General features: G+C 57.8%; 115 protein-coding genes and 2 riboswitches. Of the genes, 81 read left to right on the top strand and 34 right to left on the bottom strand.

All coding sequences use genetic code 11. From position 1 onward, the window contains the following. Positions 1-418 precede the first annotated feature (418 nt). The gene (locus HPY58_04985) at positions 419-724 is read right to left on the bottom strand and encodes a hypothetical protein (protein ID NPV29009.1); all 306 of its coding nucleotides are present in this window, start codon (positions 722-724) and stop codon (positions 419-421) included. Between the two features lie 251 nt (positions 725-975). Here HPY58_04985 and HPY58_04980 point away from each other — a divergent pair, with 251 nt between their 5' ends. The 7 genes from HPY58_04980 (at position 976) to HPY58_04950 (ending at position 9,148) form a co-directional block, all read left to right on the top strand. After that, positions 976-2,331 (top strand): MFS transporter, encoded by a 1,356-nt coding sequence (locus HPY58_04980; protein NPV29008.1) that lies wholly within the window; start codon positions 976-978, stop codon positions 2,329-2,331. 158 nt (positions 2,332-2,489) lie between these two features. Next, positions 2,490-3,782, top strand: a complete 1,293-nt coding sequence (locus HPY58_04975; GenBank protein NPV29007.1) for an MFS transporter — start codon at positions 2,490-2,492, stop codon at positions 3,780-3,782. Positions 3,783-4,047: 265 nt separating this feature from the next. Beyond that, positions 4,048-4,284: a hypothetical protein gene (locus tag HPY58_04970; GenBank protein ID NPV29006.1), complete on the top strand. Its 237-nt coding sequence runs from the start codon at positions 4,048-4,050 to the stop codon at positions 4,282-4,284. 207 nt (positions 4,285-4,491) lie between these two features. Then, entirely contained in the window at positions 4,492-4,983 is a 492-nt protein-coding gene (locus HPY58_04965; protein ID NPV29005.1) for an NAD(P)H-dependent oxidoreductase subunit E, read from the top strand. A gap of 6 nt (positions 4,984-4,989) precedes the next feature. Continuing rightward, positions 4,990-6,882, top strand: coding sequence for an NADH-quinone oxidoreductase subunit F (locus HPY58_04960; protein ID NPV29004.1), 1,893 nt, complete (start codon positions 4,990-4,992; stop codon positions 6,880-6,882). Further along, positions 6,879-7,514, top strand: a complete 636-nt coding sequence (locus HPY58_04955) for a 2Fe-2S iron-sulfur cluster binding domain-containing protein (GenBank protein ID NPV29003.1) — start codon at positions 6,879-6,881, stop codon at positions 7,512-7,514. The genes HPY58_04960 and HPY58_04955 overlap by 4 nt, the downstream gene beginning before the upstream one ends. A 446-nt stretch (positions 7,515-7,960) precedes the next feature. Continuing rightward, complete coding sequence (locus HPY58_04950) at positions 7,961-9,148, top strand: MFS transporter (GenBank protein NPV29002.1); 1,188 nt, start codon at positions 7,961-7,963, stop codon at positions 9,146-9,148. A 58-nt stretch (positions 9,149-9,206) separates the two neighbouring features. Here HPY58_04950 and HPY58_04945 read toward each other — a convergent pair whose 3' ends face one another. Then, positions 9,207-9,470 carry a hypothetical protein gene (locus HPY58_04945; GenBank protein NPV29001.1) on the bottom strand — a complete coding sequence of 88 codons (264 nt, stop codon included), beginning with the start codon at positions 9,468-9,470 and terminating at the stop codon, positions 9,207-9,209. 200 nt (positions 9,471-9,670) lie between these two features. On the opposite strand from HPY58_04945, the gene HPY58_04940 reads away from it, so the two are divergent. Further along, positions 9,671-10,135: an Rrf2 family transcriptional regulator gene (locus tag HPY58_04940; GenBank protein ID NPV29000.1), complete on the top strand. Its 465-nt coding sequence runs from the start codon at positions 9,671-9,673 to the stop codon at positions 10,133-10,135. A gap of 112 nt (positions 10,136-10,247) precedes the next feature. Then, positions 10,248-11,531: a hydroxylamine reductase gene (gene hcp / locus HPY58_04935; protein NPV28999.1), complete on the top strand. Its 1,284-nt coding sequence runs from the start codon at positions 10,248-10,250 to the stop codon at positions 11,529-11,531. A 112-nt stretch (positions 11,532-11,643) separates the two neighbouring features. On the opposite strand, the gene HPY58_04930 is transcribed toward hcp, so the two are convergent. The 4 genes from HPY58_04930 to HPY58_04915 all read right to left on the bottom strand — a co-directional run bounded on the left by HPY58_04930 (position 11,644) and on the right by HPY58_04915 (position 13,640). After that, positions 11,644-11,883, bottom strand: coding sequence for a hypothetical protein (locus HPY58_04930; GenBank protein NPV28998.1), 240 nt, complete (start codon positions 11,881-11,883; stop codon positions 11,644-11,646). A gap of 336 nt (positions 11,884-12,219) precedes the next feature. After that, positions 12,220-12,396 carry a hypothetical protein gene (locus tag HPY58_04925; GenBank protein ID NPV28997.1) on the bottom strand — a complete coding sequence of 59 codons (177 nt, stop codon included), beginning with the start codon at positions 12,394-12,396 and terminating at the stop codon, positions 12,220-12,222. Between the two features lie 3 nt (positions 12,397-12,399). Then, complete coding sequence (locus HPY58_04920; protein ID NPV28996.1) at positions 12,400-13,083, bottom strand: Crp/Fnr family transcriptional regulator; 684 nt, start codon at positions 13,081-13,083, stop codon at positions 12,400-12,402. Between the two features lie 8 nt (positions 13,084-13,091). Then, positions 13,092-13,640: a DUF1638 domain-containing protein gene (locus HPY58_04915; protein NPV28995.1), complete on the bottom strand. Its 549-nt coding sequence runs from the start codon at positions 13,638-13,640 to the stop codon at positions 13,092-13,094. 361 nt (positions 13,641-14,001) lie between these two features. Between HPY58_04915 and HPY58_04910 the strand changes: the two genes are divergently transcribed. The 5 genes from HPY58_04910 (at position 14,002) to disA (ending at position 20,315) form a co-directional block, all read left to right on the top strand. Continuing rightward, complete coding sequence (locus tag HPY58_04910; GenBank protein NPV28994.1) at positions 14,002-14,247, top strand: hypothetical protein; 246 nt, start codon at positions 14,002-14,004, stop codon at positions 14,245-14,247. Beyond that, on the top strand, positions 14,226-14,648 hold the full coding sequence (locus HPY58_04905) for a type II toxin-antitoxin system VapC family toxin (GenBank protein ID NPV28993.1): 423 nt from the start codon (positions 14,226-14,228) through the stop codon (positions 14,646-14,648). Before HPY58_04910 ends, HPY58_04905 begins: the two co-directional genes overlap by 22 nt. Before the next feature lie 181 nt (positions 14,649-14,829). Then, positions 14,830-17,565 (top strand): UPF0182 family protein, encoded by a 2,736-nt coding sequence (locus HPY58_04900; GenBank protein ID NPV28992.1) that lies wholly within the window; start codon positions 14,830-14,832, stop codon positions 17,563-17,565. Positions 17,566-17,694: 129 nt separating this feature from the next. Then, positions 17,695-19,041, top strand: coding sequence for a DNA repair protein RadA (gene radA / locus HPY58_04895; GenBank protein NPV28991.1), 1,347 nt, complete (start codon positions 17,695-17,697; stop codon positions 19,039-19,041). Positions 19,042-19,046: 5 nt separating this feature from the next. After that, positions 19,047-20,315, top strand: a complete 1,269-nt coding sequence (gene disA / locus HPY58_04890) for a DNA integrity scanning protein DisA (GenBank protein ID NPV28990.1) — start codon at positions 19,047-19,049, stop codon at positions 20,313-20,315. 143 nt (positions 20,316-20,458) lie between these two features. Here the strand turns inward: disA and HPY58_04885 are convergent, their stop codons facing one another. Continuing rightward, on the bottom strand, positions 20,459-20,854 hold the full coding sequence (locus tag HPY58_04885; GenBank protein NPV28989.1) for a DUF1573 domain-containing protein: 396 nt from the start codon (positions 20,852-20,854) through the stop codon (positions 20,459-20,461). A 197-nt stretch (positions 20,855-21,051) separates the two neighbouring features. Between HPY58_04885 and HPY58_04880 the strand changes: the two genes are divergently transcribed. The 4 genes from HPY58_04880 (at position 21,052) to HPY58_04865 (ending at position 24,778) form a co-directional block, all read left to right on the top strand. Beyond that, on the top strand, positions 21,052-21,531 hold the full coding sequence (locus HPY58_04880; protein ID NPV28988.1) for a CarD family transcriptional regulator: 480 nt from the start codon (positions 21,052-21,054) through the stop codon (positions 21,529-21,531). Positions 21,532-21,638: 107 nt separating this feature from the next. Next, on the top strand, positions 21,639-22,772 hold the full coding sequence (locus HPY58_04875) for a PIN domain nuclease (GenBank protein ID NPV28987.1): 1,134 nt from the start codon (positions 21,639-21,641) through the stop codon (positions 22,770-22,772). Between the two features lie 40 nt (positions 22,773-22,812). Then, complete coding sequence (ispD, locus tag HPY58_04870) at positions 22,813-24,063, top strand: 2-C-methyl-D-erythritol 4-phosphate cytidylyltransferase (protein ID NPV28986.1); 1,251 nt, start codon at positions 22,813-22,815, stop codon at positions 24,061-24,063. After that, complete coding sequence (locus HPY58_04865) at positions 24,026-24,778, top strand: Mut7-C ubiquitin/RNAse domain-containing protein (GenBank protein ID NPV28985.1); 753 nt, start codon at positions 24,026-24,028, stop codon at positions 24,776-24,778. The genes ispD and HPY58_04865 overlap by 38 nt, the downstream gene beginning before the upstream one ends. A 441-nt stretch (positions 24,779-25,219) precedes the next feature. Here HPY58_04865 and HPY58_04860 read toward each other — a convergent pair whose 3' ends face one another. From HPY58_04860 to htpX, 6 genes are all read right to left on the bottom strand, one after another. Next, on the bottom strand, positions 25,220-27,130 hold the full coding sequence (locus HPY58_04860; protein NPV28984.1) for a sigma 54-interacting transcriptional regulator: 1,911 nt from the start codon (positions 27,128-27,130) through the stop codon (positions 25,220-25,222). Positions 27,131-27,221: 91 nt separating this feature from the next. Then, entirely contained in the window at positions 27,222-28,190 is a 969-nt protein-coding gene (corA, locus tag HPY58_04855) for a magnesium/cobalt transporter CorA (protein NPV28983.1), read from the bottom strand. A gap of 91 nt (positions 28,191-28,281) precedes the next feature. Next, positions 28,282-28,560: a hypothetical protein gene (locus HPY58_04850; GenBank protein ID NPV28982.1), complete on the bottom strand. Its 279-nt coding sequence runs from the start codon at positions 28,558-28,560 to the stop codon at positions 28,282-28,284. Then, complete coding sequence (locus HPY58_04845; protein ID NPV28981.1) at positions 28,557-29,258, bottom strand: PspA/IM30 family protein; 702 nt, start codon at positions 29,256-29,258, stop codon at positions 28,557-28,559. The genes HPY58_04850 and HPY58_04845 overlap by 4 nt, the downstream gene beginning before the upstream one ends. A gap of 119 nt (positions 29,259-29,377) precedes the next feature. Next, positions 29,378-29,977, bottom strand: coding sequence for a hypothetical protein (locus HPY58_04840; GenBank protein ID NPV28980.1), 600 nt, complete (start codon positions 29,975-29,977; stop codon positions 29,378-29,380). Position 29,978: 1 nt separating this feature from the next. Beyond that, positions 29,979-30,863: a zinc metalloprotease HtpX gene (gene htpX / locus HPY58_04835; GenBank protein NPV28979.1), complete on the bottom strand. Its 885-nt coding sequence runs from the start codon at positions 30,861-30,863 to the stop codon at positions 29,979-29,981. Positions 30,864-31,235: 372 nt separating this feature from the next. Between htpX and HPY58_04830 the strand changes: the two genes are divergently transcribed. The 3 genes from HPY58_04830 to HPY58_04820 all read left to right on the top strand — a co-directional run bounded on the left by HPY58_04830 (position 31,236) and on the right by HPY58_04820 (position 35,046). Then, positions 31,236-32,159, top strand: a complete 924-nt coding sequence (locus HPY58_04830; protein ID NPV28978.1) for an HD-GYP domain-containing protein — start codon at positions 31,236-31,238, stop codon at positions 32,157-32,159. 236 nt (positions 32,160-32,395) lie between these two features. Then, positions 32,396-34,174 (top strand): DUF342 domain-containing protein, encoded by a 1,779-nt coding sequence (locus tag HPY58_04825; protein NPV28977.1) that lies wholly within the window; start codon positions 32,396-32,398, stop codon positions 34,172-34,174. An 89-nt stretch (positions 34,175-34,263) separates the two neighbouring features. After that, on the top strand, positions 34,264-35,046 hold the full coding sequence (locus HPY58_04820; protein NPV28976.1) for a transposase: 783 nt from the start codon (positions 34,264-34,266) through the stop codon (positions 35,044-35,046). A gap of 37 nt (positions 35,047-35,083) precedes the next feature. Here the strand turns inward: HPY58_04820 and HPY58_04815 are convergent, their stop codons facing one another. The 10 genes from HPY58_04815 to HPY58_04770 all read right to left on the bottom strand — a co-directional run bounded on the left by HPY58_04815 (position 35,084) and on the right by HPY58_04770 (position 44,514). Then, positions 35,084-36,112, bottom strand: coding sequence for a zinc-dependent alcohol dehydrogenase family protein (locus tag HPY58_04815; protein ID NPV28975.1), 1,029 nt, complete (start codon positions 36,110-36,112; stop codon positions 35,084-35,086). Between the two features lie 45 nt (positions 36,113-36,157). Beyond that, positions 36,158-36,793 (bottom strand): YIP1 family protein, encoded by a 636-nt coding sequence (locus HPY58_04810; GenBank protein NPV28974.1) that lies wholly within the window; start codon positions 36,791-36,793, stop codon positions 36,158-36,160. Between the two features lie 15 nt (positions 36,794-36,808). Beyond that, positions 36,809-37,756 (bottom strand): signal peptide peptidase SppA, encoded by a 948-nt coding sequence (gene sppA, locus HPY58_04805; protein ID NPV28973.1) that lies wholly within the window; start codon positions 37,754-37,756, stop codon positions 36,809-36,811. 103 nt (positions 37,757-37,859) lie between these two features. Next, complete coding sequence (locus HPY58_04800; GenBank protein NPV28972.1) at positions 37,860-38,438, bottom strand: hypothetical protein; 579 nt, start codon at positions 38,436-38,438, stop codon at positions 37,860-37,862. A 40-nt stretch (positions 38,439-38,478) separates the two neighbouring features. Next, positions 38,479-39,258: a slipin family protein gene (locus tag HPY58_04795; GenBank protein NPV28971.1), complete on the bottom strand. Its 780-nt coding sequence runs from the start codon at positions 39,256-39,258 to the stop codon at positions 38,479-38,481. 83 nt (positions 39,259-39,341) lie between these two features. Next, the gene (locus tag HPY58_04790) at positions 39,342-40,640 is read right to left on the bottom strand and encodes a nodulation protein NfeD (GenBank protein NPV28970.1); all 1,299 of its coding nucleotides are present in this window, start codon (positions 40,638-40,640) and stop codon (positions 39,342-39,344) included. Between the two features lie 159 nt (positions 40,641-40,799). Continuing rightward, on the bottom strand, positions 40,800-41,546 hold the full coding sequence (locus HPY58_04785; GenBank protein ID NPV28969.1) for an ATP-binding cassette domain-containing protein: 747 nt from the start codon (positions 41,544-41,546) through the stop codon (positions 40,800-40,802). A gap of 5 nt (positions 41,547-41,551) precedes the next feature. Further along, positions 41,552-42,244, bottom strand: coding sequence for an ABC transporter permease (locus HPY58_04780; GenBank protein NPV28968.1), 693 nt, complete (start codon positions 42,242-42,244; stop codon positions 41,552-41,554). A gap of 512 nt (positions 42,245-42,756) precedes the next feature. Further along, positions 42,757-43,620 carry an extracellular solute-binding protein gene (locus tag HPY58_04775; protein ID NPV28967.1) on the bottom strand — a complete coding sequence of 288 codons (864 nt, stop codon included), beginning with the start codon at positions 43,618-43,620 and terminating at the stop codon, positions 42,757-42,759. Positions 43,621-43,822: 202 nt separating this feature from the next. Then, a riboswitch (molybdenum cofactor riboswitch) is annotated at positions 43,823-43,941 on the bottom strand. A gap of 198 nt (positions 43,942-44,139) precedes the next feature. Then, on the bottom strand, positions 44,140-44,514 hold the full coding sequence (locus tag HPY58_04770; protein NPV28966.1) for a nucleotidyltransferase family protein: 375 nt from the start codon (positions 44,512-44,514) through the stop codon (positions 44,140-44,142). Between the two features lie 196 nt (positions 44,515-44,710). On the opposite strand from HPY58_04770, the gene HPY58_04765 reads away from it, so the two are divergent. Both HPY58_04765 and HPY58_04760 read left to right on the top strand, forming a co-directional pair. Next, positions 44,711-44,962 carry a type II toxin-antitoxin system HicA family toxin gene (locus HPY58_04765; protein ID NPV28965.1) on the top strand — a complete coding sequence of 84 codons (252 nt, stop codon included), beginning with the start codon at positions 44,711-44,713 and terminating at the stop codon, positions 44,960-44,962. A 3-nt stretch (positions 44,963-44,965) separates the two neighbouring features. Further along, a complete protein-coding gene (locus tag HPY58_04760) occupies positions 44,966-45,328 on the top strand; it encodes a type II toxin-antitoxin system HicB family antitoxin (GenBank protein ID NPV28964.1) in 363 nt (120 codons plus the stop codon). A 119-nt stretch (positions 45,329-45,447) separates the two neighbouring features. Here HPY58_04760 and HPY58_04755 read toward each other — a convergent pair whose 3' ends face one another. Further along, positions 45,448-45,663, bottom strand: coding sequence for an alpha/beta-type small acid-soluble spore protein (locus tag HPY58_04755; GenBank protein NPV28963.1), 216 nt, complete (start codon positions 45,661-45,663; stop codon positions 45,448-45,450). Between the two features lie 193 nt (positions 45,664-45,856). Between HPY58_04755 and HPY58_04750 the strand changes: the two genes are divergently transcribed. Continuing rightward, positions 45,857-46,858 (top strand): DUF3048 domain-containing protein, encoded by a 1,002-nt coding sequence (locus tag HPY58_04750; protein ID NPV28962.1) that lies wholly within the window; start codon positions 45,857-45,859, stop codon positions 46,856-46,858. A 6-nt stretch (positions 46,859-46,864) separates the two neighbouring features. Here the strand turns inward: HPY58_04750 and HPY58_04745 are convergent, their stop codons facing one another. Further along, on the bottom strand, positions 46,865-49,651 hold the full coding sequence (locus HPY58_04745; GenBank protein ID NPV28961.1) for a cation-translocating P-type ATPase: 2,787 nt from the start codon (positions 49,649-49,651) through the stop codon (positions 46,865-46,867). Positions 49,652-49,812: 161 nt separating this feature from the next. Between HPY58_04745 and HPY58_04740 the strand changes: the two genes are divergently transcribed. After that, entirely contained in the window at positions 49,813-49,998 is a 186-nt protein-coding gene (locus HPY58_04740) for a hypothetical protein (GenBank protein NPV28960.1), read from the top strand. Between the two features lie 53 nt (positions 49,999-50,051). On the opposite strand, the gene HPY58_04735 is transcribed toward HPY58_04740, so the two are convergent. From HPY58_04735 to HPY58_04720, 4 genes are all read right to left on the bottom strand, one after another. Beyond that, positions 50,052-50,657 (bottom strand): biotin transporter BioY, encoded by a 606-nt coding sequence (locus HPY58_04735; protein NPV28959.1) that lies wholly within the window; start codon positions 50,655-50,657, stop codon positions 50,052-50,054. 295 nt (positions 50,658-50,952) lie between these two features. Next, complete coding sequence (gene groL / locus HPY58_04730) at positions 50,953-52,572, bottom strand: chaperonin GroEL (protein ID NPV28958.1); 1,620 nt, start codon at positions 52,570-52,572, stop codon at positions 50,953-50,955. Between the two features lie 46 nt (positions 52,573-52,618). Continuing rightward, positions 52,619-52,903: a co-chaperone GroES gene (groES, locus tag HPY58_04725; protein ID NPV28957.1), complete on the bottom strand. Its 285-nt coding sequence runs from the start codon at positions 52,901-52,903 to the stop codon at positions 52,619-52,621. A 198-nt stretch (positions 52,904-53,101) separates the two neighbouring features. After that, complete coding sequence (locus tag HPY58_04720; protein NPV28956.1) at positions 53,102-53,638, bottom strand: hypothetical protein; 537 nt, start codon at positions 53,636-53,638, stop codon at positions 53,102-53,104. Between the two features lie 219 nt (positions 53,639-53,857). Between HPY58_04720 and HPY58_04715 the strand changes: the two genes are divergently transcribed. The 3 genes from HPY58_04715 (at position 53,858) to HPY58_04705 (ending at position 56,516) form a co-directional block, all read left to right on the top strand. Beyond that, complete coding sequence (locus HPY58_04715) at positions 53,858-54,565, top strand: phosphoribosylanthranilate isomerase (GenBank protein ID NPV28955.1); 708 nt, start codon at positions 53,858-53,860, stop codon at positions 54,563-54,565. A 51-nt stretch (positions 54,566-54,616) separates the two neighbouring features. Next, positions 54,617-55,648, top strand: a complete 1,032-nt coding sequence (locus HPY58_04710; GenBank protein NPV28954.1) for an alcohol dehydrogenase catalytic domain-containing protein — start codon at positions 54,617-54,619, stop codon at positions 55,646-55,648. 88 nt (positions 55,649-55,736) lie between these two features. Next, positions 55,737-56,516 (top strand): polysaccharide deacetylase family protein, encoded by a 780-nt coding sequence (locus tag HPY58_04705; protein NPV28953.1) that lies wholly within the window; start codon positions 55,737-55,739, stop codon positions 56,514-56,516. On the opposite strand, the gene HPY58_04700 is transcribed toward HPY58_04705, so the two are convergent. Further along, complete coding sequence (locus tag HPY58_04700) at positions 56,513-57,058, bottom strand: hypothetical protein (GenBank protein NPV28952.1); 546 nt, start codon at positions 57,056-57,058, stop codon at positions 56,513-56,515. The two genes, HPY58_04705 and HPY58_04700, sit on opposite strands and share 4 nt — an antisense overlap. A 292-nt stretch (positions 57,059-57,350) precedes the next feature. Between HPY58_04700 and HPY58_04695 the strand changes: the two genes are divergently transcribed. After that, positions 57,351-58,673, top strand: a complete 1,323-nt coding sequence (locus HPY58_04695) for an MATE family efflux transporter (GenBank protein NPV28951.1) — start codon at positions 57,351-57,353, stop codon at positions 58,671-58,673. 18 nt (positions 58,674-58,691) lie between these two features. Here the strand turns inward: HPY58_04695 and HPY58_04690 are convergent, their stop codons facing one another. Further along, positions 58,692-60,194, bottom strand: coding sequence for a DUF4070 domain-containing protein (locus HPY58_04690; GenBank protein NPV28950.1), 1,503 nt, complete (start codon positions 60,192-60,194; stop codon positions 58,692-58,694). Between the two features lie 224 nt (positions 60,195-60,418). Between HPY58_04690 and HPY58_04685 the strand changes: the two genes are divergently transcribed. Next, entirely contained in the window at positions 60,419-61,552 is a 1,134-nt protein-coding gene (locus HPY58_04685; GenBank protein ID NPV28949.1) for a hypothetical protein, read from the top strand. 141 nt (positions 61,553-61,693) lie between these two features. On the opposite strand, the gene HPY58_04680 is transcribed toward HPY58_04685, so the two are convergent. Then, on the bottom strand, positions 61,694-62,527 hold the full coding sequence (locus tag HPY58_04680) for an amidohydrolase (GenBank protein ID NPV28948.1): 834 nt from the start codon (positions 62,525-62,527) through the stop codon (positions 61,694-61,696). Positions 62,528-62,721: 194 nt separating this feature from the next. Between HPY58_04680 and HPY58_04675 the strand changes: the two genes are divergently transcribed. The 15 genes from HPY58_04675 (at position 62,722) to HPY58_04605 (ending at position 77,610) form a co-directional block, all read left to right on the top strand. After that, complete coding sequence (locus HPY58_04675) at positions 62,722-63,840, top strand: glycosyltransferase (GenBank protein NPV28947.1); 1,119 nt, start codon at positions 62,722-62,724, stop codon at positions 63,838-63,840. A 134-nt stretch (positions 63,841-63,974) separates the two neighbouring features. Then, the gene (locus HPY58_04670) at positions 63,975-64,667 is read left to right on the top strand and encodes a response regulator transcription factor (protein NPV28946.1); all 693 of its coding nucleotides are present in this window, start codon (positions 63,975-63,977) and stop codon (positions 64,665-64,667) included. Further along, positions 64,655-66,097: a HAMP domain-containing histidine kinase gene (locus tag HPY58_04665; protein NPV28945.1), complete on the top strand. Its 1,443-nt coding sequence runs from the start codon at positions 64,655-64,657 to the stop codon at positions 66,095-66,097. Before HPY58_04670 ends, HPY58_04665 begins: the two co-directional genes overlap by 13 nt. A gap of 327 nt (positions 66,098-66,424) precedes the next feature. Further along, positions 66,425-67,267: a polysaccharide deacetylase family protein gene (locus tag HPY58_04660; protein NPV28944.1), complete on the top strand. Its 843-nt coding sequence runs from the start codon at positions 66,425-66,427 to the stop codon at positions 67,265-67,267. Between the two features lie 227 nt (positions 67,268-67,494). Then, positions 67,495-68,778, top strand: coding sequence for an ArsB/NhaD family transporter (locus tag HPY58_04655; protein NPV28943.1), 1,284 nt, complete (start codon positions 67,495-67,497; stop codon positions 68,776-68,778). A gap of 70 nt (positions 68,779-68,848) precedes the next feature. Further along, positions 68,849-69,307 (top strand): universal stress protein, encoded by a 459-nt coding sequence (locus tag HPY58_04650; GenBank protein NPV28942.1) that lies wholly within the window; start codon positions 68,849-68,851, stop codon positions 69,305-69,307. A gap of 338 nt (positions 69,308-69,645) precedes the next feature. Beyond that, a riboswitch (cyclic di-GMP riboswitch) is annotated at positions 69,646-69,734 on the top strand. A gap of 296 nt (positions 69,735-70,030) precedes the next feature. After that, positions 70,031-70,954 carry a tetratricopeptide repeat protein gene (locus HPY58_04645; GenBank protein ID NPV28941.1) on the top strand — a complete coding sequence of 308 codons (924 nt, stop codon included), beginning with the start codon at positions 70,031-70,033 and terminating at the stop codon, positions 70,952-70,954. A gap of 286 nt (positions 70,955-71,240) precedes the next feature. Continuing rightward, entirely contained in the window at positions 71,241-71,561 is a 321-nt protein-coding gene (locus tag HPY58_04640; protein ID NPV28940.1) for a DUF503 domain-containing protein, read from the top strand. A gap of 179 nt (positions 71,562-71,740) precedes the next feature. Continuing rightward, a complete protein-coding gene (locus HPY58_04635) occupies positions 71,741-72,385 on the top strand; it encodes a hypothetical protein (protein NPV28939.1) in 645 nt (214 codons plus the stop codon). Then, positions 72,378-72,515: a cyclic lactone autoinducer peptide gene (locus tag HPY58_04630; GenBank protein NPV28938.1), complete on the top strand. Its 138-nt coding sequence runs from the start codon at positions 72,378-72,380 to the stop codon at positions 72,513-72,515. Before HPY58_04635 ends, HPY58_04630 begins: the two co-directional genes overlap by 8 nt. 16 nt (positions 72,516-72,531) lie before the next feature. Beyond that, positions 72,532-73,041 (top strand): hypothetical protein, encoded by a 510-nt coding sequence (locus tag HPY58_04625; GenBank protein ID NPV28937.1) that lies wholly within the window; start codon positions 72,532-72,534, stop codon positions 73,039-73,041. Positions 73,042-73,153: 112 nt separating this feature from the next. Next, positions 73,154-73,633, top strand: a complete 480-nt coding sequence (locus HPY58_04620) for a hypothetical protein (protein NPV28936.1) — start codon at positions 73,154-73,156, stop codon at positions 73,631-73,633. Between the two features lie 131 nt (positions 73,634-73,764). Further along, the gene (locus HPY58_04615) at positions 73,765-74,673 is read left to right on the top strand and encodes a GHKL domain-containing protein (protein NPV28935.1); all 909 of its coding nucleotides are present in this window, start codon (positions 73,765-73,767) and stop codon (positions 74,671-74,673) included. 77 nt (positions 74,674-74,750) lie between these two features. Then, positions 74,751-75,386 carry a GerMN domain-containing protein gene (locus HPY58_04610; GenBank protein ID NPV28934.1) on the top strand — a complete coding sequence of 212 codons (636 nt, stop codon included), beginning with the start codon at positions 74,751-74,753 and terminating at the stop codon, positions 75,384-75,386. 163 nt (positions 75,387-75,549) lie between these two features. Further along, positions 75,550-77,610, top strand: coding sequence for an AMIN domain-containing protein (locus HPY58_04605; GenBank protein ID NPV28933.1), 2,061 nt, complete (start codon positions 75,550-75,552; stop codon positions 77,608-77,610). Positions 77,611-77,714: 104 nt separating this feature from the next. Here HPY58_04605 and HPY58_04600 read toward each other — a convergent pair whose 3' ends face one another. Beyond that, entirely contained in the window at positions 77,715-78,308 is a 594-nt protein-coding gene (locus HPY58_04600; protein ID NPV28932.1) for an acetate uptake transporter, read from the bottom strand. 362 nt (positions 78,309-78,670) lie between these two features. Here HPY58_04600 and HPY58_04595 point away from each other — a divergent pair, with 362 nt between their 5' ends. The 10 genes from HPY58_04595 (at position 78,671) to HPY58_04550 (ending at position 85,118) form a co-directional block, all read left to right on the top strand. Next, a complete protein-coding gene (locus tag HPY58_04595) occupies positions 78,671-78,820 on the top strand; it encodes a hypothetical protein (GenBank protein NPV28931.1) in 150 nt (49 codons plus the stop codon). Positions 78,821-78,952: 132 nt separating this feature from the next. Continuing rightward, positions 78,953-79,810 (top strand): glutamate racemase, encoded by an 858-nt coding sequence (locus HPY58_04590; GenBank protein NPV28930.1) that lies wholly within the window; start codon positions 78,953-78,955, stop codon positions 79,808-79,810. Between the two features lie 5 nt (positions 79,811-79,815). Beyond that, complete coding sequence (locus HPY58_04585; protein ID NPV28929.1) at positions 79,816-80,604, top strand: MBL fold metallo-hydrolase; 789 nt, start codon at positions 79,816-79,818, stop codon at positions 80,602-80,604. Between the two features lie 52 nt (positions 80,605-80,656). Next, on the top strand, positions 80,657-81,517 hold the full coding sequence (locus tag HPY58_04580; GenBank protein NPV28928.1) for a fumarate hydratase: 861 nt from the start codon (positions 80,657-80,659) through the stop codon (positions 81,515-81,517). After that, the gene (locus tag HPY58_04575; protein ID NPV28927.1) at positions 81,510-82,073 is read left to right on the top strand and encodes a TRZ/ATZ family protein; all 564 of its coding nucleotides are present in this window, start codon (positions 81,510-81,512) and stop codon (positions 82,071-82,073) included. The genes HPY58_04580 and HPY58_04575 overlap by 8 nt, the downstream gene beginning before the upstream one ends. Before the next feature lie 51 nt (positions 82,074-82,124). Then, entirely contained in the window at positions 82,125-82,889 is a 765-nt protein-coding gene (rph, locus tag HPY58_04570; protein ID NPV28926.1) for a ribonuclease PH, read from the top strand. Continuing rightward, complete coding sequence (locus HPY58_04565) at positions 82,843-83,478, top strand: XTP/dITP diphosphatase (GenBank protein NPV28925.1); 636 nt, start codon at positions 82,843-82,845, stop codon at positions 83,476-83,478. Before rph ends, HPY58_04565 begins: the two co-directional genes overlap by 47 nt. After that, the gene (locus tag HPY58_04560) at positions 83,456-83,932 is read left to right on the top strand and encodes a metallophosphoesterase (protein NPV28924.1); all 477 of its coding nucleotides are present in this window, start codon (positions 83,456-83,458) and stop codon (positions 83,930-83,932) included. Before HPY58_04565 ends, HPY58_04560 begins: the two co-directional genes overlap by 23 nt. A gap of 255 nt (positions 83,933-84,187) precedes the next feature. Then, a complete protein-coding gene (locus HPY58_04555; protein NPV28923.1) occupies positions 84,188-84,436 on the top strand; it encodes a helix-turn-helix transcriptional regulator in 249 nt (82 codons plus the stop codon). Next, positions 84,429-85,118 carry a hypothetical protein gene (locus tag HPY58_04550; GenBank protein NPV28922.1) on the top strand — a complete coding sequence of 230 codons (690 nt, stop codon included), beginning with the start codon at positions 84,429-84,431 and terminating at the stop codon, positions 85,116-85,118. The genes HPY58_04555 and HPY58_04550 overlap by 8 nt, the downstream gene beginning before the upstream one ends. Here the strand turns inward: HPY58_04550 and HPY58_04545 are convergent. Continuing rightward, positions 85,072-87,222, bottom strand: a complete 2,151-nt coding sequence (locus HPY58_04545) for a hypothetical protein (GenBank protein NPV28921.1) — start codon at positions 87,220-87,222, stop codon at positions 85,072-85,074. The two genes, HPY58_04550 and HPY58_04545, sit on opposite strands and share 47 nt — an antisense overlap. A gap of 805 nt (positions 87,223-88,027) precedes the next feature. On the opposite strand from HPY58_04545, the gene HPY58_04540 reads away from it, so the two are divergent. The 26 genes from HPY58_04540 to flgK all read left to right on the top strand — a co-directional run bounded on the left by HPY58_04540 (position 88,028) and on the right by flgK (position 112,733). Then, on the top strand, positions 88,028-89,215 hold the full coding sequence (locus HPY58_04540; GenBank protein ID NPV28920.1) for an OFA family MFS transporter: 1,188 nt from the start codon (positions 88,028-88,030) through the stop codon (positions 89,213-89,215). A gap of 332 nt (positions 89,216-89,547) precedes the next feature. Continuing rightward, complete coding sequence (locus HPY58_04535; GenBank protein ID NPV28919.1) at positions 89,548-90,294, top strand: DUF421 domain-containing protein; 747 nt, start codon at positions 89,548-89,550, stop codon at positions 90,292-90,294. A 128-nt stretch (positions 90,295-90,422) separates the two neighbouring features. Continuing rightward, positions 90,423-91,847 carry a phosphoglucomutase/phosphomannomutase family protein gene (locus HPY58_04530; GenBank protein NPV28918.1) on the top strand — a complete coding sequence of 475 codons (1,425 nt, stop codon included), beginning with the start codon at positions 90,423-90,425 and terminating at the stop codon, positions 91,845-91,847. 106 nt (positions 91,848-91,953) lie between these two features. Further along, positions 91,954-93,120: a sensor histidine kinase gene (locus HPY58_04525; protein ID NPV28917.1), complete on the top strand. Its 1,167-nt coding sequence runs from the start codon at positions 91,954-91,956 to the stop codon at positions 93,118-93,120. Continuing rightward, on the top strand, positions 93,092-93,742 hold the full coding sequence (locus HPY58_04520) for a response regulator transcription factor (protein ID NPV28916.1): 651 nt from the start codon (positions 93,092-93,094) through the stop codon (positions 93,740-93,742). Before HPY58_04525 ends, HPY58_04520 begins: the two co-directional genes overlap by 29 nt. Before the next feature lie 62 nt (positions 93,743-93,804). Continuing rightward, positions 93,805-94,329 (top strand): glycosyltransferase, encoded by a 525-nt coding sequence (locus HPY58_04515; protein ID NPV28915.1) that lies wholly within the window; start codon positions 93,805-93,807, stop codon positions 94,327-94,329. Between the two features lie 194 nt (positions 94,330-94,523). After that, positions 94,524-94,697, top strand: coding sequence for a Flp family type IVb pilin (locus tag HPY58_04510; protein NPV28914.1), 174 nt, complete (start codon positions 94,524-94,526; stop codon positions 94,695-94,697). A 184-nt stretch (positions 94,698-94,881) separates the two neighbouring features. Continuing rightward, positions 94,882-95,427, top strand: coding sequence for a hypothetical protein (locus tag HPY58_04505; GenBank protein ID NPV28913.1), 546 nt, complete (start codon positions 94,882-94,884; stop codon positions 95,425-95,427). Between the two features lie 6 nt (positions 95,428-95,433). Beyond that, complete coding sequence (locus HPY58_04500) at positions 95,434-95,850, top strand: pilus assembly protein (protein NPV28912.1); 417 nt, start codon at positions 95,434-95,436, stop codon at positions 95,848-95,850. An 18-nt stretch (positions 95,851-95,868) separates the two neighbouring features. After that, positions 95,869-96,852, top strand: coding sequence for a hypothetical protein (locus tag HPY58_04495; protein NPV28911.1), 984 nt, complete (start codon positions 95,869-95,871; stop codon positions 96,850-96,852). 20 nt (positions 96,853-96,872) lie between these two features. Continuing rightward, the gene (cpaB, locus tag HPY58_04490) at positions 96,873-97,778 is read left to right on the top strand and encodes a Flp pilus assembly protein CpaB (protein NPV28910.1); all 906 of its coding nucleotides are present in this window, start codon (positions 96,873-96,875) and stop codon (positions 97,776-97,778) included. Positions 97,779-97,816: 38 nt separating this feature from the next. After that, positions 97,817-99,031 carry a response regulator gene (locus tag HPY58_04485; GenBank protein NPV28909.1) on the top strand — a complete coding sequence of 405 codons (1,215 nt, stop codon included), beginning with the start codon at positions 97,817-97,819 and terminating at the stop codon, positions 99,029-99,031. 27 nt (positions 99,032-99,058) lie between these two features. Beyond that, entirely contained in the window at positions 99,059-100,432 is a 1,374-nt protein-coding gene (locus HPY58_04480) for a CpaF family protein (GenBank protein ID NPV28908.1), read from the top strand. A gap of 12 nt (positions 100,433-100,444) precedes the next feature. Further along, positions 100,445-101,410 (top strand): secretion system protein, encoded by a 966-nt coding sequence (locus HPY58_04475; GenBank protein NPV28907.1) that lies wholly within the window; start codon positions 100,445-100,447, stop codon positions 101,408-101,410. 253 nt (positions 101,411-101,663) lie between these two features. Next, entirely contained in the window at positions 101,664-102,356 is a 693-nt protein-coding gene (locus HPY58_04470) for a type II secretion system F family protein (GenBank protein NPV28906.1), read from the top strand. A gap of 47 nt (positions 102,357-102,403) precedes the next feature. Further along, a complete protein-coding gene (locus tag HPY58_04465; protein ID NPV28905.1) occupies positions 102,404-102,757 on the top strand; it encodes a DUF192 domain-containing protein in 354 nt (117 codons plus the stop codon). A gap of 216 nt (positions 102,758-102,973) precedes the next feature. Then, the gene (locus HPY58_04460) at positions 102,974-103,711 is read left to right on the top strand and encodes an AzlC family ABC transporter permease (GenBank protein NPV28904.1); all 738 of its coding nucleotides are present in this window, start codon (positions 102,974-102,976) and stop codon (positions 103,709-103,711) included. After that, positions 103,678-103,998: an AzlD domain-containing protein gene (locus HPY58_04455; GenBank protein NPV28903.1), complete on the top strand. Its 321-nt coding sequence runs from the start codon at positions 103,678-103,680 to the stop codon at positions 103,996-103,998. Before HPY58_04460 ends, HPY58_04455 begins: the two co-directional genes overlap by 34 nt. 91 nt (positions 103,999-104,089) lie before the next feature. Further along, positions 104,090-106,195 (top strand): DEAD/DEAH box helicase family protein, encoded by a 2,106-nt coding sequence (locus tag HPY58_04450; GenBank protein NPV28902.1) that lies wholly within the window; start codon positions 104,090-104,092, stop codon positions 106,193-106,195. Beyond that, the gene (locus HPY58_04445) at positions 106,173-106,934 is read left to right on the top strand and encodes a ComF family protein (GenBank protein NPV28901.1); all 762 of its coding nucleotides are present in this window, start codon (positions 106,173-106,175) and stop codon (positions 106,932-106,934) included. Before HPY58_04450 ends, HPY58_04445 begins: the two co-directional genes overlap by 23 nt. A 1-nt stretch (position 106,935) precedes the next feature. Beyond that, the gene (locus HPY58_04440; GenBank protein NPV28900.1) at positions 106,936-108,345 is read left to right on the top strand and encodes an MFS transporter; all 1,410 of its coding nucleotides are present in this window, start codon (positions 106,936-106,938) and stop codon (positions 108,343-108,345) included. Continuing rightward, positions 108,345-108,980, top strand: a complete 636-nt coding sequence (locus HPY58_04435) for a DUF1614 domain-containing protein (GenBank protein ID NPV28899.1) — start codon at positions 108,345-108,347, stop codon at positions 108,978-108,980. The genes HPY58_04440 and HPY58_04435 overlap by 1 nt, the downstream gene beginning before the upstream one ends. 435 nt (positions 108,981-109,415) lie before the next feature. After that, positions 109,416-109,856 carry a MerR family transcriptional regulator gene (locus HPY58_04430; GenBank protein ID NPV28898.1) on the top strand — a complete coding sequence of 147 codons (441 nt, stop codon included), beginning with the start codon at positions 109,416-109,418 and terminating at the stop codon, positions 109,854-109,856. 366 nt (positions 109,857-110,222) lie between these two features. Next, positions 110,223-110,534, top strand: coding sequence for a flagellar biosynthesis anti-sigma factor FlgM (flgM, locus tag HPY58_04425; GenBank protein ID NPV28897.1), 312 nt, complete (start codon positions 110,223-110,225; stop codon positions 110,532-110,534). A 71-nt stretch (positions 110,535-110,605) separates the two neighbouring features. Then, positions 110,606-111,208: a flagellar protein FlgN gene (locus tag HPY58_04420; GenBank protein ID NPV28896.1), complete on the top strand. Its 603-nt coding sequence runs from the start codon at positions 110,606-110,608 to the stop codon at positions 111,206-111,208. Positions 111,209-111,299: 91 nt separating this feature from the next. Beyond that, positions 111,300-112,733 carry a flagellar hook-associated protein FlgK gene (gene flgK / locus HPY58_04415; protein ID NPV28895.1) on the top strand — a complete coding sequence of 478 codons (1,434 nt, stop codon included), beginning with the start codon at positions 111,300-111,302 and terminating at the stop codon, positions 112,731-112,733. The last annotated feature ends 178 nt before the right edge of the window (positions 112,734-112,911 follow it).

Here is a 112,911-nt window from a genome sequence, read left to right as displayed (position 1 = left end):
CCGTTCAAGTGCATGATCTGTAAGGTGTACAAGGCGGAGTAAGGCGGTAAAGTGGAGACGGGTCTCCCCCTCCTCAATGAGAACAATCTCCCCCCTAAAGGTCCCGAGGGAGGGGGTGGCCCTGCTCTATAGAGGCCACCAACAGATTCTTTTGTCGCAGGGAGTAAAAAACAAAAAAGTCTGTTTGCAGGAGGGTTGGCTAAAAAGTATTAAAGAGTCTCTTCTAGTCTTTCTTTTGTATTAATTTAACAAAATTAGCAGAAATTGTATTTCAAGGAGGTTGTGGTGAAGTGTGTTTTAGGCCCCCTGAGGTAAAGCAAAAAGCAGTTTGCCCACAGTGCAAAAAAGAAATCACTATCATAGCAGGGACTGTCCAAAAGAAGTGTCCCTATTGTGGAGCTGATTTAGCTTCCGCCACTCAGAAGGAAGATAAATCAAAGAATTGAGTTGATCTCAACGGAATTGTGCTGGGATTGTATTTTGCGGGCGGCAGGGCTCGGTTTGTTCTGCCGGCTGCTTGCTGGCGGATTTTTTGCCCGCGGGGTTGGAAACCGGGTTCCAGGATGGTTGCTGTAGGGAAGGAGATGGTATTTTTCGCCCCGTGAGAAGTGCTAAAACCCCTCGGCTCTGAGTCGGGGGGTTTTTTAGGGAAACGAGAAAAATGAAGTTCCACTTTGGCAAGTTTTTTCAAAATGAGAAAAATGCTCGATTCTTTTTGAGACAATCAAAGTTCTTATTCGAGGAGAGTAGAAACCAGAGTTTCTACTTTTAGGCTTCTTGGGATGCACCAAGAGTGTGGCACGGTTGTTGCTGTAAGAATAGCGATGCCGGAGCAAGAAACCTTGATGGTGAAAAAAGGAACGAAATATGAGAAATAGGAGGTGGGGAAGTTCGGGATTTTTTGGGGAGTTTTTCGGGTGGCAAGAATCATCCGGTGTCAGGATGTTGGGTGAAAAACTGAAGGGGTGACCTGCAATGAGAAGGGTTTATGTTTCTGAAGTAATCGACGAGTTGGGATTGTCTAAATTTACTTGGATGGTTTTCCTGGTGTTGCTTGGCGCTATGATTTTCGATGGCCTTGACTACATGATTGTTTCCTTTACAATGCCGCAGATTTCCAAGGAATGGGCGCTAACAAAGGTTCAGACAGGAAGCCTTGCATCGTGGGGCCTCTTGGGGTTAGTAATTGGAGGAGCTATTTCAGGGCTTATTTCGGACCGCATCGGAAGGAAGAAGACGCTCATATGGGCTTGCGTTTTCTATTCTCTTCTAACCTTTTTGATTTACTTTGCACCGAATTTTGAGACATTTGCTATTTTGAGAGTGCTTGCTGGAGTAGGATTAGGTGCTTTTATTCCTGTTTGCGTGACGCTAATTTCCGAATTCGCGCCAACAAAGGTTCGAGGGGTTTTTGTATCATCCTCGCTCGCAGCTATAGTTTTCGGCTGGGTTATTGCTGGTTTAGTCGCGATTCCCATCGTGCCTCGCTTGGGATGGAGACCTTGCTACGTGATTGGGTGCGTTTCGCTCCTTTACGCCCTGGTCATAGCAATGTTACCTGAATCGATACACTGGTTGCTCAGCAAGGGTCGAGGAGAAAAGGCAGTTGATATCATTAGAAGAATGGAAGAGTCTGCAAGAGGAGTGGCGAGAGAATGGTCTCCTGAGAACCTGCTTGTGCCACCTCCTCCGAGGTCGGTTGGCGTAGGAGCGTTGTTTTCTCGTGAATATTGTCTATCAACTATAGGCCTCATGCTTATGTTCTTCCTGGGTTACACGTCAGTTTATGGTGTGACATCATGGATGCCTACTCTCTTACTTGAGAAAGGGTTACCGATTGCAAAAAGCTACGGATATTCTGTTGGCTTGAACGTAGGAGCGGCGATTGGCAATGTGTTTACTGGCTGGGTCGGGGATAAGATCGGGAGAAAGAGAAACATTGTGTTTGGTTTTCTTGTGGCTGCCTTAGCGATTATTTTGCTGGCTTATGCATCAGGGGAAATGCAGACTCTGGCTGCATGCGTCTTTGTGGGCCTTACCATTAATTACGCTCTTACCGGAATCCAGCCGCTTTCTGCAGAAGTGTACAGGACCGAATTCAGAAACACCGGGGTTGCGTGGACTCAGGCGTTTGGCCGCCTTGGCGGTTTTTTGGCTCCTATCTTTGCCGGTTATGTGCAGCAGAGGGGTGCCGGTTTCTCGGGTACACTGCTCTGGTTTGTCATACCTGCAGTGGTAGGGGCTATTGTAACAGCATTTTTCGTGAGATATGAGACTAAAGGAAAAAGGCTTGAGGATATAGCCAGTGAAGTTTTGGGTGGAGACCGGTAATAACGAAAGACTTTTCCAGTCCTGGGTTTTGGGACTTAACTCTTTACGAACTCTGAGGGGGTGATTTGGTTTTGCAAGGTTGAACAGGTGACAACGGTCTCAGAAATAAGTATTACTTTTAAAAGCCGAGGAGGGAAAAGATGATCAACAAAGTGGAGATGCTCAACAAGCTAAAGAAGTATCGCTGGATAATGTATGTACTCGTTGTTCTAGCGTACATGATGACGATATTTCACCGGATGACCCCGGCAATCATGGGTCCCGAGTTGATGAAGGATCTACAGATTGGCGCCGTTGCCTTTGGATTTTTAGGATTGGCTTATACGTGGACTTACGCGATAGGGCAAGCACCTATAGGTACGCTATTGGATCAGATTGGAGCCCGTCGGGGTGAAATTCTTCTATTAGTAATAGGTGCTGTAGGGTGTCTTGTCTTCAGTATGGCGCACAGCTTTGCAGTTCTTGTCATTGGCCGTGTCTTGATTGGTGTTTCAGTTACCGGGTTTCTTATTGGAGGAGCAAAAATAATTTCTGCATGGTTTACCTCAAAGGAGTACCCTTACTTCTGGGGCTTGTTCATGGGACTGGGGGCACTTGGTGGCATCTTTGCTGCTACACCTCTTCAGGCGCTGATGACGGAGTTCGGCTGGCGGGGCGCTGTCCTGGTTATCTGTGGAATAAGTATAATTTTAGCTATTCTCATCGCCTGTCTGCTTAAAGATCATCCATCTGAGAAAGGGTTGGCTTCACCTGACGAACTGGTGGGAGAAGCAGTTTCGGGACCGAAGACGGTTCAGGTTGAGCGGGAGGATTGGAAGGTCTCGTTGAAAGCGGTTCTTTCTATGGCTGTGGTGTGGCTGATCGGGCTGCTCTCGCTCGGCGTGAATTCAAGTGCCCAGACCCTCCAGTCGCTGTGGAACGGCATTTACTTAACTGATGTGTACAACTTCAGCAAACCACTTATTAGCAATATCCAGTTGTGGGCTTCGATAGGTTTAGTAGTTGGCTGTTTTTTGAGCGGGTGGGTTGCGAGGGCCATCAACATGGCTCGGACAATGGTGCTGGGTATCGTGTGTTTCCTTGTCTTTTGGCTCTACATGACGTTTAAGGTGAGCAGTCTAAGCGTACCTGAATTGATGATGGTGAATTTTGTCTTCGGATTTGCCCAAATGTTGACAATAGCCACTACATTTTCCTTTATCAAGGAAAATGTACCCAACATGCGGCTAGGGACCGCAATGGGGGTAATTAACAGTTTTGCCTGGATTTTTGGAGCCGGGCTCTTCCAGCAGCTTTGGGGGTTCATCATTAAAGGCATCTCTGGAGGTGTGAGGCCATACCCGGCAAATGCTTTCCAGGCCGCCTTTTGGGTCCAGGTAGTTGTTTTGGTAATAGGCCTCATCTGTGCTCTCTATCTCTGGAGGGCATACAGCAGTCCTCGTCAAGAATAGTAGATAATAAGACATCTGGAACTTTAAGTCTGGGTCAGCAAGGCCGAGAGGCCTTATGTTGGCAGATGCTGTTTCATAGGTACCCCGGCGGGAACGATTTTGTGGATAGGGGGTGGGAATCAAATCCTGTAACCCAAAGCAGCAACTCTGTGACTCAGGGAGGCTCACCTGGGTCGGGAAATTCACACATGTGGTGTGTTATGGTAAGAGCTGGTAAGACGTTGAGGCAACCCAAAATTGACTCATTCACTAGGAGGTGGCATTTGTGGCCGATATAAAAAGGTTTGAAGTCGAAACTGACCGCGGACGGCGTGTATACAACTGGAGGGAGAGTACAGGTTCCGTATCCCGCTGGGAACCTCCAATTGACTTTCTCCAGGTTCTTCAGGGTGGAAGGGAAAAAGAGATTGGGAGCGCCAAGAGCGAGGATGAGGCTCTTGCTGTGATTAGGTCAGATGTGACATCTTCAGGGGAGACAATAAAGCATATAAAGACTGAATAGCAAGAGCATATGGCGTCTCCTGCTCACACAAAAGGCATCGAAAAGAGCGGTTTTTGCTTGCTTACATGAATCAAGGGATTCCTGCTCCTGGCAAATTGTTTAAGGTGGCAAACCAGACAAATGCCAGGGGGGAATCCCTGTGATGATTATAGAAGGGGGCATAGATTGCGCCGGAGGATCTGGACCAATAATTAGCTCCAGTGCAAGATGAGAGTGCCAATTATCTCGGAGGTGGGAGGGGTGTCCTGCGTGGATGAGCTTTGGGAGAAAATGTCTGAGCCTGGAGGCCGGGTTATCAATATCCTGAACCAAATCCAAAAGGATGTTGGCTTTATTCCCCGGGCCCTTCTTGCAGAAGTTGCATCGCGTGCTGGATTAGCAGAATCGCAACTCCACGGGCTAGTAAGTTTTTTTAGCTCTTACCGCACCAGACCAACCGGAAAGCACCTGATATCCGTCTGTTACGGGACCGCTTGCTATGCCCGCGGGGCTCCTCTCATCTACGAGCGCCTTGTTGAAGAGCTTCAACTAGATGCTGACGGCACGTCTCCGGATGGTCTTTTTACCGTGGAGCAGGTCTACTGTGTCGGTGCCTGCAGCCGCGCCCCGGTCATCGTGGTAGACAACCAGGTGATGGGAAGGGTCAAGGCCAGCGAGGTACCTTTTCTAGTCCGAAAACTCAGAAATACCAGGGACTGATAGTTTATGATTTTTCCCTGTCACTTGCAGGAGCTTGCAGAAAAAGGGAAGAAATCTCTTTGCCCCTCTAATCCCAAAATCAGCATTGGATTGGCCACCTGCGGCCGGTCCTCGGGGGCACTGGACCTCGAAAAGAAATTGACAGCGCGGCAGAGCTGGAAAAGCGAGGTTCTTGTAGGCGGAGTAGGGTGTCTTGGAGCTTGCTATGCCGAGCCACTTGTCAGCTTACGCACCCCGGATGGAAGGTATTACTTCTACGGTTTCCATGGACAAGCAGACAGCAATTCTCTCTGGCAGATTATCAGAGCTGCCGAGGGAGTGCCGTCCACGAGGTATTTGCTGGCCAGGGCCAGGGAGCGCCAGCCGGGAACCTTGCAGGGTATCCAGGATCTCGAGCTGGAAAAAGTTGGAGATCCCGGGTTTGCGCTCTTCTTCAAGGCCCAGGCAAGGCGTATCACCGGCCGCTGCGGACTGATAAACCCGGAGAGCCTTCCAGAGTATGTGGCAACAGGGGGTTACTCCGCTTTGGCGCGAGCTCTTTTCCAGCTCCAACCCGAAGACGTTATTGCTATGGTAGCTGCTTCAGGTCTGCGTGGCCGGGGTGGGGCGGGCTTTCTTACAGGAAAGAAGTGGGAACTGGCATCCCTCAGCCCTGACCCAGAACGAATAGTGATCGCCAATGCCGACGAAGGTGACCCGGGTGCCTATATGGATCGTGCACTCCTTGAAAGCGATCCCCATAGCGTTTTGGAGGGCCTGATTTTAGCGAGCTACGCGGTTAGGGCCTCACGCGCCTATGTCTTCGTGCGCCATGAATATCCCCTGGCGGTCCAAAACCTGCGCCGGGCAATTTCTGCAGCGCGTGCAGTCGGGATACTCGGCAAGCAGATCCTGGGTTCAGGCTTTAGCCTTGAGGTTCATCTTGTCGAAAGCCCCGGGGCTTTCGTCTGTGGAGAGGAAACTTCAATGCTCCGGGTGATGACAGGGAAACGCGGGGAACCTTATCTTCGACCTCCTTACCCCTCCAGTGCGGGACTGTGGGGCCATCCGACAGTAGTCAATAATGTGGAGACCCTGGCTAATATTCCCTGGATCATACTGCATGGGCCGGATGCTTTCCGGGAAGTTGGCACCGAAAAAAGCCCCGGTACGAAAATATTTTGCCTTGCCGGTGATGTTAAGCGCCCGGGTTTCATCGAGGTACCACTCGGCACAAGCACTCGAGCCGTAATAGAAGAGATTGGGGGAGCGGCCCCATCTTCCATTAAGGCGCTGCAGGTTGGGGGGCCTTCAGGAGGAATCGTCCCGTACTCAGATTTTTCCCTTGATTACGAGAGCGTTGCTTCTTTAGGAGCTATCATGGGTTCAGGGGGACTGGTAGTTCTAAACACCAACCGGTGCCTGGTGGACCTCGCGCGCCACCTTGTAGACTTCATGGCCCGCGAGTCGTGCGGCAAGTGCCTGTTCTGCCGGGACGGCCTTGCGGAACTGGAGGCTATGATGACGAGCTTAACAAATGGCGAGGCGCGCAGTGAAGTTGTCCTTGCCGAACTGGAGGAGCTGAGCAAGGCTGTCGCCGATATGGCGCTGTGCGGTTTGGGAAAGACGGCGGTCAACCCCGTCCTGACCAGCCTGAAGTTCTTCCGCGAGGAGTACGAAGCCCATGCGAGAGGGAAGTGCCCGGCCTTGACATGCAGGCCCCTGATCAACTTCGAGATCATCTCGAGCCAGTGCAGAGACTGCCGCTGTTGTTACCTCGTTTGCCCTACTGACGCTGTAAAGCGGAGGGGCGGCAGGGAGCTGTATGCGGTTGCCCAGGAGCATTGCATCAAGTGTCGAGCCTGCTACGAGACATGCCCGTTCGGCTGCATCAAAATAACCTCGGAGGGTCGTCTGTGAAAAGAGTAGAGGTCATCATCGACAACCAAGTACTCTCCGTGCGGCAAGATATCCCTTTGATTCAAGCGCTCCGGGAGCAAGGGATCTTGCTTCCCTCACTTTGCTACCACCGCCTCCTTGGGGGCTATGGTAGCTGCGGCCTCTGCGTGGTCGAAATCTACACTGAAGCCGGGTGGCGTCCCCGTCATGCCTGCCTGCTACAACCAGAGGCAGGGTTGCAAGTGAAGACAAATACCCCTACTGTACTGCGTCTGCGAGCGCGGGCGGCTCGTTTGCTACTCCGCCGCGGGCCTTTTCCTAAAAAGGAAGTAGAGGAACTTCTTGGCCATCTGGTTCAAAAAGGAGAAAAAACGTGTTTTGAGCCTGATGACAAAGAAGCTGCCGCCAGAAGCCGCGCAGGGAATCCTGCACCGGGATGCATCTTATGCGGGCTTTGTGTCAGGATCTGCGAGAAAATCCGTAAGAGTCGCCTTACTTTCCTGGGAAGAGGGAAAAACCTTCAAGTAAGCTTTGTTTCTGCCGAAGAGGAAGCAGCGGCTTGCGGCTCTTGCAAGGCATGCCAGCGCATTTGCCCTACAGGTTTTATTGAACCAAGCGCCAGGGAAGCCTTCAAGGCCAGGCTGTACAAATGAAAGAGCATTTCACCGGTGTTTCTTTGTTTTCACCTGGTGCTTCTTTGATTTTCGCACAGGATATCCCCCAGAGTGGTAGAAGGTAGTTTAAAAGGATAGCTTCCGGCATGGACCGTGTTATAAATTAAATTATCTTGTAAATTATCTTGGCCGCATACCTTGCGGTTTTCAGAGAATACTGATTACTTTCTAGCACCGGCCCAGGATATTCGCTCGGTGTCCGGGCCGGGGCAGGGCTTCTTGAACAGGTTCACTTTGCCTCAGCCATTACCCTCCACCCACCTGCTACTTTTTTAGAATAAAACTGCAGAAAAAAGCAAAAAGGGTCAAGATTGAAGACTTGCACTTAGCGTTTTGCAGAGCTTTTGTGTTCCACACGTGGAGCATGCCTCCTCCAGATTATGTAGTGCGGGAGGATCAGGATCAAAAGGAGAGAATGAAAGGCGATGATGAGGATTTATCGTGGATGGTTGGTAACAGCATCCACATTTGTAGTTCTTTTTGTTGTGTTCGGCCTTTCCAATTCGTTTGGGATATTTTTCAATTCCCTTCTGAAGGAATTCGGAGCAACGAGAGAAAGTACATCTCTGATATTTTCCATCCACGTCTTTATCCTGTTTATTTCAGGAGCCTTCTTCGGTAGACTCTCCGATATAACAGGTCCGAGAAAAGTAATTGGGCTTGGTATCGTCCTTATTTCCTCCGGCCTCCTCATATCCAGTTTCGCTAATGAAATCTGGCACCTTTATTTCTCCTATGGCATTATCTTTGCCTTGGGGGCGGGAGCAGCTTATATTCCCTCCGTAGCCACCATGCAGCAATGGTTCGTAAAGCGTGGAGGGACTGCCGCCGGTATAGCCAACGCAGGTATCGGATTTGGGAGTCTTGCCGTAGCTCCCATAGCAGCCCATATGAACATAACCATGGGATGGAGATATTCCTTCATGGTATTCGGCCTTTTGTCTCTGATTGTTCTCGTTATTGCAGTTATATTCCAAACCCAACCGGGAGATATCTCATCTAAACAAGCCCGGTTCCATCTCGTAGACCTCATACGTTCTAAGGCATTCTTATTGCTTTTTACTGCTATCCTCCTAGGGGATATGTCCATCTATATCTCCCTGGGCCACATCGTTCCATACGCAATTGATAGGGGAATAGGAGAGGTGCCGGCATCCACCATCCTTGGATCGATCGGTGGAGCGGGGATAATAGGGAGATTCGGAATGGGGTACATTTCCGATACGTTGGGCAGAGATAATGGCCTGATTAAAAGCCTGATAACGTGTTTACTGGGAATGGGCCTTTCTTTAATCTGGCTGATCTTCGCCAGGGTATACTGGATGCTCATGCTGTTTTCCCTCGTGTTCGGATTTACCTATGGCGGATTTGTGGCTTTACTCTCCCCGATTGCCATGGTCCTCTTTGGGAGAGATAACCTGAGCTCAATCATAGGCACTCTCTATGCTGCTACCGGAGTCGGAGCCCTTATTGGCCCCACTATGGCCGGAAGGTTGTACGATTCCACCGGAAGCTACCTGATCTCGTTCATCATAGGAGGATTATCAAGTCTTGCAGCTGCAGGATTGGTGATCTCTCTAAGGAAGACCAACCAAGAAATGGCTGCAGTTTAACATCGGATTTTTTTGCGGATTTGCCTGCCGGAAAGAGGGGCGTCAAGCGGCCTGAACTTTAAGATTGGGGTTTTGTCTTGAGGGCTCCCAGCCACCCGAGCCACCAGAGAGCCTGGAGCTGGCAGCTGCTGCAGATGAGATTCCCGTGTTCCCTGAGGTTCCCGCAGGCCGGGCAGACCAGCGGCACTTCCGGGACGTACATCTCTTCCCGGCCCGCTTCGTAGCAGCACGTGCAGCAGGGGTCGTTGTAGTATTCGTGGGCAGCGCACCTGATTTCGTCGTTTCCCAGCAAGAAGCGGCACTCCTTTTTTCGCACCGGCACCGGCATCCCTGCCTTGTCCTTCCATTTTTAAATATTATTGATTTATTATCAAGCTTTTCCAGATCGTTGCTTTTTTATCCCTTATCCCTTCTCAGATTTCCCGGTTTTCAGGCGGCAGGGCCGCAAAAAATTCGGAAAAAGATCTTGACACCTGCCGTATAGTGGACTATAATAGTCCACAAAGTGAGGTGTGGATCGGCATGGAAGTGATCAGGCGCGACACGGAGTACGGCATCCGTGCCCTCGTGCATCTGGCCTCCCATCCCGGGGGCCCGGTCAGTGCAGGAGAAATTGCGGCAAGCCAGGACGTTCCCATCGAGTTTCTCCAAAAGATCCTGCAGAAGTTTACCCGGTGCGGGTTTGTCAGCTCCCACCGGGGCGCCCAGGGCGGGTTTACCCTGGCAAAGGATCCACGCCAGATCAGCGTCCTGGAGATCGTGGAGGCGGTCCAGGGCAAGATCGCCGTGAACAGGTGCTTCCTGGGCCGGGACGGCTGCCCGCGCGCTCCCAAGTGCCCCCTTAAAGAGAACTGGTTCCAGGTGGAGCAGATGATTGCGGGCTTTCTGGGAGGTGTTACCCTTCAGGACCTGGTGGACCAGCTCCGGGAGGCAGGCCTCCAGGAAAGGCAAGGAGGTGGTGCAGAGCCGGGCACCGGCGCGAGCTGATTTTTTTATCCCTTAATGTGGACTGAAATAGTCCTCTATAGGAAGATCCGGAATGAGGACCCTGGGTAAAAATCTTTTTGGGAAGAACTGAATTAAAATGGGAGGGGATCAGATGTTTTGTTACCAGTGTGAACAAACTGCCGGAGGAACCGGGTGCACCAAGACAGGGGTTTGCGGGAAGGAGCCGGACATCGCCGCCCTGCAGGATACCCTGGTGATCGCCCTGAAGGGGATCGCCGCCTATGCCTACCACGCCCGGGAGCTGGGGGCGGTGGACGAGGTGGTTGACGCCTTCTTTGCCCGGGGGCTTTTCGCAACCCTCACCAACGTCAACTTCAATCTGGAAAGCCACGTTGAGCTGCTGCTCAAGGCCGGAGAGATCAACCTCAGGGTGATGGAGCTGCTTGACCGCGCCCATGTAGAGCGTTTCGGCGTCCCCGAACCTACAAAGGTGCAGGTGGGCACCAGGGCCGGCCCCGGCATCGTGGTAACGGGGCATGACCTGCTCGACCTTTACGAACTCCTGAAGCAGTCCGAGGGGAAGGGGGTCAACGTTTACACCCACGGGGAGATGCTTCCGGCTCTGGCCTACCCGGAGTTCAAGAAGTTTCCCCACCTGGTGGGGAACTACGGGACGGCCTGGCAGAACCAGCGCAGGGAGTTTGAGGAGTTTTCCGGGGCGATTCTGGCAACCACCAACTGCGTGCTGCTGCCGCGGGACTCCTACAAGGACCGCATCTTCACCTGCGGGGTGGCCGACCTCCCGGGGGTTCCGCACATCAAGAACCGCGACTTCACCCCGGTAATCGAAAAGGCGCTGGCGCTCCCGCTGCTGCCGGAAAACCCTGTGGCTGCCACCATGACCGGTTTCCACCACAAGGCGGTGCTCGCCCTGGCCGGCAAGATCGTTGCAGCCGTGAAAGCCGGCAAGATCCGCCACTTCTTCCTGGTGGGCGGCTGCGACGGCACCAGGGCCGGCCGGAGCTACTACGCCGAGTTCGTCAAGCTGGTGCCCCAGGACTGCGTCGTGCTCACGCTGGGCTGCGGCAAATACCGCTTCAACTACCTGGACCTGGGCGCGATCGAGGGAATCCCGCGCCTGATCGACATCGGGCAGTGCAACAACGCCTACTCCGCGATCCAGATCGCCCTCGCCCTGGCGGGTGCCTTCAACTGCGGAGTTAACGACCTGCCCCTGAGCCTGGTGCTCTCCTGGTTCGAGCAGAAGGCGGTGGCGATCCTCCTCACCCTGCTCCACCTGGGAGTGAAGAACATCCGGCTCGGCCCCACCCTGCCGGCATTCATCACGCCTGATGTGCTCCAGGTGCTCCAGGACAACTACAACATCCAGCCCATCACCACGCCCGCCGGAGACCTCCAGGCCCTCCTGGGATAAAAAATGGCCGGAGTGTGGTCGAAAGAGCAAAAGCCGGGACGGTAACAGGCAGAGGGGCTGCCTTAAGGGGCAGCCCCTCTTAAATTGCGCTTTGAACCTGGCGCTTGACAGCTTAAAGTCCCGCTTTGCGGACGATTGTTTCGGCGACCTGCTCCGCGCTGTGAAAGGGGAAGTCAGCGGGAGTCAGGAGCTTTCCGGCTTCGCCGGCGGTTAATTTTAAGTCGCCTGCCTGGCAAGTTGTTTCTGCACCGTTGGGGAAAGCCGCCAGCAACGCCTCCGGGGTTGCAATGGGAAAACTTGCTCCCTTCAACGCCCCAATGATTTGGTTTTTAATTGTTTCCCGAACCGACATTTCCAGAACCTCCTCTGTTCTTAAATTTATCCGGAACCTGTCCGGCATTTAAATTTTAACTTGCGGTTTTTTCTCAGGCAGTAAAATGGTTTACAAGAATAACGGGGCGGGCGCAAGAATAACCTGAATCGTACTTTCAGAGCGGCAGTTAAAATCTTTTGGAAGAGGGGCGATAAAGGATGACCTTATGCTCTTCCAGGTAATCGAGGGATGCCTGGAAATCGGCCGGGCTTATTTCCGTTAAATCAGCAAGGGCAGGTAAAGAGATATTGGTCAGAATTACGGCGCCGTTCGAGGATACCTGGCCTTTCTGGCTGAAAAGATGCAGCAGCACCTTCAAAGCTTTCCCCTGGGAGTGTCGGTTTTGATTTCATAAAGCAAGAAGGTCATGAGATTGATCTGGTTGACCAGGGTTTCGACCAACCGGAGATTTGCTTCCCTCTGGTCCTTCCCCGGCGAGCCCGGTTCATCACGGGGTTGATCATAAAATTGATTTTGTTTCATGGTTACCATCTCTCAAAAGGCCTCGGCGGCTGCGGCAAGCTTTTCCCGGTTTAACAGGATCAGGCGATGGCCTTTCGCGGCAATCGCCCCCTCTTCCCGCAGGCTGCCCAAAACATTGGTAACCATTACCCGCGAGGCGTTTACCAGGTTGGCAAGATCCTGGTGCGTAAGTTCGATGTCGATGGTGGTGCCTTCTGGAGACGGCTTCCCGTATTCAACTGCCAGCCTGAGCAGTGTGGCCGAAACCCTCCCCTTGACGTCCCGGAAGGCAATGCTGGCAACCTGCTCGGTGTAGTAGTTCAATTTTTTGCCCAGCAGCTGGATTATTTTCAGGGCTGTTTGGGGGTTTTTGAGCAGCAGCGCAAAGCTCTCCTTGCTGCAGGAACAGACAAAGGTCTCCTCGAGGGCCTGGGCGTTCATGGTGTGCCGGGTGTCTTCGAAAAAGGTGTTCTCGCCGAAGATGTCGTCTTCTTTCAGGATGTTGAGGGTAATCTCTTTGCCGTTCCTGGCTACTTTGAACAGCCGCACCCGGCCGTATTTGACAAGGTAGATGGTATCAGCAGGATCTCCTTCCCGGAAGATATATTCATTTTTTCGATAAACTCTTTTCCCGGCCAGCGACCCGATTTTCTCCCGTTCGAGAACGTCAAGGGTCGCAAAAATGGCCAGTTCCTTCATGCACCGCACCTTGTTCATCTGAAATTTCACCCGTTCATTGCCTCATCAAGCAGTTTGCGCAGGTTGTCAAGCTTAACAGGCATGATTTCAATGGGAACCTGGGTGTAATCGTAAAATTCGAGGATTTTTTCGTCATCGATGGGGCTTAAGCCGGTATCCAGCAGCAGGATCCTGTCGTAGTAGCCGAAATTCTGGCGCGCGTCAACTTCATCCCACTTGAGCCCCTCGACGAAGATCTTGCGCCAGTTTTCCAGCCACCCGGTGGTAAGATAAAAGCTTTTTGCTTCAGAGTCTAACCTGGCCAGGTCATCTCCTAAAAGCATTTCAATACAATTTTTGGCGGGAACTATCCTTGCGCCGTATTCGCCGGCCAGCTTTTCCAGGTCCGGGGCGCACTGGGTACCGATTACCAGAAGAACGTTTTTGCCGGCAAGACTCTTCAGGGTTTCCCTTACGATCTGCGCCAGCCTGTCCGGCTCCACGTGCTGTCCCGGGTCAAGGTAGAAGACATCATCTTCCCTGCCCTCCATTAAGCACTTCAGCTCCTCTTTAAGGATACCACAGCAAACGATCATTTTGCTCCTCCCCTCCAGATTTTAAATTTAAAATCATCATAAGAGGAGGGCAGCAGGCATTTCAGTCAAATGCTTTACAAAAATTTTTGATTTACTCTTGAAACTTCTTTTCTTATCCGGAATGATCTGGGTGGGTTTGCCGGCCGGGTTTAAAAGTGCTGGAAGAAGGGTTTAAGATCGAGGGTTGCCAGGGGTTGGCGGAGATAGGGGCGAGGCTGTCCCCCACCCCCGTGATGAGATTCTTTCCTTTGAATCCCCCCCTTTTTGAGTCTTTCAAGAACTCCCTCCAGCAGGGGGCAGCCAGAAGCGCATATTGACATTCAAGTACGCGAATGCCTAAAATGAAGCCAGGGGTGGTGTTATGCGGACGACTATCGAGCTTTCAAACGAGAAAAGGGCAAAGCTTTTGGCCATCGCGGCGCGCCGGGGGTTGCGGGGCTATTCGCAGCTGATCAACGAAGCCCTCGACTTCTACCTTGCCCTCGAGGAAAAGAAGATGGCCGGCGAACTGGAAGAAGTTCTCCTGCTGGCCGGGGTGCTTACCGAAGCAGAAGCGGCAGAGATGGAAAGAAAGATTGAGGAAGTGTGGCGCAGGTGGCAGTCGTAATAGATACCTGCGTGGTCATTGGTTTCCTCCGCGGTTCTGAGCCGGACAAGACCTGTTTTGTGAAGCTCTTGAAAAGCAGCGAAGGTTTGTTGACCGCCGTCACCGTTTTTGAGCTCCTGGTGGGCTCGGAGCGGGACAGTAAGAAGCAGAAGGCCGTCACGCAACTACTTGGTTTTTTGGGCGTTTTGCCTTTCGACAAGGAAGCTGCCGGTATTGCTGCCGTAATTGGAAAGAAACTCCGCGAGCAAGGCTCGGTCATTGGCACGCGCGACATTTTCATCGCCGGTATCTGTTTGGCCCATAAGTTGCCGATCGTGACCGGGAACAGGGAGCATTTTGCCCGTGTTCCGGGTCTGAAAGTCCTCTCTCCGGCTGCGCTGGCCTCCTCTCAGCGGGGTTAATTTATAGAGCGTTGCGCCGGTGCGAATGGCGGTGCTCCTGCTGCGCAGCGAAGCTTTGCCGGGGGGTTGCAGTCGCGTTCGCAGCTATAAGCGAAGGAGAAGCGCCCGGCGCCGGCGGTTTCGGCGGGCATATTCTCGAGATGCTTTTGTCGTGCAGAATAAAAAAGGGGAGGAGTAACAGGTGCGGCGGAACACGCGGCTTTTCCTGATTGCGGTGATTGCCGTTGCGCTGGGAGTTGTTTTCGGCGGGGCGGGGATCTGGTCGGAGTACATGTGGTTTGCTTCCCTGGGGTACCAGGGGGTGTTCTGCACCCTGTTCTTCACCCGTTACGGCGTGGGCCTGGCCGTTTTTGCGCTCGCCCTCCTCTTTTTTCTGGTCAATTTCTGGTTTGCCAGGCGCTGCCTGCCCCAGCAGCAGGTCCGCTTTGTCCGAAACCGGGTGATCGAACTGGGAGAAAGCTTTGCCCGCCGCTTTCTCTGTTCACGTGCCGGCACCTGGTTGGGGCTGGGGGTCTCTGTTCTTCTTGCGCTTTTGCTGGCGGGAAGGGCCGCTTCGCAGTGGGAGCTGGTCCAGAAGTTCCTCCATGCCTCCCCCTTTGGTGTTGCAGATCCCGTCTTCGGCCTGGATGTTGGTTTTTACGTCTTCAAGCTCCCCTTTTACGAACTCCTGCGGTCGCTTCTGAGTGCAGCTCTGCTTCTGGTCTTTCTCTTAGCCGGTCTTGCCTATCTGGTCCTTGCCTCAGGCGATTTCCTGCGGGGCGGGTGGCGGGTGTTCTCGCCGGTCAAGCTTCACCTCGGTCTTCTTGCGGCCGGCCTGCTCGTGGTGAAGGCCTGGGATTACCGCCTGCGCGCTTACGAACTGCTGCTCTCTCCCGGCGGAGCCTTTTTCGGTGCCGGGTACACCGATCTCCATGCCAGGCTCCCGGCTTTCAAGATCCTGGCGGTGCTTTCCCTCCTGGCGGCGCTGGCCGTATTTGTCGGGATCCTGCGGGGGCGGCTGCGGCCGATCCTCGTAAGCACAGGCATCCTGATCGCGGCCGTACTTCTCCTGGAGGGAGGCTACCCGGTGCTTGTGCAGAAGTTTCGGGTGGAGCCCAATGAGTTCAGCCGGGAGCAGCCCTATCTTGAGCACCACATTGCAGCCACCCGCAGCGCCTACGGCCTCGACCAGGTCAGGAGGGAGGTGTTCGCCCCTGCGGCCTCCGCTCCGGACGCCGGGGCCCCGGGCCAGGAGGTGCTGGCAGCATACCAGGATGCCATCAAAAACCTCCGCCTCTGGGACTACCGCCCCCTGGGGCAGGTCTACAACCAGCTGCAGCAGCTCCGCCGCTATTACCGTTTTCAGGATGTGGACGTTGACCGCTACACGATCGGAGGGAATTACCGCCAGGTGATGCTTGCGGTCCGGGAGCTCGACCAGCGGAGCCTTCCAGAGCGCGCCCAAACCTGGGTGAACCGCCGCCTGCAGTATACCCACGGCTACGGCCTGGTCATGAGCCCGGTCAACGAGGCCGGCCCGCGGGGCCTCCCGGTGTTCCTGTTGCAGGATATTCCGCCCCGGGCGAAAGCGGCGGAAATAAAGGTGACGCGGCCGGAGATCTATTTCGGTGAACTTACCGGTAATGTGGTTGTTGTGAATACCAGGGCGGATGAGTTTGATTACCCCTCCGGGCAGGAAAATGTCTACACCAGATACAAGGGGAAGGGTGGTGTGCAGTTGAGCAATGCGTGGCGGCGCCTCCTGTACGCCGTGCGCTTCCGGGACCTGCGCCTCCTTTTAACGACTGATCTCACACCCGGGAGCCGGATTCTCTACAACCGCACCGTTTGGGATGCCCGCCGCCTGGCGCCCTACCTGATGTACGACAGGGATCCCTACCCTGTTCTTGCCGGGGGCCGGATCTACTGGATCTGGGATGCCTATACCGTGACCGACCGCTATCCTTACGCGGAGCCCCACGGCCGGCTGAATTACATCCGCAATTCCGTGAAGGTCGTGGTGGACGCGTACCACGGGGAGATTGCCTTCTACGTCAGCGACCCTGTGGATCCGTTAATCAGGACCTACAAGAAGATCTTCCCGGCCCTGTACCGCCCTTTGGATGAGATGCCGCAGGACCTGCGCGCCCACCTTCGCTACCCGGTCGATCTGTTTCAGGTGCAGTCCTCCATCTATGCTGTTTACCACGTCAGCGACGCCCGGGTTTTTTACAACCGGGAGGACGAGTGGGCGATTCCCTCTGAAAAGCATACTGCTGCCAGCCAGAAAATGGAGCCCTACTATGCCATTGTCCGGCTGCCGGGAGAAACGCAGGCGGAGTTCGTGCTGGCGCTTCCTTTGACACCTGCGAAGCGGGAAAACCTGATCGCCTGGATGGCGGCGCGCTGCGACGGCGGCCACTACGGAGAGCTGGTGGTTTATGAATTCCCCAAGGATGTTCACGTCTACGGACCGATGCAGGTGGAGGCCAGCATCGATCAGGATCCTGACATTTCCCAGCAGCTGACCCTCTGGAGCCAGCGTGGCTCTGAGGTCATCAGGGGGAATTTGATTACCGTACCCATCGCCGGGAAGCTCCTCTACGTGGAGCCCCTTTTCCTGCAGGCGGAGGAGAGCAGTTTGCCGGAGCTTGCCCGGGTGATCACCTTTTACGACGGCCGCCTGGTGATGGATAAGGACCTGCAGGGAGCCTTAAACCGGCTTTTTGCTTCTCAAGAGCCTCTGCCCCCGGCGGCGCCGGAATCCGGGGCTCCTGCGCCCCCGGCCGACCTCGCCCGGCGCGCCCTTGAGCTGTACAGAGAGGCCCTCGCGCGCCAGCGCGCCGGGGACTGGGCCGGCTACGGAAGGGCTTTAGAGGAACTGGGAGAAGTGCTGGAGCAGATGAACGAGGGGGCCCGGGGCGCCGCGTCTGCCTAGCTTTTGCTTAATTCCCACGACCGCCGGTCCCGGTGCTTCACGGCAAGGCCGGCAGCGGGCCTCCCGAGGTTTTTTTGCGAATGGAGAAATGTTATAATAAATTTAACGCTGGAAGAAGGGCGGAGTGCTTTGTCCCGGGGGAAAGTGCGGTTTTTTTGCAGGGACTGCGGGTATGAAACAGGGAAGTGGCTGGGGCGCTGCCCCGGCTGCGGGGGGTGGAACACCTTTTATGAGGCTCCCCCGAAGCCAAAAAAACTGCCTTCGCCTCCTGCCTCTCCTCCTGAGCCGCTGGTCGCCTCCTCTTTAGCTCCCGAGCCCCGGTTTGGCGGGCACTCCGGCGAACTGAACAGGGTGCTGGGGGGAGGGATCGTCCCGGGCTCCGTAGTCCTCCTGGGCGGGGACCCCGGCATCGGAAAATCCACGCTCCTTCTCCAGCTGGCTGCCTATGTGGGGGAACGCCACGGGCCTGTCCTTTACGTTTCCGGAGAAGAATCGAAACACCAGGTTCAGATGCGGGCGCAGCGGTTGGGCGTGTCCTGCCCGCGCCTCTACTTCACGGGAGAAACCGACCTCGCCAGCATCTGCAGCTTCATTGAAGAACTGGCGCCGGTGCTGGTGGTCGTTGATTCCATTCAAACGATCTCTCACCCCGATATCCCGCTTCTGCCCGGGAGCATCGGCCAGCTGCGGGAATGTACCGCAGAACTGGTGCGGCTGGCAAAGCTCCGGAATTTTGCCTGCTTTCTGGTGGGCCACGTGACAAAAGAGGGGACGCTGGCCGGCCCCCGGGTCCTGGAGCACATGGTGGATACCGTCCTTTCTTTTGAAGGAGAACGCCACCAGAACCTCAGGCTCCTGCGTGCGGTGAAAAACCGCTTTGGAGCAACCAACGAGATTGCCGTTTTTGCAATGGGAGAGAACGGCCTCGAAGAGGTGGGCAACCCCTCCGCCCTTTTTCTTGCCGGGCGCGCCGGGGGTGTTCCCGGCTCTGTTGTCGTTGCGGCCCTCGAGGGGACGAGGCCGGTTCTTATCGAGATCCAGTCCCTCGTCTGCCCCGCAGCTTTCGGCACTCCCCGCAGGGCGACGACCGGGGTTGACTACAACAGGGTTGTGATGATTGCGGCGGTTCTGGAGAAGCGGGTGGGGCTTCACCTTGCCAACCAGGATCTCTACGTGAATGTGGTGGGGGGGCTTAAGGTGCTGGAGCCTGCTGCCGATTTGGGGGTCGCCCTTGCCCTCGCCTCAAGCTTCCGGAACCGTCCGGTGGATGCCGGAACGGTGGTGCTGGGGGAGATAGGGCTGACGGGGGAGGTGAGGGCGGTTGCTCAGGTTGAGCAGCGCTTGAAGGAGGCCCGCCGTTTGGGTTTCAGGCGGCTGATCATCCCGGAGCGCAACCTGGCGCTGCAGGAGCGGTACGGGGATCTCGAGCTGCTCGGGGTGAGAACGGTTCGGGAGGCGCTCGAGTTAGGGATCTGAGAGGGATTTTAAAAATTTTTGGGAGGGCAACAGTGAAAGAGGATCAGGTTCAAGAGGAAAGAGGAAGGGAAGAAAAACCGCAGAAGAGCAGGGGTGCCCGGGAGCCTCTCAAGGAGAAGGAGCCCTTGAAGGAAAAGGATCCGAAAGAGAAGGATGGCCGCGAGGCCGGCAAAGAGGTGAAGGAGGCCCGCGAGGCCAGGGAAGAGCGGCCGGAGAAGGACGACGGCCTCCTCAAGGCTTTGAAAATGGTGGCGCCGGGGACCCCCCTGCGGGAGGGCCTTGAAAGCATCCTGCGGGCAAAAATGGGGGCGCTGATCGTCATCGGGGACAGCCTGGAAATTTTGAGCCTGGTGGAGGGGGGCTTCCAGATCGACACCGAGTTTACTCCGCCCAGCCTGTACGAACTCGCAAAAATGGATGGCGCGATTGTCCTGAGCCACGATGCCAGGCGAATTCTGTACGCCAACGCCCAGCTTGTTCCGGATCCCCTCATCCCTTCGGTGGAAACCGGGATCAGGCACCGGACGGCAGAACGCGTGGCGCGCCAGACGGGGGCCCTGGTCATCGCCATCTCCCAGCGCCGGAGCGTGATCACCCTTTACAAAGGGGCGATCCGCTACAGCCTCCGGGACATCGGTGTGATCCTCGCCAAGGCCAACCAGGCAATTCAGACCCTGGAGAAGTATAAAGGGGTCTTTGACAAGGCCGTTCTCAATTTGACTGCTCTCGAGTTCGAAGAGCTGGTGACCGTTTACGATGTTGCCCGCGTTGTCCAGCGCGGCGAAATGGTGATGCGAATCGTCCGGGAACTGCAGAATTACATCAGCGAGCTGGGCACCGAGGGGCGGCTCATCGCGATGCAGGTGGAGGAACTGGCGGCAAATGTCGAGGAGGAACTCCTTCACGTCATCCGGGACTACCATGTTGGAGAAGTCCAGGGCCCCCTTGAGGACAGGCAGTTCTTCGCCAGCTGGTCCTCGGAGGAGCTTCTCGATTTAACAAACATCAGCCGCGCCCTGGGCTACGGAGCCGCCGCCAGCGTTCTGGATCTTACGGTTTACCCGCGGGGCTACCGGATCCTTCAAAAGATCCCGCGTCTTCCCTACCAGATCATCGAAAACCTCATCCAGACCTTCCACAACCTGCAAAACATTCTCAAGGCTTCCATTGAGGAACTGGATGAGGTCGAGGGGATCGGTGAGGTCAGGGCGCGCGCCATTAAAAACGGCCTGCGCCGCCTCCAGGAGCAGGTGATGCTCGACCGCTATATCTAGCCGTATTTTTGATAAATCAAAAAAAGCATCCGCTGGGGATGCTTTTTTTGTTCCAATTTGTCCGGTTCATGCAGCTTTCCCGGAAAAAGGCAACCCGTCCTTTTCGGGGCCGGAGAACTCTGAAAAAAGGGTCAGGAAGGCCATCAGGTGAAATTAAAGACACGGAGCGTGCTGATCTTTTTGTGTTCCTTGAGGAAAATATCGTAGAGGTTCAGGTCAAGGAGGTTGCAGAGGGCCGTCAGATAGAAGAGGGTTTTTCCGATTTCCGTTTCGATGATTTCCCGGCAGTTCGGACAGAGTTCTCCGCGCAGGTGGCTTTCGAAGTAGTCCTTGAGATCCAGGAGGGAGGCGTCGGAGGGAATCGGCTTTTTCTTGGCTTCGATGCTGAGGCAACCGCAGCCGGTAACGGCTTTCACGGTAGCGCGGTTGGTTCGGGCACATGCTTCCTGGAATTTGGAAAGGACGTCCAGAATGCTGTGGTGGCGGATGAGAAGCTCGGACACCATATTCTGGAACTCGTCACAGATCAGGTCCTTCATTCACCAGGCCTCCTCATCACTTTGTATGTGCCGGTCAACCTAATTATAGCTGCATCCTTTTTCTTTTGTCAATTCTGCCCTGGAAATCTACAGCTGTCAGCTCAGGGGTGGAGGGTCAACAGATTCTCCTGTTTTTGACAGAAATAGGCTGTTCTGATATAATAAAATCAGTCTGATTACTCCAGGAGGCCGGAAAAATGTTTAAGGTTGGAGACCAGGTTGTGCACCCGATGCATGGCGCCGGGGTTATCGAGACCATCGAGAGCCGGGGCGAAGACCGCAGGGAATACTACGTGCTCCGGCTTTTTTCGGGAAACCTGAAAGTGCTCATCCCGGTGGAGAAGGTGGAGCAGATCGGGGTGCGGCAGGTTATAAACGAAAAGCAGATCCCGGGCGTTTTTAAAGTTCTGGCAAGGGACGAGCAGGTCAAAAACACCCTCAACTGGAACCACAGGTACCGGGCGAACCTTGAAAAAATCCGGACCGGAAATGTTTTTGCGGTTGCGGAGGTGGTCAGGAATTTGATGCGCCAGGAGCTGAAAAAAGGCCTGTCTTCGGGGGAAAAAAGGATGCTGGAAAGCGCCCGCCAGATCCTGATCAGCGAACTCGTCCTGGCAGGAAAGATGGATCCCGAGAAAGTGGAGTCTCTCATCAAGGAAGCCGTTGCCGGTGGGTGAGGGGACGGGCCCGGAAAGCTTCTCTTGTAGATTGCTGGAAATTTGCGTATAATGAAAGCAGCAGTAACCCAGAATAAGGGTATCGGCTGGTAAAGGGAGGTGGAAAGTTGGCGCGGCGCATTATTCAAATCCTTCTGGGACTGGCAGGCGGGGGGCTCGGTTTTTCTCTGGGGTTTTTCATCGGTCGCCTTGACTTCATCAAGTCCTTCATTCCAACGGCAGGGGTCCCATGGTACTCCCTCGTCGGTTTGCTCGCCTTGCTCTTTGGTTTTGTGACCTTTCTTCTGGCGCCCTGGTTCATGAAGGTTACCCTGCAGATGGTGCGCTTTTTCGAGGCAGCACTCCAGCGCACCCCGATGCAGGATCTGGCCGGCGGTGCTTCAGGACTTATCGTAGGCCTGATTATTGCCAATTTGTTAGGGGCTCCACTGGCCCGGATCCCCTGGGTGGGGCCGTACATTCCCGTTGCCGCCAGTCTGCTGCTCGGCTATCTGGGATTGAGCGTGGGGTTGAAGAAGAAGGAAGAGCTGGCAGGTCTTTTTTCTTTTCTGAGGCCTGGAAGCAAGCAGGTGCGCGGTGAAATCCCGAAAGGGGCCTGCAAGATCCTTGATACCAATGTGATTATCGACGGGCGGATTGCGGACATCTGCCGGAGCGGTTTTCTGGAGGGAACCCTGATCGTGCCTCGCTTTGTTCTGGAGGAGCTCCAGCACATTGCGGATTCCTCGGACCTGCTCAGGCGCAACAAGGGGAGGCGGGGCCTGGACATTCTGAATAAAATGCGCAAAGAGCAGGGGATCCGCGTCGAAGTCCGGGACTTTGAGGACCTTGAGGATCATGATGTGGACACGAAGCTGATTAAGGCGGCCAAGCGGTTGGATGCTCCGGTTGTCACAAATGACTACAATCTCAATAAGGTTGCGGAGCTCGAAGGGGTGAAGGTTCTGAACATCAACGAGCTGGCCAACGCCGTAAAGCCCTTGTACCTGCCGGGCGAAGAAATCGGGACGGTTGATGTCATCCGGGACGGCAAAGAGGTGGGCCAGGGGATTGCGTATCTGGAAGACGGGACGATGATCGTGATCGAAGGCGGAAAGAAGTACATCGGGCAGAGCATATCCGTGCTGGTTACAAGTGTCCTGCAAACTTCGGCAGGGCGCATGATTTTTGCCAGGCCCAAGGTCGCGAAAAAGGATGCGGCATCTTCCCGACGCTACCATGAGGTGAAGATTATTGGATAAGGTAGGCGGGGTGATCGTTGCGGCCGGCCGGGGGGAGCGGATGGGTGTTTCCCTCAACAAGGTGTACCTTCCCCTCGGGGACCGGCCTTTGCTTTTGCACAGCTGCATGCTTTTCGAGGAGGCCCCGGCGGTTGCCTGCTACGTGGTGGTCGTCCACCCCGGGGAGCACTCCTTTTGCCGCGCCCTCCTCGCACCCTACCGGCTGAAGAAGCTGGCCGGCGTGGTGGCGGGCGGTGAAACCCGGCAGGATTCCGTTGCTGCAGGGCTGCGTGAGCTGCCGGAGGACTGCACCCTGGCGGCCGTGCACGACGCCGCGCGGCCTCTCCTGGCGCCGGAGGTGCTGGAGGGGGCCGTGCAGCGCGCCCGGGAAAGCGGCGCCGTCGTCGTCGGTGTGCCGGTTAAGGACACTATCAAAATCGTCGGAGCGGAAAGGCAGATCCGGGCAACCCCTGCCCGCGAGGAGCTGTGGATTGCCCAGACCCCCCAGATCTTCAGGCGCGCCCTGCTGGAAAGGGCCCATGCAGAAGCGGAAAGGGAAGGGTTTACGGGAACCGATGATGCTTCCCTGGTGGAGCGGCTGGGGGAGCCGGTTGAGGTTTACCCCGGGAGCTATGAAAATATCAAAATCACCACACCCGAGGACCTCCTGCTGGCCGAGGCGATCTGGGAGCGGAGGCAGAAGAAGGATGAGCGGAAGGAGGCCGGAGGGCCCCCGGTGCGGGTCGGTATGGGCTGCGATGTCCATCCCTTTGCGGAGGGGCGCCCCCTCGTCCTGGGGGGAGTGGAGATCCCGGGGGCGCCGGGCCTGGCGGGGCACTCTGATGCAGATGTTGTGCTGCATGCGGTGATGGATGCCTGCCTGGGGGCGGCCGGCCTCCCTGACATCGGCTCCCACTTTCCCCCTTCGGACCCCTGCTGGAGAGGCGCGCCGAGCCTTGCCCTTCTGGCGCATGTCAGGAGCCTCCTGGCCGGGGCGGGCTTTGCCGTTTCCCAGGTGGATGTGGTGGTGGCCGCCCAGGCGCCGCGCCTTGCCGCCTACCTGGATCTCATGAAGGAAAGGATCGGCCTGGTTCTGGGGGTCCCCCCGGGGGCGGTCGGGATCAAGGCGACGACTACCGAGGGGCTGGGCTTTGTAGGGCGCAAAGAGGGAATTGCCGCCTGGGCCGTCGCAACACTGGTACCGAAAAGAGTGAATAGAAAAACGATTGCGGGGGAGGTACTTAAGCAGTTCTTAAGCAAGAAGGGGCCGGAGGATGAAGTGCTGCTTGATCCGGTTTTACGCCGAACTTAATGACTTTCTTCCTGCGGAAAAGAGGCAAAAAGCCTTTCTGCATTTCTTTTCCGGGCGGCCCGCCGTCAAGGACCTGATTGAATCCCTGGGCGTGCCCCACACCGAGGCAGACCTGATCCTGATCAACGGGGAGTCCGTGGGCTTCTCGCGGCAGGTGGAGGACGGCGACCGCGTCAGCGTGTATCCCGTTTTCGAGAGCATTGATATTTCCCCTGTCTTGCGCCTGCGCCCGGAGCCGCTGCGGGAAGTGCGCTTCGTTCTGGACGCGCACCTGGGGAAGCTGGCCTCCTACCTGCGGATGGTGGGGTTTGACACCCTTTACAGCAACGACTTTTCCGACGAGATGTTGGCCGAGATTTCGGTCAAAGAGCGCAGGATTCTCCTCACCCGGGACCGGGGCCTGCTGAAGCGGAGCAATGTCACCCACGGCTGCTTTGTGCGAAGCACAAATTCGCGCGAGCAGCTCGTCGAGGTGCTGCGCCGCTTTGACCTTTTCGGCGCCCTCCGGCCCTTTCGCCGGTGTATGTGCTGCAATGGGGTGCTGGAGGCGGCATCCCGGGAAGAGGTGGGGGAGCGCCTGCCGGCAAGGATCCGGGAGCGCTTCAACGAATTCCGCCTCTGCCGGAACTGCGGCCGCGTCTACTGGAAGGGCTCCCATTACGAGCACATGAAGCGCTTTCTCGGGCAGCTCCTGAGCGGGGAGGTTGCCGAATAAAAACGGCCGCCCTCCCTCCTGTTTTTGGAGTGCGGCCACCCCTGCTCTCAGGCAGGGAAAAAGCTTTGCGCGGATCATTTCAGCTTAAAGGTTGCGAATAACTGCACGAGAAGAACTCCCAGCAAGACAAAAAGAATTCCCAGCGTACCCCACAAGAGAATGCTGCTGAGCGTCGTGTTTTCCACAGCCCTTCCCTCCCCCCGTTTTGCTGGCCCCGAGAGATGTGATTGTTTTCACTAGCTTCTACGTATTTATTCTGCAAAAAGTGTGCCAGAATATGCTTCCGGTCCGGAGCCGGGGGGGAGGTTTTTTTGAAGAAAATACGGGGCAAAAAACAGGTGTAAAGAGTTTCTCGAGGGCGGCGTTTCATCTGGTGTTTCGCTTCGTTTAATTTTGAAATCTATCCGGGCGGGATCTGTGTTCCAAAATGAAACACAGAGATTACAGGTTGCCGGTGCTTTTTTTCAGGCGGCGCCAGAGGGTGGTCCGGCTCACCCCCAGGATCTGGGCGGCCCTCTTTTTGTTCCCGTGCACCGAGGCCAGCACATCGCGAATTGCCTGCTCTTCGAGGCGGGCAAGGGTCTGCGCGGGGCGGCCCTCGGCGGGTAAGGCTCTGAGAGGAAAAGCAGGGCGGGCCGGCGAAGCGTGAAGGCACTCTGCGACAAGGTCGGCGGGGATCAGGTCCTCGTCGGTCAGGATGACGAGGCGCTCCATGATGTTCCGGAGTTCTCTGATGTTGCCGGGCCAGGGGTAGGAAATTAGAAGCTCCATTCCCCTGGGTTCGATCCCCTTCAGGTTTTTGTCGAACTTTTTGTTGAAGACCTGCAGGAAGTTTTCTGCCAGCACGGGGATGTCTTCCGTCCGCTCGCGCAAAGGGGGGATGATCAGGGTGAGGACGTTGATCCGGTAGTAAAGGTCGGCCCGGAAGCGGTTCTCTTCCACCATTTTCCGGAGGTCGCGGTTTGTGGCGGCGATTACCCGGATGTCCACGGGAATCACCCGGTCGTCCCCCAGGCGCATCACCTCATGCTCCTGGAGGACCCGTAAGAGCCTCGTCTGGAGGCGTTCTGACATTTCGCTGATTTCGTCCAGGAAGATTGTTCCTCCGTGTGCCAGTTCGAAGAGGCCCTGCTTCCCCCCTTTTTTTGCACCGGTGAAGGCGCCTTCGGCGTACCCGAAGAGTTCGCTCTCCAGCAGGTTTTCCGGGACTGCGGCGCAGTTCACGGCAATGAAGGGCCCCTCCCGCCGCGGGCTTACGTTGTGCATGGCGTGGGCGAAATATTCTTTTCCTACTCCGGTCTCCCCGCAGATCAGGACGGTGGCATCCACCCTTCCAAAGCGCTTGGCTTTTTCCACGACGGCTTTTGTGCGCGGGCTGGGGCCCAGTATGTCGGTGAAGTGGTATTTGGCCACGTGGCCCCGGTCCCGCAAACTTCTTCGCACCTTCTGGTCGAGCATCTGGAGATTGCTGATCTCCTGGAAGGTGGCTACGGCGCCGGTGGCCCTGGTGTTGACGATGATCGGCATTACGTTGACGGCCACCCGCGTTCCGTTTTTCAGGATTTCTACTTCACCGATTTCCGTTTTTCCCGATGCAATTACCCTTTCCAGGCGTGCTCCAAGCGGGATTGAAGCGGCCGGCCGGCCGATCACCTCGGCGTGGTTGAGGCCGAGAATCCGCTCCGCCATCGGGTTGAGAGCCGAAATTTTACCCTGGGCGTCCACGGCGATGATCCCGTTGTCTACGAAGTTGATGATCGTTCTGATTTCTTCTGCCTGCGCCTTTTCCCGGCTGCGGACGGCAAGCACCTTCCTGGCCTCCCGGAGGGCCTGGGCGATCGCCTCCTGTCCGCAGGGAATGAGCACGGTCTGCAGGCCGCGGGCTGCCGCGCGGGGAAGGACGCAGATGTTGCCGATGACCACATCAACCCCATGCCTGACCAGAATGTCAATCCCCTGATCGATCTGGTCGAAGGTCTGCAGAGGGACCCTGATAATTTCCAGGCCGAGGATTTCTTCGAGGGCGGCGGCGCCCCGGATCATCTCGGGAAGGTCGAGAATTCCCACTTTTCTGCCCTTCGCCTGCGCCTCCAGCACGGCCCGCAGCAGGTCATACCCTGTGGGGATGATCTCCACAACGGGGACAGGGAGGTTCTCCCGCGCGATCAGCCAGCCTGTGGCTCCCTGGCTGACGATCACTGCTGCCCCCTCTTTCAGTGCCTGGCGGGCGAGGCGGACCCCCTCTGCTAATTTCCCGATTTTGATTTCCAGGATTATCCCCAGCTCCAGGGCAACTTCGCCGGCGAGGGCGGCGAGCCTCCGGTAAGGGGCGATCAGAAAAATGCCGTCCATACATTCCCCCCTTGGGAGTCATTGCGCTTGTTTTTATCACTCTTTTTTATTTTACTCCTGCCGGAACCTTCCTGCAAACTGCATTGGCAATCTACAGCCAGCGCTTGCGGCGGAAGAAGACGAGCATCCCGGCACTGATTAAGAGCATCACTCCCAGCACCGCAGGGTAGCCGTAGGGGGAGCGCAGCTCGGGCATGTAGTGAAAGTTCATACCGTAGATCCCCGCAATCACCGAAAGGGGCATCATGATGGTGGTGATGATGGTGAGGATCTTCATGATTTCGTTCATGCGGTTGGAGATGCTTGTGAGGTAGACCTCGAGGGTGGCCGCCAGCAGGTCGTGGTAGTTGTCGACCAGCTCGAAGAGGCGGAGCAGGTGGTCGTAGACGTCCATCAGGTAAATGTGGTCCTCTTCTTTGAGGTAGGGCCGGGGGCGGTGGATTAAAGCATTGAGAGCTTCCCTCTGGGGGGAGAGGGTTCTCCTGATCCGGAGCATCACCCCGCGCAGGTTGAAGGCCTCGGCCAGCCACTTCTGGTCCGGAGAAAGAAAAACCCCTTTTTCGGCTGCCGCCAGGCACTCCTCCAGCTGGTCCAGGAGGGGAAAGTAGGTGTCCACGAGGCGCCGCAGGATCTGGTAGAGGAGAAATCCTGTTCCCTTTTCCGTGAGTTCCTCTGTTTCCGCGTACTCCCGGTAAATTTCTTCAACGAACTCGAGCCTCTGCCAGTGAAAGGTAACCAGGTAGGTTGGCCCCAAAAACGTATCAAACTCGTGGACCGCAGTTGCTTTTCCTTCCAGGATGAGGGCTTCAACCACGTGGAGGACCAGGAAGAGATAGCCGGGGTATTCGTCGAGCTTGGCGCGCTGCAGGCCGTGCAGGCAGTCGTCGATGCTCAAGGGGTGGAAGTGAAAGACCTCGCTCAAGATCCCGGCTTCCTCGGGGGTGGGAGCCTCCAGGTCCACCCAGAGAAACTCTTTTTGAGCCAGGGCGGCGGCGATTTTCTCGTTCAGGGCGCGCCCCTCGCCCTTGAGGGCTCCCCTCCTTGTAATCATCCGGATCATTTTCTCTTCTCCGTTTCGGGTTGCTTTTCTGCCGCGTCGGGTGCTTTGCAGTTTTGTCATTCGGGGTGCGGGCAGGCAGTGCCGCCGGTCTTTACAGGAGGTGACGGGGGTAGGTGGCGAAAAAGCCTCTTGCCTCCTCCAGGCTGGTGTCGGGGGCAGGGATGATCAGGTCGGATTCCACCAGCTCGTCGTCGGGCACCCTCTTTCCCTTGTTCTGGACGAGGGCGGCCACCTCCCGGAGGCGCGCCGCGAATTCTGCCTCATTCCCGGCGCTCAGGGCATCCAGGAGAAAGTCGTCCAGCCGGTCAAGCTCTGCCAGCGCCTCCCCCTCCAGCCGGTACTGGCCTTCGGTGAGCACCCTGATGATCATGCTTTGCCCACCTCTCTCTTCAGGCGGGCGAGTTCGTCTTCCACCCGGCCGCTTGCCTCCATTTTCCGGAGTTCTGCCTCGATCCCGTCCTTTTCTCCCAGCGGCTCCTCCAGCACACCGGTGGCGATCAGCTCGTCAATCGCCGCGGCGCGGGCGCGCATTTTTTCGGTTTTCTGCTCCGCCCGCTCGAGCGCCAGCCCGACATCGGCCATTTCCTCGGAAAGGCCGGTCATCGCCTCCCCGATCTTTACCTGGGCCTCGGCTGCAGAGTACTGCGCCTTAATCACCTCTTTTTTCGTCCTGAAGGCTTCCACCTTTGCCCGGAGCCGGTTCTCGACCTGGGTCAGCTTCTCCTGCTCCTGCTGCAGCCCCTGGACCTGCTGCTCCAGGTCCTGGATCTGCTGCTCGATCTGCACCTTTCTTTCCAGGGCGAAGCGCGCCAGATCCTCCCTTCCCTGCCGCAGCGCCTCCTTCGCCTGGCTGTCGAGTTTGGCGAGGCTGTCCCGGAGCCTCACGGTCTGGAGCTCAAGCCGCTTTTTTGAAGCAACAACGTTGGCGATGTTGCGCCGCACGTTCTGAAGGAGTTCCAGCTGTTTTTCGTAGGAGTAGTCCAGGGTCTCGTGGGGGTTTTCCATCTGGTCCAGGATCCTGTTCATTTTTGCTTTGAAAACCGTGGAAATGCGCGCCAGTAAACCCATGTTTTCCAACCTCCTTGAGCCTCTTAAGTAGAGTATAACCTCACGGTTCCCTATTTAAGCGGACCGCCTTGCTTTTCTCGCGCAAAAAAATGTGCGCTCAGTTATGCGCCTGCCTCTTTTCAGACCGGGCACCCCCAGAGGGGGTACCAGTAGCTGAAGTCTTTTTCCCAGGGGAGCTCTTTTTCTAGAAGCGCCTGAATCCTGGTCTCCTCGGCGGTGTCGCGCTCCCCCCTCGCGCCGGACGCTCCTCTCCTGGGGAGAAAGGGGTAGAAAGCCCCTCTCTTGTAGTTGAAAATTAAGTAAAGGGTCTCCCCTTTTCTTTCCGGGTCCTCCTCCTGCCTGAAGGGGAAGACCGCCGCCAGGAGCTGTGTTCCGTATCCCTTTTCGGCAAGGGTCTGGCCGGCCAGGTGGACGAGGGCGACCAGATCGTCCCAGTCCGGGTCCTCGAAGATGAGCCACCGGTACTGGTATTCGTCATCCCGGACCTCGAATCTGGTTTTCATTTCTCTGCTCGCGAGATCCAGCAGTTCCCGGAGCTCTTTTTCTGTCGCCCGGTAATCCTGGCCTGCCGGGGGCCTGAGCACCACCCCGGCGCGCCCCCCGGGAACCCAGCCGAGCTCTGTCTCGAAGGTGATGGCAGCGGTGGTCAGGGCGAAAATGGGGTCGAGGCGGGCCTGTTTGGGGCGCGAACCCCCGAAGAGAATGTCGAAAAGCCCCATTTCAACCCCTCATCTGCCGTTCCAGCTCCCGCAGGTAGGCGAGGCGCCGCTCCAGGGAGGGGTGGGTTGAGAAGAGCTCTGCAAGAGCCTCTCCCCGCAGGGCGGGAATGATGAAGAAGGCGTTCAGGGCCTCGGTCTGGCGCAGGTCGCGGGCGGGTATGCGCTCGATTGTGTTGCTGATCTTGATCAGGGCGCTGCCGAGCAGGGCCGGTGCTCCTGTGAGAAAGGCCGCCCCCCGGTCTGCCGCGAACTCCCGGTAGCGGGAAAGCGCCCGGATGAGGAAGAAGCTGAGCACCCAGACGACAAGCGAAACAAGGTAAACCAGCGCCGCACTTCCCCGGTCCTCGCGGTCGCGGTCAAAGCCGCCTCCCCAGAAAAAGAAGTTCTGGACGATAAAGGAGGCTACGGTTGCGAAAAAGCTGGCAAGAGTCATTACCGCTACGTCCCTGTTTTTGACGTGGCTCAGCTCGTGGGCAAGGACGGCCTCGATCTCCGGCTTTTCCAGGCGCTCCATGAGTCCGGTGGTCACCGCCACAACCGCATGGCGCGGGCTCCTTCCTGTAGCAAAGGCGTTGGGAACCGGAGTAGGAACGACAGCCACCCTGGGTTTGGGGATGTTGGCTAAAGCCGCCAGGCGCTCCACCAGGCCGTGGAGCTCTGGGGCCTCCTGCGGGCTTACCTCCCGCGCCCCTGTTGAAAGGAGCACCAGACGGTCCGAGAGGTAATACTGGGCGAGCAGCATGATGCCCACGATGAAGATCAGACTTGTGAAGCCGATGCCGGCGCGCCAGAGCACCACACCGAAAAACAGGTAGAGGGCAGCCAGCAGGAACATGGTGAAGAACATCCTTGCCGTCAGGCCGTGGTCAACCGGAAACCGCCTCATGGTTGCTGTTCAGTCCTCCTTGTAGTTGGCTTGAGTTTTTGGCCGCGAAAAACCGCAAAAATAAAGGAGTCCCGCGGCCGCAAAAATTTTTGTTTCGTGCCGTCGGGGCTTGTCAGACTCCTCTTTTGATTGTTTGTACGCAGCTGCTGCTACATAAATATACCACAACCGGCCTGAAAATACAAGTTGCTCGGTACTGGTCCGCGTTAAGATGCAGGAGGTGGCGCCTAAACGTTTTGTGCCCAGCGAGGAAATACGGGTTCTGCTTTTATGCTTGTGTCTGCTCTGGGAATTTTGTAAAATATAATTGGTAAAAATAGTACTTAAGTAGGTAATTTTTAATCAGTTTTAAGTGCAGCGGGGGAATTGTTTTTGGGCAAAGGGTTCATCACTCTTGTTCCACTGGACCAGGTTTCCTCTGGCATGAGAGCAGGCCGTACGGTATACGACGGAAAGGGCCGGGTGCTTGTGCTTGCGGGGCAGGAACTGGACGGTAAAATCATTAAGCGCCTGGCACGGTTTGGTGTGATGTCGGTTTATCTCCAGGTTCCGGTAGAGAATGAGAACGGTTGCCACGGCGGAGGTCATCCTACGGAACTGATAAAGGAAGCGACCCGTCAAAAGGCTATTCATGAAGTAAAAAGGGTTATGCACAGGGTAATCAGGCAAAAGAATGCATCCGTCAGAAAACTGGAAAAAGTTGTACTCTCAATCATCAACGAATTATTAGATCTTGATGAAATCGTCATTAACCTTATTGATATTCGCACTATCGACCACTACGATTTCTGCCACTGCGTCAATGTGTCCGTCCTTTCCCTGTTAATTGGGATTAGTATGGGGTACGGCAGGGAATCTTTGCTGAGCCTTGGCATGGGCGCGATTTTGCATGATCTCGGGAAGCTTAAAATCCCGCGCAAAATTCTTTTGAAGCGCGGACCGTTGACCAGCAGCGAGTATGCTGCAGTAATGCGGCACACCTGGTACGGGTACGAAGCGTTGAGCGGCTACCCAAATGTAGATCGAAGGGCGAAACAGGTTGTACTGCTGCACCACGAAAGGTTTAATGGACGGGGCTACCCGTTCGGGTTGAGGGGGAAAGCAATTCCCGATTTCGCCAGGATTGTAGCTGTTTGTGATGTCTACGATGCGTTGATTACAGACCGTATTTACCGGAGGAGGTACTCTTTTGCAGAGGCGAATCGCATCCTGGTTGCGGATCGGGATTATTTCGACCCTGAGGTAGTTAATATACTGCTGGGGTATGTATGCGATACCCTCCGGGAACGCCCGTGAAGCTGGATTCCGGCCAGGCTGGAAGCGCAACAGAAACGTTGGCCTGGGGCAAACGCGCACCGGCGGCTTTTGGTTCCGGCATAAAGTTTTAGATCGGGAGATTGTTGTGGATTGGCATGAGGATAGCTTTTAATGTTCCTGTTTGAAGGCGTTGGAAACTGGTGAACTGGCAGGGGGTCATCTGGAGAAAGGAGGCTGTCGATTAATGGAAGGCCTGGCAGAAAAACTTCTGCTTTGTGAGTGTAAAAAGATTGATGAAAGTGATTACGGGGGGGGGGGGGAACCAGGAAGACAGCGATGGCAAAGTTGCCGTCATCGGAGGCAAATTGAAAATTTGGAACCCCCGTGGCCGGGGACGCTACCCAACTGTTACCCCTGGGAAAGGTGTTCAAATTTACCTGAACGGTTCACTGGTAGAAGATACCGTCGTTGTTTGCGAGGAAGACGAAATCGAAATTAGATTGCCGTCCGAACCGGCAGAATTTATATACCAGGTGAGAGTAAGTGAAGACAAGTTCACCGCCTTTATTAAGGTGGAAAAGAAGGCGGGTTACTGCTACTGTCTTCAAGACACTGAACCAGGCACCAGTATTGTTTTAAGAGCCGCCAAAAAAGAGGAAAAGGAGCCGGCACTGCCTCCGATTGATCGCATCATCGAGGACATAAAGCGGCAGGGAATAGTTTTTGGTATCGACAGAGATGCAGTATCCAGGGCCTTTTCCGTAGATTGCGGGAAAGAGGTAGTTATTGCACAGGGAATACCTGTTACACCGCCTGTAGATGAAAGGATTGAGTATATTTTTCTGAGCAGCCAGGAAGAAACTGAGGAGAAAATTATTCCGGAGAATGCAGATCGCGTCGATTACCGGGAGCAAAGAAAATACTTTTGCGTCGAGCCGGGCGAAGTTCTTGCCCTAAAGCATCCGCCGCAGTTTGGGAAACCTGGGATGAATGTCTACGGGGAAGCAGTAGAACCTCCCTTGCCGAAATTCCAAGAGATTCGGGTAAAAGATAACGTCCGCCTGATGGAGGCGGGAAAAAAAGCGGTTGCCGTTAAGAGCGGGAGGCCGGTTTTGAAAAACGGTTTCCTCTTCGTTTTGCCTTTGCTTGTAATCGAAGGCAATGTGGACATGTCTACCGGCAACGTTAGTTTTAAAGGGGATGTGGTTATCAATGGTAATGTTCAGGAGGGAATGAAGGTACGGGCTACAGGAATGGTAGAAGTATTGGGAAGCGTGATGAAAGGCTATGTTTATGCAGGGGGGCCTGTGATCATAAGGAAGAATGTCATTGGAGGCTTCGTTTGCGCCGGCGGGGTTCTGGCCGTTTACGAAAAAGCAAAAACGCTCCTCGAAAAGTTGAAAGGAGAACTTGAGCTCATTGAAAGTGTGGTTGCTAAAAAGAACAAAGAGCTGTCCAGCCGTAATGAATTATTAGTCGATTTGCTTGCAACCGCACAAAAGAACCTGAGCCAGATGGCTTCGGCAATTAAAACTTTCACCGAGCAGGTATCCAGGGAACACGGCGAAGCTGTAGATTATTTTTTCATTGAAACTATGAAGGAGATCGAACGAGAACTCAGAACGCCGGGACAGAGGGAAGCCATTAACCGCCTTCAGGAGAAGGTTAATGAAGTGCTTCTGTATTTAAACTCCGGGCCTGCTTCCGATGTGTACATATCTGCTTCTAACTGCCACAATGCAAAATTGGAATCGGCCGGAGCGGTTGTAATTAGGGGTAAAGGGTGCTACCATACAGAAATTTTAGCAGGCGGAAGTGTTTCCGTTATGGGATGCCCCGGTATTTTTCGGGGCGGGCAGATTGTTGCGCGCGGGGATGTGGTGGTAAAAGAATTGGGCTGCCCGGCGGAAACAATCACGAACGTTCAGGTAGCTCCCCATAAAAGGATTAGCGCGGAAAAGGTTTACCCGAATAGCATCCTCCGGGTCGGACCCCAGATTATGAGGATTCAAAAAATGACTCGTTTCGTTGACTTCAGCGGCGGCGATGATTAAAGGCAAACAAGGGCAAACAAGGGGACGGTTCTCTTGTTTGCGAAGACAGCTGGTGATAGAATAAGAGAAAACTGAAAGGGCGGAGGAGAATGCCTAGAACTGCCAGGGAAAAGAGCAGAACAGGGATCTATCATGTTATTGTGAGAGGAATAAACCGCCAGGAGATATTCCACGACGCTGAGGACAATCAGAGGTATTTGGAAATCCTTGAGCGAATCACAAGGGAAACCGGATCCGCCGTGCTGGGGTACTGCTTGATGGGAAACCATCTTCACTTGCTAATACAGGAAGGCCATGAAAGTATTTCGGTTTTTATGAAGCGGTTGGGAACCAGCTATGCACTTTGGTATAACCGGAAGTATGACCGGACAGGACATGTGTTCCAGGATCGGTTTAAAAGCGAAAGCGTGGAGAACGATGCCTACTTACTAACAGTGATCCGGTATATCCATCAAAACCCTGTAAAGGCAGGAATCGTTGAAAGGGCACAGGATTTTCAATGGAGCAGCTGTTCAGCCTATGTTCAGGGAGAAGATCCCTGTAAGCTGGTTCAAACCCGGTTTATACTCGGGCTCTTTGCGGATGACAGGGAAACAGCAAAGCAACGCTTTCTACAATTTATGGAAGAACCCGCTACTGACCGGTGCCTGGAAGTCGGGTCTCAGACAAGGATAAGTGACGAAAGACTGGGGCAAGAAATCAAAAAAATATTAAGAGGCAAACCGGTTAGTATTCTGCAACAGATGGAAAAACCGGAGCGGGATAAAATCCTGCGGAAAATCAAGGAGATAGAAGGAAGTAGCCTCAGACAGATTGCGAGGATAACTGGATTGACTGTCCATACGGTTTATAAAGCGGTTAATAAAGACTGAAGGGAGAGCAAACAGGAGAACCGTCCCGCTGTTTGGGTTATTCGATTTTCAGCACCTTGGCCCCCCGGATCTTGCGGTTTTTCAGCTCCACCAGCGCCAGGTTTGCCTCCTCCAGCCTGTACTCCTGGATCTCCGGCCTGATGGGAATTTCGGCCGCGAGTTCCAGGAACTCCTCCACATCCCGGCGCGTTACGTTGGCGACGCTCTTGATCTCCTTCTCCAGCCAGAGGTGGGTGGGGTAGTCGATTTTTAAAAGAGCTTCTTTGTCCCCCTCCTCTTTTCTGATGGCGTTGATGACGAGCCTGCCCCCTTTTGCCAGGTGCCGCAGGCCCTCCGCCACCGGCATCCAGACCGGGGTGGTGTCGATGGCGCAGTGCAGCTTCTGGGGAGGCTCTTCTCCGAAATCGCCGGCCCAGCAGGCCCCGAGTTCCCGGGCGAAGCTCCTTTCAGTTTCGGTTCTGGAAAAGACGAAGACCCTGGCGTTCGGGAACCTGTGCTTCACCATCTTGAGGACGAGGTGGGCCGAGGCCCCGAACCCCAGGAGCCCCAGGTTCTGCCCATCTTGAAGTCCGGTCAGCCTCAGGGAGCGGTAGCCGATCGCCCCTGCACACAGGAGCGGCGCGGCCTCGGCGTCGGAGAAGAGCCCCGGAATCCGGTAGGCGAAGCCTTCGGAGACTGTGGTGTACTCCGCGTACCCCCCGTGCGCGTCCCTTCCCGTTGCCCGGAAATCGCTGCATAAGTTTTCTTCGCCTCTGAGGCAGTATTCGCACTTTCCGCAGGCGGAGTGGATCCAGGCAATTCCCACCCTTTCGCCGGGCTTGAACCTTCCCGCCCTGCCTCCCGTTTTTTCCACTCTGCCGACGATCTGGTGGCCTAAAATAACGGGGAGGCGCGGGGGAGGGGTCCTTCCCTCAATTTCGTCGATCTCGGTGTGGCAGACCCCGCAGGCCGAAACCTTAACCAGAATTTCGCCTTCCTCCGGGGCGGGGACCGGCAGGTCAACCAGCCTCAGGGGAGCCTCGTTTTCTTCCAGGCTGCAGAGGCGCTCCAACACCATTGCCTTCACTTCCGCTCACCTCTCGATTGAACCTCAGAATTGCCATCCGGGTGTTTAAAGCGCTGGGGCCGTTGCGAATATTGCTGAGATTGCGAGGATGACGCCCAGGAGGAAAAGAAGGAAGAAAATTAAGCCAAGAGGAATGAGAACAACGGCTGCAGCTGCTCCGGTTCTGAGCCGGAGGCTTTCCCGCACCGCAAGGATGTCCAGGACGAGAATCCAGATTCCGAAGCCAAATCCTGCCAGGCCGGCCAGGATGCTTCCGGGCAGCCCCAGCAGAGAGAGCACTGCGGTAAGGGGGATTTCGATGAGGCGGGGTGCTTCCGCGAAGCCCAGGGCGGCCAGAAGCCCGCCTAAGTTGCCGTCTCCTTTGAAAAGCTTCCCGACCGCCAGAAAGATTACCCCCCCTAGAAACCAGACGAGAATTCGGCCTGCAAGAGAGCTGGCGAGGAGAAAAAGAGGGGACTGGAGGAGGTCAAAGGCTGTCGCCAGGAACCCGGGAAATCCCGGCGTCATTTCCAGGCTCGAGGGGAGGGGCGGGGCCTCCTGGGCTGCAGCGGCACTGACCAGTCCCCTGAGGAGCGCCAGTCCTCCCACCAGCAGGAGGGCCTGCCTCCACCATTGTTTTTGGGAGGTTTCCCGAAAGGTCTGCACCGGGGCGGCCAGCGCCCCCGTAATGTACTCCCACATCCGAGATCAGCCCCTTTAATACTTTAATGTGGTAAAGGCGGACGGGAGCGGCCCGGGCAGGAGCCCGTCCGTCTCTCCTGCGGGCCACCTGACGAGAATGCGCCAGGCGCCAAAGGGTTTCAGAAAGTCGAAGAGTCCGGAAGTGCGGTACTCCACCACCTGCGGCTCCCCTTTAATCCCCGCCAGCTTTGCGGCAAGTTTCACGGCGTCCCGGAGGCCTCCCAGTTCGTCCACAAGACCCAGTTCGCGTGCCTGGGCGCCGGTGTAGATCCGGCCGTCTGCCAGGCTCCGCACCCGGTCAAGGGGAAGCTTCCGGCCCCGCGCCACGGCGCGCACGAACTGCTCGTAGGTGTCGTCAACCAGGCCCTGGATGATCTTTTCTTCTTCGGGCGTGAGCGGCCGGGAGGGGGAAAGCATGTCTTTGTGGGGGCCGCTTTTGAAGGTTCGCTCCCGGTAGCCGATTTTCCTGTAGAGTTCCTGGAGGTTCGGGACCGTTGCGATCACTCCGATGCTCCCGGTCACCGTCGCGGGGTCCGCCACGATTTTATCTGCAGCGACACCCGCGTAGTACCCGCCTGAAGCGGCGATGTCCCCGAAGGAGGCCACCACCTTTTTTCCGGCTCTTTTCACCCGCTGCACCTGGGCGTGCAGCTCCTGGGAGGCGGCGGCGCTCCCGCCCGGGCTGTTGATCCGGATTACCACGGCCCGGATCGAGCGGTCCTTTTCAATCCTTTCCAGGTCCCGCAGGGCCTGCTCTGCGGTTGAGCCTGTTCCGAAAAGGGAAGACTGCTGGCCGAAGGCGATCGGCCCCGTCAGGTAAACCACCGCCACATTCCGGCTCGAACCCGGGAAGGCAAGGGGCACCGCCCTGCCCGGCTGCCGGAGCAGGGAGATGATCACCGCTGCCAGGGTGATGGCGGTGCTCAAGGCAACCAGAATAAGACCCGTTCTCTTATAGTTCAAAACCAACCCTCCTTTTCGGTTCCCCGGAAACGGCCCTTGCCGGCGCTCCTTTAGAAATATTATGAGAAGCAGGAATGGCTCATACTAAAGTAATTATTTCCATTTAAAGACTCCCTGGCGGCGTAAAGTCCCTGAGGAGGGCGGCCCGCGAGATCCAGATTACTTTGGGCGTCAGGGCGCGGTGCCCCGATCTGAGGCGCTTCAGACCTGCCGGGTGGTAGCTGACGAGGAGCAGCGACTGCCCCAGGCCGTAAAGGAAGCGGATGAAGGGCTGGAGTTCCCGGACCTCGAAGCCCAGCAGCCGCGCCCCCTGGTGAAAGAGGGTGATTCCGTAGAAGGCCCTGACCTCCTCGGCCACTTTTTTCTGCAGGACGTAGTTTGCAAGTTGGGTCAGGTTCTGCTTCAACGCCCTCTTGACCTGCATGGTCGCCTTGACCTGGCTGTCGCATTTCTGCTGGATTTTGAAAAGCTCCCTGCTGGCGAGGTGGAGTTCTCCCACCAGTTCTCCGGGGGAGATCACCGTGCCGTCCCGCAGCTCTACCGCAGGCCCCCGGTACGGGCGGAGGTTCAACCGGAGGATTCCTCCCGGTTCGATTTCCCGGACGCGGAAGATGCAGCTGTACAGCCTATCCCAGATTTCCCAGAGCGAGAGGAGCAGGTTCCGCCACGTTGTCCGGCCCACGGTTTTTTCACCTTCACTGGAGTTATTAGCTTACGGGGTGTTATTCGTCAGTCTTCCCTCCAGCTCCTGCCCGCGCTTTCATCATTTCCAGGAACGGTGTGATGAGGTCAAGCGGCAGCGGGAAAACCACCGTGCTCGACTGGTCCACGGCGATCTCCCTCAAGGTCTGGAGGTAGCGGAGCTGGATGGTGGCCGGGTGCTGGGAAATAATCCGGGCGGCCTCGGCCAGCCTCTCTGCGGCCTGGTACTCGCCGTCGGCGTGGATGAGCTTCGCCCGCCGCTCCCGCTCGGCCTCCGCCTGGGCCGCCATCGCCCGCTGCATGGTGGGCGGCAGCTCCACATCCTTCACTTCCACAAGGCTCACCTTGATCCCCCAGGGCTCGGTCCCCTCGTCGATGATGCGCTGGAGCCGCTGGTTGATTTCATCCCGGTTGGCCAGCAGTTCGTCCAGCTCCGACTGGCCCAGGACGCTTCTCAATGTGGTTTGGGAAAGCTGGGAGGTGGCCCTGATGTGGTCGAGCACCTTGATCACCGCGTCAACAGGGTTGACAACGCGGAAGTAGACCACTGCGTTCACCTTTACGGTAACGTTGTCTTTTGTGATGACCTCCTGGGTGGGAACATCCATCGTAATCACCCGCAGGTCAACCTTCTGCATCCGTTCAATGACGGGAATCAAGATGATCAGGCCCGGCCCCCTGGCGCCCACGCAGCGCCCGAGGCGGAAGATGACCCCGCGCTCGTACTCCTGCACGATCCGCAGGGAAGCCGCCAGCAGCATGAAAATCAGTACGATTAGAGTTGCCGCAAAACTCCACATAACGCCGCCCGGGATGCCGCGCACCCCGGGCATTTCCCCCTTTCATTCGTTTTTTGTTTCCCCGGAGCATCTTGCCTTCCGGGCTAACCCTTCCGGCGCACCCTCAGGCGCAAGCCTTCGACCCCGGTAATCACCACCTCTTCGCCCGACCGGATCACCTGGTCTTCGGCCCTGGCGTTCCAGAGCTCCCCGGCCACAAAGACGGTGCCTGTTGGGTTCAGGTCTGTCCTGGCGATTGCCGTCTGTCCGAGCAGCCCTTCTTCTCCTGTAGCGACCTGGCGCCTCTGGCCCCGGACGACGGCCGTCACGAGAAGCGCCATTAACCCGGCGAAAACCAGGGCTGTGGCCGCAATCAGCCAGATGCTCACACCGACCCCCGGCGGCCCGTTGCTGAAGAGGATCAGGGAGCCGATTACGAAGGAAACCACCCCCCCTGCCCCCAGAACCCCGTGGCTGACGATGAAGGCCTCGGCAACGAAGAGGCCGAAAGCGAGAACGATCAGAAGCAGCCCTCCCCAGTAAGCGTCAAGTGTTCCAAGTGAATAAAGCCCCAGCAGGAGGGAGATTCCGCCGGCAACACCGGGGAAGATCAGTCCGGGGTGGTAGATTTCCACCATCAGGCCGGCCATGCCGATTGTCAGAAGGAGGTAGGCCAGATCGGGATTGCTGATGGCGAGCAAAAACCTTTCGGCGAAGTTCATGGGGAGCTGCTCGACCGGTGCCGATCTGGTTTTCAGCTCCACCCGGAGCCCGCTCCCCAGGGTGACGCTTTTGCCCTCCAGCTGCCGCAGGAGGTCTTCGAGGTTCCTGGCTCTGAGGTCGATGAGGTTTTCCCTGAGGGCCTCGGCATCGGAAAAGGACCTGCTCTCCCGGACCGCCAGTTCCGCGGCCCGGGCGTTTCTCCCCCGCAGCTGGGCGATAGAGCGCGCCCAGGCCGCGGCATCCTCGGTGATTTTTTCACCGGGGACGCTCGGGGCATCGGGCGGCCCCACCGCAACCGGGTGGGCGGCTCCGATTCTGCTCCCTGGTGCCATTGCAGCAACATGGGCGGCGATGGTGATAAAGGTGCCTGCCGAACCTGCCCAGCCCCCTGCCGGGGAAACAAAAACCACCACCGGAACGCGGGCGTTGAGGATCGCGGTTACCAGCTCCTGGGTGGCGCTGTACAGCCCACCCGGGGTGTTGAGCTGGATGACGCAGGCGGCTGCTCCTTTCGTCTCCGCGGCCCTGAGCGCGCGCTCGCAGTATCTTGCCGTAACCGGGACAATGGGGCCCGTCACGGTTGCCACCAGAACAGGCGCCTGGATTCCCGGAGGGGGAGCGGGCCGCGCCCCGGGACGGCTTTCTCCCGAGAGCAGCAAAAGGAGAAGCAGGAAGGGTATGAGGCGGGAGCGCGGTTTGCCCGGCGGACTTTTCTTTGAACTGACCTGAAGGGGGTGCTTCTTTTTGATGGCCTTCGCCCCTTTCAACCGGATTTTAAATCCTGTTCCCCTTTTCTAATTCTGCATCCCTGCCGCAAATCCTTTTTGGGGCGCTTCTCTTTAGGGGGAATTACCTGGAACGAGGGGCATTTCCCAGGGGGCGGAGATCCGGGAGAGGGCGGCTGGGCCGAAGACCTCCTCAACACTTCCGCTTTTGATCAGGCGCCCGTTGCACATCACGACCACCCGCTGGGCGAGGGCGGGGATCTCGGTGTAGTCGTGGGTGACGAAGAGGGTTGTAACCCTGGTTTCCCTGAGGATGCAGCTGATGTCTTCTAAAAGAGACTTCCGGGTTGGGTAATCGAGGGCTGCGAAGGGCTCATCGAGAAAGAGGAGGCGCGGCTCGAGGGCAAAGGCGCGCGCCAGGTTCACCCGCTGGGCCTCGCCTCCGGAGAGCCGGAGGGCCGGGCGCTTCTTCAGGTGGGCGATCCCTAAGCGGGCGAGCCACTCCTCGGCCCGCGCCCGTGCCGGCCGGGCCGGAATACCCCGGATCCTCAAGCCCGTCATCACATTTCCCAGCACTGTTGTGTCCATGAGCAGAGGTTCCTGGAAGACAACCGCCATCTGGCGGCGCAGGAGAAGGGTGTTCTCACGGGTGGCGGCCGTCCCGTTGAAGTGGAGCCTTCCCTGTGCGGGGCGTTCAAGGAGGGCAAGGGTGAGGAGGAGGCAGGTTTTTCCTGCCCCGTTGGGCCCCACGAGTGCGACAACTTCCCCTTCGAAGAGGGTAAGATCCTCGATGAAAAAGATCTCCCGCCCCTCTTTGACCAGTTTAAGCTGTTCTGCTTTCAGGGCAATTTTTCTTTCCACCGGGGTCACCTCCTGTGCTGCTGAATTCCTGTCAGGACTGCGGTAATCGTAAAAGAAAGCAGAAGGAGGATCACGCTCAGGGCGGCTGCGAGTTCAAAGCGGCCCTTGGAGACCTCGAGGGCAATGGCGGTGGTGAGCACCCGCGTCAGCCCCTTGACGTTGCCCCCCACCATGATCGAGGCACCTACCTCCGAGATCACCCCACCGAAGCCGGCGATTACTGCTGCCAGGAGGCCGAGCCTGGCCTCCCGCAGCAGCAGCCAGAGAAACTGCAGCCGGTTTGCACCCAGCGCCAGGATCTGCAGGTGCATTTTGGGATTGACGGACTGGAGCGCGGCCACCGTAAACCCGGCCACGATGGGAGAAGCAATGATCGCCTGGGCGATGATCATCGCGGCGGGGGTGTAGAGGAGGCCGAGGAAGCCCAGCGGCCCGTGGCGGGTGAGGCAGAGCCATGTGATCAGGCCCACAACCACCGGGGGGAGCCCCATCCCGAAGTTCACCAGGCTGACCACGAGGCCCCGCCCTAAGAACCTGTTCAGAGCCAGCAGGGCCCCGGCAGGAACCCCAATGAGAACGCTGATCAGGGTTGCGGTTCCGGAAACCTGGAAGGTGCGCAGGGTGATCTCCAGCACCTCCGGGTCTCCGGTAATCAGCATTTTCAGTGCGGTGATGATTCCCTCTCCAATGACACTCATGCCCAACCCACCTTGTAAATAAAAGCGTTGCGCTTACTCCTGTACTCCGGTTGGTTGCCAGGCAAGCACTTCCACTCGCTCCTGATTCCGCTCCGGACAGCACCACGGCTTGCTTCGGGACAGTTCTAGGCTGCTGCGGAAAACCTCCGCAACTTTATGTCCATTTATGCCGCGCTTGAACCCGGCGATTCGCCGCTGCTTTATTCGTTTCCGCCGCGTTGAAAGTCCTCGCAGCCTGAACTGTCAACCTCGCGGCGCCGGGTGCTGTTACCCGTCGCTCCATATGTCGCTCGTCAGAAGGCTTGCCTGGCTGTCCGGGTTTGTCCTCGCTTCTCCTGTAATCCGGTCGGTTGCCAGGCAGGAACTTCCACTCGCTCCTGATTCCGCTCCCAGCACTCACTGCTGCTTTATGAGCTGAAAAAGACGCAAAACAGAATATCAGGACAAAGGCCAGTTATGCAACAGAGTTTCGGTGAGTGCTGGGCTTTTAGGATGGTGCCGCCTGCTGCCCGTTACCTGCCGGTTTCGGCTTCGCTTTTTCCGGCGTCAGGGACGAAGAGGGGCTGGCCGTATTTATCCTTGCCGAAATCCCCGATGATTGCCTGGGCTTCCGGAGAGACCATGAATTCCACGAAGGCTTGCGCTCCTGCGGCGTTCACCTTTGGGAATTTTTCGGGGTTCACCTGCATCACATGGTAGATGTTGAGCAGGATCTTGTCCCCCTCCACCAGGATGTCGAGCTTGATGTTTTTCTGCTGGGCGAGGTAGGTTCCCCGGTCGGCCAGGGTGTACCCTTTTTTCTCCGAGGCGACGAGCAGGGTCTGTCCCATCCCGGCCCCCGACTCCTGGTACCAGCTCCCGCCCGGCTTGATTCCGGCACTTTTCCAGATGTCGAGCTCTTTCTTGTGGGTGCCGGACTCGTCCCCCCGCGAGATGAAGGTGGCGCCTTTCCGGGCGATCTTCTTGAAGGCTTCGGCGGCGGACTTCTCACCCTTGATCCCTGCGGGATCCTCCGCCGGCCCCACGATCACGAAGTCGTTGTGCATCACCAGCCTGTAGTTGGTCACCACTCCGGCATCTACCAGTTCCTTTTCCGATTTCGGGGCATGGGTGAGGAGCACGTCTGCCTCTCCTTTTTTCCCCATTTCCATCGCCTGCCCCGAGCCCACGCCTATAGGCTTCACCTTGTAGCCGGTTTTTTCTTCAAACTTTGGGATCAGGACGTCCAGCAGCCCGGTGTCCACGGTGCTGGTGGTTGTGGCGAGAATCACGTCTTTAACCTCCGGCGCGGCGGCCTGCCGCCCGGCGCAGCCTGCCGCCAGGCCGAGCAGGAACAGGAAAACAATTCCCATTATCCATTGTCTCTTCAACCTCATGTCGTCAGGCTCCTTTCTTCAAGAATACCGGTTAATCGTCTCGTTAAAAAATATTCACCTAGAGTTTCCAGCCTTCCCTAGAGCTTTAATCCTTCTTAACAATTCCGGCTTTCACCCCCTTTGCGTAAAATAGTTACCGGGGGTGCGGGGGGTGCTGTGCTCAAAAAAGGCCGGGCTGCGGAAATGCAGGCCCGGCCTGAGACGAACTTTGTCCTGCTCCCCTTTCCGCACTGGGAGGCGCACCCGTTTCCAGGTACACCCTGACGGTCCGACCGCCATAGCGCAAGCCACAGGCCGGTGGACTCGGAGAACCTCATCTCTGAATGCATTCGACATGAAGATTAGAATTCCTGCCTGAATCTGATACAACCCTGGGAAATCTTGCCTTGTAAGGCTTCCAGAACGCCGAAACCGGTTTTGCTAACCTTTACTGACGGTGCCCCTGCTAACAGGGTCCGCGGAGCCGCCGAAGACCTGCTCTGTGGTCCGCACGGCCTTCTAACTGCTTCCAGATAAACCTTAAAGTCCCTGGACATATTCCACCCCTGAAAGAATCCGTGACTTAAGGCGAGGTTTTATGTCCTCTGCAAGAACAAGGTCCACTTTTCTTCCGAACAGGTCTTCGAGAAAAAACTTCAAACCAAAGTAGTTATCGAAGCTTTTTTCTGAGAGCTCCACCAGGAAATCAATGTCGCTTTCTTTGTTGGCAGTGCCCCTAACAACTGAACCAAAAACCCCTATCCGACGGACGCCGTACTGCTTGAGAATGCTGGCGTGTTTTTCTAAAGTTTTAAGAATGAATTCTTTACTTAACTGCCCCGGTATTTTGACTTTTTGTTTGATTGTTTTTCCTAACAACGTATTCACCTGCCTTTGTTGTTTATCGTAGCACATTTTGACCTTTTGTGCTATCACCGGGGATCGTTAACCGACCGAGGCTGTACCAGTTTTCATAGTTTCCAGCTTCTCTCGTTATTTCAACGCTTCTTTCGAAATTCGGTTTTTCCGGGAATTCACGGCCCCCGGTGCCGCCGGTGGAAATTGACTTCTGGTTCCACATATGATACCATTATTCAGGCGGTGATGGCAGATAACCAGGTTCGAAAAACTTTACGCTAAAATCGCGAACAATCCAGAAGATGTTAAGTTTGAAGAACTGGACAGACTGCTCAGGCGCTATGGTTTTGAACGCAGGCAGCCCCGCAAAGGCTCCAGCCACTACAGTTATCATCACCCGAAGCTGCCGGACATCTTGACCATTCCGTACGCCAGGCCGATCAAGGCCGTATACATTAAGCAGGCTCTTGCGGCTATCGAAAAATTGAAAGAGGGGAGCGAATAGAGTATGAAGGATTTGAATTATTACCTCAACCTGGACTACGAGATCAGGCTCAGGCGGCTTTCCGAAGCAGAAGGCGGCGGCTGGGTTGCAGAGATTCCTATCCTCCCCGGATGTATGTCCGACGGCGAGACTGTCGAAGAAGCCGTCAAAAATCTCGGAGATGCCAAGAAGGTCTGGATTGAAACCTGCCTCGACCTGGGCCGGGAGGTGCCGGAGCCTGCAGCGGAAAACTACTCCGGCCAGTTGAGAATCCGGATGCCCAAATCTCTCCACAGGGCATTATCGGAAAAAGCGAAAGAGGAAAACGTCAGTCTGAACCAGTACATCGTCTACCAGCTGGCGCGGGCAACAGGCTTGAATTTCTGAATCCGAGGATTATCTCCTCAAACCATGCTGCGGTCACCCAAAACAGTTCGGCCCCGTGAACGTCTCTGAAAAAGAAACAAAAAAGGACCGCCTTCACCGCGGTCGCGCCCCCTTTTTTCTTACTGCCGTTCTTTGCTGTTTTCTTCGGCGAGGGCCTTCTCTCCTGCTTTGATCAGCTTTCTTACCATGTTGCCTCCGATTTTCCCCGCCTCCCTCACCGTGAGCTCATCCCCGGCGTTGGCGAGGTCGTCGTCGAGGCCGAGCTCGCGGGCGGTTTGCCACTTCAGGCGCTCGTGGGCATCCATTTCCTTCCCTCGTTCCCTGTCTTTCGGCATTTTGCCATCACCCCCTTGTTAGCTTTCCTCGCCGGCCGGAAAAATATGAGCGAATTTCCTCCAGGCAATTGCTGCCGGTTCCTCCAGGTGATAGAATTGCTTTGAAGGGCACCGGCGTGATGATGTCCGCGCAGGCCGGTGGGAGCGCCGGATAGATAAAAATGCAAGCAAAACGAGGGAAGGAGCAATTCGAGTGAAAAGAGAGCGTCTGATGACCTGCCTTCTTTTTGGGATTCTCCTTGTTTTCGCCCTCTTTTGGGCTGCAGGATGCAGAAAACCTGAGCCAGGGCAGGCTCCTCCTCCTGCCCGCGAGGAGCCCCGAATCCTCGATCCCCTCACGGGGCGGCAGGTGAAGCGGGTCGTGCCGCTGCTGGCAGTAATGGTGGACAACCTCGCTGCGAGCAGGCCCCAGACCGGGCTGGGGGAGGCGGGGGTCGTTTACGAGATCGAAGCCGAGGGGGGAATTACCCGGTTTCTCGCCCTCTACGCCGGGGACCCGCCGGAGAACGTCGGCCCTGTCCGGAGCGCCCGGACCTATTTCCTGCACCTCGTCCAGGAGTGGGACGCGTACTTTGCTCACATCGGGGGCTCTGCCGATGCCCTGGCAAACATCAGAAGCTGGGGGATCGAGGACCTCGATGACTTTAAAAACAGCCCCGGCTTCTGGAGGGACAGAACGCGGCGGGCGCCGCACAACGCTTATTTGAATGTGGCCAGGGCGCTTGCAGGGAAGGCGCCCAAAGGCCTTTACAGGGATTGGGTTTTTCAGGAGGCACCGGCCGGCCCTCCCGATTACCGTGAAGTTTCTTTTTGCTACGGCCGGGGCTACCGGGTAACCTACCGGTTTTCTCCGGAGCGGAAGGAGTACCTGCGCTTCATCAACGGCGTTCCCCACACCGACCGGATTACGGGGCGCCAGCTTGCCGCGGCCAACGTGGTGCTCCAGTACGCCCCGCATACTTACCTGGGAGACGCCCTGGGCCACATTGAGGTTGGCCTCATCGGCCGGGGGGAGGCGGAGTTCTTCCTGGCCGGAAAGCACCTCGAAGGAACCTGGGAAAAGCCGGGGGCTTTGGCCCCGACGAAGTTTTACGACAGGGAGGGGCGGGAGATCCGCTTCGTGCGGGGAAGCACCTGGATTCACGTGCTCCGCCCCGGGGCGCCGGTAACGCGGAACCGGCCGGAGGGGGATTAGGCCCTCCTAGTGCTGGTGAGCCTCGCGGGGCTGCGCCAGCTGCCGCCCGAGCTTGATCGCTTCCTCAAAAAGGAGTGGGGCAAGGGAGAGCCCGGCTACGGCCAGCCATGCTTCTGCTCCCAGGGGGATGGTTTTAAAGATCTGTTGCAGGGGTGGAAGGAGCATTGCCAGGAGCTGGAGTCCGCCGGAGATCAGGGCGGCACCCAGCAGGAACCTGTTGCTCCAGGGCCCGATGCGGAAAAGGGAAAGGCGGAGCGACCGCACGTTGAAGGAGTGGACGATCTGGGCGAGGGCGAGGGTTCCGAAGGCCATGGTTCTGCCCCGGGGGAGCAATTCCGCTTCCCCCTGGTAGCCGAGCCAGAAGGCGAGAAGGGAAAGGGCGCCGATCAAAAGGCCCTGCCGCATAATGTAATACCCCATTTTCCCGGCGAAGATCCCGGCGCGAGGAGAGCGGGGCGGCCGGTCCATAATTCCTGGCTCCGGGGGGTCGATCCCCAGGGCGAGGGCAGGAAGCCCGTCTGTAACCAGGTTGATCCAGAGGATCTGGAGGGGAAAGAGGGGGCTTGGCAGCCCCAGCGCAATGGCCGCGAAAATGGCAATCAGCTCGCTGCTGTTGCAGGAAAGAAGGTAGTGTACGGTCTTCCGGATGTTGGAAAAGATTACCCTTCCCTCCTTTACTGCCGCAACAATGGTTGCGAAGTTGTCATCGGCCAGCACCATGTCGGCGGCTTCTTTCGCCACATCGGTTCCCGTGATTCCCATTGCTGCTCCGATATCTGCCCGGCGCAGGGCGGGGGCGTCGTTTACCCCGTCCCCGGTCATGGCCACCACCTGATCCTTCTTTTTAAAGGCTTCCACAATGCGGACCTTGTGTTCCGGGGCAACCCGGGCGTAAACGGAAACCCGGCCTACCCGCTCCTGGAACTCCTCATCTGAAAGCCTGTCCAGTTCGGTTCCGGTCAGGACGAGTTCCCCCTCCTCGTAAATTCCCAGTTCCCGGGCAATGGCGAGGGCCGTGATTTTGTGGTCGCCGGTGATCATCACCGGCTTGATCCCGGCGCGGCGGCAGACCTCCACCGCTTCTTTCGCCTCGGGGCGGGGGGGATCGATCATGGCCGCAAGCCCTACGAAGACCAGGCCCTGCTCGACTTCCTCGGGGGTGAGGGTTTCCGGAAGGTTTGCCAGCGGCCGGAAAGCCACACCCAGGACCCTGAGGGCCTGGGCGGCAAGCCTCTCGTTCTGGGAGTTCAGCTCCCGTTTGATTTCCTCCGTCAGCGGGAGGATCCGCCCCTCCCGGAGATGGTGGGTGCTGCGGGTGAGAATGACGTCGAAGGCGCCTTTGGTGAAGGCCAGGTACGGTTCTTTAACGAGTTCCCGGGCCCGGTCTGCGGGGTGGATCGTGGTCATCAGCTTCCGTTCCGAGTCGAAGGGGATTTCCCCGAGCCTGGGGTAAAGCTCTTCCAGTTCCCTTCTGGTCAGTCCCGCCTTCCGGGCTGCCACCACGAGGGCGCCCTCGGTGGGGTCGCCCAGCACCCTCCACTTCCGGTGCGGAGCGAGATCGGCTTCGGCTCCTTTCCCGGCGGCAGGGTTTTCCGGTGCCTCCTCTTCCAGAACCAGGTCGGCGTTGCTGGCGAGGGCTCCGGCAGTCAGCAAGAGTCTCAGGTCCCGGTCTCCGCGGGGATCGATCTCGTTTTCTCCGCTGGAGAATTTTCCCTCCGGGATGTAGCCCTCTCCGCTCACCTTCACCAGCCGCCCTCCGGCATAGAGGTACCTGACGGTCATCTCGTTTTTCGTGAGCGTCCCGGTTTTATCCGAGCAGATCACGGTTGCCGAGCCCAGGGTTTCGACTGCAGGGAGCTTTCTGATAATCGCCTTGCGCCTTGCCATCCGCTGGACGCCCAGGGCGAGCACCATGGTGACCACCGCCGGGAGCCCCTCGGGGATTGCGGCGACCGCAAGGCTCACCGCAATGAGAAACATCTCGAAAGGGGGGATCTGGCGCAGGAGGCCGGCTCCGAAGATCACTCCGCACAGGAGCACCGCAATTCCTCCCAGCCACTTGCTGATTTCTTCCAGTTTGCGCTGGAGGGGCGTCTGCTCCCGGGGCATTTCTTCCAGCATCCCGGCAATCTTTCCGATTTCTGTCCTCATGCCGGTTGCAACCACGACGGCGGTGCCGTTTCCGTAGGTTGCGGTTGTTCCCATGAAGACCAGGTTGGTGCGGTCTCCGATCCCGATTTCCTCATCGGGCAGGAGCAGGGCCTGTTTTTCCACCGGTTCCGATTCGCCGGTGAGCGCCGATTCGTCCACCTTCAGGTTCGTGCTGGAGATGAGGCGCGCGTCGGCAGGGATGAAGTCTCCTGCTTCGATCAGGATCAGGTCCCCGGGCACGACTTCCCGGGTGGCTACTTCCTGCTTTTCACCCGCCCGGATCACCCGCGCCCTGGGGGCGGCCAGTTTCTTTAAGGCCTCCAGGGACTGCTCTGCCCGGTACTCCTGGATGAATCCGATGCAGGCGTTCAGGATCACAATTGCAAGGATCACCCCTGCATCGAGGACTTCGCCTACCGCGGCAGAGACAACGGCGGCCGCCACCAGCAGGAGGACGAGGAGCTCCCGGAACTGGTCGAAAAACATCTGCCAGGGGGGCCTCTTCTTCGTCTTCGCCAGTTCGTTGTAGCCGGTTGTGGCGAGCCTTTCCCGCGCCTGTTCCGGGGTAAGTCCCCGTTCCAGGTTAGTCTCCAGCTTTGCCGCGATTTCTTCAGGTTCTAGGCTGTGCCAGTACATAAGCAGCATCCCTCCGTACACTCCCCGTGGGACGGGCAAATCAGATTATCCTTCCCGGACCTCCGGCCGGCTGCCCTTGCTGGTGCCAATTTCTCTGCCTCCTTAAAATAAGATTTCCTTCCCGGAAAGAATTACTCCGGCATCAGGTTTAGGCTGCAGCGAAGAAGGTGCCGGAAAACGAAAAAGACCTCTGTCCCGGTACGGCAAACATTCACCACCAGAACAAAGGTCTTGCACCCAAGCGCCTGCTTGGAGCCAGGGCGGCGCGTGGTCTTTTGCGCGTCCTGACGCCCGGGCTCACAGGGCTGCTGCCCTGCGGGCTACTCCCCTTTCCCTCGGCAAGTTTTAATTGATCTTATCCGGTAAATCTTTCCCTGTCAAGGGGCTGCTGGACGGCTGCCTTACGTTAAAACCCGCGCCGGGGGAGGATGCTGCGGGCCAGTGCTGCGGCTGCCGCGATCTTGACGAGGTCTCCGGAAATGAAGGGAAGCGTGCCGAGCATGAGGAGTTCCCTGAACGAGTGCGTTCCGGTCGCGTGGCCCAGCCAGAGCAGCCCCGGGCCGTGGATGAGGATGAAGTTGGCGGCCAGCATCACCAGAATCAGGCCCGGAAGCCGGCGCGCAAAGGAGTAACGGTCGCACATGAAACCCGTGAAGCATGCAGCCACGATGAAGCCGGCAAGGTAGCCGCCGGTCGGCCCTGCCAGCGCCGCCAGCCCGCCGCTTGCTCCGGCGAACCAGGGCACTCCCGCCCCGCCAAGCAGGAGGTAGAGCGCCGAACTCAGAAAGCCCCCGTCGGCGCCCAGCAGGACGCCCGTTAAAAGCACGGCAAAGGTCTGCCCGGTGATGGGAACAGGAGTCCAGGGAAGGGGGATCTTGATCTGGGCCGCCAGGCCGATGACCGCAGCACCGAGCAGGCTCAGCGCCAGCTTCACCGGAAGGGCCGTTGTTTTCCGCCGGTGGAATACCTCCCACCGCAAATTCTCCAGTTTTTCCCAGGTGCTTACCGCCAAAGACAATCCCTCCCAGAAATTTTCTTTCATTTTACCCTGGCGGCCCCAAAAAGTCAACCAGGCAGACAGTCAGGAGTTGACGTTTTGCTGCGGGCCCAGTTATATTTTACTTTATTCTCACGAGCAACAAACAAAAGGATCTGAGCTAAGTTTGGTGCCCCGGAAACTGGGGACAACTCAGATAAAAGGATACTAAGGATGCATGGTGGGTGACAGGAAAAAATTAGAGCCCCCCGGTGGGAGCCGGGGGGCCTTGCGGCAGTCTTGCGCTGCCTGCTGGTTTAGCGCTCTGGTTTTAGTACTCCATGTCCGGGCTGGGGTAGGGTGGGGTCTTTTCCTTCTTCTGGGGAATTTCTGTGACCAGCGCCTCGGTGGTCAGGAGCATGGAGGCGATGCTGGCCGCGTTCTGGAGCGCGCTCCGGGTGACCTTTAACGGGTCGACGATGCCCGCCTTCACCATATCCACGTAGTCTTCGGCCATGGCGTCGAAGCCGATTCCCGGCTTTTCGTTCTTGACGCGCTCGATGACGACCGAGCCTTCGAAGCCGGCGTTTTCGGCGATCTGCCGGAGCGGTTCTTCCAGGGCGCGGCGCACGATCTTGACCCCGACCAGCTCGTCGCCCTCAGCCTTAATTTCGTCTAAAGCGGGGATGATGTTAACGAGAGTTGTGCCTCCGCCGGGGATGATCCCTTCCTCAACCGCAGCGCGGGTTGCAGAGAGGGCATCCTCGATCCGGTGCTTCTTCTCCTTAAGTTCGGTTTCGGTGGCGGCTCCCACCTTGATTACGGCGACGCCGCCGGCCAGCTTCGCGAGGCGCTCCTGGAGCTTTTCTCTGTCGTAGTCGGAGGTTGTTTCCTCGATCTGGGTCTTGATCTGGTTGACGCGCGCCTTCACGGCGTCGGAAGAGCCATAGCCTTCAACGATGGTGGTCTTCTCCTTGCCGATCTTGACCTTCTTCGCCCGGCCGAGCATGGAGATGTCAACGTTTTCAAGTTTGTAACCCATGTCTTCGGAAATGAAGGTGCCGCCTGTTAAGATCGCAATGTCCTCCAGCATGGCCTTGCGGCGGTCTCCGAAGGCTGGCGCCTTCACGGCCGCGCAGGTTAAAATCCCCCGCAGCTTGTTGACCACCAGGGTGGCGAGCGCTTCGCCCTCCACGTCTTCGGCAATCACCAGGAGCGGCTTGCCGGTCCGGACGACCTTCTCCAGGAGGGGGAGGAAGTCCGCGATGGCGGAGATCTTCTTCTCGTGGATCAGGATGTAGGGCTCTTCAAGTTCTACTTCCATGGCTTCGGGGTTGGTGATGAAGTAGGGGGAGATGTAGCCGCGGTCGAATTCCATCCCTTCCACGACTTCAACTGTGGTCTCGATTCCTTTTGATTCTTCAACGGTGATGACCCCGTCTTTGCCCACTTTGTCCATCGCTTCGGCGATCAGGTTTCCGATTTCTTTGTCGTTTCCGGCAATGGCGGCGACGTGGGAGATTGACTCCTTGGTCTCTACCGGGATGCTGTACTTCTTCATTTCTTCGACCGCCTTTTCGACGGCCCTGTCAATCCCGCGCTTCAGGAAGATGGGGTTTGCGCCGGCGGTGACGTTTTTCAGGCCCTCGGTCACGATTGCCTGGGCGAGCACGGTTGCCGTTGTCGTCCCGTCCCCGGCAACGTCATTGGTCTTGGAGGCGACCTCCTTGCAGAGCTGGGCCCCCATGTTTTCATAGGGGTCTTCCAGTTCAATTTCCTTGGCAACGGTTACTCCGTCTTTGGTGATAGTTGGAGAGCCGAATTTCTTCTCCAGCACAACGTTCCGGCCTTTAGGCCCCAGCGTTGCTTTTACAGCCTCCGCCACAATGTTGACGCCTCTTTCGAGCTTGCGCCTTGCGTCGACGTTGAAAATGATCTGCTTGGCAGCCATCAGTTGATTACCTCCTCGATTTGAAATTCAGCGGCAGTTCGAAATTTTATTCTTTAACGGCCAAAATGTCGCTTTCCCGCATGATGAGATACTCGACACCTTCGATTTTGACCTCGGTGCCTCCGTATTTTGCGTAAACTACCCTGTCGCCCACCTTCACTTCGGGCTGAACACGGGTTCCGTTTTCAAGGAGACGACCCGGCCCCACGGCGATCACTTCTCCCTCCTGGGGCTTTTCCTTCGCGGTGTCGGGCAGGATGATCCCTCCTTCTGTTTTTTCCTCCCTTGAGAGAGGCTTCACCACCACGTGGTCACCAAGTGGCCTCAGCATTAGCAACCCTCCTTAGGAAAATGGTTTGTTTTGCTGAAAGGTTTCTGTGCAGCTGTTAGCACTCTCTGAAGTTGAGTGCTAATAAATCTATGATAAATATACAGATTAAGGTGTTCCTTGTCAACACTTTTTTGAGAGCACGTTAACAACGTTAGCAGCCCCAGGCCCGGGAAATGTTTCCGGGTTTTCCAGCAGTGATTATGTCCCTTTCGCCGGATTTTTAACCTCTGTTCTTCCTGCCAGTTGGGCAATGATTGCCGTGAGATTCCCTTTTTCCCTGCTGCAGAGCGGGCAGGAACCCAGGCAGAGGTAGAGGTCCTCCACCCTTTCTCCCTTTTTCTTCAAATCTGCGAGGAGTTTTTCGATGACAGCACCCATTTGGGAGAGGGGCGCGCCGGAAACGATTGTGTAAAAGCGCCCCCGGAGGCGGCGGCAGGAGGCGGGCGGGGGGCCGGTCCGGTGCCGGTCCTGTATCCCCTGGGGGAGCCGGACCTCGAGAAAAATTTCCCCCCGGAACAGGCCGCTCTTGAGGAGAATCAGGGCATCTGGTGCAACGATGTAGCCTTTTCCCTTGGCCTCGGTCATTGCCCGGGAAATGTCTTCGTTGTAGGCAAGGGGGTTGTGCAGGGCCATGCGCGTGGGAACGTGGTAAAAGAACCTGGGCTCTTCCCAGCGGTGCTCCCTTTCATGCCAGTCTTCCGGTTCCAGTTTCTGGCAGTAGCAGGTTCCAAACATGAATTCCTCTCCTTTTCTAGGATTTACAAAACTGCCTTTTTCTTTCTCGGGTCCGGAAAAGAAAGCTTTGTAGATAATTTTAGCATAAACCGGCAAGATAAGAACGCTCGGGTTGAGAGAAACCGGCGCGGACGAACCGGGGTCGTCGGGGGTTCCGGAGAAGCGGGACGTATGATAAAATAATCTAGACTATTTACGGGAGAGAAGGTCGGAGGATCCGTGGGGAAAACTTATCAAATCAAGATCTGCGGCATTACAAACCGGGCGGATTTGGAGGCTGTTGGAGAAGCGGGCGTCGACTGGGCGGGGGTGATTTTGGAGGTTTCTTCTTCACCCCGGCGCCTCGGTTTTGAAGAGGCCCGCGCCCTGGTGCGGAATTCTCCCCTTCCCGTGTTGATCTTAACCGACCGGAGCGATTTTGCATCCCTGTCCCGGATCGGGACGGAGATTTCCCCTTACGGCCTGCAGCTGCTGGCGGAGCCCCACCCCGACCTGATCCGAAGGCTTCGGGATGCTTTCCCTTCTCTCGCGATCTGGCAGTCCTTTCACCTCCCTCCTGCCGGAAGTTCCGGGGCAAACCTTTCTTCTGCCGCGCTCGCAAAAATGATGGCCTGCTGCTTTCGGGCCGGGGCCCAGGCTGCGGTCCTGGATACGGCGGTCAGGCGGGGGGATGTTTTGCAACGCGGGGGGACGGGTTTGCAGCACGACTGGGAACTGGCGCGTCTTCTTGTTGCAGAAGCGCCCGGCCCCGTTTTTCTGGCCGGGGGGATCAATCCGGAGAACGTCCAGGCGGCCCTGGATCTTGTAAACCCTGCCGGGGTGGATCTTTCCAGCGGGGTCGAAACCTTCCCCGGGAAGAAGGACCCTTCAAAGATCCGGGATCTCGTGCAGCGGGTGAGAAATTATAAAAGGCAGGAAAACCTGTAATCCCGGCGCAAGGCATTCAAAGATGAGAACAGAAAAAGAGGAGGGCTAATCGTGAAGGCCGCAGTAATGTACGGAAAAAACGACATCAGGCTTGAGGAGGTTCCCGATCCCTGCCCGGGGCCCGGCGAGGTGGTGCTCCGCGTCCGGGCTGCAGGGATTTCGGCCGACGACATCAAGAGCCTCCTGGGCCAGGGGGCGCCCCGCAGGCTTCCGCAGATTCTGGGGCATGAAGTTGCCGGTGAGATTGCGGCCGTGGGGAAACATGCGGCCGGCTTCGAGAGCGGCCAGAGGGTTGTGGTTTTCCCTTATGCGTTTTGCGGGAGGTGCGACTACTGCCTGCAGGGCCGGCAGAATCTGTGCAGCCAGAGGTTTGGGCTGGCCGACGGGATCACCGGGGGGTTTGCAGAGTATGTGCTGATCCCGCGCCAGATCGTGGCGCACGGGGGGATTCTTCCGATCCCTGAGCATTTAAGCTTTGAGGCCGCCGCGCTTACCGAACCCCTGTCCTGCTGCGTGGCAGCCGCCCGCACCAACCGGGTGGCTCCCGGAGCCCGCGTGGTGGTCGTGGGATCGGGCCCGATGGGGCTCCTTCACCTCAAGGTGAACAAGGAAAAAGGGGCGCAGGTGATCATGATCGACAAGCTGGCCAGACGCTTGAATTACGCCGCCCAGATGGGCGCCGACGAGGTGATTGACGCCGGGCGGGTTGATCCCGTGAAAGAAGTCAAGAAAATAACGCGGGGCGACGGGGCGGAGGTTGTGATCATTGCTCTGGGCATCCCCGAGGTGATCGAAGCATCCCTGCCGATGGTGCGGAAAGGCGGGATCCTGAACATTTTCGGGGGGCCCGCGGCGGGTTTCATCCAGCTCGACCCTGCCCGTATCCGCAACGAAGAGATCGTGATTACGGGGAATTTCGCCTCCACCCCGGCCGATTTCGAGGCCGCCCTAAAGCTGCTTGGGGAGGGAAGGATTGTTGTGGATGACCTGATTTCGGACCGGTTTCACCTGGACCAGGTGCAGGATGCCATTTCCCGGGCCAAGCAGCAGGATATGCTGAAAGGAGTCTTTGTTCTGCCGTAAAAGTTTCGGCTGCGAAAAAGAAAAAAGCGCATGATGCCGCCTCCGCCGGAATAAAATACTTCTAGAAGAAAGCAGGGGAGGTGGTCCCGTGCGCTTAATTTTTTTAAGGAGGCATGTCCTGCTGCGTTGGGGAGCCGTTGCCGGGATGGTTTTCCTGGCCGGGATCTTTTGTTGCACCGGGCTGGCGGGGCGGGTCGCCGGCGTTCTGGCAGGGCTCGACCGGGAGGTTCCCATTTACGCGGTTGATACGAAAGAAAAAAAGCTCGCCATTTCCTTTGATGCGGCCTGGGGGGCCGATTACACCCCTCGCTTGCTGGAGATTTTGAAAGAACACGACCTGAAAACGACCTTTTTTCTGACCGGAATCTGGGTGAAAAAATACCCGGAAGTGGTGAAGAAAATCGCTGCCGCAGGGCACGAGCTGGGGAACCACAGCACAACCCATCCCCACTGCGCCTCCCTGTCTCAGGAGGAGCTGAAAAAGGAGCTGCTGGAGAACGAAGAGATGATCTACAGGTTGACCGGGAAGCGGACGCGGCTTTTCCGCCCTCCGTTCGGGGAATACAGCAACGATGTGATCCGGACCGCCCGCAGCCTGGGGTATGAGGTCATCCAGTGGAGCGTCGATTCCCTGGACTGGCAGGAAGCCGGCGCCGAGGCGGTGGTCGACCGTGTTCTGCAGCTTGCCCACCCCGGCGCCATCGTGCTCTTTCACAACAACGCCCGGTACACCCCCGAGGCGCTTCCGGTCATCCTCAAAGAGCTCAAGGAGCAGGGCTACAGGATTGTACCCATCTCCGAACTCCTCATCAAGGGAGAATACTACATCGAAAGGCACAGCGGAATTCAGAAGAAGAAACGCTCCTAAAACTCCCGGGGCTTGCAGATGATCTCCTTGATCTTGGTGTCGAAGAAGTTGTTGGAATGGGCAGGGACGATGACCACTGCAGTGTCGGCGCCGGTCCCGGAGCCTCCAACTGCGATCACCTCTTCCCCGTAGGGGATGAGTCCGGCATCAAGGGCCATTCCGGCAATTTCCACACAGACCTTCACGCCCTGTCCGAACATCCGGAGCGTCTGGGCGATGATTTCCGCCGGGTAGACGCCGCCGAACTTATTGCGCAGGGCGCGGTCGACCCCCGCCAGGAGGTGGGTGGTGGTCAGGATTTTCACGCCTTTGTCCTGCAGGCGCTGCCTCACCTGGGCGGACATCTCGTCCTCCCCGGGCCCCGTGAACCCCACGTGGTGGGTGACGCAGACCACCTCCAGGCCCTTGTCCAGGAAGTGCTCAACAGTAAAGCCGCTGTTGGAGGCAACCACGAGGTGGCGGATCTTGAGTTCCTGCGCTCTCTTCACGGCCAGTTCCGCCGTTGCTGCAGTGTTCACCCGCCCCTTCTGTTCCCAGTACATTCTTTTCACTCCCTCAACTTAAATTTTGAGCTGCATTCACGCCGCTTCGAGCAGCACCGGCAAAGGATCGATGATCCAGTCATCCGGATTCCTTGCAGAGCGTCCAGGCTCGCTCTCCGGCTAAAATTTATTTTAAGGGTGATCTGGAGGCAATGCAAGCTTCCGGGGCGGGCAATCCTGGCCTGGCGGGAAGCAGGGAACTGATGCGGCCGTGATGTAGATGGGAAGAAGGCGCCGGAAAGAGGAAGAACCCGGGCGGGGCAAGAAATAATAAACTCCAGGAGATGGGTCCATGATCAGAAGAAAGATCTTTGCCCTGGCCTGGCCGGCTGTGCTGGAAATGATGCTCTACATGCTCCTGGACATCGTGGATGTGGCCTTTGTGGGCCGTCTCGGCCCCCGGGCCCTGGCTGCCGTCGGTCTGGGTGCGCAGCTTTATTTTTCGGCTCTTTTCGTTTTTTCTGCCCTGGCGGCAGGAGCAACCGCCCTGATCGCCCGTGCCGTCGGAGCCGGGGATCGGGAGCGGGCGAGCCGGGTCGCGGGGCAGGCCCTCTTCCTTGCCCTTTTGATCGGAGCAGGGTTCGGGCTCGTCGCGCTCTTTTTTGCCCCGCAGATCTTGAACCTGTTTCGCTTTGAATTCCAGGTCCGGCGGCTTGCGGCCGGCTACCTCCAGATCGCCGGGACCCCTGCTGCTTTTGCCCTTTTGCTTTTCGTCGGCAACGGAATCTTTCGGGGCGCCGGGCTCACCAAAATCCCCCTGCTGGTTGCAGGGTTCACCAATCTCCTTCACGTTGGGGCAGACTACGTTTTGATCTTCGGGAAATTCGGTTTCCCTGCTCTGGGCGTCCGGGGCGCGGCCCTTGCCACGGCCTTTGCCCAAACCGTGGGGTGCATCCTGGTTTTGTACCTGCTGGCCTCGGGGCTGACCCCTCTCAGGGTCCGCTTTACCGATTTCATCAGCATCGATAGGGTGTTGATCTCCAGGATTTTCAAGCTGAGCGTTCCTGCAGGTTTCGAAGAAGCGCTTCTCAGCCTGGGCAGAATTGTCGGGAGCCTCATGCTGGCCGGCCTGGGCACTCTGGCCTTTGCCGCGCACCAGGTGGCGCTGACGGCAGAATCCCTGTCCTACATGCCCGGCTACGGCTTCGCGGTGGCCGCCACCACGCTGGTGGGGCAGAGCCTGGGGGCGCGAAAGTACGCCCAGGCGCACCGCCATGGCTGGGAGGCCGCGAAAATCGCCCTTCTTGTGATGTGCGGAATTTCCCTTACATTTCTTTTTCTTCCGGAGTATGTGATCCGGGTTTTTGCCCGGGACCCGAGTGTGGTTGCCCTGGGCTCCCTGTGCCTCCGGATTGCCGCCTTCGAGCAGCCGACCATTGCTCTGGAGATGGTTCTGGCCGGCGCCCTGCGGGGGGCGGGGGATACCCGCACCCCGATGTTGATTACGGTCCTGAGCACCTGGCTCCTGCGCCTTCCCCTTTTCTACCTCTCGATTTACGTTTTTTCCTTTGGGCTTCCCGTCATCTGGCTGATTACCGCTTTCGACTGGCTGGTTCGCGCCCTGCTGATCACTGCCCAGTTTCAGCGGGGGCGCTGGCAGCGGATCCGCCTGTAGCCGCGCGAAAACCCGGGCTTATTTGCCTGCTTGAGCGGCAGGTTGGGTGTTGAAAATTTTTCGGAAGTGGAAGCCGTAAATTGCAAAGGTAATGGCATCCGGAAGGAAGCGCGGGCGCCGCACAAGGGTCTTCAGAAGAAGCTTCCAGTAATGCCTTCTTCCCTTATCGAGGATTCCCAGGTAGAACATCGCCTTGAAGAGGGCCGCCAGGTAGCAGAGCCGAAGCTGGGTGATTCTCGCCCTTCTTGCGGGCTTGAATTCTTTGAAAAACTCCCAGATCCGCTCGTAGTAAGGCCCCGGGGAGTAGATGGTCGTGACGATCTTCCTGTAGCCCTCCAGCAGCATCTGGGGATTCATTTTAGGAATGAAGTTGAGGGAAAAGTCGGTGTTGTTGCCCGAGAAGTTGGGCAGCAGCCGCTTTTCTCTTTTCAGGCGTTCAAATAATCGCGTTCCCCTGGGGGCGTTGAGCAGGCCGACCATGGCGGTGACGATTCCGCTCTTCTGGATGAAGCTGATTTGCCTCTCGAAGATGGAGGGGGTGTCGCTGTCGAAGCCCACGATGAACCCTGCGCTTACCTGGAAGCCGTGGTTCTGGATCTTTTTTACCGAGGCGAGGAGGTTCCGGTTCATGTTGTGGAACTTGTTGCATTCCCTCAGGCTCTCCTCGCTTGGCGTCTCGATCCCGATGAAGACGTGGGTGAATCCTGCCCTCCTCATCAGATCCATCAGCTCTTCGTCATCCGCCAGGTTGATCGAGGTCTCCGTGATGAAAGAAAACGGGTGCCTGCGCCTTTCCATCCACTCGATCAGGGCCGGGAGGACCTCTTTCTTCAGTCTGGCCTTGTTGCCGATGAAGTTGTCGTCGACGACGAAGACGCTCCCCCGCCAGCCGTGCCCGTAAAGGGAGTCCAGCTCCCGCAGCAGCTGCTCCCTGCTCTTTAAACGGGGCCTGCGCCCGTACAGTGAGGTGATGTTGCAGAACTCGCAGTCGTAAGGGCAGCCCCTTGAAAACTGGATGCTCATGGAAGCGTAGTCCCGGAAGTCGATGAGCTCCCACGCCGGCGCTGGCGTCCTGGACAGGTCGGGCCTTTCGCTGCTTGTGTAAATGTGCCGGGCGCACCCTTTTTCCAGATCCTCCAGAAACGCGGGGAGCGTGGCTTCGGCTTCGTTCAGGACCAGGTGGTCGGCCTCTTCAAAGGCTTCAGGTTCGGTGGTGAAGAGGGGCCCTCCCGCCACGGTCTTGACTCCCAGGGATTTGCAGCGCGCCAGGATTTCATTGACGGAGCTTCTCTGGATCGCCATCGCGCTGATGAAGACGCAGTCGGCCCATATCAGGTCCTCGTCGGTGAGCCTTTTCACGTTCAGGTCGATCAGCCTTTTTTCCCAGCCGGGGGGGAGCATCGCGGCAACGGTTAAGAGCCCCAGCGGGGGATAGGCGGCCTTTTTGCTGATGAACTTGAGGGCGTACTTGAAGCTCCAGAAGCTCTCCGGGTACCTGGGGTAAACCAGCAAGACACGCACGGCCCGCACTCTCCTTTCATGTTGTTTACCCAATTTTACCATCTCTTGCCGGTTGCTGTCCAATCAAAATTTATTTTTATCTTTTCCCGGGGTGTCCTTCCTTAATCTGAATTTGATTGGAAAACTAAACATAAAAGGAGCGGGGAACCAGGGAGAACGGTTGAAGCAGGATCTGGACCTTGGGCGGCGAATAAAAATGGAAATTCTGTAAGGAGATGGTGAAGTTGGGAGGAAGCAAGCGGCACGGAGGAAAGTTCTGGTCCTTATTTTTCTGCTTTTTAATCAGCGCGCTGCTTTTGGCTGCAGGGAGCGGGTGCCGGGGCGCGCGGGAGGCCGGCCCCGGGCGGGGAGGTCCGGTTAAGCAGGGACGGGAGATCCTCCCGGAGGAGCGCCTGCTCGCTTACGAGCAGGAGGGGTGCATCTGGGTCGTCAGGGCATCAGGGGAAGGAGCGCGTAAAATCGGCAGAACCGGAAGCATGGCGCTGGGGGCCTGGGCGCCGGACGGTGAGCGAATCGCGGTCTTGACCGCAGTTGAACGCAGCGGGGAGTGGGTAACGGGCTATGCCGGGGTACTGGATCTCAAAGGGAAGGTTAAGCCCGTGCTGGGCCCCCAGGGTCCCCTTCCCCTGGAGCCGGGGGAGATGGCCTGGCTCCCGGAGGGAGATTCCCTTGTCCTGGCGAGCCTGGACACGATCTGGGTGGCGCGGGAGGAGGGGGATGTTTTCCGCGCGCGCGTTCTGTATACGTCCGGGAAAGGCGGGAACGAGAGGGTGTGGCACCCCCGGCAGATTCCCCGGGAAAACAGGATCAGTTTCTGGATCACCGCCGGTGAAGGGGAAGGAGGGAGAGTCAAAGCGCGCCTTGTCACCCTTCCCGCGGCGGGAGGAGAGCCGGAGGAGCTTTTCAGCCAGGTAATCTGGGCAAGCGGGGAGGCCCCCGTTGAGGCCCTCTGGTCTCCGGACGGCAGGTATGCGCTGATCTATGCGGAGCCCGCCGGGGAAGGAAGCTGCTGGTGGCTGCTCGACCGGAAGTCGGGGATGAAGAAGGCCGTGCTCTCCCCCACGGCAGGGGATCCGCAGTGGCTGCCCGGGGGCGAGTCCCTTGTCTACGCACCCCAGGCCCAGCTGCAGGTTCCCAGGTACGAAGTGCTGCATGTGGCGACAGGGGAGGCCTCGCCTTTTGCGGAGGTGCCCGGCTGGGCGAGCTGGCTCGAGGTCTCCCCGGACGGAAAGAAGATTCTCCTTGCGAAGGCCGCCGGGGAGGACGGGTTCAAGTGGGACCTCTACGTTGCCGGGGCCGACGCGGCCTCCCCCAAAAAGGTTGCTTCCGGAGCCGGAGACGCTGCCTGGCAGCCGTAAAAAGCCGTCAACTTTTCGCAGTTCCCGGAAAATGCTAGAATATAGAATAAAATAAAAACCGGTGAAGCCTTGCGGTCTGCCGCCGGGGCGGTACGGGAGCGCGCCCTGCCTGTTGCCTGGCGAGGGGGAGCAGGTGAACTTTTAAAGAAGAAGGCGGGCCGCATTTTCCCCCCAGATGCCGGCCCTTTCCTCCTCTGTGAGGTTTGTCTGCTCCCACTCTTTGTAGTAGCGCGCCGGCGACAGAAGCGGGAAGTCGCTCCCCAGCAGGACCCTGGGAAGCGCCCCGGCAAGCCGGGCGGCTTCGTAGACCTGCGGCCGGAAGAGGAAGGGGGAGGCTGCCGTGTCGTAGTAAACGTGGCTTAAGGAGGTCCGAAGCTCCGGCATCAACTCGTAGAAGAAGAGCCCTCCTCCCCAGTGGGCGAAAATGATCTTGTTTTCCGGGTTGTTGACGGCAAAGTGGTAGGCGTGTTCGGGCCCCATTTTTCCTTTGCCCGGGTAGTAGTGGCCTACCAGTTCGTTTGCGTGCATCAGGATGGGAAAGTCGAGCTCCCGGCAAACCCCGGCGAAGCGCCCCACCTGCTTCTGGTCGGAGATGTCAACGTGGACGGCGGCAGGGATGATCTCTCCTGCCCCTTTCAGCCCGGCTTCCCGGCAGCGGATCAGCTCCTGCTCCATCCCCGACTCCTGGGGTGGAACGACCGCAAAGCCGATAAACCGGTCGGGGTAGCGTCTCACCGTTTCAATGATGTAGTCGTTCCCCTCCCGGCACATCCCCAGGTCGCGGTAGGGGAAGGAAAACACTACGGACCTGTCGATCCCCGTTTTCTCCATATTGGCCAGGACGTCCTCGGCTGTTGCAAATTTGGCTTTCGGACCCTCGTGAAGCAGCTTAAAGTGGGCGTCCCGTTCCAGGTTCCTCTGGATGTCCCGGATGAAATCCGGAGACAGGATATGCACGTGGACGTCGATTCTCATGGCTCTCCCCCCTAAGTGTGCCGGATCACTCTTCCGAATAACCCCTTTGCTTGAATTTATTCTGCCTACCTTAAAAAAACCCTTTTCCTTGTTACAAACTGTTTACATTTTGTTTAAACTCTTGTTACCAATTCTGGTATAAACTGTTTCTTGCACCATCTACTGTTTCTCAGCTGCAGGGATCGGGTGAGATTATGCTCGTGCAGATCCTGAGCGCGCCCTACGGGGAGGGCCACCGGCGCGCGGCAAGGGCTTTAAAATCGGCAATCGAAAAAAGAAATCCCGCCTGGGAAGTCCAGGTTTCCGACTTTGTCCACCTTCTTCACCCCTCTCTTGATGCCCTGATGCGGGTCTTCTATCTTCAATGCGTGTCCCAAGCTCCCTTTTTTTACGACTGGTTTTACCGGTTCACGGATAAGCCGGAGCCTCGCTCAGGTTGTTATTTGTCGGATTACCTGGGGTTCCCGACCATGCAGAGGCTGCTGCGCGCCATGCCTGACGTGGTCGTGGCTACGTTCCCGACCCCGGGCCGGATCTGTGGCGAAATCAAAATAAGGAAAAAACTGAAGTTCCCCCTTGTGATGGTGATTACCGATTTTGCTGTTCATGCCGAATGGTGCCACCCTGCAGTAGATCTTTACCTGGTGGCGACCGGTGACGTCAAGGTATCCCTGGAAAAGCGGGGAGTGCCGCCTGAACGCATCCTCCCTGTTGGGATTCCGGTGCACCCGGAATTTGAAGAGCCTGTACACCGGACGCGGGCGCGTGCCGCCTTAGGACTGAGAAACGATCTTCCGGTGGTTCTTGTTGCGGGGGGCAGTTATGCCCGCCTCGGTGACGTGGGCAGGGTGGCGCGGGAGCTGCTCCGCTTTCAGAATGAGCTGCAGGTGGTTGTGCTTACGGGCAGGGATTGCGGTTTATACAGGAAACTAAGCAGAGAACTTGGGAGCTGCCCGAATTTTAAAATTATCGGTTACACGGAGAGGGTGGCGCCGGTTATGTCAGCTGCAGATTTAATCATTACCAAAGCAGGCGCTCTCACCCTCGCGGAAGCCGCAGCGCTGGGTTTACCGGTTCTTATCCACCGCTGGGTGGGAGGGCAGGAAGCGGCAAATGCCTCCTATTTTGTTCAAAAAGGAGCGGCTTTGGCAGCTTATGGCAACAACGAATTGCTGGCAAAGGTGGAGTTTTTGCTGAGCGCACCGGATGGTTTTCGGGAACAGATGCGGGAAAAGGGAAGACTGGTTCAGCCTCCGGGCGCGGCAGCGCGGGGTGCTGCAGCCATTGCCAGGCTGGCCGAGGCCGGGCTTTAGTTTTCTGAAGCTATTCGGTGTTCTTTAATTAAGTGGTATGCTTTAACAAGCGGCAGGAGAAAAGTAAAATAAATTTATGGCAATACAGGTAACCGGAGCAGGAGAGGAGACCCTTGACATCGTTAGAAAAAACCATCCTGATAATTGAAGATGATCAGAACATAGCAGAACTGATCAGGCTTTACCTGGCCAATCAGGGCTACCGGGTCATCGTCTCGCCGACAGGGAGCGGGGTAGTTGACCAGGTAAAACGAGAGGACGTCGCCCTGGTGGTTCTCGATCTGATGCTTCCCCAGGCAGACGGCTGGGAGGTCTGCCGGGCACTCAGAGCAGAGACGGGGGTTCCGATTATTATTGTCACGGCAAAGAGTCAGATTACCGACAAACTCCGGGGATTCGATCTTGGCGCCGATGACTATGTTGTCAAGCCGTTCGATCCCCTGGAGCTTCTCGCCCGTGTCAAAGCGGTTCTCAAGCGGAGCAGCAAGCAAACCGGTCCCCCGGGTCCGGTTGCCGTGCCGGGTCTCCGGGTTGATTTGATGCGCTATGAGGTGAAGGTGAACGGACAGCCGGTGGAGCTTACTCCCAAGGAGATCGAGTTGCTCTGGGTGCTGGTTTCGCAACCGAACCGGGTTTTTACCAGAGAATATCTCCTGAAAGAGGTTTGGGGCTATCACATCAGCGCGGGAACGAGCCGGACGGTTGACGTCCACATCAACCGCCTGCGGGATAAAATTGAAAGACCGGATTTGCCCTGGCAGATCAAGACCGTCTGGGGTGTCGGCTACAAATTCGAGATCGAGGATGGAGAAAAATGGGAGAAGTAAAAATAAGGAGTGTTTTTGGGAAGCTCCTGCTGATAGAACTGGGGGTTACGATTGGCGTCGTCCTGATCATGAATCTCCTGCTGCTATGGTTTTTTCGAGGCTACGTTTTCCGCCGGCACGAAAAGCTGCTTTGGGATGTGGTCGCCCAGGCCCAGGAGGTTACGACCAGGATGGTGAGGCAAGAAGTTTCGGAAAAGAACTGGCAGAGAGCCCTCAGGATCATCGATCGCTCCTCGGGGGTGCATCTTGCTGTTTTTCGCGGGAACTCCCTTCTTGTCAGCACGGAGCGCGGGATTGCGGGAATTAGTTCCGATCCGGGGTTTTTAAAACAGGTTCTTGCCCGGGCCGGGCGCCAGAAGGCAGCCATCTTGGGTGTGCCGGGGAGCCCTGATTTAGAGCTGCTTGTCGTCTCTTCCCCCCTCTCCGTTCTATCCCGGCAGACAACCCTTGTTGCCTATACTGCGGCCAGCAATGTAAAGGCGCTCCTTGGCGAAACTTTGAGCCTCATCTGGCTTGCCTCGCTGCTGGTGCTGGCGCTTGCAACTCCCGTTGTCTATTTTGCCGCGCGCCACTTCACCCACCCGCTGGAAGAAGTGCAGCAAATTGCCAGGAAATTCGCCCAGGGGGATTTCAGCCAGCGTCTCGAAATGGAAAGGCGCGATGAGATTGGTGTCTTGGCAGAGGTTTTAAACGAGATGGCCTGGAGATTGGAGCTCATTGAAAAAAACCGCCAGGAGTTTCTTGCCAACGTTTCCCACGAATTACGCACTCCTTTAACATCTATCAGCGGCTTCATTCAGGGAATTATAGACGGGACGATTCCGGAAAAAGACCAAAAGTACTACCTTTCTCAGGTTTACCGGGAGACGCAGAGGTTGGCGCGGATTACAAACGATTTGCTCGATATGGCAAGGATGCAGGCGGGAGAGATGGAGTATCACTGGGAAACTCTGGATCTCTGGGAGGTCTGCCGCGAGGCTTCCGAATCTCTGCTTCCACTGGCTCAGGAAAAAAAGGTGGTTCTGCTGCTCAATTTACCTGAAAAGCCCGCCATCGTGCAGGGGGACCGGGCGCGTCTGATCCAGGTTCTGGTAAATCTTCTGGACAACGCTCTGAAGTTCACCCCCGGCGGAGGGAGGGTCGAGGTGGAAGGCAAAGTTGAGGAAAACAGCGGTATGGTGGCTGTCGCGGATCAGGGCCCCGGCATTCCGCCCGGGGAGATCCCCTTTATTTTTGAAAGATTTTACAGGGGTAATGCCACGGGAGGGGGCACCGGTTTGGGGCTGGCGATCAGCAAATTAATCGTAGAGGCCCACCGTGGCGACATTGCGGTCTTCAGCCAGGCAGGCGGAGGGACAACATTTTGCCTTTCTCTCCCTCTTTCCAGTCAGCGTCTTGCGTCCAGCGCCGCCCAACCTCCTAAATCGTGATCATCCCGTAGAGATGGGGCCTCGCTCTTAAGTCAGGGCTCGCGACCCGGGAAGAACGAGCGAAATGACCCCGCCACACGGAATGAGATTCAATCAAGTTTGAGATTCAATCAAGTTCATTAAAATCTTGTTACTATGGACTAAATGGAGGAAAAAATGGCAAGGGGTTCAATTAAAAAAAGGAAGCTCGCAATGAGCGGCTTTATCTTATCAGTTTTTTTGATTGCGGCGTTTCTCCATAGTTACCGGTCTCCTTTGCACGGGGGCGGCAGCGGGAGCGGTGAAGCACCTCTGAAGCCCTCCGTTCAACGATCTCCCCTGGAACCGGTGAAACCGAAAAAAAATCCCCCTGCCCCGGTCTATTACAGGGATGCGGTCGCGGTTTTAATGTACCATAATGTGAGCCCCCACTCGGGTCGAGGGACCATTACACCGGAGCAGTTTGAGGCGGAGCTGGAGTTTCTCGAGCAGAAAGGGTTCCGGATCATCCCGGTTTCGCTTTTGGCCGCATTTCTGGAAGGGAGGGCGGCGGTCCCTCCAAATGCCGTTGTCTTGACCTTCGATGACGGGTACAGGGGAATGTATCAATATGTTCTGCCTGTACTCAAAAAGCACCGCGCCCCGGCAGCGGTGTTTCTCATAGGGGAGTATATCGGAACGAAACCGGCTTTCCTTACCTGGCCCCAGGTACAGGCGCTGGAGGAAAGCGGACTGGTGACCATTGGCGGGCATACCTACAATCAACACTACGGTGTGCTTACGTCCTCCCGTCTCGTGAGACCGGCGACGGTTGCCCGCATCTACGACTTTCGGCAGCGGCATGAGGAAACGGAAAAAGAATACGAGAACCGAATGCTCGCCGACGGCCGTCGCTTTCAGGAAACAGTCCGGTTGAGACTCGGCCACGAAACTCCTTATTTTGCCTTTCCTTATGGCGCCTACGATCCATGCCTGATCAGAGTACTGCGTGCTGCCGGTTTTCGCTACATGTTTACCGTTCTGGAAGGAATGAACAAGCAGCGTCAGGATCCGGCGCGCCTCTACCGGATTAATGCGGCGCCCGGGCATTCTTCCCCCCGGTGCCTGTTCGCGTCCATTCAGTATGCCGTTCTGGCTGCTCGTCTCCCTCACAGGCAGCCGACTGCCTGGTGTCCCCGGTGGAAAGAATAAAAAGGGGGCAGGGCCGCTGCCTCAAACTTTTTAAAAAGCTTTCGGCCCGGGTGTTTTTACCAGGAAACCCAGCAAGTGGTGATGGCATTAAGCGCACCGCCGGGCGAATAGCCCAGACCGTAATTGCTGCTGGGTAAAATTTGACAGAATATTGTCGAGACGGGAAATTTCTGATAGGATCTTGATTCGGTGGCAGGGATTTTTCGCGCTGAAAGGGGCCGGGAGAAATGGCGGGAGAATGGCCGGTTGTTTTGGCAGCAGGAATTTTCGTTTTGGTTTATGGCCTGATCGTTACGGAGAAAATTCACCGGGCGGTGGCCGCCCTTGCTGGAGGAATGGCCGTTCTGGCAAGCGGCCTGCTCACGCAGGAGGAGGCTGTCCACGCCATAGACTTTAACACCATTGGCCTCCTGGTGGGGATGATGGTCATCGTCGGGGTGACGCGGCGGAGCGGGGTTTTCGAGTTCCTCGCGGTCTGGGCGGCGCGCCTTGCGCAGGGGGAGCCTTTCCGGATTTTGGCAGGTCTTGCGGTCCTGACTGCGGTTGCCTCCGCTTTTCTTGACAATGTTACGACCGTCCTCCTTGTGGTGCCGGTGACCTTTTCCATCGTGTACGAACTCGGCCTGAACCCGGTCCCTTTCATCGTCACGGAAATCCTGGCCTCCAACATTGGAGGGACTGCCACCCTGATCGGAGACCCCCCTAACATCATGATCGGAAGCGCCACAAAACTCACCTTCCTTGACTTCCTCATCAACCTCGCCCCCGTGGCCCTCGTTGTTTTCATTGTCACTTTATTTTTCATCTGGCTGATTTACCGCAGAGAGCTCGTTATAGAAGAGCACCTGAAAGAAAAGGTGAAAACATTCGACGCCGCCGCCCAGATCAAAGACTGCAGGCTGATGCGCCGGTCCCTGATCGTGCTCGGCTTGACGATCCTAGGCTTTTTCCTGCATGGTCTGCTTAATATAGAAACCGCTTCGATTGCCCTCGCCGGGGCGGTGCTGCTGCTGTTCATCGCCAGGGAAGAAATTGAGGATGTGCTCCTCAGCGTGGAATGGCCGACAATTTTCTTTTTCACGGGGCTTTTCATCATCGTAGGGGCGCTCGAAAAGGTGGGGATTATTGAGGAGCTGGCACGGGCCGCTTTGGAGCTTACAAAAGGCCGGGTGCTGGCAACCGGGACCCTCATTTTATGGTTTTCGGCCCTCGCCTCCTCCGTTGTCGACAACATTCCCTTTGTGGCGGCGATGATTCCTCTAATCCAGGAAATAGGGCACTTTGGAGGGATTGCAAACCTCAATCCCCTCTGGTGGTCGCTTGCTTTAGGTGCATGCCTCGGCGGGAATGGAACGATTGTTGGTGCCGCTGCCAACGTAATCGTTGCGGGGCTGGCGGAGCGGAACGGGTTGACCCTCTCTTTTATCAGGTTCTTTAAGGTGGCCTTCCCGCTCATGCTTGTTTCAATCCTGATTTCCTGGTTGTACCTTCTGGTCTTCCATTTTCATTGAGCGCAGGTGAAGGACTGAACCGTTGTTTAGCGAAGTAAATGGAGGAGAATACTTTGGGGGAGGTTTGCCCGTGTCTGAAGACCAGAATGGGGTTTCTTACAGGCTGATTGTTGCCGCGACCGACGGCTCCGCCACGGCTTTGCACGCGGCGCGCCACGCCATTTCCTTAGCCCGCCTGAGCAACGCCCGGCTGCGGGTGATCTACGTCGTCAATACCCACATCGCCTTTCACCTGGGGGCCTACCAGTACCTTGCGCTGGAGACTTTGCAGGAGGAGGGAGACCGCGCCGTAGACGAGGTTGTGAGGCTTGCTGAAAAGGCCGGCCTCAGTGACGTAGGCGGAGCTGTCTTGAGCGGGAGCCCCCGCCAGGTCATTGTGGACTGGGCGCGGGAACAGGGCGCAGATCTGATCGTCGTCGGGTCACACGGTTATTCCCGCCTCACCTACCTCTTAATCGGCAGTGTCGCAGAGTACGTTGTGCGCTACGCTCACTGCCCTGTCCTGGTGGTTCGGGAGAAGAAAACCTAAAAGCATTCAGCCGGTGCGATTGGCAGGAACTTCCGCCGCCGCTCCTCCTCCTTAAACGAGCAGGAAGAACTCGAAGAGGCGCGGCGGCACCTTTGCCCGGTGCGCGCAAGGCTGGTTTCGCAAAGGACGGGGTGTCGGTTAAATACTGGAGCAGTTTTTGTCCGCTCTTGAATTTCCACCAAAACCATCTCCCAGATAAAAGTCTTTCTTTCCGGTTCGAGCCACAGCCAGGCGGATAAGGTCCCAGGACCTCTTTTTTCACAGGTACTTTTTCAGTTCTTCAACAGAGACCCTCCGAAAAAAGGGGAACGCTTCGTATTTGCTGGTAGAGGGAAGGACCCCACCAAGGGCAAACCCGGCGAAAGCCGGGGGCGCAAAGCCAAGGGGCCTGAAGCGGTTGATTCGCTATGGCAGCCCGGCTGCTGGGGAAACCGGAAGGCAGCAATTCCCTTCGGCAGCCGGCCGCCCATCAGGAGGAGGTGGTCGGCCAGGTTTGTTTCTGGAGAGTTCTAAAGCAGGCGTTTTGGAGTTTCTGAAACAGGCCATGTGAGAAGGAGGTCGGTTTTTGTGCAGAACCTTAAAAGAGCGGCGAGTGCGGTCCTGGCACTGTTCCTTGTGTTCATGCTCGCCGGGCCCGCGCTGGCAGGCAAAGGACAGGTTCGGGTGCAAACTCAATCCCAGGCGCAAGAGCAGGTGCAGACCCGAGCCCTGGCCCAGCTCCAGGTGCAGGAGCAGGTACAGACCCGCACGCGCAACGAGGGCGACGAACTGCGGATAAGGGTGGAGCAGAGGCTCGAGCAGGAGATCGCCGAAGGTGACGGGGAATTTGAAAACGGCGAATTTGAGAACGGAGAATTTGCTGAGCCGGGGGCGAGGGGCCTCGAGAAGCGCATCGCCGAACTGGAAAGCAAGCTGGCGGAAGAGCCTGACGACACGAAGCTGCTTTGGAAGCTGGCGGTGGCCTACCGCAACGTCGGGGAGTACGACAAGGCCATTGAGGCACTCAAGAAGCTGGAGGGGCTGCTGACGCACCCCACGGCGAAAGTAGCAGTGCTGCTGGCCCAGTGTTTCAGGGCCAAGGGCGACCGCGAGGCGGCGCTGGCCGAACTGGAGAAGCTGCTTGAATCACCCGAGACCGTGCCGGGTGCCGTGTACGCCTACAAAGGCATCCTGAAAGAGGAGCTCGGCATGGTAGAGGAAGCGGCGGAGGACATGGAGGAGGCTCTCACCGTTGAGCCGAAAGATGAGGACCTGTACAGGAAAATCGGCGAACTCTACGAGAAAGCGGGCAGGAAAGGCGTCAAGGTGTTCGTGAACGGCAAAAAGCTCACCTTCGACTCCGAGCCGTTCATCGAGAACGGCCGCACCATGGTGCCTGTCCGGGCGATAGCAGAGGCTCTGGGTCTGGAGGTGGACTACAAAGACGGCGTGGTCACCATCACGAACCCGGCCGACGGGAAGACGGTAGTCCTGCGTGTGGGCCGCGCCGAGGCTGAGGTCGGCGGGCAGAGGGTGGCCCTCGACGCGCCCGCCAGGGTGGTTCCGCCCGGGCGGACGGTCATCCCGCTCCGCTTCGTGAGCGAAAACCTGGGTGCCAGCGTCGACTGGTTCGAGGACGGCCAGGTGGTAGCGGTCAACGAGCAGTAGGCAGGAACAGAGCCGGGCACCTTTTCTCCGGGGTGCCCGGCTCTTTTTGTTTTTTGGAGCCTTTCCTGCGCGCTCAATCCGTCCGGCCGGAAGGGAGGAAAGGCTTTGGCCGGGGAACTTAAAATTGCAGGAAGGGGAGGGGGCGGTGAGGCCGGGAGGCTTGAATCCCTGGTCTGCGCCGGTTATACTAACTGGAGGGGCAGGGGTGCGTGCAGAAAGCCGCTGCCGGCTACAGATAAGCCGGAGCGCTCCAGCTTTGCAGGGAGAGAGCAAGGAGGTTCTGAACATGCAGGGTTTTCCGGTGCCGGGTGGAGAGTCGGCCCACGTTGCAGTGGGGGTTTGTATTGTCGAGCTTTACCTGGGGGAGGCGGCTTCCCTCAAGGATAAGCGGCGTGTTTTAAAGAGCATCCTTGACCGGATCAGGGCGCGCTTTAACGTCTCGATTGCCGAGGTGGACCAGCAGGACCTCTGGCAGCGGGCAACCGTGGCCTTCGTCTCTGTGAGCAACGAGCAGAGCCACGCTTATCAGGTTTTGAACGCGGTGGTGAAATTTCTCGAAAACCAGAACCATGCCCAGATCATCAGCTATCAAACCGAAATCATTTAGCCTGCGAAAGGCAGGGCGCGGTCTCAAAAAGTCGAAAAAACACGAAATATTTTGCAAATTTTTCAGATAAAAAAGGAGGAATAACTGGAATTAATGTCGTATACTTCAAAAAATTATCATGTGTGGAGAAGGATGGAAGGAAAAGAATGCACCGGTTTTCCGGCAGGATCAGCGCGGGGTTGGCAAAAGTTTTAAACCTTCCTGAGGCGCAAATTCCGGTTCTCACCTACGGCCTGGAGGTTGTTCTGAGCACTCTCTTGAGCCTGGCGGTGCTCCTTTTGGGGGGCCTGGCGGCAGGGGTTGTTCCCCTTGTCCTTGCGGCCGCTTTTACCGGGGCGGCCCTGCGGGCCGTTGCCGGTGGCGTGCACGCCTCAAATCCTTACTTCTGCGCTCTCTTCGGGGGGGCTGTTTTTACCCTGATCGGCCTCGCGGCGCAGGAGGCGGGAATTGCGGTGAGCCTCCGGGTTTTGTTTTTCATTGTGCTCCTGACCGGTCCCGCCGGCTTTTTGCTTGTTCACCTTTACGCTCCGGCCGGCTGCGCGGCGCGGTCCTTCTCCCTGGAAGAGGAGCTTTCAAAGAAGAGGGTCGCAAAATACGTGGTTTCGGGCTGGACCCTGCTGGCGGTTGCAGCTGCAGCCCCCGGCCTGACCTGGAGAGGTTTCCTGCCGGAGGAAGAGGTTTTCCTCCGGCAGGTTCTTTTTGCAAGCACCCTGGGATTATGGTGGCAGCTCTTCACCCTGACGCCGGTTGCCTGCCGGCTCCTCCCGCGCCTGGAAAAAGGCGTGGGAAGGCTCTTTTCAGAAAGGAGGGAAGGAGATGCTTAAAAAGCTGGCTGTTTGGGCAGCAGGTTTCACCGCCCTGGCGCTTTCGGTTGTCGCTGCCGGTTTTGTTGGCCCCTTGTGTACCCTCTCCTTTTATCAACCTAAAGTGCCGGAGGTGTTAAAGAATAGATAGCTTGGGAGGCGGCTTTGTGGAGGATCTCAGGGTGCTCTTTTTTCTTCATATGGTAGAAGGAAGCCTGATGGCTTATTGTTCTCTTTCTCTGTTAAGACTGCGGATACCCCTTTTCCGTTTGCTCGTAATTGGTGTTGTATCTGGCCTTGCTGTTTACCTTTTACGGGGGCTCTATGCCTACACCGGGATCCCCTTCGGCTCCCATACCCTTGTGATGATTCTGGTGATGGTGCTCCTGTACCGCTATGTCGCGCGGATCGAGTGGGGAGTGGGAACAGTTGCCGCCCTGCTGGGCTTCATCCTGGTGCAGTTGTCCGAGGCCTGCTTGCTGGTTCCTGTAACAGGCTTGTTTAAAATGAGCATCGACCAGATTTTGGCCGACGTATGGCTGCACATTTTGCTGGGCTGGCTGGTGGAGCTCCCTGTTGTCGTCCTTGCCCTGGTCTGCGCCCTGACGGGGTTTCACCTCATTGATTTGAAGAGGGAACTCAAAGAGCTTCCGAGCGTAGAAGAAGAAAAAGAGTGAAAAAGAGCAAGAAGTTGGGACCCGGCCGGAAGCCGGGTCCCAACTTGCGTTTAAAGCGCCAGATTCCGTTGAGAAGCTTTTCAGAACAAACTTCGCAAGGGGAGGGGGCGGAATGCTGCTCAACGCCCTGGTGGAGGGAGCGCTTTTGTTTTATATGGGCCCCAGCCTGCTGGGATTTGCGCCGGGCTGGAGAAAAACCCTTTGGGGTGGAATTGTCGTGGGGGTGGCGGGGTTTCTCATCCGGAGCCTCACCGATCTTCATTACATTCCCATAGGTGCTCATACTGTAATCGGGGCTCTTGTCCTGATCCTTTTTTTGCGCTTTTCCTTGCCGGTGCCGTGGGGAATTGCCAGCGCGGCGGGCCTGCTCAGCTTCACCCTGCTCCTGCTCACAGGAACCGCATCCGTTTTCGGAGCGGTCTTGCTCCTGGGCTGGGATTTTAAAGAAGTGCTGGAGAACCCGGTTTTACGTTTCTTTTTTGGGCTCCTGGAGGATCTCCCTCTGGGCATTCTCGCCTTGCTTTGCAGGCTCTATAAGTTCCAGCTCTTCCAGTTCGAAACAGGCGATCCCGGTGCGATGGGGAGACTATAAGTATTATCAAGATAAGGCAGGATTTTCAGAGAGCTTGTCGTAATTTACCAGCAAGCAGTCCGCAAGCGAAATTATGGGTTCTTTTAAGCTGAGACCGGGATGGTTGTTATTTTTGTTTTGGGAGCGAAGCGATGGGAAGTGTAAAGCTGCCTTTCGACCGGCGGGCGATCCTGCTCCTCAACGTGATTCTGGCGCAGGCCTTTCTTGTTCTGTTTTTCGGGGTGCTTCAATTCTGGAATGTTTTCGATCTTTTGCAGGAACGGGCACTCACGGCTTTAGCCGCTTTTTACGTTGCCGCCGGGGGATTTTTCAGCCTGGTGGCAATATTTATGCTCAGGAACGTAGTGCAGCTGGTGCGCGCCCAGGCAGAGGCCGAGGTCAACCGGGTTCGCCTCCAGGAAACCCGGCAGATGGTGGATATGCTGCGGGCGCAACGCCATGATTTTTTGAACCACCTCCAGGTGATTTACGGCCTCATACAGGTGGGGAAAAGCGACGTCGTCGAGGATTACATCAGCCAGGTCAACGAAGAAATTCAAAAATCTTCAAAGGTATTCAACACCTTAATGCACCGGCCCGAGATTGCGGGGCTGCTTATGCGCAAGATAGCCCAGGCTGAGGCCTCAGGCATTTCCTTTGCCGTTGACTTAAAAACCGATTTGATGCTGCTCGGAATTTCCCCTCTTGATTTTTCACGGGTGCTGGGGAACCTGATCGACAATGCCCTGGACGCGGTGGAGGCAGTTCCCCCGGAGCAGCGGCGCATTTATTTTGAAATGAGAGAGGAGCAGAACGCTTATGTGATCAGGATCACAAACTTCCGCCCCCTCATTCCCCGCGAGTATCTGGGCAAGATCTTTCAAAAAGGCTTCACCACAAAAGCCGGAAAGGGAGAGGGGCTCGGTCTTTACATTGTGAAGAATCTCGTTGAGAAAAACCGCGGGAAGATCTGGGTGGAGAGCAACGAAGAGGAGGGGACCTCGTTTATCCTCTGTTTTCCCAGGCTTTCCTACAGCCGTGTTGAACTCCCCTCGGCTTGAATCCGCAGTCATAAAATCCTCCTTCCGGGCATAGGATGATCCAGGAAGGACAACCATTTAAAGGAAGGAGGGTTTGTATGAGGAATTTCGAGCAGCTGCGGGAGGAGGAGAGGCGGAGCGCGAGGCTGCGTTTGGGTTTCCTGGTACTGGCAGGATTGCTCTTTGCCCTGCTTGCCACCGGGGGGTGCGACCTGGCCGAGAGGCTGCGGGGGATGAAGCAGGGCCGCGCCCCGGCGCAGTCGGAGAGTTTGCCGGATCTGCTCCCCGAGGATTTGGGTGCCCCTCCGGAGGGGCCGGAAAAAACGAAGGTGACTCTTTATTTTACGGACCAGGCGGGACGCTACCTTATCCGGGAAACCCGGGAGGTCGTGAAGGTTCCCGGCATCGCAAGGGCGGCGCTGGAAGCCCTCTGCGCGGGGCCTGCCGGCAAGGATCTCAGGCCGAGCCTCCCGGCCGGGACGGAGGTCCGGGACCTGAATATCAGGCCTGACGGCCTGTGCATTGTTGATTTAAACCGGGCAGCCACAAAAATCCCCGGGCAGGATCCGAAGGCGGAGGCGCTGGCCGTTTACGCGGTTGTGAATACCCTGACGGAGTTCCCTACCGTGGCAAGGGTCAGGATCCTGGTGGAGGGCCAGCTCCGCAAAACCCTGGCCGGCCACATCCCCGTGGATGAACCGCTGCTCCGGAATCTGACCTTTGTTAAAAATTAATAAATAACTTATTTTTTCCCACCCTTGTTTCCGGCAGGAAATTTGGAAATTGGTGTCGAAATCGCCATTTGCAAAAAAATCAAGCAAGATGCAGCAAGGGTGGGTTCGGATGGCAGGGTCCGCGTCGAAAAATGGGCGAAAAAATTTTGACTGGGGTCTCCCGGTGGGAAGAGGCTTCCTGACACCGGCGGCCCTTTTTCTTTTCTTCTTAGGGGCCGTGGTTCTGAGCTGCTTTTTTGCGATCACACCCCTGGCCTTTGCCGGGGGGTTTGCCGATTTGGAGGGGCACTGGGCGGCCGGGGAGATTCAGAAGGCGGTTGCCGGGGGCTACCTGAAGGGGTACCCGGATGGGACCTTCCGGCCCGACCGGGCGGTGACCCGCGCCGAGTTCGTAACGCTGGTCAACGCCGCTTTCCACGTGAAGTCAACTCAGGGGGCGCGGGCCCTTTTCAAAGATGTGAAACCTGAAGACTGGTTTGCCCGAGAGGTGCAGGCTGCCCTGGAGGCCGGCTATGCCCAGGGCTACCCCGACGGAAGCTTCAAGCCCCAAAAGGCCGTCACCCGCCAGGAGGCAGCCTGTCTTCTGGCGAGGCTGCTTCGCCTGGAGGGGAGGGAAAGCCTGGGGTTTGCCGATGCCGGGAAGATCGAGAGCTGGGCGCGCCCCGCGGTGGCCGCGCTTGTATCGAAGGGGATCCTGGGGGGTTATCCCGACGGGACGTTTCGCCCCACCCGCTCCATTACGAGGGCGGAGGCGGCCGTGATGGTGGGCCGCGCCCGGGGTGGGCAGGAAATCACTCCTGTTTCGGTTTACCTGGTGGTAAAAGAGGAGATCGTCAACATCAGGTCGGGGCCGGGGACCGGTTACCCTCTTCTGGGCCAGGTGCGCGCCGGAGATGTCCTCCGGGCGCGGGCGCGCAGCAGCAGCAACTGGTACGAGGTAGAATTTCAGGGAAAAAGAGGGTGGATTGCCGGCTGGCTGGTTCAGGTGTACGAAGCACCACCCCCCAGCCGGGACGAGCCCTCTACGCTTGAGGTGAAGGTGGGGCGGGAGCCGGGGCGGCTTGTGGTCACCCTATCGGTCAATAGAGAAGCTGCCTGCAAGTGGGAGGAGAAGGAAAACCCCCGGCGCCTGACCGTAACCGTCCCCGGGGTTACGGTCGTCCGCTCTCCCCTGGAGATAGATGTCCGGGAAGCCGGGCTGGAGCAGGTTGTCACCCGTTTCCCTGAGGGTGAGGCTGGCGCTGCCGAAGTGGAGCTTCTTTTCGAAGAAAACCCCCTGCCTGTTTTTTACCAGGTGGAAACGCCTGCTGCAGGGGAGTTGCGGGTGGTCATCCCTTATCAGATCTTGCAGGCGGAAGCCGCTCTCGAAGGGGAAACTTTTCTGATCACCCTGCGGGGGACGGCCCCCCTTGCCTACCGTGCTTTTACCCTGCGCAGTCCGCGGCGGCTCGTTTTCGATTTTTCTGGTTTTGTTTTGCACCCCGCTCTGCTGGGCTGGAAAAGGGAGGCGAACTTCCCGGAGCCTGGCGAGGCGCGCCTCGGGCAGTACCAGCCGGATGTGGTCCGCCTCGTGGTGGAGGCGGCAGGGGGTGCTTCTTTTACAGCAGAGCCCCGCGCCGGTGCCCGGGAGCTTCTGATCAGGATCAGAATTTCGGGGCTGGCCGGGCGCCGGGTGGTTCTCGATCCGGGGCACGGGGGGCGCGACCCCGGGGCGATCGGGCCCTCCGGCATCCGGGAAAAGGACGTCAACCTGGCGATTGCCCTGCTGGCGGCAGAGGCGCTCCGGGAGCAGGGTCTTGAGGTGGTTTTGACCAGGGATGGGGATCAGGAAGTAGAGTTGCGGGAGCGCGCCGATAAGGCAAACGCCAGCCAGGCCGATGTTTTTGTGAGCATTCACGCCAACTCTGCCTCCAATGCGGCTGTCGGAGGGACAGGAACTTATACCTACGCCCCTCCAGACACCACACCCGGCCCCGAGCGGGAGGTACGCCTGTACCTGGCCCGGCTGCTCCAGGAGGAGCTCGTCCGGGCCCTGGGGCTGCGGGATGCCGGGATCTTTGAAGCCAATTTCGCGGTGCTGAGGTACACCGCGATGCCCGCCGCCCTGGTGGAGGTTGCCTTCCTCAGCAATCCCGCCGAGGAGCAGCTGCTCGCCAATCCCGAGTTCCAGCGGCAGGCTGCCGCAGCCATCGCCCGGGGGATCGTCCGCTTTCTCACCGAATAACTTTTTTGCCGCGCCCTTTTTCCGTTTCGCGGACAAAAAAACCCGGCACTCGGGCAAGAAGCCGGAGGCCGGGTTTTATTTTGAGGCCGGGCTGGGGAAAGGTTTTATTTGCTCAAGGGACCTACGGGCAGCACGGTGCGCTTATAAACAGTGTTGAGGACTCCTGCTGCTGAAGTATACCAGGCAGTGAAGGCGCAGATAATACCCATAATTCCTCCGGGCACGCTGGAGATCAGGCCGAATTCTGCCAGGTCCAGCAGGATAAAGGTGATCTCTAAGGTCGTGAAGATTGCACAGACGGCGACGCTTACCCGGAAAGAACCGATCCACATATAGGTGTTGAAGATGGTGAAGCCGATCAGGAAGATCCCTGTGAGCGACCCGCCCCACTTTACGGGGACGCCGCACGCTACGAGTAAAGTCATCAAGGCGAGGGACATCCAGAAAGCCCCGTACGTGGAGAAGGCAGTCGCGCCAAAGACGTTGTTCTTTTTGTACTCCTGCATTCCGGCCAGCAGCTGGGCGAGTCCCCCGTAGAAAAAGGCGAGCCCCAGGAATGCCTCGCCCACAACAAACTTGGCGTTGGACATGCTCAGCACGAAAGTTGTCAGGGCGAACCCGCCGAGTCCGAGCGGAGCGGGATCGGCGGTGGCCGCGACCTGGCTCACTTCGGCCCTGACGGTGTTTTGCTCACACATACTGTCTTAACCCCCTTTACCGCCTAAATGAAAAGACCTCCCAACTTGGGGAACCACCCCCTCCTCCCGAAAGGGGTTTCCTGCCTCATCGACCGGGCCTCTCCGGCAGACGCTGCTTCGGGCTGTCCTGTCCCAGCCGTCCTTTGTGCCCCTGTCTTTCTAGAGGGGGCTTTCCGGTGAGATTAATAAAGAATAACCCTCACGGGCATCTAATCTGCAAGCTCCCCGCCCGGCCTTTGCTGAACGCTTGAAGTTGGCTCAACTTAACAAAATACCCCTTCCACCTCCCCGCAGGGGCGGCAGCGTGGTGCAGCTGCTAAAAATTTCAAGGAAGCCTGGCGAAAACAAGAAGAAGCCGGAAGATGAAACATGAGGTTTCTGCTGGAGCGATCCCCGGATTGGGTTCTGGAGAGATGTCTTTTCCTGGTGAGAAAGGAGCAAATCCGGTTGAAGATGGGTGGTTTTTCGGGGTGTATATCCACCATTATAAACTGAGGAGGAGTTTTTTGTAAAGAGAGCTTTTTAAAAAATTTTTATGATATAATCTATAAGAATTTGCTTTAGAATGGCATTACAGGACGCAGGGTCGGGGCAGGGCGGGGCATTTGGACGGCGGAAGGCAAGTTGAAAGGGAGCTGGTTGTGATGAGAAGTTCGCAGCCGGGGCGGGCGATTGGAATCTTTGATTCCGGCGTGGGGGGTTTGACCGTGGCCCGGCTCATTTTTTCTCACCTTCCTGAGCAGGAAATAATCTATTTCGGGGACACGGCTCATGTTCCGTACGGCTCCCGCTCTCCCCGGGAACTGATTAAATTTGGCGACCAGATTGTTTCTTTTTTGATCGGGCTGGGGGCCAGGGTCGTCATTGCTGCCTGCAATACCAGTTCTTCGGTTTCCCTCCCCTTTTTGCGGGAGAAATACGATCTTCCCATCCTCGGCATGGTGGAACCGGGCGCAAAGGCTGCGCTGGAGGCGACGAAGAATAAAAGGGTGGGGGTCATTGCCACAGAAGCCACCGTCCGGAGCGGCGCTTATCCCCGCGCCTTGAGGCTTTTCGACGCAGGGGTGGAGGTTTTCATGCAGGCCTGCCCCCGTTTTGTCCCTCTTGTGGAGGCGGGAAAACTGGACACCCCCGAGGCCCGTGAGGCTGCCGCCGAATATCTTGAGCCCCTGCGGAGGGCAGGAATCGATACCCTGGTGCTGGGCTGCACCCATTACCCCTTTCTGGCTCCCGTGATCGCCGAAATCCTGGGGCCCGGTGTGAAGCTTGTGGATCCCGCCGAGGAAACGGTAAAGGAACTCGTCGCTCTCCTCGGAGGAGAGGGGAGCAGCCGGAGCAGCCGGAACCCCAGGCACCGCTTTTATGCAAGCGGCTCGCCGCGTTCGTTTTATACTGCCGGGCGGCAGTTTCTGGGCGGCTTTCCTTTCACCGTCGAGCAGGTTAACCTGAACGAGGAAAGGCGGGAAATTATTACCGGGAAGAGTTCTCCGGGAAGTGAGTGATTCCGGTGTACCTTGCGGTTTTGGGTTGCTGGGCTCCCTATCCTGCGGCAGGAGGGGCCTGCCCGGGCTACCTGCTTGTTTCGAAAAACCTTTCCCTTTTTCTGGACTGCGGGAACGGGAGCCTTGCCTGGCTCCGGCGCTGCACCGATTTCCGGGAGCTGACGGCGGTTTTCATTTCCCATTTCCATCCCGATCATTACGTCGATCTCTTTTGCCTCCGCCATGCCCTTGCCGGGGCGCGCCGGGAGGGGTCGCGGTCCCTTCCCCTCCCCCTGATCGCTCCCCTGGCGCCTGAAAAAGACGCGGAAACCTGGAGGAGTTACCCCGATGTTTTGGAGTTCAGAGGGATTGCTCCCGAAGCCTGCAGGTCTTCCCTTGCCGTTCCGTTGGGGGAGCTGCTGGGGAATTGTTTTCAGGGGGCATCCGGCGGGCGGGTTTCCTTTCTTTTAACAGACCATCCCCTGCCGAATCTGGCTGTAAGGTTCGAAAACGAGGGAAAGACCCTGGTCTACACCGGCGACACGGGGTTTTTCGAGGCTCTGGTGGAGTTTGCGGGAGGCGCCGACCTGCTGGTTTGCGAGGCTACCCTGCAGGAAAAGGACCGGGGCTTGGGGGTCTCCGGCCACCTCACCGCAAGGGAGGCCGGCCTGCTGGCGGCATCTGCCGGCGTGAAGAGGCTTCTTCTCACCCACTTCTGGCCCGAACATGATTTAAGAGTCACCTACCGGGAGGCGCGGGCGGTTTTTGCCGGGGATCTCCTGCTGGCGCGGGAGGGGCTGACCGTCTTCTTTTAAAATCTTTTGCCTGAAATCTTTTGCCCCATTTTGGGGTGCGGGAGGGTGAAAAGTGCGGGAGTTGACTGCAGACCTGATCGAGGCGAGGGTTGCAGAACTCTGCCAGGAGGCCAGCTTTGAACTTCCCTGCGATGTGGAAGCCGCCCTTGCAGCGGCTCTGGAGCAGGAAGAATCACCTCTGGGGCGCATGATTCTTAAAGATCTTTTGGAGAATGCCGCTCTCGCCCGGCAGGAGCGGATTCCCCTCTGCCAGGATACCGGCCTGGTGGTGGTTTTTGTGGAGATCGGGCAGGAGGTTCGAGTTACAGGAGGCAGCCTGGGGGATGCTATTAACCGGGGTGTGGCGAGAGGCTACCGGGAGGGCTGCCTGCGGAAGTCGGTGGTGGCCGATCCCCTGCGCCGGGTCAATACCGGCGACAATACTCCTGCTGTCATCCATTACGAGATCGTGCCAGGGGCTGCCTTCCGCCTCTCCGTGATGCCGAAGGGTTTTGGAAGCGAGAACTGCACCGCGCTGGGGATGCTGAGGCCCACTGCCGGGAGGGAGGGCGTGAAGGAATTCGTCACTGCTGCCGTCAGGCAGGCCGGGGCAAACCCCTGCCCCCCTGTGGTCGTGGGAGTGGGGCTGGGGGGGACGGCGGAGAAGGCACTTTTCCTTGCCAGGCGCGCTCTCCTGCGGCCGCTCGGGGCTTTCCACCCCGACCCTGAAGTGGCGACACTGGAAGCGGAGCTCAAGGAGGCGGTGAACGCCCTCGGCCTTGGGCCCGGGGGGTTAGGGGGGACGGTTACCGCCCTTGCCGTTCACATCGAAACATACCCCACGCACATCGCGGGCCTTCCCGTCGGGGTGAGCATCAGCTGCCACGCGGCGCGGCACCGGACCTGGGTCTGGGGAGGGGAAGAGGATGAATGAGCCCGTTTCTCTCAAGGTTCCCTTCACGGCGGCAGCAGCGCGGGAGCTGGAGGCCGGGCAGCGGCTCCTGCTGACGGGGGTGCTCTACGGAGCGCGGGACGAGGCGCACCGGCGCTTTGCGGCGGCCCTGGCGCAGGGGGAAGAGCTCCCCCTTGACCTCAGGGGTGAGGTCCTCTACTACGTGGGCCCGACGCCTCCACCCCCAGGACGGGTCTGCGGTGCGGCAGGCCCCACCACGAGCGGGCGCATGGACCCCTTTACCCCACCCCTCCTGGCTTACGGGGTGCGGGGGCTGGTTGGGAAGGGCAACCGGAGCGCGGAGGTGGTTGCGGCCCTGCAGAAATACGGCGCGGTATACCTCGCAGCGACGGGAGGGGCGGGCGCGCTCCTTTCCCGGTGCATCAAAGAGGTGAAGGTGGTTGCCTATCCTGATTTGGGCCCGGAGGCCGTCTACCGCTTCGTGGTCAGGGACTTTCCCGTCATCGTGGCCATCGACAGCCGGGGCCGCAATCTCTACGAAAGCGGCCCCGCCCGGTACCGGAAGCTTCTTCCTTAAATTGCGTTCTTGTGCTAAACTTGGGATAACAAAGATTGGGAGTTGGTTTTGATGCGCCCTGATGGAAGAAGGCCCGGGGAATTACGCCCCGTCCGCATCCGGCGTCACTATTTGAAGTATGCCGAGGGTTCGGTCCTCATCGAGATGGGGGACACGAAGGTGATCTGCACCGCCAGCATCGAGGACAAGGTTCCCTCCTTCATCAAAGGGGAAGGGAAGGGGTGGGTTACCGCCGAGTACAGCATGCTTCCCCGCTCCACCTCGGTGCGAACCCCGCGGGACATTACGAGGGGGAGGCTCAACGGAAGATCCTGCGAAATCCAGCGGCTCATCGGCCGTTCTCTCCGGGCCGTCGTGGACCTGGAGAAGCTGGGGGAGCGAACGATCTGGATCGACTGCGACGTCATTCAGGCCGACGGGGGGACGCGCACGGCGGCGATTACCGGCTCCTTCGTGGCCCTTGTAGATGCCCTGCGGCTCCTCCGGGAGCAGGGGCTCCTGGAGGAGCTGCCCCTGCGCGACTATGTTGCCGCCGTAAGTGTGGGGAAAGTAGATGGGGAGCTGTGCCTCGATCTCTCCTTTGAGGAGGACGCCCGCGCCGAGGTTGATATGAATGTCGTGATGACCGGAAGCGGAGAGTTTGTGGAGATCCAGGGGACTGCCGAAGGAAGGCCTTTCACCGGCGAGGAACTCTCCCTGCTCCTGGACCTGGCAAGGCGGGGGACGAGGGAGCTCATCGCGCTCCAAAAAGAACTGCTGGGTGAAATCCATGCAGAAGATCGTGATTGCCAGCCGGAATCCGGGCAAGATTTCTGAATTTCGGGAGCTTCTGGCGGACCTTCCCGTGAAGCTCCTTTCCCTTGCGGACTTTCCCGGCCTCCCCGAAATTCCGGAGACGGGCTCCACGCTGCGGGAAAACGCTCTTTTGAAGGCGCGCGCCGTTGCTGCTGCGACGGGACTGGTCGCCCTTGCAGACGACTCCGGGCTCGAGGTGGATCACCTGGGAGGGGCGCCCGGGGTCCGCTCCTCCCGTTTTGCCGGGCCCGGCGGCGATGACGAAGCCAACAACAGAAAGCTCCTGGCCGCCCTGGAGGGGGTTTCCTTCGACAGGCGGACGGCGCGCTTTCGCTGTGTGATCGCCGTCGTCACCCCATGGGGGGAGGAGTTTCTGAGCGAGGGAGTTTGCGAGGGGAGAATAACCTTCTTCCCCCGGGGGAAGAGCGGTTTTGGCTACGATCCCCTTTTTTTCGTTCCCTCCCTGGGGAAGACCTTTGCGGAACTGGGGCCCCAGGTGAAGAATCAGATCAGCCACCGCGCCCGGGCCTTGCGCCTGGCGCGTGATGTTCTTGTCCGCCTGCTGGATGAAAGAAAGGAGGCAGGGGATGCGGGTCGGGATTTTAAGTGACTCGCATGGTGATTTGAGGAGGGCAGAAAGGGCCGTGGCGCAAATGGGAGCGGTTGATCTGCTGGTCCATGCGGGGGATTATTACCGGGACGCCCTCCACCTGGGAAAGGTGTTCGGGATTGAAGTGAAGGCCGTTATGGGAAACTGCGACAGGAGCGTCCTGGGGCCTGTGGAGGAGGTTCTGGAAATTCGGGGGCGCCGCATCTACCTGACCCACGGCCACCTGTACGGGGTCAAGCATGGTTTGCTGCGCCTCTATTACCGCACCTGCGAGATTGGGGCGGAGATGGTGATTTTCGGGCACACCCATGTCGCCCAGCACGGGGAGATCGAGGGGGTTTATTTCCTCAACCCCGGGAGCATCGCCCGGCCCCGGCTCCAGGAGAAATCCACCTATGCAGTTTTAGAATTCCAGGCTTCCGGCTACAACGTGGAAATTTTTGAGCTGCCTTGAAAATTAAACGGTGTCAGGCGTCAGTAAAAATGTCAGGGAAAAAATTTCGGAACGCTGCCGGGAGCTTTATAGCTTTATAAAGTTTATAAAGATCGTCCAGCATCCCCTGACCTGTAGGGAGCGCGTCTTCTCTGTGCGGCGGTTTGTGCTGACCATTACCCATGTAGCTCTTTTGGTCCTGCGGAGGTCTCGTGGATGCCTGGATTGCTACTTATAGTATGTAGACTTTTAATCATCATGTAATAAGATTGGTTTATGGACCCAAAGAAAGTTTTTGGTCAAAATGTTCGCCGCTTGCGAAAACGACGCGGATTTTCCCAGGAAGAACTGGCTGAAAGGGCGGGCCTTCACAGGACGTACATAGGCTCGGTAGAGCGCGGGGAACGGAATATTTCCCTGGAAAACATTGTGGCCCTCGCTCGGGCGCTTGGCGTCAGTTTGGCCGAATTAGTTGAAGGGATTGTTTCGCCTCTGGACATGGAGGGCCAGAGCAGCGATGGGTAATTACCTGTCGGACGAAGAAATTATTGAGGCACAAAAATTGCTGGAGCTTTACTATTCGCTTCCTTTCGGTATCGATATGCCAGGGCCGGTCTGGGAGCAGATCTTTGCCCGTATAAAAGGTGGAACCTGGTCAGGGAAACGCGACAATCGACCGAATCCCGACGTTGTCGTAAACGGCATAAGATACTCAGTCAAAACGGAAAGCCTGGACCACGCTATCAGCAAAAAGCGCAGGGCAGCGAGGGATTTCCTGGGATACCGCGAGGATTTGATTGTAGCACGCCCACCCGTAGATGAGTTGTTGAAGGAAAACGAATTACACTCCCTCGACGCAAGCGAACTCGGTGCACGCGTGTTAAGCGCGTACAATACCATAGCCAGCCAAAACTGGGATCGAATTAGCATCCTGTTAAGGTTGCGAAGACGCGAATTCATATACTGGGAGATCGATCCGCCCATCTATGACGTAGATAAATATACATGGCGTGACAGTGGTAAGGCAAAAGGCCAGAGCCGAAATATTATTACAACTCCGCGGCCAGCGCAGTTCAAATGGACATCCAGGGGCAGCCAGTTTTACGTATTGTACGAGATTCCTGCCAATGCAGATATTCTCCAGATTGAACCCAAGCCCTTCACTTTGGACGAATTACTGAGTTTGCGGCATCGTATTCCGAGATAACGCGGTTTACAATTGACCGGAACTCTTCGAAACTTATGTTAATGCGCGTCACCGGCAACGCAGTGGCCAGCCATTCTGCATATAACTTGCGGTAGTCCAGTTCTTTTTTTCGCGGAACGTGACTGTACTTTATAACATACCGGTCGCGAGATCGAGATAATGCCTCCCTGATGAATCCTGTTATCTGGCGGTGGACTTCTGCCTTGCCGTTTTCTTCTATGCTTTGTGGTGCTCTTGCCTTGCGACAGTGCAAAACAAGGTTGTAACCGACCGCGTTTTCTGAAACAAACTGTTTAAATGTGCCATGCTTCTTGTCAAATATCTGTATGCCTTCGATAGCAAACCCTGCGTCAAAAATGGCTTGCTGGAAAGCTTCCCAGACTTTGGCCGACGAATTATGAAACATGATGCTCATCCAGCCATCGTCTTTAAGTACACGCCTTGCTTCAACCAACGCTTTTGTTAACAATTTCTTGTATTCCTCTAACCCCTTCCCCTGCGAGTCGTTGATGATGATTTCTTCCGTATTGTCGGTGAAGGTCCGTAACCAGCTTTCCCACAAGAAATTCATTTCAGAGTAGTTGATATTGCCTCCAAAAGGTGGATCTGTCAGGATGTAATCGATAGACTTGCTCGGAATCTGCGGCAGCCAGCACGCAGATTGGGTGCTGATGCGAAACTGCCGGGCTGCCTTTGGCGCGTTGCTCAAATACCAGCTTATGGTATGAGCCTTACGTTCGAAGGCTCTAAAGACATTTTGTTCATTCATTATGCCTGGTACGTTGAAGTTGGCTGTGTTTCCACTCCCTCCCCAGAACCGGAATTCTGCGAACACCGTCACACGCTGGTAGAGAGATGTTAGCGTGAAGAAAAGCTTTGTGCGTATCTCAGGGTCAGGCCACCGCGCAGCGACATCCCATAAATACGCCATAGCCCAAAGTGCTCGTGGCGTATAAGCTTTATCCACGCTTGTAATCCCGGCCGCGATTGGTTGTCTGGTATTTACGCCTTCGGGGAAAGGGTCCACGGGGTACCATAAATCCTTTGGTATCCCGTCACTTTCAATCTTGGCCAGCAGGGCCAGGTCGTGTTCGTCAGGTGAAGCAACCGCTTCTTTCAGGCCTCGCTGGCAGCATTTGTACCCCACCTGGACAGGGTACCGTCTGGTTTTCTTTAACAGTCTCTTCTTCAGGTTTTTGCCACAGTATGGACAGGGAAATTCAGTCCTTATCTTGCTTTCACGTGGGCTAGGCCGCTCGTCGCGGGCAACGTCCCAAAGAATAAGTTCTCGGCCACAGTAGCGGCATAAAACGCCGTAGCTCCATACCATATAGAGCATGGGAACAGTGCGTCCGCAAACGCGGCAATGAGTGTTGTAAAGCCTTTGTTCTAATTCCACGGCATGTTTTAAAACGCACTGGACGGCTTGAAGATAGCGATGCGCAGGAACCGGTGTAAGCATATTCCAGGTAATGAAAGTGGCAGCTGGTGATAGATCAACCAGAATAGCCTTGCGCCCCATTTCGGTTGCCGCAACACCGGTCATCCCGGAGCCACAGAACGGGTCCAGGACAACATCACCGGAACGGGTATAATAGTCAATCAACAGTTTTAAGCCTTCTGGCGGGACCTTTGTATGGTATGTATGGGCATCGTATACGTAAGAGTTCTTACCAGCAGATATGTTGTTCGTATAAGGCAAAGGTACGAATTTTGGGGGCCGCGTGGGATCGGTTAAATCGGCGAGATACGGGTTATGAGAAAGATAGAACACCGGCGGTGCATCGTGTAAAGGAGAGGCTTCAACCTTTGGCAGAAGATCGGCCCTGGCCGGCGCCGGGGGTTTTGATTCAAAAGGAAAGGTGAATTGAGTGACACGGTATTGTGCGGTGTTTTCGCGTAGATAGCCGAACTCTGGAGGCGAAGTAATGTCATCGGGTAGCGTTCCAAATCGTTTGCAATAAACCTCAATGATGTGGTCTGGCGCGCTCACAAGTCCTCGCTCCACACGGCTTAAGAACCCGGGATCTATTCCCAGATCCCTTGCCATAGCTTTTAGCGCAACGCCGGATTTTTGACGCATTTCTCTCAAATAGCTTCTCACAGGAAAAAACCTCCTGCCAGCCTTTGGTACTTATAGGCATTATAGCGCTGGATTGACTTCCTGTCAACCGTTTGTATCCAAAAGTGGGAGTAAAGGCTCCTCCTTTTCCGGTGCTGCTTCTTTTAGCCAGGCCCCGGAGGAAAGCAGCCGCCCCTTGGAAAAGGCTACCAGGCAATGGCCAAGACCTTCGAATACCCTATCCAACCAGGAACGCCCGCCCGGCTGGTTTTTTGAACTTGTCTACGTGATGGCCGGGGCGTGACCAGGCCCTGGTCGAGGACCATTCTTTCGATCTCCGTGCCCGGAAGAAAGCTTAAGCCGGGGAGCTGCAAATAGTTTGGGCTGAAAAAGTGGGGATGACCCCCCAGGAAAATTAAACGGTTGACATTTGAGCGGGGACCTGTTAAACTTTTTGCAAAATAGCATCGGAGCTTTTGCTTCTTGGAACCCTCACTTTCAGAAGCCACCTACCTTGCAAGCTGACCTGCCTGAAGCACTTACCTCATGCAGAATTTTTTGTGCAGCACCGTATCTTCTCTTGTCCTGTTTTCCTTTACGCGCTGGTATTTGCTTTCCGGATTACTTTCGTATTTGTGCAATCTGTTTTCCTGGAATTCTTAATTTTTCGAAGATTATGGAATCAGCGAAAGGCATCTTTGCTTTTGATATTCAAAGGAGAGGGGGGAGGAGAAAAAAGCAGGGGAGGAAAGAGGAAACGGCCTGTTCGATTTTTTATATTGAAAAACGGAGGTGGTTTTGAGTGAGCGACAGCCAGGCAAGGGGATGGGTTGTCACCTTTGCCGGAATGGGGGTCAACCTCTGTCTCGGGGTGCTCTATTCCTGGAGTGTCTTTAAAAAGGCGTTGATCGAACAGCTCAACTGGACCCATACTGCCGCTTCCTGGCCCTATACGGTGGCGATCATTGTCTTTGCTTTGATCATGGTTCCTGCGGGCCGCCTGACAGACAAGTGGGGGCCCAGGATTGTGGCAACTTTAGGCGGTGTTTTTGCAGGCGGGGGGATGCTCCTTGCCAGTGTTACCCAGAACCTGGGAATGTTAATCCTTGCCTTCGGGATTCTGCTTGGGACAGGGATGGGTTTGGGCTATGCCGCACCTACCCCGGCTGCTGTGAAGTGGTTTGGGCCCCACAAGCGGGGATTGATCTCCGGCCTCGTGGTCGCCGGTTTTGGTCTGGCCTCTGTTTACATTGCACCTTTGACCAATTATCTTCTTAAGTTTGGAATTTCAAGGGCCTTTCTGGTCGAGGGCATTATCTTTCTGGTGGCAATCGTCCTGCTCTCCCAGTTCGTAGTTTTCCCGCCCAAGGACTACCAGCCGGCTCCGCCTCCTGCCGTCCCTGAGGAGAAGAAAAAACCGCACCAGGCTGTGGCCAGGCACGAGTACGACTGGCACGAAATGATGAAAACTCCTGCTTTTTACCTGATCTGGATCACCTACGTGCTGGGCGCCTCGGCCGGGCTGATGATCATCGGCCACCTGGCAACGATCGCGAAGAGCCAGGCGGGGGTTGCCTACGGCTTTGTTCTCGTTGCTTTGCTGGCAGTCTTCAATGCGGGGGGCCGCGTTATTTCGGGGTGGGTGGGGGACATCATCGGCCGCGTCAATACCCTGACCCTTGTGCTTTTGATTCAGGCCCTGAACATGTTCCTCTTCAGGAATTTCACAACAGCAGGAACATTAACCATAGGCGCTCTTGTCGCCGGTTACTGCTACGGTTCTCTCTTATCCCTCTTCCCCTCGATTACTTACGAATATTACGGGACCAGGCATGCCGGGATCAACTACGGCCTCGTCTTTACCGCCTGGGGTGTGGGCGGTGTTGTGGGGCCGATCATTGCCGGGAAAGTGGTGGATATAACCGGCGTTTACGACCAGGCCTACCTGATTGCTGCCGCATTATGCGTGATCGGAGCCTTGCTGATCCGGCTTGCAGGAACTCCAAAGGCTCCGGAAGCTGCATCAGGAGCCTGAAGGTAAAGAAAGAGAGCTCAACCGAAAAAACCGTTTTGCTCACCATACTCCCCGCGCGCGGGGTCTTTTTTTGGCCCGGAAAAAGGTCAGGCTGCCTGCAGGAATAGAAAGGGGAGAAACTGGTCATACTTCGGAGGGAAGCAGCAGCGGAAAGGACTGAAAACCCGGGGGTGAAATGGTGGCAGCGTCAGAAAAGGAATTTGTTGTCTTCCGCCGGATTCCGGAGCGGGGGGAGATCTTTGACCTTTTCCGGCGGGTAACCGAGAAGATCCGGCGGGAAGCCCTTTTTAAATCCCGCTGATTTCGAAAATTTAACGGAGGTGTGAGGCGCTTTGCCCTATACTCTCTATCTCAAAGTGATTTTCCAAACGGTTCTCGCCTTTTTTGCCGTTCTGGTCCTGACCCGGATCCTGGAAAAGGAGCAGTTGAGCCAGTTGACTTTTTACGAGTACATTACGGGGATCACCATCGGGTCTCTTGCGGCGGGGCTGGCGATCGATACCCTGGTCAGCCCGTGGGTGATTCTCGTTGCCCTCATTACTTTTGGAGCTCTAACCTACCTGATGGGCTACGTTTCCTTGAAGAGCAGGGTTGCCAGGAAGTTGCTGGAAGGGGAGCCGACCATTGTTGTTCAGAACGGAAAAATTATGGAAAAGAACATGGCCCGGCTCCGCTACAATGTTGACGATCTCCTTGCCCAGCTGCGGGAGAAGGGGGTTTTCAACATCTCCGATGTGGAGTTTGCGGTGCTTGAGCCCAACGGCCAGTTAAGCGTCCTGCTGAAGTCCCACAAAAAGCCGGTGACCCGGGAGGACCTTCAGGTTCCCAGCTCTTACGAAGGGATAAGCAGCGAGTTAATCGTTGATGGTCAGGTAATTTACCAGAATCTCCAGCAAAACAACCTGGATGAGGCCTGGCTCATCAGCGAACTGAAAAAGCAGGGGATCAACTCTCCCAAGCAGGTGATGCTGGCCAGCCTGGATGCCCAGGGGAATCTCTATGTCGACAAGAAGCGGGATGAACTAACCCATGACACCCAGGTTCAGGATGATCCGGGCCAGAAGAATCAGGCAGGTTAAGCCGGTTTTCGGCGGCAGCGCGTCCCGGGTTTTATTCCGAGGCGCTTTTTTGTTTTCCGACCCTTTTCGCCGGAAGGAAAAATTACTATAATTAGACAGAAGACAGGAAGATCCAGAAAGGGGTTGCTTTGATGGGCGAAATCAGGTTCGGAACCGATGGCTGGCGGGCCGTAATTGCAGAAGATTTCACCTTTACGAATGTCAGGCTTGTCGCCCGGGCCATCGCCCGATACGTAAAGGAGGCGGGGCTGGAAGAGCGCGGGATCGTGATCGGGTACGACAACCGTTTCCTTTCGGAGCGCTTTGCTGCCGCCGCGGCCGAAGTCCTTGCCGGAAGCGGGGTCCCGTGCTGGCTCACCGTTGAGGCAACCCCCACCCCGGTTGCCGCCTACGCGATCAAGGCGCTGCAGGCGGGCGGCGCCATGATGATCACCGCCAGCCACAACCCTCCAGAATACAACGGGATTAAATTTATTCCGGAGTACGCGGGCCCTGCGGTCCCCGAAATCACAGAGGCGATTGAAAGGAACATCCGGCTTTTGAAGGACGGCGGGATGATTCCGGCCCTTCCCCTCGCGGCGGCCCGGGAAAGGGGGCTCATCAGGGACTACGATGCGAAGCCGGGGTATCTGGCCCACCTCCGGCGGCTGCTCGACTACGGGGCCCTTTGCCGGGGGAACCTGAAGGTGGTGATCGATCCGATGTGGGGAGCAGGGATCGGCTACGTGGAGGAGCTTTTGGGGGGGGCCTGTAAGAGCCTGCAGGTCATTCACAACTACCGGGATGTTTTGTGCGGGGGTTCTCTCCCCGAACCCACAGCCGCCGCCCTGGCCGAACTCAAGCAGGCAGTTCTCAGGGAGGGGGCCGATTTGGGCCTTGCGCTGGACGGCGACGCCGACCGGTTTGGAGTCGTCGACCGGGATGGGAGCTACGTGACTCCGAACGAGATTTTATATATGCTGCTGCACTATCTTCTCGAGCACCGGCGCTGGCGCGGGGCGGTCGCCCGGACCGTGGCGACAACCCACATGCTGGACCGGATCGCCGATTCCTTCGGCCTTCCCGTTGTGGAAACACCCGTCGGGTTTAAGTACATCGGGCAGTCTCTCCTCCAGCACCGCAGCATTTTAGGAGGCGAGGAAAGCGGGGGCCTGAGCGTCCAGGGGCACATCCCGGAAAAGGACGGAATCCTTGCCCTTGCTTTGATTCTCGAGATGGTTGCCGCAAGGGGGAAATCTCTGCGGGAGTACCGGGAGGAAATCCAGGCGAAATACGGGCGCCTGGTGAGCGCCCGGCTTGACCTGAAGTGTGACCCCGCCCGGAAAGAAGAGCTTCTGGAGCGGATGCAGGACTGGCATCCGGAGCGGCTTAACGGGCAGCGGGTCGTGGAACGAAATACCAGGGACGGCGTTAAAGTTCTTCTTGAGGATGGAAGCTGGGTTCTGGTACGCCCTTCAGGAACAGAACCTCTGTTCCGGATTTATGCTGAAGCTCCCGATCCGGAGAAGCTCCGGGGCCTTCAGGAAAGTGCGCGCGGGGTCCTGGGACTTTAGCCTGTTTTTTCTTTCCGCTTCTGGCAGGAAGTTTCCTTTTTATGTCGAATTGCGCAGTTAAGCCATTCTTTATTTTTGCCCGGTGAAACGGCAGGGGGCTTGCAGGATGGAACTGGAGGCGCTGGACCGGGTTGTCAAAGAGACCATCGAGGCCGTTGACAAAGGGAAGGAAGCCATCTTCGATATTGCCGAGACTGCCCGGAGCGAAGTGGAGCGGGTTAAAAAGGAGCTTATGGCCATCAAGCAGGAGACGCTGGAAACCATTCAGGAAGTCGACCGCTATACCTTTTTAGAAAAACAGGCCCGCGTCCGGCTGATGGAGGTCAGCCGCGATTTCCACAAGCACAGTGAAGAGGCAATCAGAGAAGCGTACGACAATGCAAAAGAGGTGCAAATTCAGCTCTTTTTGCTCCAGGAAAAGGAGAAGAACTTGCGCAGGCGCCGGGATGAGCTGGAGCGGAGCCTGAAGCGCCTCACCCGCACCGTGGAGAAGGCCGAGACCCTGGTGACCCAGATCGGGGTCGTGCTCCAGTTTCTCCAGGGGACGCTGCAGGAGATCAACCTGAAGCTCGAAGGTCTGCAGCGGCAGCAGCAGATCGGGCTGCGGATTGTCCAGGCCCAGGAGGAGGAGCGGCGGCGGGTGGCGCGGGAAATTCACGACGGGCCGGCGCAGGCTCTGGCGAATATAGTACTGAGAACGGAGTACTGCGAACAGCTTCTGACCCGGGACCCGGCCCGGGTGAAGAGCGAACTCGCCCGGCTCAAAGAAATGGTGAGAAGCAGCCTTCAGGATATCCGCAAAATCATTTTCGACCTCCGGCCGATGGCCCTGGATGATTTGGGCCTGGTGGGAGGGCTGCGCCGCTTGCTGGGGGAACTTGAGGAGCGGCACGGCCTCCCCATCGAATTTCTCTTTTTCGGACGGGAAAGGCGGCTCGGCCGGACCTACGAGGTTGCCATTTTCAGGATCATCCAGGAGGCCCTTAACAATGTTATCAAGCATGCCGAGGCGAGCAGGGTTGTCGTGAAGCTGGAGCTCCTTTCAGAGCGGGTGGTTGCCGTGGTCAAGGATGACGGCAAGGGATTCGATCTCCAGGCCGTGGAGGCGCGGGGCGAGCACTATGGGCTGCTGAACATGCAGGAGCGCGCCCAGTTGCTGGAGGGAGAATTGAGGATTAAATCTGCCTCCGGGCAGGGGACAGAAATTATCGTGACAATTCCCATTGAAGAGGGGGAGGAAACAGTTGGAGGAAATCAGGATACTCATTGCTGATGATCATCCTCTCATCAGGGAGGGGCTGCGGCGTGTTCTGGAGCTGGATCCCCGCTTGAAGGTGGTTGGAGAGGCGGGGGACGGGCAGGGGGCGATTAACCTCGCCCGCGCCCTGCGCCCCGATGTCATCCTCATGGATTTAAAGATGCCGGGAACGGGGGGGATCGAAGCGAGCCGGGTGATCCGGAGGGAGTTTCCGGAAATCAGGATCATCATCCTTACGGTCGCCGAGGATGAAGAGGTTCTCGAGGTGATCCGGACGGGGGCCTCGGGATATCTGCTCAAAGATGTAGAGCCGGGAGAACTCTTAAAAGCGATTTATAATGTCATGGAAGGAAAGCCTGCCCTGCACCCTGTGGTTACCGGCAGGCTGCTGGGGGAAATCAACCGCCTCAGCTCACCCCCGCGCGAGGACGACGGGATCAGCGCCTTGACGGAAAGAGAGAAAGAGGTGCTTGCTTTAATTGCCCGCGGGGAATCCAACCGCAACATCGCCCGCAAGCTTTTCATCAGCGAGAAAACGGTAAAAAACCACATTACCAGCATCTTTCGGAAATTGAAGGTCGAGGACCGCACCCAGGCTGCCATCTACGCCATCAAGAAGCGGATGGTGGAAGTCTAGCCTTTTTAACCCTCCCTTCTTTCCCGGCATATACTGGAGCAGGGGAGAAGGGAGGGAAAGCCGTGGCCTCGGGTGTTTTTTTGTGCATTGTTTACCTCCTGGCCCTTTACGGGCTGATTTTGCTTACCTGCCGCGTGGCCCGCTTTTTCAGGAACCGCACCGCGGAGCACCCCTGCGTGAGCCTCCTCCTGATCGTCCGGAACCAGGCTGCGGTCATCGAAGGCCTGGTTCGGGACATCTTTTCTTTTTACCATACCCTGGTGCCCTCCTTTGAGCTGGTTGTGGTGGATGACGCCTCCCGGGACGAGACGCCGGAGATTTTGCAGCGCTTGAGCAGGGTGGCTCCCTTCCAGTTTATTCTCATGAAAGAGCACCGGCCGGGCGACAGGCCCCTTGAGGTGGGGCTCCGCGCCTGCCGGGGGGAAGTGATCTGTTATTTTCACCTTACCGGACAGGTCCATCCGCGCCTGATTACCCGTCTCGCGGCGCGCCTCTTAAAGGGGGAAGCAGTTCAGGCTCCCTTCGAGCACTGCGCCGTCACCCTGGTCAAAAGGGGAAAACCGGGCGGGAGGCCCGGGCGAAGCTGAGGGAATCCTGTTGGGACTTAGGTCTTATGGAAAAGTTGGAGTAAAAGTCCCGGTATGTAGCGACCCAGGGGCGATTTTACGGCATAAAAAATCTTGCTACAATTTACGCAGAGCAGGAAGCCGGGAGTTGCGGCGCGGTGCGAGGATGATCAAGCGAACTCTAAAATAAAAAAAGACCGGAGGGGGTGAAGGAGATGCGGGAGATCCTGGCAAGGCTGGTGCGGGAAGAAGATGGACAGGGGTTGAGTGAATATGCGCTGATTATTGCGCTGGTGGCAGTGCTCCTGATTGGAAGTTTGCTTGCGTTAAAGAAAGAAATTGCTAGTGTGTTCACTAATATTACAGAAGGCTTTAAAAAGACAGAATAAAAAGGGATTTAAAGTTGGCTCCTCTCCCTGTTGCGACCCTACCCAGGTAGGGTCTCTGTTTATCCGTAAGTTCAAGCGTGCGGAATATCCGAAAGCTTGCCTGCCGGACTTATGCCGGCTCCCAGAGGGCAGGCAACGTCTCTGCGATTCGGTGTTTGGTGTAACAAGTTGGGGAGGGTTGGGGATGGCCGTTCTGCCCGATCTCGTGCTGGTGGCGACCCTGGCGGTTTGCCTTTACACAGACCTGAAGGAGCGCAGGATTTACAATAAAGTTCTTTTTCCTGCAGCTGCGGCGGGGATGATCTTCTACGCGGCGCGGGGCGGCCTCTCCGGTTTGAAATTCAGCGCGGCAGGCCTGGGCCTCGGCCTGCTCCTCTTTTTCATTCCCTTTGCCCTGGGGGGCCTGGGCGCCGGTGACGTCAAGCTGCTGGGTGCGGTGGGGGCCCTGAAGGGGCCCCTCTTTGTCTTTCACGCCGCCCTGGGAACCGCCCTTGCCGGGGGGGTGATCGCGCTGGGGATTTTGTTCTGGCGCCGCCAGATCTGGACCACTTTCAGGCGGCTCGCTCTCGCCTGCGGGGTTTTGCTTGTGGGGAAAAGGAGCGCCGCCGCAGGCGCTCTTCTCATGCTGGAGCGGAATCCGTACAGCTCCCTTTTCCCCTACGGTGCGGCGATTTTTTTAGGTACACTGATGGCCTACTGGTTCGGAAATTTCCTGCCGGCCTGGTGGTGAAGACCGATGTCGGGAAAGCCGCGTTGCTCCATTCTCTTCCTGTTCCTCGGCAGCAGGGGGCAGGCCCTTCTGGAGCTTGCCCTGATCCTTCCCGTGCTCCTGCTTCTGGTTTTCGGGATCATCGAGTTCGGCAGGGTTTTTCACGCCTGCCTGGTGGTCACCCAGGCCGCCCGGGAGGGGGCACGGGTGGGTGTGGTGGGGGGGACAGATGCAGAAATCACGGCCGCCGTTGAACAGGCTGCTGCAGGTCTTGACAAAACCCGCCTCCAGATCGAGATCGCGCCTCCCGAGGGAGGGCGGGTGCGGGGGGATTCCCTCCGCGTCGAGGTGAATTACAGCGTGCCTCTCGTGGTGCCGCTCATCGCAGAGCTTGCTCCCAACCCTTTTCCCGTGACGGCGGCGGCCACGATGCGGGTTGAATGAATGGGGAGGTCGTCGCAGGTGCTGAAAAAAATAGCCGGGCGGGTAAAGGTTAGTGTAATTTTCCTGGCCGGGAACGAGAGAGGGACCGCCCTCGTCCTGGTTGCGCTGGCTCTCGTCGGTTTGCTGGGCTGCACGGCCCTCGTTACCGATGTCGGCCTCCTCTACAGCCACCGGGCGCGCCTGGTCAATGCCGCAGATGCGGCGGCCCTTGCGGGCGTTCAGGAGCTTCCCGCCCGCCCCGAGGAGGCGCAGGCGGTGGCCCGGGCTTATGCCGAAGCCAACGGCGTTCCCCCGGACCAGGTGGAGGTCGAGGTTGCGGATGACTGCCGTTCTCTGACCGTAAGGCCGCGCCGGACGGTCCAGCTTCTTTTTGCCCGGGTTCTGGGTTTTGCCAGCCAGGAGGTGAGGGCTGCGGCGACGGCAACGGTGGCGCCCTTAACCGGTGCTGCCGGTGTCGTCCCCTTCGGCATTGAAGAGCAGGAGCTGATTTTCGGCCGGGAGTACGTCCTGAAAGAGGGTGCGGGAAGCGGGGGAGCCAGCGAAGGGGAAGATGGGAGGATGCACGGCTGGTACGGCGCCCTCGACCCCGACAACAACCCCGGCGGAGGCGCCCGCGACTACGAGGAGAGGATCAAATACGGCTACCAGGGGGTCCTCCGGGTAGGTGACATCATCCTGACCGAAGGCGGGAACATGTCGGGCCCCACAAGCGAGGGCGTCGCGTACCGCATCGCGCAGTGTACAGATGGGTGCACCTTTGAAAACTTTGCACGGAACTGCCCCCGGCTCGTAATCGTCCCGGTTGTCAGGGTTGTGGAAGAACAGGGCGGGCATCCCAAAAAGGTGGAGGTCCGCGCCTTTGCCGCTTTCTTCCTGGAGGGTGTGGAAGGCCAGGGGAACAAAAACAACGTGATCGGACGCTTCGTGCGGACCGTTTACCCGGGGGAAGCGGAGGGCGGCGGGGATGATTACGGTCTTTATGCCGTCAGGCTGATTCATTGAAGCACAGAGGGGTGAAAAGCGTGTCCCGTCCCAAAATCATGATTGCGGCTGCGCTTGTTCTGGCCGCCCTGGCTGCGGGGGCCGGCTCTTATTACCTTCGCCTGGCAGAGGAGGCCCGGACTCACGTGGAAAAGGGTTCCGTTGTTGTGGCGCGGTCCGGGGTTCCGGCAAAAGTCCGCGTGGCGCGGGAAATGCTGGATGTGGTGGAGATGCCTGCTGCGTACATTCACCCCCGCGCTGCCCGGAAGCTGGAGGATGTGGTCGGGGCAATCACGCGGGAGCCGCTGGTTGCCGGAGAGCAGGTGCTCCTCGACCGCGTGGTCAGGGAAACGGAGACAAAGGCCGGGCTGTCTTTTCTTGTTCCCCCGGGAAAACGAGCCGTTACGGTGGCTGCGGACGAGGTGACGGCGGTCGGCTGGCACGTGCAGCCCGGGGACCGGGTGGATGTCATCGGGACGGTGGAGGTGCCGATGCCAGGCAAAACTGAGCCTGGAAAACGGGAGGACAGGGTGATCACCATCGTGGCCCTCCAGGATGTGGAGGTCCTGGCTGTTGGCAAAAATCTGGAGTTCGTCCGGGAGCAGGGGAAGGAGAAAAAGGTTGAGGTAAAAACGGTGACCCTTGCCGTAACGCCGGAAGAGGCAAAGCCGCTCGTCCTGGCAGATGAAGAGGGAACCATCAGGCTGGCCCTGCGCTCTCCTGTAGAAAAGGGAAAGGTTTCTTCGGCGCCCTTTGAGCTGGAGGACTTCCTTTACCTGCCGACGGTCCCCGAGGCGTACCACCGCCTCCACCGGCAGGCAGAGCTGGAGCGCTGGCGCCAGATTGCCGCCTACCGCGAGTCCCTCCCGAATCTCCCGGGCGGCGGTCCGGGTGTTTCCGGCCCCTCCGAAGAGAAGGGGCCTCTCGAGGGTCCCGTTTCCAGATAAGCAGCAGACCAGCAGGGTTGCCGGAAGAAGGTGAAAGCTTGGAACCCATTCGGGTCTTGATCGTAGATGATGTCCCCGAAACCTGCGAAAACATCAGGTGCCTGCTTCATTTTGAGCCCAGGATCGAGGTCGTCGGGGAGGCGCGGGACGGGGAAGAGGCGGTGAAAAAAGCCGAGAAGCTCCGGCCCGACATCATCCTGATGGATATCAACATGCCGGTTCTGGACGGGATTGCCGCCACCGAGGCCATTTCCCTGCGGGTGCCGGGGAGCGCCATTATCATCATGTCCGTCCAGGGGGAGCAGGAGTACCTGCGCCGGGCGATGGCGGCCGGGGCGCGGGAGTATATCGTTAAGCCTTTTACCAGCGACGAGCTGACCGCAACCATTTACCGGGTTTACGAGATGGAAAAGAAGCGGCAGCTTCACGCCCAGGGCGCCTTGCTGCCGGGCAGAAGATCTGAAGCCCAGGTGATTGCCATTTTCAGCACCAAGGGCGGGGTGGGAAAAACAACCCTCGCCGTAAATTTGGGGGTTTGCCTGGTGCGGGATTTCGGCTGCTCCGTCGTTCTGCTGGACCTCGACCTGCAGTTTGGAGATGTCGCGGTCATGCTCAACCTGATGCCGCGCCAGACCATTTCCGACCTTGCAGCGGAGTTTCAGCAGCTCGACGGAGAGCTGCTGGAATCTTATCTCACGAAGCACAGTTCGGGTTTGCGGGTCCTGGCGGCCCCCTCCCGCCCCGAGTATGCGGAGCTGGTGACTGCACCCCTTGTGGAAAAGGTCATTAATCTCTTAAAGACGCGTTATGATTACATCCTGATCGATACCCCGGGCATCTTCACCGATCCGAGCCTGGTGGCCCTGGATTATGCCCACCTGATTCTGCTGGTTTCTTCCCTGGACCTCCCGACTTTAAAAAACGTGAAGCTCGGTCTCGAGGTGCTTGATTCCCTGCACCACAAGGATAAAGTGAAGGTTGTTTTGAACCGGGCAACCCCGGAAATGGGAATCGGGCCCGGGGATGTGGAAAAGGTCCTGGAGTTCCCCTTAACCAGCCAGATTCCGAGCGACGGCCGCCTCGTGGTGGGGGCCGTTAACAGCGGGGTGCCCTTCCTCCTGAGCCACCCCCAGAGCCGGGTTGCCGAGAGCCTGCGCCAGCTGACTTGCCTTTTGGTGCAGCAGCGGGAAAGCCGGGACGGGCAGAAGAAGGGGCGGGGCCTCCTTGGCCGCCTCCGCTCTCAGTTTGTTTAACGGAACGCGCTTGGGAGAGTGGTTCTCTTGTCGCTTCTGAAAAGGCTTCAGGAACAGAGGTCTGTTTCTCAGGAGACGGGGCGTGCTCCCGGGGGAAACAGGCGGCCGGGGGCGCGCCGCGACCCCCTCTGGGATTTGAAGTTTGCCCTGCACCAGAGGGTAGTTGAGGAGCTTGAGGAGGAGCTGCGGCCCGTGAAAGCCGGTGAGGAGGGAGACCGGGAGCGCGCTGCAGCCCTGGTCGAGGAAGTCATCCAGGCCTTCCTTGCGGAGAAAGGGCTTGCTTTGAGCCGCGCCGAACAGCAGCGTCTCCTAAGGGAGCTGCTGGACGAAGTCTTTGAGCTGGGCCCCATCACTCCGCTCTTGCAGGACCCTTCTGTTTCCGAAGTGATGGTTAACGGCCCCTACCAGGTATACGTCGAAAGGGGCGGGAAGCTGGAAAAAACGGAGATCCAGTTCCGGGACGACGCCCACGTCCTGCACGTCATCGAAAAAATCGTCGCTCCTCTCGGGCGGCGCATCGACGAGGCCTCCCCGATGGTGGATGCCCGGCTTCCCGACGGTTCCCGGGTGAATGCCATCATTCCCCCCCTCGCCCTCAACGGCCCGACCCTGACCATCAGAAAGTTCAGCAAGGACCCCTTTCAGGTCGGGGACCTCGTTCGCTTCGGAACCATGACCGTTGAGATGGCGAAATTTCTTGAAGCGTGCGTGAAGGCCCGTTTGAACATCATCGTTTCCGGAGGAACCGGCTCCGGGAAAACGACCACCCTGAACGTTCTCTCGTCCTTTATCCCCGAGGAGGAGCGGATCATTACGATTGAAGACGCGGCGGAACTCCAGCTGCACCAGGAGCACTGGGTGCGCCTGGAAACCCGCCCTCCCAACATCGAGGGAAAGGGCGCGGTGACGATGCGGGATCTTGTCCGGAACGCTCTCCGGATGCGCCCGGACCGGATTGTGGTCGGGGAGGTCCGGAGCGGCGAGGCTCTGGATATGCTCCAGGCCATGAATACAGGGCATGACGGGTCTCTCACCACCGCCCATGCCAACTCTCCCCGGGATCTTCTCGCCCGGCTTGAGACGATGGTCCTGATGGCGGGGATGGATCTCCCGGTGCGGGCGATCCGGGAGCAGATTGCTGCAGCCCTCGATCTGGTCGTCCACCAGAGCCGGCTTCGGGACGGGAGCCGGAGGATCACCCATCTCACCGAGGTGCAGGGAATGGAGGGGGACACCATCGTGCTCCAGGACCTCTTTGTCTTTGTCCAGACCGGAGTTGAGGCGCGGGGGCGGGTATCGGGGTACTTCCGGAGCACCGGGATCAGACCGAAGTTTTTGAGCAAGCTCCAGGCGGCGGGGATCCAGCTGGCGGATGAAATCTTCCGCGGCCCGCTTTTGTAGGCTTCAGGGGGTGTGATCGAAGTGCTCCTGAAGGTGTTTTTTGTCCTGGTTTTTGGGGCGACAGCCCTTCTGGTTTTGGGGCTGGTGGATTTTTTTACGGGCGGACGGCAGCTGGTCCAGGAGCGGCTCTTTCGCTACGTTTCGCAAAAGGGGGAGGATGAGTCCCGCGCCGGGAAAAAAGCGCTCGGCCGCGCCCTCCTGCGGCAGGGGGGAAGGTTTTTTGCCTCCTTGAAGTTCAGCGATAAGGTGGAGGCAAAGCTTGCCCGCGCCTCTCTGCCCCTGCGGGGGGAAGAGTTTCTCTTTCTCAATCTCCTGCTTGCGGTGGGGGTCCCTTTCCTCCTGTGGCTTTTTACGAACAATCCCGGTCTGGCTGTGCTGGGCGGGGTGTTTGCGCTCCTTGCGCCCTGGTTGTACCTGGAGCGCGCCCGGCAGAGGCGGCTGCATCTTTTCAACAACCAGCTGGCCGATGCCCTCGTCGTGATGACCAACTCCCTGCGGGCCGGCTACAGCTTCCTCCAGGCCATGGAAACGGTCGCCAGGGAAATGCCCCCTCCCCTTGCGGAGGAGTTCGGCCGCGCCTTTCGGGAGATGCAGCTGGGGACAGCCGCCGAGGCCGCCCTCAGCAATTTATCCCGACGGGTGGGAAGCGAAGACCTCGACCTGATCGTCGTGGCGCTCCTGATCCAGCGCCAGATCGGGGGGAATCTCGCCGAAATTCTGGACAACATCGCCGAAACCATCCGGGAACGGATCCGCATTAAAGGGGAAATCAAGACCCTCACCGCCCAGGGGAGGATTTCGGGGCTGATCATCGGTCTTTTGCCGGTTGCGCTGCTGGCCCTTCTTTTCCTCATCAACCCGCTCTACGTCGGGGTTCTTTTCACCGAGCCCTTAGGCCTTATTCTCCTGGGCGGGGCTGCCCTTGGGGAAATCCTGGGTGTGCTCCTGATCCGCCGGATAGTGGACATTCGCGTTTGAAATCAGGGGAGTCGAGATCGTGGAATCCCTGTTTTACCTTACTCTTGGGTTAATCTTTTTAAGTGTTTATCTGGCCCTGGTAGGCATCCACGCCTTTGTTTTCCGGAACCAGATCCTTGTGGGAGAGCGGCTCGCACAGCTCAGGGAGGGCAAAAAGAGGGAGAGCCTCCTGCGGGAGGAGCTGCGGCAGCCGCTTCTGGTGCGGCTTGGAAAACCGGCCTGGGATCGGCTGGCGCAGGCCTTTGCCAGGCGGATGAGCGCCGAAAAGCGGCACCACTTCCAGCGGCGCCTGCAGGCGGCGGGCAGTCCCGGCGGGCTGGGCCCGGGCGAGTTCCGCCTGGTCCAGTACTTCCTTGCCCTCGGCCTCGGCGCCGCCGCGGCCGGTGCGGGGCGGCTGCTTGGTGCCGGCGGATGGGGGATCTGCCTGCTTCTTCTGGCAGGCGCCCTTCTGGGAGCCTTTTTCCCCGAACTTTACCTTGCACTTCGCATTAAAGAGAGGCGCGCTGCGGTGGTGCGCAGCCTTCCCGATGTGCTGGATCTCCTCACCGTGAGCGTGGAGGCAGGTTTGAGCTTCGAGATCGCCCTGGTTAAAGTTACGGAAAGGTTTCGGGGGGTTTTAGCCGAAGAGTTCGGGCGCGTCCTTCAGGAGATGAAACTTGGGAAGCCCCGGCGCGAGGCTCTCAAGGATATGGCGGACCGGGTTGGGGCGGAGGACCTGATGGCTTTCGTAGGGGCCCTGACCCAGGCCGACCAGCTGGGTGTGAGCATCGGAAATGTCCTCCGCTTGCAGGCGGGGCAAATGCGCCGCAAGCGGCGCCAGCGGGCCGAGGAGCAGGCGATACAGGCCCCGGTCAAAATGCTCCTTCCCCTTGTTTTCTTCATCTTTCCCGCTCTTTTCGTCGTTCTGCTCGGCCCCGCCCTGATTCAGATCATGAGGCATCTTTAACCTCCGGGCCGGAAGGCTTTCCGGTTTTCTCAAAAAGGGGTGAGAGGATGGAGGTATACAATATCACCCGCCAGGTTGTCCTGGCGCGGGAGGTTCAGGTTGCCTTCTCCTTCTGGAGGCGCTTGAAGGGGCTGCTGGGGGAGCGCAGCCTCCCTGTAGGGAAGGGCCTCCTCCTGAAGCCGTGTAATGCAATCCATTCCTGGTTTATGTCTTTCCCCATCGATGTGGTTTTCTTAAGCGAGGAACTGGTGATCGTCCACACCATCGAGGCGATGCCCCCCTTCCGGTTCAGCCCCATCATCCGGGAGGCGCGTGCGGTGCTGGAGCTTCCTGCAGGGATCATCCGCTGGAGCGAAAGCCGGGTGGGCGACCGCCTCGCCTTGCGCACCTGCTTTTCCTGACCTTTGTTTCAGCCGCCGCGCAAATTCCTTCCGGTCTTTGGTTCTGCGCCGGTGTGGAGCGGCGGCCCTTCGCTCTCCGGAATTGTCCTGGCGGAATTTAAAGTTGCTCCAGAGCGGCAGCCTTGAATTTTTCTGCACGGAAGAGGCAGGTATTTTCCGGGCAAGGTTGAAGGATAAAAAAGGAGTTTGTCAGGCTGGGGAAGGGAGCGAAGGCTGATGGAACCAAGGGATGAAGTAAGGGATGAGAAAGGGAAGAAAGGTGCCTCCTTTGCCGGCGGTGTACGGGACGCCCTTCCGATCGTCCTCGGGTATCTCCCCCTGGGGCTGGCCTTCGGGGGGCTTGCCCGGATGGCCGGGTTGACCGCAGGCATGGCGGGTTTGATGTCCCTTCTGATTTATTCCGGTTCCGGTCAGTTTATTTTGGTGGCCCTGCTTGCGGCTGGGAGCGGAACCCTCGCGATGATCGCCTCCGTCCTTCTCGTCAACCTCCGCTATCTGCTGCTGAGCGCCTCTTTCGCCGCCTACACCCGGAGGCTGCCCGGATGGTTTCTCGCTTTGATTTCCGCGGAGATCACCGATGAGAGCTACGCTGTGAGCGTTTCCCGCTTCACCAGGGAAGAGCCGGCCGTTTCCTATCTTTGCGGCCTTTTCCCCACGGCCCACCTTGCCTGGATTGCCGGGTCCTGCGCGGGGGCCTTTTTGGGCGGGATGCTCCGGAACATTGACAGATGGGGGCTTGATTTTGCCCTTCCGGCGATGTTCATCTGCCTGCTGGTCTGGCAGGTGACAGACCGCCTGAAGCTGGCTGTCGGCCTCCTGGCGATCGCCCTGTTTCTCGTGCTGAATTTTATTTCCTTCAGTTCCTGGAACATCATCCTGGCTGCGCTGCTTGCCGCCGCCGGGGGGGTTGTTTTGGAAAAATGGAGCAGAAAGCAATCTGGGTCGTCCTGGTGATCGCGGGGCTGAACTACCTCCTCCGGGTCCTTCCAGTGGCAGTCCTGAAAAAAAAGAAACTGCCCGGAACCCTGGAGAGGTTCCTGGATTTCACCCCCTGCGCGGTGATGGCGGTAATGGTTGCTGCGGGAGTCTTCGCCTCCGGAGAGAGGCTGGATTTCTCCTTGAAAAACGTCTATCTCTGGGCCTCTCTTCCAACCCTGGCTGCCGCCCTGAAAACGAAGAGCCTGGGCTGGACGCTTCTGGTGGGAATGTTGAGCACGGCCCTGTTCCGTCTTTTCTTTTAGCAGACAACAGGGTCCGGGGAAAATGTGGTAAAATAAAGAGAAGTGTTCTGGCAGCGGGTGACCCGGGGCCGCTGCATCCGGAGGTGAGGGAGTGGGGCTGTTTTCTTTATACCTGGCTGAGGGGGCAGGGGAAAGACTCATTTTCCTTTCTCCGGAGCCGGCTTTTGATTTCGCTTACCTGCGCAGGAGCCGGGGCTACAGGAGCTTCGCCTGTTTGGGCGCCCCTCTCCCGGCAGGGATTGCCGCCTGCATCCTCCTGGACCTCCGGAAAGGCTTGCAGGAAGGCGGCAGGCTCCCTTTCAGATGGGAGCAGCTTCGAAAACGGCTCCTGCGCGCCCTGGGGCCGTATGCTTACCGCTCCGCAAAAAACTTCGCCGAGAGCCTTCCTTCATCCCTTAAGCTTTTTTCCGAGTCTTCCGGGCGCGGTGAGGGGAGTTCGCTTTCCCTTCCTGCAGGAGACGAGCTTGATGAGGTGGAGAGGCTGCTTGCGGGGCGCCTGCTCCGGAGGAGCGAAATTGCCCGCCTCCTCGGCCGGGGCGCAGGAGCCCGGAGCAGTCACCTGGCCAGGATCCTGCAGGCGCTCTCCCTTGCCGGAAGAGTTTTTCTGCTTCCTGCCCTCCTCCCCTTAAAGGGGAGCCTCGTCCGCTGCCAGCGCTGCGGCTGGGAGGGGATTCCCCGGCCGGGCCTCTGCCGGAAATGCGGCAGCACGGAGTGCGCCGTCTGCCCGGAATGTTTGATCATGGGAGGGGTAAGCCTCTGCGAGTTCCTCTATACAGGAGGAAGGCCGCAGGCGTCAATTCCGGGCCCGGGGCTGCCGGCCCGGGCCGCGGCCCGGCTTGCGCCGGTTGCCAGGCTTTTGTTTCCCGGGGCGGCAGCACATCTTCAGGGCGAGGAAGGGAGGGAGAGAATTTTCTGCCCTCCCCTCCTCTTCCGGCTCCCGGGCTCTGCCCCGGAAAACCGTGCACCCGGGGCCGGGGAGCCCTGCAGAAGCGCGGAGCCGCCCGGGAGGGGAGGAAGGGGACAGGGGTTGCGCTTCCGGATGGAGCTGGAGCTGACCCCTCCGCAGGAGGCCGCCGCCCATGCTCTTCTGGAGCTGGGAAGGCAGGAGAACTCCGGCCGCGCCTGTCTGGTCTGGGCGGCCTGCGGGGCCGGAAAAACAGAGGTTTCTTTTCCGCTGATCGGGGAGGCCCTTGCAGGCGGGAAGAAGGTGCTTTTTGCCGCCCCCCGGCGGGATGTGGTGCTGGAGGTGGCGCCCCGCCTGGCGCGGGCCTTCGGGAGCGGGGAGGTGGTCGCCCTTTACGGTGGGAGCGGGAACTGGGGGAGGGATGCTTCCCTGGTTGTCGCAACAACCCACCAGACGCTCCGGTTCGACCGGAGCTTTGACCTGGTGATCCTCGACGAAGGGGATGCCTTTCCTTATCCTGGCAGCAGGATGCTTCGCTTTGGGGTGGCCCGGGCGCGCCGCCCCGGAGGGAAGCTGGTTTACCTCACGGCAACACCTGACAGATCGCTGCTGGCAGGGGCGCGCCGGGGACTGGTCGATGTAATTAAGATTCCCGCCCGGCCGCACGGCTTTCCTCTCCCGGAACCCCGTTTTTTAAGGCTCCGGCCGCTCCGAACCGTCCGCGGGGGATGCGTCCTGCACGGGGATCTCCTTGCTTTGATTAAAGAGGCCGTGGCGGGGCGGCGCGTCCAGGTTTTTCTCTTCGTTCCCACCGTGGAAATGACGGAGGCCGTCGGGAGGGCATTGCGCGCCGCAGCAGGAAAGCCTCCGCTGGAGGATTTCTCTCCTGCCTGGATCGAGTGGAGCCACGCCGGGGACCCCGCCCGTTTGCTGAAGCGGGAGCGTTTTTTTGCCGGAGAGTTCCCCGTTTTGGTAACCACAACCATCATGGAGCGCGGTGTCACCGTGCCGCGGGTTCACGTCTTCGTTTTGAACGCGGATCACGTGGTTTTCGATGCGCCCACCCTCGTTCAGATCGCCGGGCGCTGCGGGCGGAGCCCTGACTATCCTGGCGGCGAAGTCTGGTTTGCGGCTCCCCGGGTCACCCGGGAGATGGAGGAGGCCCTGGCTCAGATCCGGGCTTTCAACACCGAGGCCCTGCGCGCCGGTTATTTGCGCCCTGACTATCCCGCCGTCCTGCAGGAGATTCTAAGGAGAGAGGCAGAAAGCCGTGGTCTTTGGGGAAATCGTTAACACCATTCAGGACCTCATTTTTCCAGCCGGATCCCTTTGCCCCCTGTGCGGGCGGCCCGGGGATCCCGGGCAGTTGTGCCCTGCCTGTTTGAGAGCCTGGGCAGAGCTGGGGCGGGGAATGGAAATTTGCCCTCACTGCGGCCGCTTCGGGAATTTTTCCTCCGGGGCGGGGCTCTGTCCGGAGTGTGAGGGAGAGCGCCCCCCCTTTGTTCTTGCGCGCGGCGTCGCACCCTACGCGGGGCCTGTCAGGGATGCCCTGCACCTTTTTAAATTTGCGGGAAAAAGGGAGCTGGCAGCCCCCCTCGGTGCTTTGATGGCCGCGCTTACGGCAGATCACTTTCCCTGCCGCCTCTTTGCAGGAGCGGTTCCGGTGCCCCTCCACCCCAGCCGGGAAAAGGAGCGCCGCTTCAACCAGGCCGCCCTCCTTGCGGCGGCGGTGGCGCGGGAGCTGCGGCTCCCCCTGGTTGATCGGGCTCTGCTCCGGGGCAGGGAGACGCCCAGCCAGACCTCCCTCTCCCGGGCCGGGCGCCGGGTGAACCTGGCCGGGGCCTTTCTGCCAGGCGAGGATGCCCCCCGCCTCCGGGGGAAAACGGTGCTCCTGGTGGATGATGTTTACACCACCGGTGCCACCGCTGCAGAGTGCTGCCATACCCTGTTGGAGGCCGGGGTTTCCTCCGTCTACGTGGTGACCCTTGCCACGGCTGCAATCAAGGAACAAGGCCGGCAGGAGGAAAGCTGAAGTGAGAAGGTGGTGGATTTTAGCCAGCATTGCCTTTGGAACTTTCATTTCGGTGGTCAACAACAGCATCGTCAATGTTGCTCTCCCTACCATCTCGCGGGTGATGGGCCTCGACCTCAAGGTTTTGCAGTGGGTGATCCTCGTTTTTCTTCTCACGGTTTCGGCGACCCTGCTGGTGGCGGGGCGGCTTGCAGATCTGGTGGGAAGAAAGCGGATCTACACCGGCGGTTTCCTGGTTCTGATCAGCGGCTCCCTGATTTGTGGTCTTGCCCCCGGGTTTTTCATTTTGCTGGTGGGCCGCGTCATTCAGGCCTTCGGGGCGGCAATGCCGATGGCCAACGGGATGGCGATCACCGCGGCCACCTTCCCTCCGGAGGAAAGGGGCCGGGCGCTGGGTATCGTGGGAAGCGTGGTGGCGATCGGCGCCCTTTTGGGGCCCGTGCTGGGGGGATTTCTGGTTGATATCCTTGGGTGGCGCTGGGTTTTTCTGATCAACCTTCCGCTGGGCACCCTGGCCTTTTTTACCGCTCTCGGGCTGCTGCCGCAGGACCGCCCGGCCCGCCGGGGGGAGGGGTTCGACTACCCCGGCGCCCTCCTTTTTGCCGGGGCGATTATCATGCTCCTGCTCGGCCTTTCCGGTGCCGGGACGCCCCCTGTCCGCTGGGGCCTGTTCCTGGCGGGTGTGATTGTTGCCGCAACTTTTATCTGGTGGGAAAGGAGGCAGCCCCATCCGCTCCTGGATTTGGAGCTGTTTCGCCTTCCCCTCTTCAGCACCTCCCTTGCTGCGGCCTTTCTGTCTTTTTTATCCATGTCGGGAATGATGCTGCTCACCCCCTTTTACCTGGAGGAGGTGCTGGGGTATCCCCCCTATCAGGTCGGCCTCTTGATGAGCCCGTACCCCCTGATGATGGCGGCTGTCGCCCCGGTGAGCGGCTGGCTTTCCGACCGCTGGGGCCCCGTAGGGCTGACAACAGGAGGGCTTTTCCTTAACATTCTCGCCCTCCTCTCGCTCAGCTTTATGGGAGAGAGGGCCTCATATCTGGAAATTGCCCTGCGCCTTGTCGTCCTTGGCGTGGGGATGGGGATGTTCCAGTCTCCGAACAACAGCACCGTAATGGGCTCGGTCCCCTTTCAGAAGCTCGGTGTGGCAGGAGGAATGAACGCCCTTGTTCGCAATATCGGGATGACCGTTGGGACCGCGGTCGTTGTCATGTTGTTTTCCACTATCCGGCAGCTGTACCTGAAGGGAGTTGGGCATCCTGCGCCGGGAGAGCAGGTGGCGGCCTTCCTCGAGGGGTGGCAGGCGGTCTTTCTCTTTTCGGCAGGAATGGCAGCCCTCGCGGCGGTGTTTTCGGTCGTGAGGGCGCGTCTGCTGCCAAAACTTCCAGGCGATCAGGAGGTTTTTGAGTGATGCCCTTTATTTTTTTCGTATTTTTAGTTCCCCTTCTGCTCCTGCTCCTCTTTTTTAACGTGGCGACCCTTTCCTTCGCGCGCCTCGGGCTTTCTCCGGAGGGGGCGGTGCTTTTTCTGACAGCTTCTGTGCTGGGAAGCCTGATCAACATTCCCCTCTCCCGGCGCCGCACGATCCTCCGGGAGCGTGTGCTCCCCTTCCCCCTTCTTTTCTTCTACTACCCGCCTGTGGTTCAGGAGCAGGTGATCTGCTTCAACGTCGGGGGAGCGGGTCTCCCCGTGCTCTTTTCCCTTTACCTCCTCCTGACCAGGGCCCCTCTCCTTCCCACCTTGCTGGCCCTGGTGGTCGTGGCGCTGGCGGCAAAGCTGATGGCCCGGCCGCAGCCCGGGGTCGGGATCGTGATGCCTGCCTTCGTTCCTCCCCTCGTTGCGGCGGCAGCGGCCCTCCTTCTCGCACCTCCGGGGCAGACCGCACCTGTTGCCTACGTGGCGGGAACGATGGGCACCCTGATTGGCGCCGACCTTTTGAACTGGAGGGCGATTCAGAATTTGGGGGCGCAGATGGTGAGCATCGGGGGAGCAGGGATTTTCGACGGAATCTTTTTGGTGGGAATCATCGCTGCCTTTCTCGGCTAGCTGCCGGCTGCGCGGGCCGGGAAGCCTTTTCTCGCCCTACCTGCGAAAGGAGGAGTCGGCCGGCCTCCCCGGGTGCCGGAAAGCCGCCCGGGCTGAGCTTAAAATTTACGCTCTGCCGGGGTGGAAGCAAAAGCGAAGCGTTCGATTTTTTTGGTATAATAAGCAGCAGGAAGGCAAAAGCAGGAAGGGAGAAGATAATGCCTGCATTTCAGGTGCTGGATGAGAGCGGCTGGCGCCTGTGCTCCTGTACTTTCTGCTCAAAACTGGCACGGTTAGCATTAAGTACATTCTGGAAAAGGCTCCTCGCGGGTTTTTGTTGAAGGAAGAGGTTTCCTCTGGTATACTGGAAGTAGGTCTGCAACCCTTTCCTGGGGAGAGAGTTTCCGGTTTTCTTCAGAATGACAGCAGTGGGGTGGGGGTGAGGAGGAAGTGGAATTGCGCAACTGCCCCGAGTGCGGCAAGGTGTTCGCATTTGTCACGCGCAATCTCTGTCCGGACTGTCTTGAAAAGGAGGAAATCTCTTTTCAAAGGGTGGAAAAATACCTGGAAGAAAACCCCGGGGCTACGGTTTTGGAGGTGAGCAGGGCTACAGGAGTTTCAGAGCAGAAGATTGTTTCTTTTCTTCGGGAGGGAAGGCTGATTCCGGCCGGACAGCCGCTGCTGGAATGCGAGCGCTGCCGCAAGCCGATTTCCAGCGGCCGTTTCTGCCCGGAGTGCCGGGCCGCTTTAAGCAGTTCTTTGAAGGATGTGAGCCATCTGGAGGGCCGGCAGCCAGGCCAGGCTGAGGAGAGGCCCCTGGTCCGGCGCCAGGAGCAGGAGGCGCGGGAAAAGGTCAGGATGCACACGGCAGATCGGTACCGGAAAACGCGCCGCTAGCCCGGGTTAAAAAAGCCGGTTGCGCGGGAAAGAACGAGAAAAAGGCAATTTTTTTTCCTCAAGGGGCAATTGACGGGAACGAGAAGATTCAAGGCGCAGGTCTTTTTGATCGAAAAATAAATAGAGAAGCCTTGAGGAAAAAAGCATGCTGTTTCACCTGGAACTGGGCCGGCAGGTCTGGAAAGAACAGGAGCTATGGGAGAAGAAAGCACCGGCATTTAAGTTGAGAGCCGCGCCCGCTCGGGAGACCCGAAAGGGGCATATCAAAAGGAGTTCGGGAAAATTTAAGCAGAAGAATGAGAGCAGGCCTCTTTTAGAAGCATGGGGGAGTACGGGGGGCTTTAATCCCCAGGAGGAGGAGCCGCCGTGATCGTTTCAAGTCAGCAGATCCAGATGGTTCTCCGGTTGTACGGAGTTCGCCAGGCCAGGGGCGCCGAAGAGCAGCGCGCCTCCGGTGAGGTGCAGGTAAAGCGCCAGGAGGGAGGGGACCGGGCCGAACTCTCAGAAGAAGCACTTTTCTACAGGCGCGCCCTGGAGGCTGCCCGAAAAGCGCCTGAGGTGAGGGAGGAGCGGATCCAGCGAATTAAAGAAGCGCTGGAAAGCGGTGCCTACGCGGTTCCTGCCGAAGTCGTGGCGGAAAAGATGCTCGGAAGGTTTCTGATCGACTACCTGGTATAGCTGCTCCCGGGGGCGCGATAGCCCGGGAGTCCGAAATTAAAAAAGGTTTTGACTGCGCGGGGGGTTGGAAGATGGCCCGAAAAAAGAATAGAGAGGCCGGGGCGGCGCCCTATTATTCCGAGTCCCAGAGTTTGCCGGAGCCCTGGAAAGAGGAACTGACCGCCCGGCTTTTTCGTCAAGAGCAGCTTTACTTGAAGCTGCTGGAGCTGGCGCGGGAAAAACGCCAGGTTCTCCTGGCAGGACCGGTAGGTGAAGCCCAGCTCAGCGCCCTGGAAGCTATTTTAAGAGAGGAAACGGTATTGCTTGCCGAGGCGAGGACGCTGGAAGAGACCCGGTACTCCCTTTACGAGCGGCTGGCGCGGGAGTTCGAGCTTCCGGAAGATCCCGCCGCTTCCTTGGAGCCGGACCTCATGAAGCAGGTGCACGGCCGGCTCAGCCGCTACCTTCCTGATCTGACGGATCGTTATGCCTCCCTCCATGCGATCCTGGAGGAGCTGCGGCGTTTGAACCGGGAGAACGGAGAGATTCTCGAGCGCTTTCAGCGCTACGTGGATTTTTCCCTCAACCTCCTGATGAGGAGCGCCGAAGCCGGGACCTACCGGGAGGCGGGGAACAAAAAGGGTGCCGTAAAAAAGGTAACCTCTCCACAGAGCCGGCTGGTCCGCCAGGTCTAAAAAAAGGGGGCAGAAGAGCGCCCCGTTTTCTTGCAGCTTGCGGGAGCTTTGCTCTAAGTGCTTGAGGTAAATGATCCAGGGAGGGATCTTCTTGCGCTCGACTTTTTTCGGTCTCGAGATCGGGCGGCGCGGCCTGCAGGCCCAGCAGCGCGCCCTGGATGTAACGGGCCACAATGTGGCCAATGCCAATACGCCCGGGTTCACGCGCCAGGAGGCGGTTCTCACGACCACGACTCCTTTTCCCGTTCCCGCCCTGAACCGGCCCTGGGGAGCGGCCCAGGTGGGAACAGGTGTTGAGATTTCCGAAATCCGCCGCCTGCGCGACCAGTTTCTGGACCTCCAGGTGCGCCACGAAAACAAGACGCTTGGGTACTGGGAAGCGCGGCGGGACGCCCTCCGCAAGGTGGAGGTGATTTTAAACGAGCCCTCCGACAGCGGCCTGCGTGCCGTTTTCGAGCAGTTCTGGCAGGCGCTGGAGGAGTTGAGCAAGAACCCGGAGAGCCTGGCGGCGCGCTCGGTGGTCCGCCAGCGGGGGATGGCTCTTGCGGAGACCTTCAACCACATGGACCGCCAGCTCTGGGAGCTGCAGGAGGACCTCAACAGCGCGGTGGAAGTGAAGGTGAAAGAGATCAACTCCCTGGGGAGCCAGATTGCCGCTTTGAACCAGCAGATCCTCAAGATCGAGGTCACGGGGGCGCGGGCGAACGACCTGCGGGACAAGCGAGACGTTTTGCTGGACCAGCTGGCGAAGCTGGTCAACTTCCAGGCGCATGAGGACGACAGGGGATTGGTTAACATAAATATCGGGGGGCGCCCCCTCGTGCAGGGGGAAGAGTTTTACGGGCTCAAGACCGAGTCCGACCCGAACAACGACGGCTTCCTGAAGGTCCTCTGGGAGGCCGACGGCCAGCCTGTTCAGATTGAAGCCGGCACCCTGCGCGGCCTGATCGAGATGCGCGACAGCTTCGTCCGGGAAGTCCAAATGAAATTAGATAATCTGGCAAGGGCTCTTGTGACCGAAGTTAATAGTATTCACAAGAATGGTTATAACCTGAACGGCATCAATAACGTGAATTTTTTCGACCCTGCGGGAGTAACTGCAGCTATGATTGCGGTGGATGACAAGATCGAGGCCGATCTAAATAATATTGCTGCTGCTTCGCCAAATTCAACCCCTCCTCCTGATTACTATGAAGGAGATGGCAGCAACGCGCTGAAGCTCGCCCAGCTGAAGCAGAAGCCGATTGATGGTCTTGGTGGTACCACCTTTGAGGATTACCTGCGGTCGGCCGTCGGGCAGCTGGGGGTGGCCGCCCAGGAGGCGAACCGGATGGTGGAGAACCAGGAGCTGCTCGTCTCCCAGCTTGAGAACAACCGCCAGGCGGTCTCCGGCGTCTCCCTCGACGAGGAGATGGTGAACATGATCCGGTTCCAGCACGCTTACAACGCCGCGGCGCGGGTGATCACGACGATGGACGAAATGCTGGACCTCATCATCAGCCGGATGGGGCTTGTCGGCCGCTGATTCCCCGGATGCCTCCGTGATTCAGGCGGCTCTTTTCGGCCGCATTTCATGCACCGGCGCAAAAAACTCAGGCATCGAGAAGTTCGATCTGGTTGAGATACTTCTCCTGTTCCGCTTCACCGGGGAGGAGGGCGAGGTTGTGCCGCGCCACCGCAAGCGCGGCCTTTTTGCTTCCCTC

The sequence above is a fragment of the Bacillota bacterium genome, assembly GCA_013177945.1.
GTDB lineage: Bacteria > Bacillota > DSM-12270 > Thermacetogeniales > Thermacetogeniaceae > Ch130.
This window is presented reverse-complemented; position numbering and strand designations above follow the sequence as displayed.

What these genes read in the sequence shown, in the direction of transcription:
- HPY58_04980 (NPV29008.1), top strand. Translation starts at nt 976, where the DNA reads ATGAGAAGGGTTTATGTTTCTGAAGTAATCGACGAGTTGGGATTGTCT.
- HPY58_04975 (NPV29007.1), top strand. Translation starts at nt 2,490, where the DNA reads ATGCTCAACAAGCTAAAGAAGTATCGCTGGATAATGTATGTACTCGTT.
- HPY58_04965 (NPV29005.1), top strand. Translation starts at nt 4,492, where the DNA reads ATGAGAGTGCCAATTATCTCGGAGGTGGGAGGGGTGTCCTGCGTGGAT.
- HPY58_04960 (NPV29004.1), top strand. Translation starts at nt 4,990, where the DNA reads ATGATTTTTCCCTGTCACTTGCAGGAGCTTGCAGAAAAAGGGAAGAAA.
- HPY58_04950 (NPV29002.1), top strand. Translation starts at nt 7,961, where the DNA reads ATGATGAGGATTTATCGTGGATGGTTGGTAACAGCATCCACATTTGTA.
- HPY58_04940 (NPV29000.1), top strand. Translation starts at nt 9,671, where the DNA reads ATGGAAGTGATCAGGCGCGACACGGAGTACGGCATCCGTGCCCTCGTG.
- hcp (NPV28999.1), top strand. Translation starts at nt 10,248, where the DNA reads ATGTTTTGTTACCAGTGTGAACAAACTGCCGGAGGAACCGGGTGCACC.
- HPY58_04930 (NPV28998.1), bottom strand. Translation starts at nt 11,883, where the DNA reads ATGTCGGTTCGGGAAACAATTAAAAACCAAATCATTGGGGCGTTGAAG.
- HPY58_04925 (NPV28997.1), bottom strand. Translation starts at nt 12,396, where the DNA reads ATGGTAACCATGAAACAAAATCAATTTTATGATCAACCCCGTGATGAA.
- HPY58_04920 (NPV28996.1), bottom strand. Translation starts at nt 13,083, where the DNA reads ATGAACAAGGTGCGGTGCATGAAGGAACTGGCCATTTTTGCGACCCTT.
- HPY58_04915 (NPV28995.1), bottom strand. Translation starts at nt 13,640, where the DNA reads ATGATCGTTTGCTGTGGTATCCTTAAAGAGGAGCTGAAGTGCTTAATG.
- HPY58_04910 (NPV28994.1), top strand. Translation starts at nt 14,002, where the DNA reads ATGCGGACGACTATCGAGCTTTCAAACGAGAAAAGGGCAAAGCTTTTG.
- HPY58_04885 (NPV28989.1), bottom strand. Translation starts at nt 20,854, where the DNA reads ATGAAGGACCTGATCTGTGACGAGTTCCAGAATATGGTGTCCGAGCTT.
- HPY58_04880 (NPV28988.1), top strand. Translation starts at nt 21,052, where the DNA reads ATGTTTAAGGTTGGAGACCAGGTTGTGCACCCGATGCATGGCGCCGGG.
- ispD (NPV28986.1), top strand. Translation starts at nt 22,813, where the DNA reads ATGGGTGTTTCCCTCAACAAGGTGTACCTTCCCCTCGGGGACCGGCCT.
- HPY58_04865 (NPV28985.1), top strand. Translation starts at nt 24,026, where the DNA reads ATGAAGTGCTGCTTGATCCGGTTTTACGCCGAACTTAATGACTTTCTT.
- HPY58_04860 (NPV28984.1), bottom strand. Translation starts at nt 27,130, where the DNA reads ATGGACGGCATTTTTCTGATCGCCCCTTACCGGAGGCTCGCCGCCCTC.
- corA (NPV28983.1), bottom strand. Translation starts at nt 28,190, where the DNA reads ATGATCCGGATGATTACAAGGAGGGGAGCCCTCAAGGGCGAGGGGCGC.
- HPY58_04850 (NPV28982.1), bottom strand. Translation starts at nt 28,560, where the DNA reads ATGATCATCAGGGTGCTCACCGAAGGCCAGTACCGGCTGGAGGGGGAG.
- HPY58_04845 (NPV28981.1), bottom strand. Translation starts at nt 29,258, where the DNA reads ATGGGTTTACTGGCGCGCATTTCCACGGTTTTCAAAGCAAAAATGAAC.
- HPY58_04840 (NPV28980.1), bottom strand. Translation starts at nt 29,977, where the DNA reads ATGGGGCTTTTCGACATTCTCTTCGGGGGTTCGCGCCCCAAACAGGCC.
- htpX (NPV28979.1), bottom strand. Translation starts at nt 30,863, where the DNA reads ATGAGGCGGTTTCCGGTTGACCACGGCCTGACGGCAAGGATGTTCTTC.
- HPY58_04820 (NPV28976.1), top strand. Translation starts at nt 34,264, where the DNA reads ATGCCTAGAACTGCCAGGGAAAAGAGCAGAACAGGGATCTATCATGTT.
- HPY58_04810 (NPV28974.1), bottom strand. Translation starts at nt 36,793, where the DNA reads ATGTGGGAGTACATTACGGGGGCGCTGGCCGCCCCGGTGCAGACCTTT.
- HPY58_04795 (NPV28971.1), bottom strand. Translation starts at nt 39,258, where the DNA reads ATGTGGAGTTTTGCGGCAACTCTAATCGTACTGATTTTCATGCTGCTG.
- HPY58_04780 (NPV28968.1), bottom strand. Translation starts at nt 42,244, where the DNA reads ATGAGTGTCATTGGAGAGGGAATCATCACCGCACTGAAAATGCTGATT.
- HPY58_04775 (NPV28967.1), bottom strand. Translation starts at nt 43,620, where the DNA reads ATGAGGTTGAAGAGACAATGGATAATGGGAATTGTTTTCCTGTTCCTG.
- HPY58_04770 (NPV28966.1), bottom strand. Translation starts at nt 44,514, where the DNA reads ATGTGCTACGATAAACAACAAAGGCAGGTGAATACGTTGTTAGGAAAA.
- HPY58_04760 (NPV28964.1), top strand. Translation starts at nt 44,966, where the DNA reads ATGAAGGATTTGAATTATTACCTCAACCTGGACTACGAGATCAGGCTC.
- HPY58_04755 (NPV28963.1), bottom strand. Translation starts at nt 45,663, where the DNA reads ATGCCGAAAGACAGGGAACGAGGGAAGGAAATGGATGCCCACGAGCGC.
- groL (NPV28958.1), bottom strand. Translation starts at nt 52,572, where the DNA reads ATGGCTGCCAAGCAGATCATTTTCAACGTCGACGCAAGGCGCAAGCTC.
- groES (NPV28957.1), bottom strand. Translation starts at nt 52,903, where the DNA reads ATGCTGAGGCCACTTGGTGACCACGTGGTGGTGAAGCCTCTCTCAAGG.
- HPY58_04720 (NPV28956.1), bottom strand. Translation starts at nt 53,638, where the DNA reads ATGTTTGGAACCTGCTACTGCCAGAAACTGGAACCGGAAGACTGGCAT.
- HPY58_04700 (NPV28952.1), bottom strand. Translation starts at nt 57,058, where the DNA reads ATGTACTGGGAACAGAAGGGGCGGGTGAACACTGCAGCAACGGCGGAA.
- HPY58_04695 (NPV28951.1), top strand. Translation starts at nt 57,351, where the DNA reads ATGATCAGAAGAAAGATCTTTGCCCTGGCCTGGCCGGCTGTGCTGGAA.
- HPY58_04680 (NPV28948.1), bottom strand. Translation starts at nt 62,527, where the DNA reads ATGAGAATCGACGTCCACGTGCATATCCTGTCTCCGGATTTCATCCGG.
- HPY58_04675 (NPV28947.1), top strand. Translation starts at nt 62,722, where the DNA reads ATGCTCGTGCAGATCCTGAGCGCGCCCTACGGGGAGGGCCACCGGCGC.
- HPY58_04665 (NPV28945.1), top strand. Translation starts at nt 64,655, where the DNA reads ATGGGAGAAGTAAAAATAAGGAGTGTTTTTGGGAAGCTCCTGCTGATA.
- HPY58_04655 (NPV28943.1), top strand. Translation starts at nt 67,495, where the DNA reads ATGGCGGGAGAATGGCCGGTTGTTTTGGCAGCAGGAATTTTCGTTTTG.
- HPY58_04640 (NPV28940.1), top strand. Translation starts at nt 71,241, where the DNA reads ATGCAGGGTTTTCCGGTGCCGGGTGGAGAGTCGGCCCACGTTGCAGTG.
- HPY58_04630 (NPV28938.1), top strand. Translation starts at nt 72,378, where the DNA reads ATGCTTAAAAAGCTGGCTGTTTGGGCAGCAGGTTTCACCGCCCTGGCG.
- HPY58_04620 (NPV28936.1), top strand. Translation starts at nt 73,154, where the DNA reads ATGCTGCTCAACGCCCTGGTGGAGGGAGCGCTTTTGTTTTATATGGGC.
- HPY58_04615 (NPV28935.1), top strand. Translation starts at nt 73,765, where the DNA reads ATGGGAAGTGTAAAGCTGCCTTTCGACCGGCGGGCGATCCTGCTCCTC.
- HPY58_04610 (NPV28934.1), top strand. Translation starts at nt 74,751, where the DNA reads ATGAGGAATTTCGAGCAGCTGCGGGAGGAGGAGAGGCGGAGCGCGAGG.
- HPY58_04600 (NPV28932.1), bottom strand. Translation starts at nt 78,308, where the DNA reads ATGTGTGAGCAAAACACCGTCAGGGCCGAAGTGAGCCAGGTCGCGGCC.
- HPY58_04595 (NPV28931.1), top strand. Translation starts at nt 78,671, where the DNA reads ATGAAACATGAGGTTTCTGCTGGAGCGATCCCCGGATTGGGTTCTGGA.
- HPY58_04590 (NPV28930.1), top strand. Translation starts at nt 78,953, where the DNA reads ATGAGAAGTTCGCAGCCGGGGCGGGCGATTGGAATCTTTGATTCCGGC.
- HPY58_04575 (NPV28927.1), top strand. Translation starts at nt 81,510, where the DNA reads ATGAATGAGCCCGTTTCTCTCAAGGTTCCCTTCACGGCGGCAGCAGCG.
- rph (NPV28926.1), top strand. Translation starts at nt 82,125, where the DNA reads ATGCGCCCTGATGGAAGAAGGCCCGGGGAATTACGCCCCGTCCGCATC.
- HPY58_04565 (NPV28925.1), top strand. Translation starts at nt 82,843, where the DNA reads ATGCAGAAGATCGTGATTGCCAGCCGGAATCCGGGCAAGATTTCTGAA.
- HPY58_04560 (NPV28924.1), top strand. Translation starts at nt 83,456, where the DNA reads ATGCGGGTCGGGATTTTAAGTGACTCGCATGGTGATTTGAGGAGGGCA.
- HPY58_04555 (NPV28923.1), top strand. Translation starts at nt 84,188, where the DNA reads ATGGACCCAAAGAAAGTTTTTGGTCAAAATGTTCGCCGCTTGCGAAAA.
- HPY58_04550 (NPV28922.1), top strand. Translation starts at nt 84,429, where the DNA reads ATGGGTAATTACCTGTCGGACGAAGAAATTATTGAGGCACAAAAATTG.
- HPY58_04540 (NPV28920.1), top strand. Translation starts at nt 88,028, where the DNA reads ATGGGGGTCAACCTCTGTCTCGGGGTGCTCTATTCCTGGAGTGTCTTT.
- HPY58_04525 (NPV28917.1), top strand. Translation starts at nt 91,954, where the DNA reads ATGGAACTGGAGGCGCTGGACCGGGTTGTCAAAGAGACCATCGAGGCC.
- HPY58_04510 (NPV28914.1), top strand. Translation starts at nt 94,524, where the DNA reads ATGCGGGAGATCCTGGCAAGGCTGGTGCGGGAAGAAGATGGACAGGGG.
- HPY58_04505 (NPV28913.1), top strand. Translation starts at nt 94,882, where the DNA reads ATGGCCGTTCTGCCCGATCTCGTGCTGGTGGCGACCCTGGCGGTTTGC.
- HPY58_04500 (NPV28912.1), top strand. Translation starts at nt 95,434, where the DNA reads ATGTCGGGAAAGCCGCGTTGCTCCATTCTCTTCCTGTTCCTCGGCAGC.
- HPY58_04470 (NPV28906.1), top strand. Translation starts at nt 101,664, where the DNA reads ATGAGCGCCGAAAAGCGGCACCACTTCCAGCGGCGCCTGCAGGCGGCG.
- HPY58_04465 (NPV28905.1), top strand. Translation starts at nt 102,404, where the DNA reads ATGGAGGTATACAATATCACCCGCCAGGTTGTCCTGGCGCGGGAGGTT.
- HPY58_04460 (NPV28904.1), top strand. Translation starts at nt 102,974, where the DNA reads ATGGAACCAAGGGATGAAGTAAGGGATGAGAAAGGGAAGAAAGGTGCC.
- HPY58_04455 (NPV28903.1), top strand. Translation starts at nt 103,678, where the DNA reads ATGGAGCAGAAAGCAATCTGGGTCGTCCTGGTGATCGCGGGGCTGAAC.
- HPY58_04435 (NPV28899.1), top strand. Translation starts at nt 108,345, where the DNA reads ATGCCCTTTATTTTTTTCGTATTTTTAGTTCCCCTTCTGCTCCTGCTC.
- HPY58_04420 (NPV28896.1), top strand. Translation starts at nt 110,606, where the DNA reads ATGGCCCGAAAAAAGAATAGAGAGGCCGGGGCGGCGCCCTATTATTCC.